General features: G+C 70.9%; 84 protein-coding genes, 2 pseudogenes and 1 riboswitch (1 of these 87 running past the window's edge). Of the genes and pseudogenes, 65 read left to right on the forward strand and 21 right to left on the reverse strand.

Annotation, left to right across the window (positions count from 1 at the left end):
- Positions 1 to 41, forward strand: the 3' portion of a protein-coding gene (locus ACFY1J_RS39550; RefSeq protein ID WP_390711992.1) for an alpha/beta hydrolase. The gene continues 925 nt to the left of window position 1, outside the view; 41 of the gene's 966 nt are visible here — the last part of the coding sequence; its start codon lies off the left edge, out of view; it ends in the stop codon at positions 39 to 41.
- A 30-nt stretch (positions 42 to 71) separates the two neighbouring features.
- Here the strand turns inward: ACFY1J_RS39550 and ACFY1J_RS39555 are convergent, their stop codons facing one another.
- From ACFY1J_RS39555 to gcvT, 4 genes are all read right to left on the reverse strand, one after another.
- Entirely contained in the window at positions 72 to 1439 is a 1368-nt protein-coding gene (locus tag ACFY1J_RS39555) for an L-serine ammonia-lyase (protein ID WP_390711991.1), read from the reverse strand.
- Between the two features lie 99 nt (positions 1440 to 1538).
- The gene (gene glyA, locus ACFY1J_RS39560) at positions 1539 to 2801 is read right to left on the reverse strand and encodes a serine hydroxymethyltransferase (protein WP_390711990.1); all 1263 of its coding nucleotides are present in this window, start codon (positions 2799 to 2801) and stop codon (positions 1539 to 1541) included.
- A 14-nt stretch (positions 2802 to 2815) separates the two neighbouring features.
- Positions 2816 to 3193 (reverse strand): glycine cleavage system protein GcvH, encoded by a 378-nt coding sequence (gene gcvH / locus ACFY1J_RS39565; RefSeq protein WP_390711989.1) that lies wholly within the window; start codon positions 3191 to 3193, stop codon positions 2816 to 2818.
- Between the two features lie 122 nt (positions 3194 to 3315).
- Complete coding sequence (gene gcvT, locus ACFY1J_RS39570) at positions 3316 to 4434, reverse strand: glycine cleavage system aminomethyltransferase GcvT (protein WP_390711988.1); 1119 nt, start codon at positions 4432 to 4434, stop codon at positions 3316 to 3318.
- A 191-nt stretch (positions 4435 to 4625) separates the two neighbouring features.
- Positions 4626 to 4722: riboswitch (glycine riboswitch) on the reverse strand.
- Between the two features lie 176 nt (positions 4723 to 4898).
- On the opposite strand from gcvT, the gene ACFY1J_RS39575 reads away from it, so the two are divergent.
- The 10 genes from ACFY1J_RS39575 to ACFY1J_RS39620 all read left to right on the forward strand — a co-directional run bounded on the left by ACFY1J_RS39575 (position 4899) and on the right by ACFY1J_RS39620 (position 16238).
- On the forward strand, positions 4899 to 5567 hold the full coding sequence (locus tag ACFY1J_RS39575; protein ID WP_390711987.1) for an AAA family ATPase: 669 nt from the start codon (positions 4899 to 4901) through the stop codon (positions 5565 to 5567).
- Between the two features lie 66 nt (positions 5568 to 5633).
- Positions 5634 to 6425 carry an enhanced serine sensitivity protein SseB gene (locus ACFY1J_RS39580; protein WP_390711986.1) on the forward strand — a complete coding sequence of 264 codons (792 nt, stop codon included), beginning with the start codon at positions 5634 to 5636 and terminating at the stop codon, positions 6423 to 6425.
- A 94-nt stretch (positions 6426 to 6519) separates the two neighbouring features.
- The gene (locus ACFY1J_RS39585) at positions 6520 to 7317 is read left to right on the forward strand and encodes an enhanced serine sensitivity protein SseB C-terminal domain-containing protein (protein WP_390711985.1); all 798 of its coding nucleotides are present in this window, start codon (positions 6520 to 6522) and stop codon (positions 7315 to 7317) included.
- A 325-nt stretch (positions 7318 to 7642) separates the two neighbouring features.
- On the forward strand, positions 7643 to 8650 hold the full coding sequence (locus tag ACFY1J_RS39590) for an ABC transporter permease (RefSeq protein ID WP_390711984.1): 1008 nt from the start codon (positions 7643 to 7645) through the stop codon (positions 8648 to 8650).
- A 70-nt stretch (positions 8651 to 8720) separates the two neighbouring features.
- Complete coding sequence (locus ACFY1J_RS39595; protein ID WP_390711983.1) at positions 8721 to 10520, forward strand: ABC transporter substrate-binding protein; 1800 nt, start codon at positions 8721 to 8723, stop codon at positions 10518 to 10520.
- A 110-nt stretch (positions 10521 to 10630) separates the two neighbouring features.
- On the forward strand, positions 10631 to 11629 hold the full coding sequence (locus ACFY1J_RS39600) for an ABC transporter permease (protein WP_390711982.1): 999 nt from the start codon (positions 10631 to 10633) through the stop codon (positions 11627 to 11629).
- Positions 11626 to 12720: an ABC transporter ATP-binding protein gene (locus ACFY1J_RS39605; RefSeq protein ID WP_390711981.1), complete on the forward strand. Its 1095-nt coding sequence runs from the start codon at positions 11626 to 11628 to the stop codon at positions 12718 to 12720. The genes ACFY1J_RS39600 and ACFY1J_RS39605 overlap by 4 nt, the downstream gene beginning before the upstream one ends.
- Positions 12721 to 12734: 14 nt before the next feature.
- On the forward strand, positions 12735 to 14042 hold the full coding sequence (locus ACFY1J_RS39610) for an ABC transporter ATP-binding protein (protein ID WP_390711980.1): 1308 nt from the start codon (positions 12735 to 12737) through the stop codon (positions 14040 to 14042).
- 100 nt (positions 14043 to 14142) lie between these two features.
- A complete protein-coding gene (locus ACFY1J_RS39615) occupies positions 14143 to 15534 on the forward strand; it encodes a M1 family metallopeptidase (RefSeq protein ID WP_390711979.1) in 1392 nt (463 codons plus the stop codon).
- A 47-nt stretch (positions 15535 to 15581) separates the two neighbouring features.
- Positions 15582 to 16238 carry a trimeric intracellular cation channel family protein gene (locus ACFY1J_RS39620; protein ID WP_390711978.1) on the forward strand — a complete coding sequence of 219 codons (657 nt, stop codon included), beginning with the start codon at positions 15582 to 15584 and terminating at the stop codon, positions 16236 to 16238.
- Here ACFY1J_RS39620 and ACFY1J_RS39625 read toward each other — a convergent pair.
- A complete protein-coding gene (locus ACFY1J_RS39625; RefSeq protein WP_390711977.1) occupies positions 16147 to 17376 on the reverse strand; it encodes an alpha/beta hydrolase in 1230 nt (409 codons plus the stop codon). The two genes, ACFY1J_RS39620 and ACFY1J_RS39625, sit on opposite strands and share 92 nt — an antisense overlap.
- 156 nt (positions 17377 to 17532) lie before the next feature.
- Between ACFY1J_RS39625 and ACFY1J_RS39630 the strand changes: the two genes are divergently transcribed.
- The gene (locus ACFY1J_RS39630) at positions 17533 to 18381 is read left to right on the forward strand and encodes a thioesterase family protein (RefSeq protein WP_390732925.1); all 849 of its coding nucleotides are present in this window, start codon (positions 17533 to 17535) and stop codon (positions 18379 to 18381) included.
- Here the strand turns inward: ACFY1J_RS39630 and ACFY1J_RS39635 are convergent.
- Positions 18368 to 18970, reverse strand: coding sequence for a TIGR03086 family metal-binding protein (locus ACFY1J_RS39635; protein WP_390732926.1), 603 nt, complete (start codon positions 18968 to 18970; stop codon positions 18368 to 18370). The two genes, ACFY1J_RS39630 and ACFY1J_RS39635, sit on opposite strands and share 14 nt — an antisense overlap.
- Before the next feature lie 100 nt (positions 18971 to 19070).
- On the opposite strand from ACFY1J_RS39635, the gene ACFY1J_RS39640 reads away from it, so the two are divergent.
- Positions 19071 to 20048 carry a helix-turn-helix transcriptional regulator gene (locus ACFY1J_RS39640; protein ID WP_390711974.1) on the forward strand — a complete coding sequence of 326 codons (978 nt, stop codon included), beginning with the start codon at positions 19071 to 19073 and terminating at the stop codon, positions 20046 to 20048.
- Between the two features lie 140 nt (positions 20049 to 20188).
- Positions 20189 to 20548, forward strand: coding sequence for a hypothetical protein (locus ACFY1J_RS39645; protein ID WP_390711973.1), 360 nt, complete (start codon positions 20189 to 20191; stop codon positions 20546 to 20548).
- Positions 20549 to 20619: 71 nt separating this feature from the next.
- On the opposite strand, the gene ACFY1J_RS39650 is transcribed toward ACFY1J_RS39645, so the two are convergent.
- Complete coding sequence (locus tag ACFY1J_RS39650) at positions 20620 to 21252, reverse strand: TetR family transcriptional regulator (protein WP_390711972.1); 633 nt, start codon at positions 21250 to 21252, stop codon at positions 20620 to 20622.
- A gap of 122 nt (positions 21253 to 21374) precedes the next feature.
- On the opposite strand from ACFY1J_RS39650, the gene ACFY1J_RS39655 reads away from it, so the two are divergent.
- From ACFY1J_RS39655 to ACFY1J_RS39665, 3 genes are all read left to right on the forward strand, one after another.
- Positions 21375 to 21542: a hypothetical protein gene (locus tag ACFY1J_RS39655; protein WP_363301286.1), complete on the forward strand. Its 168-nt coding sequence runs from the start codon at positions 21375 to 21377 to the stop codon at positions 21540 to 21542.
- A 32-nt stretch (positions 21543 to 21574) separates the two neighbouring features.
- The gene (locus ACFY1J_RS39660; RefSeq protein ID WP_363301287.1) at positions 21575 to 21853 is read left to right on the forward strand and encodes a DUF4190 domain-containing protein; all 279 of its coding nucleotides are present in this window, start codon (positions 21575 to 21577) and stop codon (positions 21851 to 21853) included.
- A gap of 119 nt (positions 21854 to 21972) precedes the next feature.
- A complete protein-coding gene (locus ACFY1J_RS39665) occupies positions 21973 to 23136 on the forward strand; it encodes a cysteine desulfurase family protein (RefSeq protein ID WP_390732927.1) in 1164 nt (387 codons plus the stop codon).
- Positions 23137 to 23813: 677 nt separating this feature from the next.
- Here the strand turns inward: ACFY1J_RS39665 and ACFY1J_RS39670 are convergent.
- A complete protein-coding gene (locus ACFY1J_RS39670; RefSeq protein WP_390711970.1) occupies positions 23814 to 24473 on the reverse strand; it encodes an N-acetylmuramoyl-L-alanine amidase in 660 nt (219 codons plus the stop codon).
- A gap of 60 nt (positions 24474 to 24533) precedes the next feature.
- Between ACFY1J_RS39670 and mnmA the strand changes: the two genes are divergently transcribed.
- The 3 genes from mnmA (at position 24534) to ACFY1J_RS39685 (ending at position 27652) form a co-directional block, all read left to right on the forward strand.
- Positions 24534 to 25664: a tRNA 2-thiouridine(34) synthase MnmA gene (mnmA, locus tag ACFY1J_RS39675; protein WP_390711969.1), complete on the forward strand. Its 1131-nt coding sequence runs from the start codon at positions 24534 to 24536 to the stop codon at positions 25662 to 25664.
- A 453-nt stretch (positions 25665 to 26117) separates the two neighbouring features.
- Positions 26118 to 26372, forward strand: a complete 255-nt coding sequence (locus ACFY1J_RS39680; RefSeq protein ID WP_390711968.1) for a hypothetical protein — start codon at positions 26118 to 26120, stop codon at positions 26370 to 26372.
- Positions 26369 to 27652, forward strand: a complete 1284-nt coding sequence (locus ACFY1J_RS39685) for a globin domain-containing protein (protein WP_390732928.1) — start codon at positions 26369 to 26371, stop codon at positions 27650 to 27652. Before ACFY1J_RS39680 ends, ACFY1J_RS39685 begins: the two co-directional genes overlap by 4 nt.
- A gap of 8 nt (positions 27653 to 27660) precedes the next feature.
- On the opposite strand, the gene ACFY1J_RS39690 is transcribed toward ACFY1J_RS39685, so the two are convergent.
- Together ACFY1J_RS39690 and ACFY1J_RS39695 are read right to left on the reverse strand one after the other, a co-directional pair.
- The gene (locus ACFY1J_RS39690) at positions 27661 to 28443 is read right to left on the reverse strand and encodes an alpha/beta fold hydrolase (RefSeq protein ID WP_390732929.1); all 783 of its coding nucleotides are present in this window, start codon (positions 28441 to 28443) and stop codon (positions 27661 to 27663) included.
- 37 nt (positions 28444 to 28480) lie between these two features.
- Positions 28481 to 28828, reverse strand: a complete 348-nt coding sequence (locus ACFY1J_RS39695; RefSeq protein WP_390711965.1) for a DUF427 domain-containing protein — start codon at positions 28826 to 28828, stop codon at positions 28481 to 28483.
- Between the two features lie 50 nt (positions 28829 to 28878).
- Here ACFY1J_RS39695 and ACFY1J_RS39700 point away from each other — a divergent pair, with 50 nt between their 5' ends.
- From ACFY1J_RS39700 to gatB, 11 genes are all read left to right on the forward strand, one after another.
- A complete protein-coding gene (locus tag ACFY1J_RS39700; RefSeq protein ID WP_390711964.1) occupies positions 28879 to 29418 on the forward strand; it encodes a TIGR00730 family Rossman fold protein in 540 nt (179 codons plus the stop codon).
- A gap of 7 nt (positions 29419 to 29425) precedes the next feature.
- Positions 29426 to 30124 carry an SDR family oxidoreductase gene (locus ACFY1J_RS39705; protein WP_363301296.1) on the forward strand — a complete coding sequence of 233 codons (699 nt, stop codon included), beginning with the start codon at positions 29426 to 29428 and terminating at the stop codon, positions 30122 to 30124.
- Positions 30125 to 30157: 33 nt separating this feature from the next.
- Entirely contained in the window at positions 30158 to 30541 is a 384-nt protein-coding gene (locus tag ACFY1J_RS39710; RefSeq protein WP_390732930.1) for a hypothetical protein, read from the forward strand.
- Between the two features lie 156 nt (positions 30542 to 30697).
- A complete protein-coding gene (locus ACFY1J_RS39715) occupies positions 30698 to 31705 on the forward strand; it encodes a methionine synthase (protein ID WP_390711962.1) in 1008 nt (335 codons plus the stop codon).
- Between the two features lie 15 nt (positions 31706 to 31720).
- Positions 31721 to 33916, forward strand: a complete 2196-nt coding sequence (ligA, locus tag ACFY1J_RS39720; protein ID WP_390732931.1) for an NAD-dependent DNA ligase LigA — start codon at positions 31721 to 31723, stop codon at positions 33914 to 33916.
- A 259-nt stretch (positions 33917 to 34175) separates the two neighbouring features.
- A complete protein-coding gene (locus tag ACFY1J_RS39725) occupies positions 34176 to 36452 on the forward strand; it encodes a putative bifunctional diguanylate cyclase/phosphodiesterase (RefSeq protein WP_390711960.1) in 2277 nt (758 codons plus the stop codon).
- Positions 36453 to 36515: 63 nt separating this feature from the next.
- Entirely contained in the window at positions 36516 to 37022 is a 507-nt protein-coding gene (locus ACFY1J_RS39730) for a cupin domain-containing protein (RefSeq protein WP_390711959.1), read from the forward strand.
- 80 nt (positions 37023 to 37102) lie between these two features.
- On the forward strand, positions 37103 to 37399 hold the full coding sequence (gatC, locus tag ACFY1J_RS39735) for an Asp-tRNA(Asn)/Glu-tRNA(Gln) amidotransferase subunit GatC (protein WP_067164579.1): 297 nt from the start codon (positions 37103 to 37105) through the stop codon (positions 37397 to 37399).
- Positions 37400 to 37402: 3 nt separating this feature from the next.
- Positions 37403 to 38905: an Asp-tRNA(Asn)/Glu-tRNA(Gln) amidotransferase subunit GatA gene (gene gatA / locus ACFY1J_RS39740; protein WP_390732932.1), complete on the forward strand. Its 1503-nt coding sequence runs from the start codon at positions 37403 to 37405 to the stop codon at positions 38903 to 38905.
- Positions 38902 to 39144, forward strand: coding sequence for a hypothetical protein (locus ACFY1J_RS39745; protein WP_390711957.1), 243 nt, complete (start codon positions 38902 to 38904; stop codon positions 39142 to 39144). The genes gatA and ACFY1J_RS39745 overlap by 4 nt, the downstream gene beginning before the upstream one ends.
- Before the next feature lie 15 nt (positions 39145 to 39159).
- Positions 39160 to 40674, forward strand: a complete 1515-nt coding sequence (gene gatB / locus ACFY1J_RS39750) for an Asp-tRNA(Asn)/Glu-tRNA(Gln) amidotransferase subunit GatB (protein ID WP_390711956.1) — start codon at positions 39160 to 39162, stop codon at positions 40672 to 40674.
- 49 nt (positions 40675 to 40723) lie between these two features.
- Here gatB and ACFY1J_RS39755 read toward each other — a convergent pair whose 3' ends face one another.
- Positions 40724 to 41536 (reverse strand): SAM-dependent methyltransferase, encoded by an 813-nt coding sequence (locus ACFY1J_RS39755; protein ID WP_390712032.1) that lies wholly within the window; start codon positions 41534 to 41536, stop codon positions 40724 to 40726.
- Positions 41537 to 41740: 204 nt separating this feature from the next.
- On the opposite strand from ACFY1J_RS39755, the gene ACFY1J_RS39760 reads away from it, so the two are divergent.
- The 7 genes from ACFY1J_RS39760 (at position 41741) to ACFY1J_RS39790 (ending at position 49574) form a co-directional block, all read left to right on the forward strand.
- Positions 41741 to 42085 (forward strand): hypothetical protein, encoded by a 345-nt coding sequence (locus ACFY1J_RS39760; RefSeq protein WP_390711955.1) that lies wholly within the window; start codon positions 41741 to 41743, stop codon positions 42083 to 42085.
- A gap of 203 nt (positions 42086 to 42288) precedes the next feature.
- A complete protein-coding gene (locus ACFY1J_RS39765) occupies positions 42289 to 44517 on the forward strand; it encodes an MMPL family transporter (protein ID WP_390732933.1) in 2229 nt (742 codons plus the stop codon).
- Entirely contained in the window at positions 44495 to 45070 is a 576-nt protein-coding gene (locus ACFY1J_RS39770) for a GNAT family N-acetyltransferase (protein ID WP_390732934.1), read from the forward strand. The genes ACFY1J_RS39765 and ACFY1J_RS39770 overlap by 23 nt, the downstream gene beginning before the upstream one ends.
- Before the next feature lie 35 nt (positions 45071 to 45105).
- On the forward strand, positions 45106 to 45711 hold the full coding sequence (locus ACFY1J_RS39775; RefSeq protein WP_390732935.1) for a hypothetical protein: 606 nt from the start codon (positions 45106 to 45108) through the stop codon (positions 45709 to 45711).
- A 195-nt stretch (positions 45712 to 45906) separates the two neighbouring features.
- Positions 45907 to 46095 (forward strand): hypothetical protein, encoded by a 189-nt coding sequence (locus tag ACFY1J_RS39780; RefSeq protein ID WP_363301308.1) that lies wholly within the window; start codon positions 45907 to 45909, stop codon positions 46093 to 46095.
- Positions 46096 to 46256: 161 nt separating this feature from the next.
- The gene (locus tag ACFY1J_RS39785) at positions 46257 to 49352 is read left to right on the forward strand and encodes an AAA family ATPase (RefSeq protein WP_390732943.1); all 3096 of its coding nucleotides are present in this window, start codon (positions 46257 to 46259) and stop codon (positions 49350 to 49352) included.
- A 36-nt stretch (positions 49353 to 49388) separates the two neighbouring features.
- Complete coding sequence (locus ACFY1J_RS39790) at positions 49389 to 49574, forward strand: DUF6191 domain-containing protein (protein WP_390711951.1); 186 nt, start codon at positions 49389 to 49391, stop codon at positions 49572 to 49574.
- An 8-nt stretch (positions 49575 to 49582) separates the two neighbouring features.
- On the opposite strand, the gene ACFY1J_RS39795 is transcribed toward ACFY1J_RS39790, so the two are convergent.
- Together ACFY1J_RS39795 and ACFY1J_RS39800 are read right to left on the reverse strand one after the other, a co-directional pair.
- The gene (locus ACFY1J_RS39795; protein ID WP_390732936.1) at positions 49583 to 50752 is read right to left on the reverse strand and encodes a PQQ-dependent sugar dehydrogenase; all 1170 of its coding nucleotides are present in this window, start codon (positions 50750 to 50752) and stop codon (positions 49583 to 49585) included.
- Between the two features lie 316 nt (positions 50753 to 51068).
- Complete coding sequence (locus tag ACFY1J_RS39800) at positions 51069 to 52067, reverse strand: aldo/keto reductase (RefSeq protein ID WP_390711949.1); 999 nt, start codon at positions 52065 to 52067, stop codon at positions 51069 to 51071.
- Positions 52068 to 52142: 75 nt separating this feature from the next.
- On the opposite strand from ACFY1J_RS39800, the gene ACFY1J_RS39805 reads away from it, so the two are divergent.
- From ACFY1J_RS39805 to serA, 6 genes are all read left to right on the forward strand, one after another.
- Entirely contained in the window at positions 52143 to 53105 is a 963-nt protein-coding gene (locus ACFY1J_RS39805; protein WP_390732937.1) for a 2-hydroxyacid dehydrogenase, read from the forward strand.
- A gap of 402 nt (positions 53106 to 53507) precedes the next feature.
- Positions 53508 to 56600: a putative bifunctional diguanylate cyclase/phosphodiesterase gene (locus ACFY1J_RS39810; protein ID WP_390712030.1), complete on the forward strand. Its 3093-nt coding sequence runs from the start codon at positions 53508 to 53510 to the stop codon at positions 56598 to 56600.
- Between the two features lie 243 nt (positions 56601 to 56843).
- Positions 56844 to 58694: an acetolactate synthase large subunit gene (locus ACFY1J_RS39815; protein WP_390711947.1), complete on the forward strand. Its 1851-nt coding sequence runs from the start codon at positions 56844 to 56846 to the stop codon at positions 58692 to 58694.
- 20 nt (positions 58695 to 58714) lie between these two features.
- The gene (ilvN, locus tag ACFY1J_RS39820) at positions 58715 to 59239 is read left to right on the forward strand and encodes an acetolactate synthase small subunit (RefSeq protein ID WP_263213052.1); all 525 of its coding nucleotides are present in this window, start codon (positions 58715 to 58717) and stop codon (positions 59237 to 59239) included.
- Positions 59240 to 59350: 111 nt separating this feature from the next.
- On the forward strand, positions 59351 to 60349 hold the full coding sequence (gene ilvC, locus ACFY1J_RS39825; RefSeq protein WP_390711945.1) for a ketol-acid reductoisomerase: 999 nt from the start codon (positions 59351 to 59353) through the stop codon (positions 60347 to 60349).
- 230 nt (positions 60350 to 60579) lie between these two features.
- Positions 60580 to 62169 carry a phosphoglycerate dehydrogenase gene (serA, locus tag ACFY1J_RS39830; RefSeq protein WP_390711944.1) on the forward strand — a complete coding sequence of 530 codons (1590 nt, stop codon included), beginning with the start codon at positions 60580 to 60582 and terminating at the stop codon, positions 62167 to 62169.
- A gap of 141 nt (positions 62170 to 62310) precedes the next feature.
- On the opposite strand, the gene ACFY1J_RS39835 is transcribed toward serA, so the two are convergent.
- Positions 62311 to 63837, reverse strand: coding sequence for an MFS transporter (locus ACFY1J_RS39835; protein WP_390711943.1), 1527 nt, complete (start codon positions 63835 to 63837; stop codon positions 62311 to 62313).
- 97 nt (positions 63838 to 63934) lie between these two features.
- On the opposite strand from ACFY1J_RS39835, the gene ACFY1J_RS39840 reads away from it, so the two are divergent.
- The gene (locus ACFY1J_RS39840; RefSeq protein ID WP_390711942.1) at positions 63935 to 64519 is read left to right on the forward strand and encodes a TetR/AcrR family transcriptional regulator; all 585 of its coding nucleotides are present in this window, start codon (positions 63935 to 63937) and stop codon (positions 64517 to 64519) included.
- A 243-nt stretch (positions 64520 to 64762) separates the two neighbouring features.
- Here ACFY1J_RS39840 and ACFY1J_RS39845 read toward each other — a convergent pair whose 3' ends face one another.
- On the reverse strand, positions 64763 to 65971 hold the full coding sequence (locus tag ACFY1J_RS39845; RefSeq protein WP_390711941.1) for a PucR family transcriptional regulator: 1209 nt from the start codon (positions 65969 to 65971) through the stop codon (positions 64763 to 64765).
- Positions 65972 to 66142: 171 nt separating this feature from the next.
- Between ACFY1J_RS39845 and ACFY1J_RS39850 the strand changes: the two genes are divergently transcribed.
- The 4 genes from ACFY1J_RS39850 (at position 66143) to ACFY1J_RS39865 (ending at position 69999) form a co-directional block, all read left to right on the forward strand.
- On the forward strand, positions 66143 to 67069 hold the full coding sequence (locus ACFY1J_RS39850; RefSeq protein WP_390711940.1) for a proline dehydrogenase family protein: 927 nt from the start codon (positions 66143 to 66145) through the stop codon (positions 67067 to 67069).
- Between the two features lie 251 nt (positions 67070 to 67320).
- Positions 67321 to 68952, forward strand: coding sequence for an L-glutamate gamma-semialdehyde dehydrogenase (pruA, locus tag ACFY1J_RS39855; RefSeq protein ID WP_390711939.1), 1632 nt, complete (start codon positions 67321 to 67323; stop codon positions 68950 to 68952).
- Positions 68953 to 69048: 96 nt separating this feature from the next.
- The gene (locus tag ACFY1J_RS39860; RefSeq protein ID WP_390711938.1) at positions 69049 to 69588 is read left to right on the forward strand and encodes a GNAT family N-acetyltransferase; all 540 of its coding nucleotides are present in this window, start codon (positions 69049 to 69051) and stop codon (positions 69586 to 69588) included.
- Positions 69589 to 69867: 279 nt separating this feature from the next.
- Entirely contained in the window at positions 69868 to 69999 is a 132-nt protein-coding gene (locus ACFY1J_RS39865; protein WP_153545374.1) for a hypothetical protein, read from the forward strand.
- 103 nt (positions 70000 to 70102) lie between these two features.
- Here ACFY1J_RS39865 and ACFY1J_RS39870 read toward each other — a convergent pair whose 3' ends face one another.
- Positions 70103 to 71665, reverse strand: a complete 1563-nt coding sequence (locus ACFY1J_RS39870) for a purple acid phosphatase family protein (RefSeq protein WP_390711937.1) — start codon at positions 71663 to 71665, stop codon at positions 70103 to 70105.
- Between the two features lie 144 nt (positions 71666 to 71809).
- Here ACFY1J_RS39870 and ACFY1J_RS39875 point away from each other — a divergent pair, with 144 nt between their 5' ends.
- The 10 genes from ACFY1J_RS39875 (at position 71810) to cimA (ending at position 83363) form a co-directional block, all read left to right on the forward strand.
- Positions 71810 to 72853: a 3-isopropylmalate dehydrogenase gene (locus tag ACFY1J_RS39875; protein WP_390711936.1), complete on the forward strand. Its 1044-nt coding sequence runs from the start codon at positions 71810 to 71812 to the stop codon at positions 72851 to 72853.
- Positions 72854 to 73102: 249 nt separating this feature from the next.
- The gene (locus ACFY1J_RS39880; protein ID WP_390732938.1) at positions 73103 to 74191 is read left to right on the forward strand and encodes a branched-chain amino acid aminotransferase; all 1089 of its coding nucleotides are present in this window, start codon (positions 73103 to 73105) and stop codon (positions 74189 to 74191) included.
- A gap of 79 nt (positions 74192 to 74270) precedes the next feature.
- Positions 74271 to 75341, forward strand: a complete 1071-nt coding sequence (locus ACFY1J_RS39885) for a hypothetical protein (RefSeq protein WP_390711934.1) — start codon at positions 74271 to 74273, stop codon at positions 75339 to 75341.
- 16 nt (positions 75342 to 75357) lie between these two features.
- On the forward strand, positions 75358 to 76680 hold the full coding sequence (locus ACFY1J_RS39890) for a KamA family radical SAM protein (RefSeq protein ID WP_390711933.1): 1323 nt from the start codon (positions 75358 to 75360) through the stop codon (positions 76678 to 76680).
- 135 nt (positions 76681 to 76815) lie between these two features.
- Complete coding sequence (gene ureA / locus ACFY1J_RS39895) at positions 76816 to 77496, forward strand: urease subunit gamma (RefSeq protein ID WP_390711932.1); 681 nt, start codon at positions 76816 to 76818, stop codon at positions 77494 to 77496.
- Entirely contained in the window at positions 77493 to 79193 is a 1701-nt protein-coding gene (locus ACFY1J_RS39900; protein WP_390711931.1) for an urease subunit alpha, read from the forward strand. The genes ureA and ACFY1J_RS39900 overlap by 4 nt, the downstream gene beginning before the upstream one ends.
- Positions 79194 to 79204: 11 nt before the next feature.
- Entirely contained in the window at positions 79205 to 80278 is a 1074-nt protein-coding gene (locus tag ACFY1J_RS39905) for an agmatine/peptidylarginine deiminase (protein WP_390732939.1), read from the forward strand.
- A 26-nt stretch (positions 80279 to 80304) separates the two neighbouring features.
- Positions 80305 to 80799 carry a hypothetical protein gene (locus ACFY1J_RS39910; RefSeq protein ID WP_390711929.1) on the forward strand — a complete coding sequence of 165 codons (495 nt, stop codon included), beginning with the start codon at positions 80305 to 80307 and terminating at the stop codon, positions 80797 to 80799.
- Positions 80796 to 81419, forward strand: a complete 624-nt coding sequence (locus tag ACFY1J_RS39915; RefSeq protein WP_390711928.1) for a TetR/AcrR family transcriptional regulator — start codon at positions 80796 to 80798, stop codon at positions 81417 to 81419. The genes ACFY1J_RS39910 and ACFY1J_RS39915 overlap by 4 nt, the downstream gene beginning before the upstream one ends.
- A gap of 339 nt (positions 81420 to 81758) precedes the next feature.
- A complete protein-coding gene (gene cimA / locus ACFY1J_RS39920) occupies positions 81759 to 83363 on the forward strand; it encodes a citramalate synthase (RefSeq protein WP_390711927.1) in 1605 nt (534 codons plus the stop codon).
- A 7-nt stretch (positions 83364 to 83370) separates the two neighbouring features.
- On the opposite strand, the gene ACFY1J_RS39925 is transcribed toward cimA, so the two are convergent.
- On the reverse strand, positions 83371 to 83859 hold the full coding sequence (locus ACFY1J_RS39925) for a hypothetical protein (RefSeq protein WP_390711926.1): 489 nt from the start codon (positions 83857 to 83859) through the stop codon (positions 83371 to 83373).
- Between the two features lie 36 nt (positions 83860 to 83895).
- Positions 83896 to 85761 carry a lectin gene (locus ACFY1J_RS39930; protein WP_390711925.1) on the reverse strand — a complete coding sequence of 622 codons (1866 nt, stop codon included), beginning with the start codon at positions 85759 to 85761 and terminating at the stop codon, positions 83896 to 83898.
- Positions 85762 to 85919: 158 nt separating this feature from the next.
- On the opposite strand from ACFY1J_RS39930, the gene ACFY1J_RS39935 reads away from it, so the two are divergent.
- Entirely contained in the window at positions 85920 to 88934 is a 3015-nt protein-coding gene (locus tag ACFY1J_RS39935; protein ID WP_390711924.1) for a glycoside hydrolase family 3 N-terminal domain-containing protein, read from the forward strand.
- A gap of 105 nt (positions 88935 to 89039) precedes the next feature.
- Complete coding sequence (locus tag ACFY1J_RS39940) at positions 89040 to 90383, forward strand: hypothetical protein (protein ID WP_390732940.1); 1344 nt, start codon at positions 89040 to 89042, stop codon at positions 90381 to 90383.
- Positions 90384 to 90412: 29 nt separating this feature from the next.
- Here ACFY1J_RS39940 and ACFY1J_RS39945 read toward each other — a convergent pair whose 3' ends face one another.
- The gene (locus tag ACFY1J_RS39945; RefSeq protein WP_390732941.1) at positions 90413 to 90847 is read right to left on the reverse strand and encodes a MarR family winged helix-turn-helix transcriptional regulator; all 435 of its coding nucleotides are present in this window, start codon (positions 90845 to 90847) and stop codon (positions 90413 to 90415) included.
- Between the two features lie 62 nt (positions 90848 to 90909).
- Here ACFY1J_RS39945 and ACFY1J_RS39950 point away from each other — a divergent pair, with 62 nt between their 5' ends.
- Complete coding sequence (locus ACFY1J_RS39950; RefSeq protein ID WP_390732942.1) at positions 90910 to 91977, forward strand: FUSC family protein; 1068 nt, start codon at positions 90910 to 90912, stop codon at positions 91975 to 91977.
- Here the strand turns inward: ACFY1J_RS39950 and ACFY1J_RS39955 are convergent.
- Positions 91934 to 92413 (reverse strand): annotated as a pseudogene (locus tag ACFY1J_RS39955) (LuxR C-terminal-related transcriptional regulator); the annotation flags it as partial. The gene ACFY1J_RS39950 and the pseudogene ACFY1J_RS39955 overlap by 44 nt on opposite strands.
- Positions 92414 to 92450: 37 nt before the next feature.
- Between ACFY1J_RS39955 and ACFY1J_RS39960 the strand changes: the two are divergent.
- Positions 92451 to 93047, forward strand: coding sequence for a YdeI family protein (locus ACFY1J_RS39960; protein WP_390711920.1), 597 nt, complete (start codon positions 92451 to 92453; stop codon positions 93045 to 93047).
- Positions 93048 to 93114: 67 nt separating this feature from the next.
- Here the strand turns inward: ACFY1J_RS39960 and ACFY1J_RS39965 are convergent, their stop codons facing one another.
- Positions 93115 to 93732, reverse strand: coding sequence for a YceI family protein (locus tag ACFY1J_RS39965; protein WP_390711919.1), 618 nt, complete (start codon positions 93730 to 93732; stop codon positions 93115 to 93117).
- Positions 93733 to 93904: 172 nt separating this feature from the next.
- On the opposite strand from ACFY1J_RS39965, the gene ACFY1J_RS39970 reads away from it, so the two are divergent.
- Both ACFY1J_RS39970 and ACFY1J_RS39975 read left to right on the forward strand, forming a co-directional pair.
- Complete coding sequence (locus ACFY1J_RS39970) at positions 93905 to 96220, forward strand: polysaccharide lyase 8 family protein (protein WP_390732944.1); 2316 nt, start codon at positions 93905 to 93907, stop codon at positions 96218 to 96220.
- A gap of 154 nt (positions 96221 to 96374) precedes the next feature.
- Positions 96375 to 96553, forward strand: a pseudogene (locus ACFY1J_RS39975) (methylmalonyl-CoA carboxyltransferase); the annotation flags it as partial.

Raw genomic sequence — 96553 nt, forward strand, 5'->3', positions numbered from 1 at the left:
AGGACACCATCGCCGACTTCGTCACCAAGCACGCCGCCTGACCCGGCACGCCGCCTACCGCGGCACCTGCCCTAGCACTCGATGATGTTCACGGCCAGCCCGCCCCGGGCCGTCTCCTTGTACTTGACGGACATGTCCGCGCCGGTGTCCTTCATGGTCTTGATGACCTTGTCCAGGGACACCTTGTGGGAGCCGTCGCCGCGCATCGCCATACGGGCGGCCGTGACCGCCTTGACCGCGGCCATGCCATTGCGCTCGATGCACGGGATCTGGACCAGGCCGCCGACCGGGTCGCAGGTCAGGCCGAGGTTGTGCTCCATGCCGATCTCGGCCGCGTTCTCGACCTGCTCGGGGCTGCCGCCGAGGACCTCGGCGAGGGCGCCCGCGGCCATCGAGCACGCGGAGCCGACCTCGCCCTGGCAGCCGACCTCGGCGCCGGAGATGGAGGCGTTCTCCTTGAAGAGCATGCCGATGGCACCGGCGGCCAGCAGGAAGCGGACCACACCGTCCTCGTCGGCGCCGGGGATGAAGTTGATGTAGTAGTGCAGCACCGCGGGGATGATGCCCGCCGCGCCGTTCGTGGGGGCGGTCACCACACGGCCGCCGGCCGCGTTCTCCTCGTTCACCGCCATCGCGTAGAGCGTGATCCACTCCATCGCGTGCGCCAGCGGGTCGCCCTCGGCACGCAACTGGCGGGCGGTGACGGCCGCCCGGCGCTTGACCCGCAGCCCGCCCGGCAGGATGCCCTCGCGGGTCATACCGCGGGACACGCACGCCTGCATCACGCGCCAGATCTCCAGCAGGCCTTTGCGGATCTCCTCCTCGGTGCGCCAGGCCCGCTCGTTCTCCAGCATCAGCGCGGAGATCGACAGACCCGTCTCCTTCGTCAGACGCAGCAGCTCGTCGCCCGTGCGGAAGGGGTACTTCAGAACCGTGTCGTCCAGCTTGATCCGGTCGGCGCCGACCGCTTCCTCGTCGACGACGAAGCCGCCGCCCACCGAGTAGTACGTCTTCGAGAGCAACTCCGTCCCCTCGGCGTCGTACGCCCACAGGGTCATGCCGTTCGCGTGGTACGGCAGCGCCTTGCGGCGGTGCAGCTTCAGGTCGTCGTCGAAGGAGAACGCGATCTCGTGCTCGCCGAGGAGACGGATGCGCCCGCCCGATTTGATCTGTGCCACCCGGTCGTCCGCCGTCTCCACGTCCACCGTCCGCGGAGACTCGCCCTCCAGGCCCAGCAGCACCGCCTTGGGCGTGCCGTGGCCGTGGCCCGTGGCGCCGAGGGAGCCGTACAGCTCGGAACGTATGGAGGCGACGGACTCCAGCACGCCCTCATTGCGCAGCCGGCGGGCGAACATGCGTGCCGCGCGCATCGGCCCCACCGTGTGGGAGCTGGACGGGCCGATGCCGATCGAGAACAGGTCGAAGACCGAGATGGCCACGGTGACTCCTCAGTACGGGGGTGGTGCGAAGGGATGGGGCACCGCGCCCACGGAAGAAACGTGCGCTTCCAGTGTGCGCGGTGCCCGCGCCGGGGTGAACTACTTGGAGAGCCCCGGGTACAGCGGGTGCTTGTCGGCCAGGGCCTTGACCCGGGCCTTCAGGGCCTCCGCGTCGTAGGACGGCTTCAGCGCCTCGGCGATCACATCCGCGACCTCGGCGAAGTCCTCGGCCGCGAACCCGCGGGTCGCCAGGGCCGGCGTACCGATCCGCAGACCGGAGGTCACCATGGGCGGACGCGGGTCGTTCGGGACCGCGTTCCGGTTGACCGTGATGCCGACCTCGTGGAGGCGGTCCTCGGCCTGCTGACCGTCCAGCTCGGACTCGCGCAGGTCGACCAGGATCAGATGCACATCGGTGCCGCCGGTCAGGACGTTGACCCCGGCCTCGCGGGCGTCGGCCGCGGTGAGCCGTTCGGCGAGGATCCGCGCGCCCTCGACCGTACGGCGCTGGCGCTCCTTGAAGTCCTCCGAGGCGGCGACCTTGAAGGAGACCGCCTTGGCCGCGATCACGTGCTCCAGGGGACCGCCCTGGAAGCCCGGGAAGACGGAGGAGTTCAACTTCTTCGCGAAGTCCTTCTTGGCGAGGATGATGCCGCCGCGCGGGCCGCCGAGCGTCTTGTGGGTGGTGGAGGTGACGACATCGGCGTACTCGACCGGGTTCGGGTGCAGACCCGCCGCGACCAGACCGGCGAAGTGCGCCATGTCGACCCACAGATACGCCTCGACCTCGTCGGCGATCCGGCGGAACTCGGCGAAGTCCAGCTGCCGCGGGTACGCCGACCAGCCCGCGATGATCACCTTCGGGCGGTGCTCCTTGGCGAGCCGCTCGACCTCGGCCATGTCGACCAGGCCGGTCTCGTCCACGTGGTAGGCGACCACGTCGAACTGCTTGCCGGAGAAGTTCAGCCGCATGCCGTGGGTCAGGTGACCGCCGTGCGCCAGGTCCAGACCGAGGATGGTGTCGCCGGGCTTGGCCAGTGCGAAGAGCGCGGCCTGGTTGGCCGAGGCGCCCGAGTGCGGCTGCACATTGGCGTACTCGGCGCCGAACAGCTCCTTGACCCGGTCGATGGCGATCTGCTCGGCGACGTCGACGTGCTCGCAGCCGCCGTAGTAGCGGCGGCCCGGGTAGCCCTCGGCGTACTTGTTGGTGAGTACCGAGCCCTGGGCCTCCATGACCGCGACCGGAGCGAAGTTCTCCGAGGCGATCATCTCCAGGGTGGACTGCTGGCGCAGCAGCTCGGCGTCGACCGCGGCGGCCACGTCCGGGTCGAGTTCGTGCAGGGGCGTGTTCAGGACGGACATACGTCTACGACTCCTCAGCCGGCGGTGTGGGCCACGTACTCGTCGGCGGAGAGCAGGTCGGCCGGCTCGTCCGTGACGCGTACCTTGAACAGCCAGCCGCCCTCGAAGGGGGCCGAGTTCACCAGGGAGGGGTCGTTGACGACGTCCTCGTTGACCTCCGTGACCTCACCCGTGACCGGCGAGTACAGGTCGGAGACCGACTTCGTGGACTCCAGCTCGCCGCAGGACTCGCCCGCGGTCACCGTGGAGCCGACCTCGGGGAGCTGGGCGTAGACGACATCGCCGAGCGCGTTGGCCGCGAACTCGGTGATACCGACCGTCGAGACGCCGTCCTCGGCGCCCGACAGCCACTCGTGCTCCTTGCTGTAGCGCAGCTGCTGGGGGTTGCTCATGGCCTGAATTCTCCTGTACGCGGGGATGTGCTGATGACTGGGGGAGTACTGAAACCGCAGGTGAGCGGGGTGATGTGCCCGGCATCACAAGCGGGCGGGGCGAGGGCCCCGGTGATCAGTCTCTACTTCTGGCGCTTGTAGAAGGGCAGTGCCACGACCTCGTACGGTTCGTGGCTGCCGCGGATGTCCACGCCGACGCCCGCCGTACCGGGCGCGGAGTGCGCCGCGTCGACGTAGGCGATGGCGACGGGCTTGCCCAGCGTGGGAGAGGGGGCACCCGAGGTGACCTCGCCGATCACCGCGCCGCCGGCGACGACCGCGTACCCCGCGCGGGGGACCCGGCGCCCCTCGGCGACCAGGCCGACCAGGACGCGCGGCGGGTTCTGCTCGGCACGGGCGGCGGCCTCGGTGAGCGCCTCGCGCCCCACGAAGTCGCCCTCCTTCTCGAACTTCACCACCCGGCCGAGTCCGGCGTCGAAGGGTGTGAGGGAGGTCGTCAGCTCGTGCCCGTACAGCGGCATGCCCGCCTCCAGGCGGAGCGTGTCACGGCAGGACAGGCCACAGGGGACCAGACCGACGCCCTCGCCGGCCTTGGTCAGCGCCTGCCACAGCTCGACGGCGTGCTCCGGCTTCACGAACAGCTCGAAGCCGTCCTCGCCGGTGTAGCCGGTACGGGCGATCAGCGCGGGGACACCGGCGACGGTGCCGGGCAGGCCCGCGTAGTACTTCAGGCCGTCCAGGTCGGCATCGGTCAGGGACTTCAGGATGCCGGGGGACTCGGGGCCCTGGACGGCGATCAGGGCGTAGGCGTCGCGGTCGTCGCGGACCTCGGCGTCGAAGCCGGGCGAACGTTCCAGCAGCGCGTCCAGGACCACCTGGGCGTTGGAGGCGTTGGCCACGACCATGTACTCGGTCTCGGCCAGCCGGTAGACGATCAGGTCGTCCAGGATGCCGCCGTCGGCCTGGCAGATCATGGTGTAGCGGGCGCGGCCCACCCCGACGGAGGCGATGTTGCCGACGAGCGCGAAGTTCAGGAACTTCGCCGCCTCCGCACCGGTCACCGTGATCTCGCCCATGTGCGAGAGGTCGAAGAGTCCGGCCTTCGTGCGCACGGCGATGTGCTCGTCGCGCTCGGAGCCGTAACGCAGCGGCATGTCCCAGCCGGCGAAGTCGGTCATGGTCGCACCGAGCGAGCGATGCAGCGCATCGAGCGCGGTATGACGGAGTTCGGTACTGCTCATCGGTCGGTTGTCTCCCAAGGCGATGGGGTCCCCCCGCGCGAGCCGAATTCGAGCGTGGGGGAGGGCGAGGTCGTTCCTCCCCATCTGTCATCGGAACCTGAGAGGTTCGCCATGACCACCCCTGTCCGGGACGACCACGGCTTGCACCTTGGGTGGGGCCACCGTCACGGCGGCCCGCTTTTCAGATGTGCCTCGCCCGCGCGGTAACGGTGCCTGAGAGATTCAAGGGAGGGACTTGCTCCTTCGGCGCCCCGGCAGTGCTGCCGAGGACTCTCCCGCGCGGATTCAAACGGCCGGTATGCAGTTGGCGGCCACATCATTGCACGCCTCGCCCGCGCGCGGCAGGTCGGCTTCTGTAACCGGGCTGTGGCAGTACGCGCACGAAAACGCGAGACACCAGGCATTACCTTCTCTTTACACTCGACGGGCAGGGGAGCTCCGAGCCCAAGGGGAGGACGATCACGGTGAACAGGACCACGGCGTACGCCACGACCACGGGCATGGCACTGCCGAAGCGGGCCGCCGCCCCGGCCCGCGGACGCTGCGACGAGCGCCCGGCACCGGTCGTCCGCGATCTGCGCGACCGCGCCGGCCACAGCCCGCACGGCCTGCTCTTCGGCCCCGGCGACCTGGTCGTGATCACCGGCCTGCCCGGCAGCGGCAAGTCCACCCTGATGAGGCGTGCGGTCCGGGGTGCGCGCATCGACTCCCAGGACACCCGTGACCGCTGGGACGCCCGCATGCCCCGCCTCCTGCCGTACGCGGTCTACCGCCCCCTGGTCCGCCTCGCCCATTACGCCGGGCTGCGCCGCGCCCTGCGCTCGGGCGAGGGGGTCGTCGTGCACGACTGCGGTGCCCAGACCTGGGTGCGCGACTGGCTGGCCCGCGAGGCCCGCCGCCGTGGCGGCACCCTGCACCTGCTGCTGCTCGACGTCACCCCGGACACCGCGCTGGAGGGCCAGCGCGAGCGCGGCCGCGGTGTCTCCCGCTACGCCTTCCTGCGCCACCGTAGGGCCGCCGCCCGCCTCCTGCGCACGGTGGAGCGGGGCGAGCTGCCCCCGGGCTGCGGCTCGGCGGTGCTGCTGGACCGGGCCGCGGCGGACGTCCTGCACCGGATCGGCTTCGCGCGGTGAAGCCGGGTCGCCAGTACCCGCTAGCCTTTCCAGCCATACCAGTGGTTCCCAGCAGGCGGTAGGCAGATGGACTTCCCGGCGGACTTCCCTACGGACTTCCCGGCACAGGCGCACCCCCATCCGCACGGCGGATGGCCCGGCAACGAGCTGGAGGAGGTGCTGTCGGCGTCCCTCGGCGTGCCGTCGGCCGGCGCCCGGATCGTCGAGGTCCTGAGCCGCAGCTTCGTATGGATCCCGCTGCCCAACGGCGGCGGCCCGAACAGCGGTCCCCTGGATCTGCCCACGATGGAGATCGAGGGCCAGGTGTACGTCCCGGTGTTCAGCTCCGAGGAGCAGTTCCGCCAGGTCGCCGGCTCCCACATGTCGTACACCATCGCCCCCGCCGTGGAGTTCGCCCGCGGTCTGCCCCCGCAGGTCGGCCTCGCGATCAACCCGGACGGCGTGGTCGGCGTCCCGCTTCCGCCGGAGGCGGTCGCCGAGCTGTGCCGGGCGGGGCGCACCGAACTCGACGGCCCCTCTACCGGCGGCCGCGTCCGCCTCTTCGAACCCGACTGGCAGGACGACCCGGTCGACTTCCTCGCCGCGGCCTCGGCGGAGTTCGCCGGGACGGGTGTGGTCGCCACGGCCCGCCGCTGCCTGGCCGCGATCGAGACCGCGGACCCGGTGATGTTCGTGGGCGTCGAACTGTCCCAGTGGGAGGGCGACCTGCGCGCGCTCCCCCTGGAAGCCCTGGGCAGGGCCCTGGGGAAGGCCCCGGTGCGGTGGCCGGTCAACCTCGTACTGCTCGACGTGGCGGAGGACCCGGTGGGCCACTGGATGAGGGAGAACGTCAGGCCGTTCTATCAGCACGGCCACTGAAGCGTGCTTCGCCTACGCGCACCGGGTCTCGAGCCATCGGGCGCTTAAGCTGTTTCCATACGCGGGGCAACTTCTCGAAGGGGCGGTAAACCAGGTGAGCGCGAGCGGCAGCGGCACCGCGACCGGGCAGGTCGAGCACATGCTGCGGCAAGTCACGCCCGGGCGCTACGACGCCTACGAGGCACTGCTGCGCGCACTCGCGACCCCGTCCTCCGGCCAGGTCTGGATGCTCCTGTGGCACGGCCAGGGCGGCTCCCCGGACGCCCAGTACGGAAACATGGAGGTCGACGGGTACGGCTACGCCCCCTGCGTCACCTCCGCCCAGGAGCTGTCGGCCAGCGGCTGGAACAGATCGTACGAGGTCGTCGACGGCCTCGACGTGGCCCGCACGCTCTACCCCGACCACTACGGCCTCTGGCTGAACCCGCACGCGCCCGGCGGCGGCGTGGGCATCCCCTGGCTCGACCTGCGCCGCATCGCCACCGGCCTGGACCGCCAGCCGGCGGGCCCGCTGCGGCTGTCCGAACCGGCCATCGAGATCCCCCAGTTCTACGCCCTGCTCGCGCAGAACGCCCACCGCACCCCGGCGGTCCGCTCGCTGCGCCGGGCCTGGGTGCAGCCGGCGCTGGGGGCGCCGTACCTGGCCATCGGCCTGGACGTGTACGACACCTCCCCGCCCGCGGTCGACTCGGTGCGGGCGATGATGCAGCAGTCCGTCGGCGCGGTCCCGGACGGGCTGCCGGTGTCGACGGTGGCGATGACGGACGAGTACGACCCGGTCGTGATGTGGATGCGGGCCGGCGCCCGCCCCTTCTACGACCGCGAGGCGCACGCCGCTCCCGCCGCAGGCGGGGGCTACTGGGCCCAGCTGCCGCAGAGCGGAGCCTACTGAGCCCCGTGGCCAACTTCCGCAGGTATGTCCCTGTTTGTCGCTTTGGAGAGATCTTCGCGCGTAGATTTGGGTGAATTTTCGACTTTTGTTCACTCATGGGCGGTTTGACGGTGTCCGCCCCCAGCAACTGCCCGTCCGCATAACGGGTAACCACAGGCTGCATCACGGTTGCGCATCCATTCACCGCCAAGGCTGGCAACTGATCGCCGAAGCGTTGAAGACTCCCACTTCAAGGGGTTCGCCCCTGTGTACGACGGACTGATTGAGGCCGCTACCAGCGGCAAGTGCGGGCCGGCTACCGCCGGTTGAGAGGGGTCCCTGCCAGATGACGGCACCATTGCACGAGCCGACTGCGGAAGCGGCCCCGAGCGCGGCCGAAGAAGCGGCGGCTGCCGCTGCCGGCGACAAGGCCGTACAGGGACGTTCCCTGGGCCGGATCGCCTGGGAGCGCCTGAAGCGGGACAAACTCGCCCTCACGGGTGGGGTGGTCGTGCTTGCCCTCATCGCGCTCGCCCTGCTCGCGCCCGTGATCACCAACCTGCTCGGGCAGGACCCGGACGCCTACCACGAGAGCCTGATCGACCCGCTGTTCGGCACCCCCAAGGGGTCGCTGGGCGGCATCAGCGGAGACCATCTGCTGGGTGTCGAGCCGGTCAACGGCCGCGACATCTTCGCCCGCATCCTCTACGGTGCTCGGGTCTCGCTCCTGGTCGGCTTCCTGTCCGCCATGGTCGCCGTCGTTCTCGGCACCGTGCTGGGCATCCTGGCCGGCTTCTTCGGCGGCTGGGTGGACTCCCTCATCAGCCGCGTCATGGACGGTCTGCTGGCCTTCCCGCAGCTCCTGTTCACCATCGCCCTGGTCTCCGTCATGCCGAACGACATGCTCGGCCTGACCGGCTCCAGCGTGCGGGTGTTCGTGATGATCCTGGTCATCGGGTTCTTCGGCTGGCCGTACATCGGACGCGTGGTGCGTGGACAGACCCTCTCGCTGCGTGAGCGCGAGTACGTCGAGGCCGCCCGGTCGCTGGGCGCCGGGCGGTTCTACATCCTGTTCAAGGAACTGCTGCCCAACCTCGTCGCGCCCATCGTCGTGTACACGACGATGATGATCCCGACCAACATCCTCACCGAGGCGGCACTCAGCTTCCTTGGCGTAGGCGTCAAGCCGCCTACCGCCTCCTGGGGGCAGATGCTTTCGAGCGCGATCGACTACTACGAGTCGGACCCCATGTACATGGTGGTCCCGGGTGTGGCGATCTTCGTGACCGTTCTTGCCTTCAACCTCTTCGGCGACGGCGTGCGGGACGCGCTGGACCCGAAGGGCTCCCGCTGAACCGCCTTACCCCAAGCGTCCCGTGGCACTGCCACGGGGTCTCTCATCAAAATCCGGAGGATCCGAGATCGTGACTACCCAACGCACCTCAGGGCGGCGCAAGCAGGCGTTGGCCGCTGCTGCCGCGGTCGCCGCGCTGCTGACCACGGCGGCGTGCGGCGGCGGCAACAGCGATGACGGCGACAAGGGCTCGAAGACGGGCGCAGCCGGTTTCGACGCGGCCAACAACAAGGTTGCCCAGGCCGACCTCGCCAAGAAGGGCGGCACGCTGCGGTTCGGTGGAGCCCAGGACGCCGACTCGTGGGACACCACGCGCGGCTACTACGGCTTCATGTGGAACTTCGCGCGCTACTACAGCCGTCAGCTCGTCACGAACAAGACGGAGCCCGGCAAGGACGGCGCCACGCTGACCCCGGACCTCGCCACCGGTCTCGCCAAGGTCTCCGACGGCGGCAAGACCTACACGTACACCCTGCGTGACGGCGTCACCTGGGAAGACGGCAAGCCGATCACGTCCAAGGACATCAAGTACGGCATCGAGCGCGTCTGGGCGCAGGACGTGCTGTCCGGTGGTCCGGTCTATCTGAAGGACGTCCTCGACCCCAAGGGCGAGTACAAGGGCCCGTACAAGGACTCCGCCAAGGACAAGCTGGGTCTGAAGGCGATCGACACGCCGGACGACAAGACCATCGTCTTCCACCTCCCGAAGGCCAACTCGGACTTCGAGGAGATGCTGGCCCTGGTCTCGGCGTCCCCGGTCCGCCAGGACATGGACACCAAGTCCAAGTACGGTCTGCACCCGTTCTCCTCCGGCCCGTACAAGTTCGCTTCGTACAGCCCGGGCAAGGACCTCACCCTGGTCCGCAACGACAAGTGGAGCCAGGCCTCGGACCCGATCCGCAAGGCCTACCCGGACAAGATCACCGTTCAGTTCTTCTCGGACGCCAACCAGCTGGACCAGCGTCTGCTCAACGGTGACCTGGACCTGGACATCAACCAGACCGGCATGTCGCCGCAGGGCCGCACCACCGCCCTGAAGGAGCACAAGGCCAACCTGGACAACCCGGTCTCCGGTTACATCCGCTACGCGGTCTTCCCGCAGAGCGTGAAGCCGTTCGACAACATCGAGTGCCGCAAGGCCGTCATCCTGGGCGCCGACCACGTGTCGCTGCAGACCGCCCGTGGTGGCCCGGTCGCCGGTGGCGACATCGGCACCAACATGCTCCCGCCGTCCGTCGCGGGCGCCGAGGGCCAGAAGTACGACCCGTACAAGCTGGCCGCCGACAACAAGGCCGGCAACGAGGCCGACGCCAAGGCCGCGCTGAAGGCCTGTGGCAAGCCGAACGGCTTCAAGACCACCATCGCCGTCCGCAACAACAAGCCGGTCGAGGTGGCCACCGCCCAGTCCCTGCAGGCGTCGCTGAAGAAGATCGGCATCACCGCCGAGATCGACCAGTACGACGGTTCGCAGACCACCGGCATCATCGGCAGCCCTTCGAACGTGAAGAAGAAGGGCTACGGCATCATCATCATGGGCTGGGGTCCGGACTTCCCGTCCGTCCAGGGCTTCGGTCTGCCGCTGTGGGACAGCAAGTACATCCTGCAGAGCGGTAACTCGAACTACGCGCTGATCAAGGACAAGGCGATCGACGGCCTGTTCGACCAGTACGTCAACACGCTGGACGACGCGGGCAAGACCAAGATCTCCACGGAGATCAACCACAAGGTCATGGAGGGCGCGTACTACCTGCCCTTCGTCTTCGAGAAGTTCATCAACTGGCGCGGAGACAACCTGGCGAACGTGTACACCACCGACGGCTACAGCGGTATGTACGACTTCGTCAACCTCGGCCTGAAGTCAGCGAAGTAAACCCGGCACACCCGCCGAACGGCACGAAAGGCAGGTGAAGGCCGGCGACGCGTGATCGCGGGCCACCGGACGACCTCCGGTGGCCCGCGGTCCGCGGCGGGCCGAGAGCTGTGCTCGCTTACCTCATCAGGCGGCTGTTCGCCGCCGCAGTGATGCTCGTGGTCATCGTCATGGTGGTCTTCGGCATCTTCTTCCTCATCCCCAAGTGGGCAGGGGTGGACATCGCCTCGAGCTTCGTGGGCAAGCAGGCCGACCCGGCCGCCGTCGAAGCCGTGCGCGTGAAGCTGGGACTCGGCGACCCGATCTACACCCAGGTCTGGCACTTCTTCAAGGGCATCTTCGCGGGCCGCACCTACGCGGCCGGCGGTGACGTCACCCACTGTGCCGCGCCGTGCTTCGGGTACTCCTTCCGCAGCGAGCAGGCCGTCTGGCCGGTGCTGACCGACCGCTTCCCGGTGACCCTGGGTCTCGCGCTCGGTGCCGCCGTACTGTGGCTGGTCTTCGGTGTCGCGGCGGGTGTCCTCTCCGCGCTCAAGCGGGGCAGCCTCTGGGACCGTGGCGCGATGCTCGTGGCGCTGTCGGGTGTCTCTCTCCCCATCTACTTCACCGGCATGCTCTCCCTGGCGATCTTCGCCTTCGGTCTGAAGTGGATCGACGCGAAGTACGTGCCCCTCGACCAGAACTTCGGCGGCTGGTTCGGCGGCATGATCCTGCCCTGGATCACCCTCGCCTTCCTCTACGCGGCGATGTACGCCCGGATCACCCGCGCCACCATGATGGAGATCCTCGGCGAGGACTACATCCGCACGGCGCGAGCGAAGGGCCTCAAGGAGCAGGTCGTCATCGGCAAGCACGCCATGCGCTCCACGATGACGCCGATCCTGACGATGCTCGGCATGGACCTCGGCGCCCTCATCGGCGGTGCCATCCTGACGGAGTCGACGTTCAACCTGCCCGGTCTGGGCCAGGCGGTGCTCAACGCCATCAAGAACCAGGACCTGCCCATCATCCTGGGCGTCACCCTGATCACTTCTCTCGCGGTGCTCATCGCCAACCTCCTGGTGGACATCCTGTACGCCGTGATCGACCCCCGCGTGAGGCTGTCATGACCGAACTCAGCAAGACCGGAGCCGCCGTGGGCGAGCCCACCTCCGCGCACACCCCGACCGCCTTCCTCGAAGTGCGCGACCTGAAGGTGCACTTCCCGACCGACGACGGCCTGGTCAAGTCCGTGGACGGGCTCAACTTCACGCTGGAGAAGGGCAAGACCCTCGGCATCGTGGGCGAGTCCGGCTCCGGCAAGTCGGTGACCTCGCTCGGCATCATGGGCCTGCACACCGCCGGCCAGTACGGCAAGCGCAAGGCGCGGATATCCGGCGAGATCTGGCTGGACGGCACCGAGCTGCTGTCCGCGGACCCCGACCATGTGCGCAAGCTGCGCGGCCGCGAGATGGCGATGATCTTCCAGGATCCGCTGTCGGCCCTGCACCCGTACTACACGATCGGCCAGCAGATCGTGGAGGCGTACCGGACCCACCACAAGGTCGACAAGAAGACCGCTCGCAGGCGAGCGATCGAAATGCTCGACCGGGTGGGCATTCCGCAGCCCGACAAGCGCGTCGACAACTACCCGCACGAGTTCTCCGGCGGTATGCGTCAGCGCGCGATGATCGCGATGTCGCTGGTCAACAACCCCGAGCTGCTCATCGCGGACGAGCCGACGACCGCCCTGGACGTGACCGTCCAGGCGCAGATCCTCGACCTGATCCGTGATCTGCAGAAGGAGTTCGGCTCCGCGGTCATCATCATCACCCACGACCTGGGCGTCGTCGCCGAGCTGGCCGACGACATCCTGGTGATGTACGGCGGCCGCTGCGTCGAGCGGGGACCGGCGGAGAAGGTGTTCTACGAGCCCCGGCACCCCTACACCTGGGGCCTGCTCGGCTCGATGCCGCGGCTCGACCGCGAGCAGCAGGACCGCCTGATCCCGGTCAAGGGCTCCCCGCCCTCCCTCATCAACATCCCGTCCGGCTGCGCCTTCAACCCCCGCTGCCCGTACGCGGACATCCCGAAGGACAACGTCACCCGCACGGTCCGCCCCGAGCTGACCGAGGTCGGCAGCAAGCACTGGGCCGCCTGCCACATGAGCAAGGAGCAGCGGGAGCGTATCTGGACCGAAGAGATTGCGCCGAAGCTGTGAGTGACGAGAAAGCAGTGACGATTCCTGCGCAGAGCAAAGGCGCCGACCGCGCCGACCGCGAGGTCCTGCTGAAGGTCACCGGCCTGCAGAAGCACTTCCCGATCAAGAAGGGGCTGCTTCAGCGTCAGGTCGGCGCGGTGCACGCGGTCGACGGCATCGACTTCGAGGTCCGGGCCGGTGAGACCCTGGGCGTGGTGGGCGAGTCGGGCTGCGGCAAGTCCACGATGGGCCGGCTGATCACCCGGCTGCTCGAACCGACCGGCGGCACGGTCGAGTTCGAGGGCAAGGACATCACGCACCTCGGTGTGGGGGGCATGCGCCCGCTGCGCCGCGATGTGCAGATGATCTTCCAGGACCCGTACTCGTCGCTGAACCCGCGCCACACGATCGGCACGATCGTCGGCGCCCCCTTCCGGCTGCAGGGCGTCGAGCCCGAAGGCGGCATCAAGAAGGAGGTCCAGCGGCTGCTGTCGGTGGTCGGTCTCAACCCCGAGCACTACAACCGCTATCCGCACGAGTTCTCCGGCGGCCAGCGCCAGCGCATCGGCATCGCCCGTGCCCTGGCCCTGAAGCCCAAGCTGGTGGTCGCCGACGAGCCGGTCTCCGCCCTGGACGTGTCGATCCAGGCCCAGGTCGTCAACCTGATGGACGACCTCCAGGAGGAGCTCGGCCTGACGTACGTGATCATCGCGCACGACCTCTCGGTCGTCCGGCACGTGTCGGACCGGATCGCGGTGATGTACCTCGGCAAGATCGTCGAGCTGGCGGACCGGGACTCGCTGTACAAGGCGCCGATGCACCCGTACACCAAGGCGCTGATGTCGGCCGTGCCGATCCCGGACCCGAGGCGGAAGTCCGCGAAGAGCGAGCGCATCCTGCTCAAGGGCGATGTGCCGTCCCCCATCGCGCCTCCCTCCGGCTGCCGGTTCCACACCCGCTGCTGGAAGGCGACGGAGATCTGCAGGACGACCGAGCCGCAGCTCATCGAGCTGATTCCCGGCCAGCGGGTCGCCTGCCACCACCCGGAGAACTTCGCCGACCAGGCTCCCCAGGACACGGTCCTCATCTCCGCCGCCAAGGAGGCGTCGGAGCTGGTGCCGGACGCGGTCCTGGAGGACTCGGCGGAGACCTCCGCCGCGGTGGCGGCGGCGGTCGCCGAGGCGGAGGCGGCGGAGCACAAGCCCGCGGTCGAGGCCGAGGCTTCCACGGACGAGGCGTCCGCCGACGAGGCCGAGGCCGCTGCCGAGGCTCCCGCCGAGGACTCCGAGACCGACGCCGAGGCGCCCGCCGCGGCCGACTCCCAGGAGTCAACCGACAAGTAACGCATGACAACTGGGCAAAGTCATGTACATGCCCGAACGGGAGAGCGCAGAGTCGACCGTGTCCGTCCACTGACAGACACACGCTCGAAAGGGACGACTCATGGCACTCTCCCGTTCGGCACGTTTAGGCGCAGTCGCCACCGCGGCCGCCTCCTTCCTGGTCATCGCCGCCTCCTCCGCCCCCACCCCGGGCGCTCCCGGCATCGGTGACCCGTACTTCCCGCAGCTCGGCAACGGGGGCTTCGACGCCCGGCACTACGCCCTCGGCATCGCGTACGACCCGGCCACCGGCCGCCTCGACGGCCGTACGACCCTCACCGCCCGCGCCACCCAGCAGCTCTCCTCCTTCGACCTCGACCTGCAGAAACTGGAGGTCACCAGGGTCGAAGTGAACGGCAGACGGGCCCAGTTCACCCGCGACGGCGACGAACTCGTCGTCACCCCGCGCGACACCCTGCGAAAAGGCCGGGACTTCACCGTCACCGTCACCTACGGCGGCATCCCCCAGCCCCTCAACGGCCCCATCGTCTTCGGTTCCGACTACGGCTGGATGAAGACCGGCGACGGGGTCTTCGTCGCCTGTGAACCCAACGCGGCCTCCACCTGGTTCCCGTCCAGCGACCACCCCGCCGACAAGGCCACCTACGACATCCGGATCAAGGCTCCCGAGGGCCTGACCGCCGTGTCCAACGGCCGGCTCGTCTCGACGTACGACAAGGGCGGCTCGACGTACACCCACTGGCGCGAGAGCAGGCCCATGGCGACCTATCTCGCCACCGCCACCATCGGGAAGTTCGACGTGCGCACGGGACGGACCCCCGGCGGCATCCCGATCTACGTCGCCATCGACCCGACCCTCGCCGGCGGCAACGCCGTCGACGTGTACGCCGTCACCGCGGCCGCCACCGACTACTGGTCCCAGGTCTTCGGGCCGTACCCGTTCGAGGAGACCGGCGCGATCGTCGACGACATGCCCGAGGCGGGCTTCTCGCTGGAGGTGCAGTCCAAGCCCGCCTACTCGGCCGTGCGCAGCGAGACGACGATCGTGCACGAGCTGGCCCACCAGTGGTTCGGCGACTCGGTCAGCGTGGCCCGGTGGCAGGACATCTGGCTCAACGAGGGCTTCGCGACCTACGCCCAGTGGCTGTGGGCGGAACACCAGGGCACCCGCTCGGCGCACGACTCCTTCCTCGCCGCCTACAACGCCCGCCCCGCCGACTCGGGCTTCTGGCAGACCGAGGTCGCCGATCCGCAGCGCGACACCATGTTCGCCTCCGCCGTCTACCAGCGCGGCGCGATGACGCTCCAGATGCTGCGGGAGCGGATCGGTGACGCGGCCTTCTTCCGGCTGCTGCCCGCCTGGACCCGGCTGCACCGCTACGGCAACGCGGACACGGACGACTTCATCCGGCTCGCGGAACGGATCAGTGGGCGGCAGCTGGACGACCTGTTCCAGACGTGGCTGTTCACGACAGGGAAACCTGTCGTTTAATCCTTGCATTGCAAGGTGCACACCGTTCTCTGAGTAAGAATAGAAGGGTGCTCCAGCAACTCTTCAGTCCCTCCGTCCAGCACACGCTCGATCTGGTCGGCATCTTCGTGTTCGCCATCTCCGGCGCGCTGCTGGCCGTCCGCAAGAACTTCGACGTGTTCGGCATCGCCGTCCTCGCCGAGGTCACCGCGCTGGGCGGAGGGATCTTCCGGGACGTGATCATCGGGGCGGTGCCCCCGGCCGCCTTCACGGACCTGGGGTACTTCCTCACTCCGCTGCTCGCCGCGCTGATGGTGTTCTTCCTGCACCCGCACGTGGAGCGGATCCAGTCGGCCGTCCTCGTGTTCGACGCGGCCGGCCTCGGCCTGTTCGCCGTCAGCGGTACGACGAAGGCGTACTCCTACGGCCTCAACCTGACCGCATCCGCGGCCCTGGGCCTGGCCACCGCGGTCGGCGGCGGTGTGCTCAGGGACGTGCTGGCCAACGAGGTGCCCTCGCTGCTGCGCTGGGACCGCGACCTGTACGCGGTCCCGGCGATCGTCGGCGCCACCACGGTGGTGGTGTGCATCCACTACGACGCGCTGACCCCGTTCACCACCGGGCTCGCGGTCGTCACCGCCTTCGTCCTGCGCCTGCTCGCGATGCGGTACCACTGGCGAGCGCCGCGTGCGTGGAATCGACGCTCGACGGTGACCGAGGAGTAGTCCCGGTCCCGACACGGCTCTGGCCCATCTGCAGCGTCAGCCAGCGGAAGACCGTCGTCACCTGCGGCTTCCACAGCGCCATGGTGTGGCCGCCCGCGCTGCGCGGCACGAACACCACGTGCACCGTCGTCGGCGCCTTGGCGACCGATTCGAGGGCCACGCCCGCCTCGTAGCCGTCGTGGGGCTGGCCGGAGATGTAGAGGGAGATCCTGGGCGGCACGGCCGCCTTCTTGAGGATCAGGTAAGGATTGTTCTCGGCGCGCACCCTCGGGTTCTGCGCGGCCAGCGAGTTGCGTTCGCCGATCGGGTCGTTGTAGCCGGACATGCCGACCGCGGCCCGGAAGCGGTCGGGGTGGGCGACCGCCAGCTTGACCGCGCAGTGCGCGCCCGCCGAGTACCCGGCGACGGCCCAGCCGCCCGGGGCGGGGTCGGCGCGGAAGTTGTCCATGACCATCTTCGGCACGTCGATGCTGAGCCAGCTGTCGGCGTTCACCTCGCCGGGGGTGTTCGCGCAACCGGTGTCCACGCCGGCCAGCAGATTGGTGCGGGGCGCCACCATGATGAACGGCGCCACCTGGCCGCTCTTCATCAGCGGCAGCAGCTGCTCGTGCGCCTTCAGTGCCCCGAACCAGGCCTTCGCCGAGCCGGGGTAGCCGGGCAGCACCTCCACCACCGGGAACTTCTTGTGCCGGTAGGCGGGTTCGCCGTACTGCGGCGGCAGCCAGACGTAGACCTCGGCGTTCACGCCGGACACCCGGCCCTTGAGCTGGGTGACGCGCACGCCGCCGGCCTGGCGCATACCCGGTCCGTCCGCCGCTCTGAACGTCTGCTTCACTTTGGGCAGTTTCTTCAGTGCTATCCCGCCGGTGCCGTCCCGGCCGAGGTCCGCGGCCTGCTGGACGTGGTTGCCGGTGCCGAACAGGTCGGCCCAGTTGTCGTACAGGTTGTTCTGGTTGTTGACCAGGACGAAGACCAGGGTGACGGCCGTGCCCTGGGCGAACAGCAGCATCAGGACCCGGGCCGTGGCGCGCAGGACCTTGGGCCCCCGCATCCTCGACCACAGGACGAGCGGCAGTATGAGGGCGACGACGGACAACACGACGGTCGTGTAGAGGAACGGAGTCCCGGTGAGGCTCATGTCCTCATAGAGGGGATCGTGCGGCTCCGGGTTGTGGACGTGTCCTGACACTTACCGAGAAATTGCCGGAACCTCACCCGGCAGGACGATCATCGGGTGATCTGCGCACCCCATCCAAAGCTACCGCTTAGTAATTTCCTGTTGTACCGTTCAGGCATGCCAGAAGCAGCTACCGCACCCGTGATCGGCGACAGCGAGTTCGACCGCGACACCGCGGTCGCCCGGCGCGAGCCCGGCGTCTACGACATCGACCTCTCGGCCGGCTGGACGATCATCAACGCCGTCAACGGCGGCTATCTGCTGGCCGTCCTGGGCCGGGCCCTCGCGGACGCCCTTCCGCACCCGGACCCCTTCACCATCTCCGCCCACTACCTGACGGCGTCCCAGCCGGGCCCGGCGGTCGTCCGCACCGAGACCGTGCGCGCCGGCCGCGGCCTCTCCACCGGCCAGGCTTCCCTCTTCCAGTGCGACGAGCAGGGCAACGAGGTCGAGCGCATCCGCGTCCTCGCCTCCTACGGCGACCTCGACGCCCTCCCCGACGACGTCCGTACGACGGCGAAGCCGCCCGTTATCCCGCCCATGGACCAGTGCTTCGGCCCCGAGGACGGTCCGGCCCCGGTCGACGGCAGCTCCGCCATCGCCGACCGTCTGATGCTCAAGCTCGACCCCTCCACCCTGGGCTGGGCCCTCGGCGCGCCCTCCGGCAAGGGGGAGATGCGCGCCTGGTTCGGCCTCGCGGACGGCCGCGATGCCGACCCCTTCTCGCTCCTCCTCGCGGTGGACGCCCTGCCGCCCACCGCGTTCGAGATCGGCCTCAAGGGCTGGGTCCCCACGGTCGAACTCACCGTCCATGTGCGCCACCGCCCGGCCCCGGGCCCCCTGCGGGTCTCGATCACCACCCGCAATCTGGCGGGCGGCTTCCTGGAGGAGGACGCCGAGGTCTGGGACAGCCAGGACCGGCTGGTCGCCCAGTCCCGCCAGCTGGCCCGCGTCAGGCTGCCCTGATCGGCTCGCGCCCGAGCCAGGCCGCCAACTGCCCGTAGGAGTCCGCCCCCTCGGGGGCCGGGCGGGCCGAGGCGAAGGGGGTCTTCGAGTCACGCTCGGGGTCGGGCAGGACACGCCGGGCCGTGGCGAGCGCGGCCTCGGCGAGCTCCGGGTCGAGTGCGTGCGGGTGACCGAGGGACTCGGAGAGGTCCCAGGTGTGGGTCACCAGTTCCATCAGGTATCCGGACAGGGCCGCGTGGCCGGGTGCCTCGCCCCAGGGCACGCGGACCGTCGACGTCATGCGTTCGTCGGAGGACCAGGCCTTCAGCACGCGGTCCCGGACCTCGTCGTACGCGGCGGCCCAGGCGTCGTCCTCGACTCCGTCCGCGAACGGGTGCACGGCCATGCCGTCACCGCCCTCGCCGACCACCGCGATCCGCCGGGAGCCGCCGACCATGTGGCTCAGCAGGGTGCGGACGTCGAACTCGGTACAGGGAGTCGGTCCGGACAGTTGCTCCGGCCGTACGGTCTTGATGAGGGCGGCGGCCTGTTCGGTGGCGCGGGCGTAGAGCGGACGGGGGTCCGTGGGCAGGGCGTTCGTGGCGTTCATACGAGCCTCTCCTTGGGTCGGTGAGCCGAGGATCGCCGGATAACCTGACAGTTTCCGTCAACATTTGCGTCCGGGCGCCGAGCGGCGCGATCGTGGCCGGGTGAAGTCCGACCGCCTGCTGTCCATCCTGCTGCTCCTGCAGACCCGGGGCCGCGTCCCGGCGCACGAACTCGCCGACCGCCTGGAGGTGTCGGTGCGCACCATCTACCGCGACATCGAGGCCCTGTCGGCCTCCGGCGTCCCCGTGTACGCGGAGCGCGGCCGGCACGGCGGCATCGAACTGCTCGCCGGGTTCCGCACGGACGTCACCGGTCTGACCGCCGACGAGTCCCGGGCCCTGTTCGTCCTGGCCGCCCAGGGCGCGCACGCCGCGCTCGGTCTGGACGCGGCGCTCGGCTCGGCGCTGCGCAAGGTGATGGCGGCCCTGCCGGCGCCGTACCGCCCGGCGGCCGAGGTCGCCTCGCGGCGCATCCTGGTCGACGCCACACGCTGGAAGGGCGGCCCGCAGAAGGCCGTCGACCTGGCGGTACTGCAGGACGCGGTGTTCGCCGACCGGAGGCTGAGGCTGCGGTACCGGCACAGCGGGGAGCGCGAGGTGCGGACGTACACCGTCGACCCGTACGGCCTCGTCGCCAAGGCGGGCGTCTGGTACCTGGTCGCGGACCGGCGGACGAAGCCGCGGCTGTTCCGGGCCGACCGGGTGCGCTCCGCGCGTCTGCTGGACGACCCGGTACGGCGCCGGAGCGGTGTCGAACTCGCTGACGTCTGGGAGGTGTTGCGGCGCCAGGTCGAGGAGCGGCCGGCCGGGATCGACGTCACGGTGCGGGTCCGCAGGGACCGGCTCGACATGTTCCAGCGCATGACGGCCTCCTCGCTCACCGAACTCCCCGACGGCGAGGGCGACGAGGAGTGGGTGACCGCCCGGCTGGCGTATCCGTTCGTCCCCGCGGCCCGCCAACTCCTCGCGTTCTCGGACTCGGTGGAGGTGCTCTCCCCGCCCGAGGTGCGCGCGGAGCTGGCGGCCGCGGCCCGTTCTGTCACGGAGCTGTACCAGGCGGCGGCCGGGGAGAACGACTGAAAGACCAGGCCGGCGCGGTTCCTTGAGGTGCGCTTTACCCGATTGACAGGCGGGTGACAGGGCGGGCCCAAGAACGGCCTAAGCGCAGTTGATTGAGTGCCCGCCTCAGGACTCCCTCAGCATCCGTGGAGCTGTCTCTCATGAAGCGTGCACGCCTCGTCCCCGCCGTCGCCCTGCTGGCGCTGTCCCCGCTGCTGCTGACCGCGTGCGGTTCGGGCGACTCGTCGTCCTCGAACGGCACCTCCGGGCAGCAGGCTTGCGGGACGCCGTCCGGCATGCCCTTTGGCGGTGCGTCGGGCCGCCCGAGCGGCGCCCCGTCCGGCGCGCCCTCGGGCAGGCCGACCGGCACTCCCACCGGCACCCCGACCGGCGTCCCCTCGGGTATGCCGAGCGGTGGCCCGGGTGCCGGTCAGGGCGGACCGGGTGGCGGCCAGGGCGGCGGCTGCGGCGGTCCGGGCGGCGGGCAGCCCGGCCAGGGGCAGCAGGCCCAGCAGGGCTGAGCCGGGATCGCGCACGACAGGGGCGGCGCGCCCGGTGAACGGGCGCGCCGCCCCTGTGTGCCGTGCCGGGGTCAGTCCAGCCAGTGCCGCCGGCCGAGGCTGACCAGCCGCAGCTGACGGGCCGCGACCTGGGCGACGCGCTCCCGCTCCTCCTCCGAGGCCGAGGTCTCCAGGGCCTCCAGGAACAGGGAGGCCGTGATGAGCATCTGGTCGACGTAGAGGTGCGCGAGCATCAGCAGGTCGTCCTCGTTCCAGCCGACCGCCTCCGGGTCCTTGGCCAGCTCGGTCCGCACCTCCTCGGCGAACCTGGTCAGCTGGGCCCGGATGGCCTCCCGCACCGGCTGGACGCCGCCGTGCCGCTCGCGGGCGATGAAGCGGACGTGGGCGGGGTGCGTCTCCACATGGCGGGCGATCAGACGGATGGCCCGGGTGATGCGCTCGTCGCTGTCGCCGGCCGTGGACACCGTGGTCCGCACCATCGGGTGCAGGCTGCCCAGCGCCTCGTCGACGAGGGCCACGCCGAGGTCCGCGGTGGAGCGGAAGTGCCGGTAGAAGGCGGTCGGGGCGACGCCGACGGCCCGGGTGACCTCGCGCAGGCCCAGGCTGCTCAGGCTCTGTTCCTCCAGCAGGCCCAACGCGGCGTCCAGGAGCGCCTGCCGGGTCTTCTGTTTCTGGGCCTGCCGGATGCCGAGGGTGTGACTCATGTCATCCAGTTAACAACTGTTCTCCGGAATTGAAAAGCCGTAGGACGCGCTAGACTCAAAGTCAGTGAACAAGTGTTACTACAACCGTTCACCGAAACTTCATGGAGGGGGGATCGAATCCCATGCTGTTCCTTGTCGCCGCGCTCATGCTGCTCGGTGTCGTGCTGGGCACCGTGGCCCACGCGCCGCTGACCGTCAGCCTCGCCGTGGCCGCCGGTATCGCCGTCTGGCTCGGCATCTTCGCGCTTCGCGAGCGCCACGGCCGCCGTCGTCACTCATCGGCCAACTGACCGTCCGCACCGACCCAAAGGAGCTGAGCATCATGCAACTCACCGCACCGGCCACGCCTCGCACCGACACCCGTTCGGGCACGCGCGACGCCGACGGCATGGCCGTGGCGTCCTTCATCCTGGGCCTCCTCGGCCTTCTCGTCCTCAACGTCTTCCTCGGCCCGATCGCCCTCGTGCTGGCGGGCGTCGCCCTGTGGCGCGGCACGGCCCGTCGCGGCCGCGCGTATCTCGGCCTCGCGCTGGGCGTTGCCGACCTGGCGGTCCTGGTGTTCGCCATGGAGGTGTCCAACACGGTTTCCTGGAGCCTGTGAGCCCGGAGAACGCGCCTTGACCAACGGCTGACGCCCCGAGGACGACGGGGCACGGTCGCTGTCAATGCCCGGCCTGGCCGCCGGGCCGCCCCCAAGGGGCCCGTAGAATCGGGCTCACCATGGCTTACCTCGACCACGCCGCGACGACACCGATGCTCCCGGAGGCGGCAGAGGCACTGACCGCCGCGCTGAGCGTCACCGGCAACGCCTCCTCCCTCCACGCGTCCGGCCGCAAGGCCCGCCGTGCGGTCGAGGAGTCCCGCGAGACGCTCGCCGAAGCGCTCGGCGCCCGCCCCAGCGAGGTCGTCTTCACCTCCGGCGGCACCGAGGCCGACAACCTCGCGGTCAAGGGCCTGTACTGGTCCCGCCGTGACGCCGACCCCGCCAGAACCCGTGTCCTCGCCAGCCCCGTCGAACACCACGCGGTCCTCGACGCCGTCCACTGGCTCGGTGAACACGAGGGCGCCACCGTCGAGTACCTCCCCGTCGACACCTACGGCCGGGTGCACCCTCAGGCCCTGCGCGAGGCGATCGCCCGCAACCCCGACGACGTCGCCCTGGCCACGGTGATGTGGGCCAACAACGAGATCGGCACGGTCATGCCGGTCCGTGAACTCGCCGACGTCACCACCGAGTTCGGCATCCCGCTGCACGCGGACGCGGTCCAGGCCGTCGGCCAGGTCCCCGTCGACTTCGCCGCCTCCGGCCTCGCCGCGATGACGGTCTCCGGCCACAAGATCGGCGGCCCGTACGGCATCGGGGCGCTCCTCCTGGGCCGTGAGTACACCCCCGTCCCCGTCCTGCACGGCGGCGGCCAGGAGCGCCACGTCCGCTCCGGCACCCTCGACGTCCCGGCTATCGTCGCATTCGCGGTCGCGGCCCGGCTCGCCGCCGAGCAGCGCGAGTGGTTCGCCCGGGAGATCGGCGCCCTGCGGGACGACCTGATCGAGGCCGTCCGTACGGCGGTTCCGGACGCGATCCTCGGCGGCGACCCGGTGGACCGCCTCCCGGCCAACGCCCACTTCAGCTTCCCGGGCTGCGAGGGCGACTCCCTGCTCCTGCTGCTGGACGCCCAGGGCATCGAGTGCTCCACCGGCTCCGCCTGCACCGCCGGCGTCGCCCAGCCCAGCCACGTCCTCCTCGCCACCGGCACCACCCCGGACCTGGCCCGCGGCACCCTCCGCTTCTCCCTCGGCCACACGTCCACGGAGGCGGACGTGGAGGCGGTGGCGAAGGCGATCGGCCCGGCGGTGGAACGGGCGCGGGCGGCCGGCCTGACCTAGGGCCCAGGGGCGCTCACCGTTTCGGTGCGCGCCCTTGCCGGGCTGCGGTCGCGTGCGGTCACTGCGGACGGCACGCTGATCGTCGACACCGGGGCTTTCCCGGCCGCCTCGGTGATCGTCTTCGCCTGCTCCTTCCCGCGCCTGTGGCGCGATGCCTTCGGCAAGGGCTGCCGCCCAGCGATCGCCCTGCCCGCGGCACCTTCCGCTTTCCTCTCGGCCACACCTCGACGGAGGCGGAAGCGGACGCCGCGGACGCCTTGTCGCCGCCGTTGCCCAGCAGGCCGAACGTCGTGCCGGCCGCCCCGACCGCGGCCAGGCCCAGCCCGACCGTGCCGCCGAGGAACCTGCGCCGGTGCAGGCCCCTGCCGCGCCGGGGCCTGCTCTCCTTGGAGTGCTTGCGCTTGCCGCTGCTGTCCGTGCCCGTGCCGGTGCCGGGCTCTGTGGTGTCGGTCATGGCCGGGAATGCTCGACCCCGGCGCTGTGTGAAATCTGGGCCGAACTTAGGGGAGAGCCGGGCGGGCTGTGGAACCGCCGTGAGCGGTGATCTTGCTCAACTTCCTTGAAAGGAAGCCGAGTTTGCGTGCCGCAGGTTGCGGCCGGGGTGGGGGACGCAACGGACACACGATGCGCGGAGCCCGCTCACAACAACGACGCCATGTGACGTGCGCCACACAGGCTCAGGCCCGCCGTACCAGCCCCAGATACCGGTCCCAGTCCCAGTGCCGCCCCGGATCCGTGTGGTCCGTCCCCGGGACCTCCACATGCCCGATGATGTGCTCCCGGTCCACGGGTATGTCGTACCGACGGCATATCGCGGCCGTCAGCCGCGCCGAGGACGCGTACATCGCGTCCGTGAAGGACGAGGCGCGCTCCACGAACCCCTCGTGCTCGATGCCGACGCTCCGCTCGTTGTACTCCCGGTTCCCCGCGTGGAACGCCACGTCCAGCTCGCGGATCAGCTGGGTGACCCGCCCGTCCCCCCGCACGATGTAGTGCGCCGCCGCCTTGTGCGCCGGGTCCTGGAAGACCTGCACCGCGGTCTTGTAGTCGCCCTGCGTGACATGGATGACCACCCGGTCGATCGGATAGTCGTCCGGCCGGTCCGCCCGCCGGTAGTTCGCCGGGGACGCGGCCACCCACCGCGCACCCCGGAAGTCCACCGCTCCCTCGACCCGCGACTTCTCCACCCCCGGCAGCCGCCACCACAGATGGGCGAGCTCGTCCCGGGCCAGCGCGGCGGTCCCCACAGCCGCCGCGACACCCCCGACGAGCAGGGCCCGCCGCCCCAGCCGCCGATCCGAGTCGCCGCTCGCCGTGTCCGCCCGTGTCTCCCCCATGTGATCGTCAACGGATACTCGCGGGCTCCGGTTCCCGCGCCCCCGTACTCTGGAAGGGCTATGACTGAAACCCCGCAGCGCACCCGTCCCCTCCGCGTCCTCGCCGCCATGTCGGGCGGCGTCGACTCCGCCGTCGCCGCCGCCCGCGCGGCCGAGGCGGGCCACGACGTGACCGGCGTCCACCTCGCGCTCTCCGCGAACCCGCAGTCGTTCCGCACCGGAGCGCGGGGCTGCTGCACCATCGAGGACTCGCGCGACGCCCGCCGCGCCGCCGACGTCATCGGCATCCCGTTCTACGTCTGGGACCTCGCCGACCGCTTCCGCGAGGACGTCGTCGAGGACTTCATCGCCGAGTACGAGGCCGGCCGCACGCCGAACCCGTGCCTGCGCTGCAACGAGAAGATCAAGTTCGCCGCGCTCCTGGACAAGGCCCTGGCCCTCGGCTTCGACGCCGTCTGCACCGGCCACTACGCCAAGGTGCTCGTGAACGAGGACGGCAGCCGCGAGCTGCACCGCGCCTCCGACATGGCCAAGGACCAGTCGTACGTGCTCGGCGTCCTGGACGAGCAGCAGCTCGCGCACGCGCTGTTCCCGCTGGGCGACACGGTGACGACCAAGGACGAGATCCGCGCCGAGGCCGAGCGCCGCGGCCTCGCGGTCGCCAAGAAGCCCGACTCGCACGACATCTGCTTCATCGCCGACGGCGACACCCAGGGCTTCCTCGCCTCCCGCCTCGGCAAGGCCGAGGGCGACATCGTCGACGAGTCCGGCGCCAAGGTGGGCACGCACGAGGGCGCGTTCGGCTTCACCATCGGCCAGCGCAAGGGCCTGCGGATCGGCACCCCGGCCGCCGACGGCAAGCCCCGCTACGTCCTCGACATCTCCCCGGTGAACAACACGGTGACCGTCGGCCCGGCCGCCGCGCTGGACGTCACCGCCCTGACCGCGATCAAGCCCCGCTGGTGCGGCCGGGCCCCGGCCGGTCCCGGCACCTACACCGCCCAGCTCCGGGCGCACGGCGGCGAGACCGAGGTGACGGCGCAGCCGGTCGACGGCGAGCTGCGGGTCACCTTCACCGAGCCGGTCCGCGGCGTCGCCCCCGGCCAGGCGATCGTGCTGTACGACGGCACGCGCGTGGTGGGCTCGGCGACGATCGCGTCGACGGTGCGACAGGTGGCCGCGCGCGCCTGACGAGATCCGTACTCCCGGTGAGGACGTGGAGGAGCGAACCCACTGGACCAGGGACCTGGTCCCTCGGACGGACTCCGGTCCGAGGGACCGCTTCGTCACCTGGTTGCGCGCGGCCGACCTCGGTATCTCGGACCTCACCGTCGACTCCGAGACCGGCGATCCCGTCTTTCTGCACCAAGCCGCCGGGGCCAGGGCATTCCCCTCGAGCCTTGTCTCGATTCGGTGGTGCCGCTCGGGGTGGCTGTCCTGCACTACAACACGTGCGCCCCGGGACCGCGGCCGCGGTCGCGCACTGGGCCGAACGGCCCCTGTCGAAAGGGCCGTTCGGCTGCATGCGGCGGGAAGCTCGGCGGCGTTCCGGCCGGGCCCCGGGTGATGTGATGCGGAGGCGTTCCGTCCGTACTTCGGGCGGTTGCCGTATCTTGCCCCCAAAGACGACAGGAAGCCGACGCGATGCCCCGCCCAGCCGTTCCCCTTCCAGCAGCCCGCGCCCTGACCGTCTGTGTTCCGGCCGTCAGCGTTCTGGCCGTGATCGCCGCCGTGGTGTCCTTCACACGGGGTACCTGGGCCGTGGGCGTCGTCTGGTTCCTGCTCGCCGGACTCACGTCCAACATGGCCTGGTACCACGCCCGCAGGGGGCGAGCGGTCACGGCGGTCTGTGCGAGCGGCGGCGCGTGCGGCACCTGCGTCGTGAAGGTGTGCCGGTGAACGACGACTACCACGCCCTGCTGGCCCGCAGAGAGGCGATGCGCCTGCGCGACCGGCTTCTCGCGCCCGCCCCGCGCGCGGGACGCCCGCAGAACGTCACCGGAGCCGGCGCACGCTGCACGACCCGCCCCTACGACGGCGCCGTGGACCAGCAGCTGATCACCCACAACCTGGCGCAGGTCACCCCGTTCGACGAGTTGATCAAGCATCTCTACGACGCGATGTTCGAACGGCATCCGTACCTGCGGCAGTTGTTCCCCGAGTCGATGGACTTCCAGCGGGCCCATCTGGAGCGGGCGTTCTGGTTCCTGATCGAGCACCTCGACCACCCCGACGAACTGGCCGCGTTCTGCGCCCGGTTGGGCCGCGACCACCGCAAACTCGGTGTACTGCCGGTGCACTACGAGGTGTTCGCCGAGGCCCTGTCCGACGCGCTGGGGCGCTGCGCGCGCGGCCGGCTGAGCCCGGACGCGGAGGCGGCCTGGCTGCGCATGGTGCGGCGCGCCGCCGAGGCCATGGTGGAGGGCGCGAACGAGGCGCTGGCCGAACCGGCGTACTGGAGCGCCACGGTGACCGACCACCAGCGGCGCCGCCAGGACGTGGCGGTGCTGCGCGTGCGCCCCTCCGAGCCGTACCCCTGCCGGCCCGGCCAGTACGCGACCCTCCAGTCCCCGCTGCTGCCGCACACCTGGCGCCCGTACTCGGCGATCAACGCCGACGGCGAACTGGAGTTCCACGTACGGCGCACCGGCCCCGACGGCGTGAGCGACGCACTGGTGACGCGCACTGCGGTCGGCGACACCCTGCGTCTGGGGCCCGCGCAGGGCACCACGACCCTGGACGACCCGGTTTCGCGCGACGTGCTGATCGTGGCGGGTGGCACCGGCTGGGCGACCGCACGGACGCTCCTGGAGGACCTGGCGGCACGCCGGTCACCGGGGCGCAGCGCCCATCTGTTCCTCGGCGCTCGCAGCGCCGAGGACCTCTACGACGCGGCCGTCCTGACCCGGCTGGAGAATCGTTGCTCCTGGCTACGGATCGTCCCGGTGATCGACGACGGACCGGGGGCGTCCGGGCACGCCTCGGTTGTGGAGGCGGTGACCCGGCACGGCGGCTGGGGCGGCCACGACGCCTACGTCAGCGGCCCGCCCGCCATGGTCGCCGCCGCCGTACGACGGCTGACCGCCCTCGGCATGCCGCCGGAGCGCGTCCACCACGACCCGGTCACGGGGACCGGTCCCGTCGTCCTCCCGCCCTGGCAGGCCGGCGCCTCGGCGTAGCGGACGGGTCACTTCTGGTGGAAGAACTCCGCGAGCACGGGTGCGAGGACGTCCGGATCCACTCTGTGGGTCTGCCCTTCCAGGGTGCGATACGTCCCTTGGGGCGCCGCGTCGGCGACGGCCCGGGTCGCTTCCCGCACCCAGGCCGGGCCGGCGCCTCCTGCGACGGCGAGCACGGGGACCGTGAGCGCGGCCAGCCGTTCCCGGGGCACGGCACCGTCGCCCATCACCGCGTCGTCGTACGCCAGCGTCGGGGCGATCGCCTCCATGTCGGCCCACATGGGGGACTGGCGGGCGCCCCGGATCATCTCCTCGGCCAGGCCCGTCAGCCGCAGGAAGTGCTCCACCGCGTCCCCCCTGTGGCCCCGCGCGAGCGCCTCGGTCAGGTTCCGGGTGTACGCCGCCCGCTCCTCGGCGCCGCCCTCGTAGACGGCGAACGGCGGCTCGTACACGGCCACCTGACGGACCGGCAGCCCGCTCGCCGCCGCCTCCAGCGCCAGCGCGCCGCCCGACGACATGCCGTAGAGCGCCGCGTCCCCGCCCACGGCCTCGATCAGCGCCGCCAGGTCCTCCACCTCGCGGGCGACGGCGTACGGCGCCGTGTCCCCGCTTCCGCCGCGCCCCCGCCGGTCGTACGGGACGACCGTGAAGCGCCCGGCGAGCCGTGCGGCCAGCGGGGCCATCGTGGCGCCCGTGGACATCGTGCCGCTCACAAGGACGACCGCCGGACCCCGCCCGCTGCGCGCGTACGCGATCCGGGTGCCGTCGCGCGAAATGATCTGCTTGTCCATGCCTGAGGAGACTGCCACCGGGCACGCGACTAATCGGTCACGACACCGCCGCGCGTGTCTCCTCCTGGACCTCCACGTCGTAGAAGCACAGGTGGTCCTTGATCTGCGCGACCCCGTCCTTGGGCTCCAGATAGGACCATACGAGGTCGGGGGCGTCCGGCAGCGACCAGTAGGACGCCGTCCCCTTGAAGGGGCAGTGGGTGTGGGTTTCGGAGGGGGTGAGGAGGTCGAGGCGCACGTCCTCGGCCGGGATGTAGTAGCGCACGGGACAGCCGGTCTCGCGCAGCACCAGGGGGCGGCGGGTCTCCGCCAGCACCAGGTCCCCGCGTACCACGCGTACGTGCCGGTCGCCCTGCTCGATCGTGATCGTGTGTCCATCGGCCATACCGGAATAGCGCTCGCGGGCCCCCGGTTCTTCCCGCCTAGGCTGACCTCATGCGCATCTGTGTCTTCCTCTCCGCCGCCGACCTCGACGACCGCTACACGCGCCCCGCGCGCGAGTTCGCGAAACTGATCGGCAAGGGGGGCCACACGCTCGTGTGGGGCGGCTCCGACGTCGGCCTGATGAAGGTCGTCGCCGACGGCGTCCAGGAGGCGGGAGGCCTGCTGCTGGGCGTCTCCGTCGAGTTCCTCGCGGCCAAGGTCCGGCCCGGCGCCCACGAGATGGTGATCGCCAAGGACCTCGCCGAGCGCAAGCGGCTGCTGCTGGAGCAGGCCGACGCGGTCGTGGTCATGGTGGGCGGCACCGGGACGCTCGACGAGGCCACCGAGATCCTGGAGTTGAAGAAGCACGGGCACACGGACAAGCCCGTCGTCCTGCTCAACACCGAGGGCTTCTACGACGGCCTGAAGGAGCAGTTCCGCAGGATGGAGGCCGAGGGCTTCCTGCCCCGCCCGCTCACCGACCTGGTGTTCTTCGCGGACGAGCCCGTGAGCGTGCTGGCGTACCTGGAGGAGAGCCTGGGCGTGCGGTGATGCGAGCATGGCGGACATGGCTACTCATGTGATCACCGGCGCGGGCTCCGGCATCGGCGCGGCCGTGGCCCGCCGTCTGCACGCGCGCGGGGACGAACTCGTGCTGCACGCGCGCGACGCGGGCCGGGCGAAGGAACTGGCCGCCGAGTACCCGGGGGCGCGCACCCTGGTCGGCGATCTCTCCGACCCCGACAAGCTCTCCTGGGCCTTCTCCCACCAGACGCTCCCCGACCGCGTGGACTCACTGCTGCACATCGCCGGGGTCGTCGACCTGGGCGACGTCGGGGACCTCACCCCCAAGTCCTGGCGCCACCAGCTCAACGTCAACCTGGTCGCCCCCGCCGAGCTGACCCGCCACTTCCTGCCCCAGCTGCGCGCCGCCCGCGGTCACGTGGTCTTCGTGAACTCCGGCGCGGGCCTGAACGCCCACGCCGGCTGGTCCGCGTACGCCGCCTCCAAGCACGGCCTCAAGGCCCTGGCCGACTCCCTGCGTCACGAGGAGCACGGCAACGGCGTCCGCGTCACCTCCGTCTACCCCGGCCGCACCGCCAGCCCCATGCAGGCCAAGGTCCACCAGCAGGAGGGCAAGGACTACGACGCCTCCCGCTGGATCGACCCCGAGTCGGTGGCGACGACGATCCTGCTGGCCATTGACCTCCCCAGAGACGCGGAGATCAACGACCTGACGGTCCGACCGGGCCAGTGACCTGGTGACCCCGTGACCTTCGAAGGAGACGGCATGAGCGACGGTGGCGAGATCCGCGCCTGGCTGGAGAACGTCTGGGACCGTGCCGAGGCCGCGGTGGTCCTGCGCGGCGGGGACGACGCCGGGCCGCTCGCCCGGCGCACCGTCCTGGCCGAGATCTACGACGACGACACGCTCGCCGAGCTGCGCGCCCTGACCACGACCGGCGACTTCACGGGCGACATCTGCCGCTGCCACGGCAGCCTGACGGTCGCCCTGCTGGACGCCCACGGCGAGTTCATCGGCAGCGGCAGTCACCACGGTCGGACGGACATCGCCTGGGAGCGCGGCCGCTTCCGCAACAACCTCGCGGTCGCCGACCCGGACCGGTTGCTCGCCTTCCTGGAACGGCACGGGCGTACGAGCATCGGCCGGTGATGTCCAGCCCGTCCGGCGATCGAGGACGAGGCCGTTCAGGCCGAAGCGGGGGTCCGGGGGCGGCAGCCCCCGGCAGAGGCCCGCGCGGGCGCCGGGTGCGAGGCAGCGCACGGCGCCCCGAAATCGGCTGAACCGCCGGAGGCATAGGCTGCCCGGGTGAGCGATGACAGCCAGTTCAGGTTCGGTGCGGCCACCGGGGTCGGGTCCATGCCCGGTGACGACGCGCGGGAGGCCGCCAAGACCGTCACCGGGTCCTTCGAGGACTTCCCGTTCCTGCCCGAGCTGCCGGCCCGCGGCCCCGGCGCGGACATGATCGGCCGTACCGCCGGAATGCTCGTCGAGCTGTACGCGCGCGTGGAGCCCAGCGGCTGGCGGATCGGCGACCGGCCCGGCCGGGACACCAAGCGGGCCCGCTCCTGGCTGGGCGAGGACCTCGACGCGCTGGAGGAGTTCACCCAGGGGTACGAGGGCCCGTTGAAGGTGCAGGCCGTCGGGCCGTGGACGCTGGCCACCGCCGTCGAGCTGAAGAACGGCGAGGCCGCCCTCTCCGACCCCGGCGCCTGCCGCGACCTCGCCGCCTCCCTCGCCGAGGGCCTGCGCCTGCACCTCGCCGAGATGCAGCGCCGCGTCCCCGGCGCACAGCTCGTCCTGCAGCTGGACGAGCCCTCCCTAACCGCCGTACTGCGCGGCCAGGTCAAGTCCGCCAGCGGCTACCGGACCCACCGGGCCGTGGACCGGCAGATCGTCGAGGCCACCCTCCGCGACCTCGTCGCGGTGCACCGCACCGGCCCGGTCGTCGTCCACTCCTGCGCCCCGGACGTGCCCGTCGCCCTGCTGCGCCGCACGGGCGCCGCCGCGGTCTCCCTCGACTTCTCGCTCCTCACCGAGCGTGACGACGAGGTCATCGGCGAAGCCGTGGAAGGCGGTACGCGACTGTTCGCCGGTGTCGTGCCCGGCACGGACGGTCCGTTGTCAGACCCTGCCGGTAGCGTCATGGGTGTCAGGACGCTGTGGCGCAGGCTGGGGCTGCATCCGGGGCTTCTCGCGGAGGCGGTCACCATCACCCCCTCGTGCGGCCTCGCGGGCGCTTCCCCCGCGTACGCACGCAAGGCTCTCGCCCATTGCGTCCGGGCGGCGAGATCCCTCGCGGACAACCCAGAGTAACGGGAGGACAACACGGTGGCCGGCGACAAGCAGCAAGCGGAGACGGCAGTGCCCGCCGAGGCACGGGAGCGGCACGCGCAGCTCGCCGAGCAGATCGAGGAGCACCGCTTCCGGTACTACGTGAAGGACGCTCCCGTCGTCAGCGACGCGGAGTTCGACCGACTCCTGCGCACCCTGGAGGCGTTGGAGGCGGAGTACCCGGAGCTGCGCACGCCCGACTCGCCGACCCAGAAGGTCGCGGGAGCGTACGAGACGGAGTTCACCTCCGTCGAGCACCGCGAGCGCATGCTCTCCCTCGACAACGCCTTCAACGACGAGGAACTGGCCGCCTGGGCCGAGCGCGTCGCCAAGGACGTCGGCACCTCCGACTACCACTTCCTGTGCGAGCTCAAGGTCGACGGCCTCGCCGTCAACCTCACCTACGAGCACGGCCGCCTCACGCGCGCGGCGACCCGCGGCGACGGCCGCTCCGGCGAGGACATCACGCCCAACGTCCGTACGATCGCGGAGATCCCGGACCGGCTGACGGGTGACCGCGTCCCCGAGCTCGTGGAGATCCGCGGCGAGGTCTACTTCCCGATGGAGGAGTTCCTCGAACTCAACGAGCGCCTGGTCGCGGCCGGTGACAAGCCCTTCGCCAACCCACGCAACGCGGCGGCCGGTTCACTGCGCCAGAAGGACCCGCGGGTCACCGCCACCCGCCCGCTGCACATGGTCGTCCACGGCATCGGCGCGCTGGCGGGTTACGAGGGCCTCACCCGCCTCTCACAGGCCTACGACCTCCTCAAGACCTGGGGCCTGCCCACCTCCGCGCACAACAAGGTGGTCGACGACCTCGACGGCGTACGGGAGTTCATCGCGTACTACGGCGAGAACCGTCACTCCGTGGAGCACGAGATCGACGGAGTGGTCGTCAAGCTCGACGAGATCCGCCTCCAGGGCCGTCTCGGCTCGACCGCCCGCGCGCCGCGCTGGGCGATCGCGTACAAGTACGCGCCGGAGGAGGTCAACACCAAGCTGATCGACATCAAGGTCGGCGTCGGCCGCACCGGCCGCGTCACGCCGTACGCCCAGGTCGAGCCGGTCACGGTCGCGGGCTCCGAGGTCGAGTTCGCCACCCTGCACAACCAGGAGGTGGTCAAGGCCAAGGGCGTGCTCATCGGCGACACCGTCGTGATCCGCAAGGCCGGTGACGTGATCCCGGAGATCCTCGGCCCGGTCGTCGACCTGCGCGACGGCAGCGAGCGCGAGTTCGTGATGCCCGCCGAGTGCCCCGAGTGCGGTACGGCCCTGCGGCCCATGAAGGAGGGCGACATCGACCTCCGCTGCCCCAACGCCCGCACCTGCCCGGCCCAGTTGCGGGAGCGCGTCTCCTACCTCGCGGGCCGCGAGTGCCTGGACATCGAGCACTTCGGCGAGGTGGCGGCGGCCGCGCTCACCCGGCCGCTGGAGCCGGCCGACCCGCCGCTGGCCGACGAGGGCGACCTGTTCGACCTCACGGTGGACAAGCTGCTGCCCATCAAGGCGTACGTCCTCGACCCGGACAGCGGACTGCCCAAGCGGGACCCCAAGACGGGCGAGGAGAAGGTCGTCACGGTCTTCGCCAACCAGAAGGGCGAGCCGAAGAAGAACACCCTCGCGCTGCTGGCCAACATCGAGGCCGCCAAGGAGCGGCCGCTCGCCCGGTTCCTGAACGGGCTGTCGATCCGGCACGTCGGTCCGGTCGCGGCGCAGGCCCTCGCGCGCGAGTTCCGCTCCATCGACCGCATCGAACAGGCAAGCGAGGAGGAGCTGGCGCGCATCGAGGGCGTCGGCTCGACCATCGCCGCGGCCCTCAGGGAGTGGTTCGCCGAGGACTGGCACCGCGAGATCGTCCGCAAGTGGAAGGCCGCTGGAGTCCCGCTGGAGGACGAGACGTCCGGCGAGGAGGAGGGCCCGCGTCCGCTGGAAGGGCTTACCGTCGTCGTCACCGGCACCCTGGAGAACCACACGCGCGACGGCGCCAAGGAAGCGCTGCAGAGCCGCGGAGCAAAGGTGACCGGTTCGGTGTCGAAGAAGACGTCTTTCGTCGTCGTGGGGGAGAACCCGGGATCGAAGTACGACAAGGCCATGCAGCTCAAGGTGCCGGTGCTCGACGAGGACGGCTTCGGCGTCCTGTTGGAGCAGGGGCCGCAGGCCGCGGCCGAAGTCGCCCTTCCGACCGGGGAGTAGCGGTTGAAGGCCACCCGATCGGTGCATATCAGATGCATACGGGTGGCCGGGGCGCATTCGGGCAACCGTAGACGACCGCTGCCCGTGGAAGCCTTCTGCGGCCTACTGTTGAGATGTGCGCCTGCCGTGCCCAGCTGCGGTCGGGGCATCCCCGTGCTCCTGATGAGTACGGGGAAGGGTTTTCCAACGCGGAGCCGTTGATGGTCGTCGGGCAGCGGACCGCGTGGCGTGGGCACCGCCGGCTGTGAGAGGGACGGGAATGAAACCGACCGAGAGCGCCGCCCCTGACTCACGGCTGCGCCTGCGCCTGAAGATGGGCGCATGGCGCGGGAGCCGGTGGACGGGACGGGCCGCGGAGCGGGCGGGCGCGGCGGTCCGCGCCGCAGGACCGCATGTCGCGACGGAACCGCGCAGCCCCGCCCCTTTGGCCGCCCCCCTGGCCATCGAGGCCGCCCCGGCCCTGCCGGGCGCGGACCACGAGCGCCGGCCGTCCTGGCCCGCGCTGCCCGCGGCCGTCGTCGCGGCCGCCGGGTTCGCGCTGGGCGCCGGCTTCCTGCAGGCGTTCACGGGCAGCCACGCCCTCTTCCCGTCCGGCACGGTCGGCTGGTCGCTGGCCGTGCTGACCGGCATCATCGTCGGCCACCTGGTCATGCTCGGCCGCTCCCGCTGGTGGGGCGGCACCGGCTCCGGCGCCGCCCTCACCCTCGCCGTACTGCTGCTCTACGGCTGGGTGCCCGCCGGCATGGTCAGCCTCACCGTCGTCGTCCTGGTCGGCATAGCCCGCCGCAACCGCTGGCGACAGGGCGTGCTGCAGGGCGCGGTGGACATCCTCGGCATCGGCGCCGGTGCCCTGGTGCTGGGCGCCTTCGGCCGCGTACCGACCGTCGAGTCGCCCTGGAACCCCGGCAGCTGGACCGTCACCACCGCCCCCGAGGTCGTCCTCGTCGCGGCCGCCTATCTCGCCGTCACCCGCGGTCTGCTGTGGTACCTGCACGCCCCGCGCGGCGGCGGACTGCCCACCGTCGCCCGGACGGCCCTGGTCAGACAGGGCCTGGTCGCGGTCGCGCTGCTCGGCATCGCCCCCCTGGTCTGTGTGGTCGCCGACGCCCAGCCGGTCCTGCTCCCGCTGTTCTCCATCCCCCTCGTCGCCCTCGACTCCACCCTGTGGATAGCCCGGGCCCGGGCGGAGGAGCAGTTGCGCGACCCGCTGACCGGCCTGCCCAACCGGCAGTGGCTCCTGGAGCGGATCTGGACGGCCCTCGACGACGCCGAACGCATAGGTGCCCGGGCCGCCCTGATGCTCATCGACCTCGACCGCTTCCGCTCGGTCAACGACACCCTCGGTCATCTCGCCGGCGACCGGCTGTTGCTGCAGATCGCCGACCGGCTGCGGCTGGCGCTGCCCCGCGGCGCGGAGGCCGCCCGGCTCGGCGGTGACGAGTTCGCCGTGTTACTGCCCGTCGCCGACTCCACGACGTCGGCGACCCGGGTCGCCCGCGGCCTGGTGGCCGCCCTCAGCTCCCCGCTCGACCTCGACGGACTCACCCTCGTCCTGGAGGCCAGCGCGGGTGTCGCCGTCTTCCCCGACCACGCCCTGGACGCCGAGGGACTGCTGCGCCGGGCGGACGTGGCGATGTACCAGGCGAAGCGGGACCGCACGGGTGTCGAGGTGTACGAGTCCAAGCGGGACTCCAACACCCCGGACCGGCTCGGCCTGCTCGGCGATCTGCGCCGGGCCCTGGACGCGCACGAGGTCCAGCTGCACTACCAGCCCAAGGTCCGCTTCGACGGCCAGGTCGCCGGGCTGGAGGCGCTGGTCCGCTGGGTGCACCCCGAGCGCGGCAAGGTGCCGCCGGACGAGTTCATAGCGATCGCCGAGTCCTCGGGGCTGATGCCCCATCTGACGGAGTACGTGCTGGAGACGGCGCTCGGACAGGTCGCCCGGTGGCGCGCGCAGGGCCTGCGGGTGCCGGTCGCGGTCAACGTCTCCCCGCGTGACGTCCACACGCCCGGCTTCGCCGGCTCGGTGGCCGCGCGCCTTGCCCGGCACGGCGTTCCGGCGGGAGCGCTCCAACTGGAGATAACGGAGCACGTGCTGCTGGAGGACCCGCAACGGGCCGCCGACACCCTCGCCGGGCTGACCGGGCACGGCGTGAAGATGTCCCTGGACGACTTCGGCACCGGCTACTCCTCGCTGGTGCATCTGCGCCGGCTGCCGGTCAGCGAACTGAAGATCGACCGGTCGTTCGTCGCCCGGCTGGCCGTGGACACCGAGGACGCGGAGATCGTGCGGTGCACGGTCGACCTGGCGCACTCCCTCGGGCTGCTGGTCGTCGCCGAGGGCGTCGAGGACGACGAGACCTGGGAGCGGCTGCGCGACCTGGGGTGTGACGCCGTACAGGGCTGGCTGGTCGCCGCGGCGATGCCGCCGGAGGAGACCACGGCGTGGCTGCGTGCCCGTGGCTCCCGGGGCTGGCAGCGTCCGAGGGCAGCCCTCCCGGCGGCCGCCGCGGACGACCCGGGGCGCATCGGCTAGCCCGGCACGGGACCGGTACGGAAACCGGCACGGGGCCCGTACAGAAAGACGATGCCACCAGCCATGTCCCTGATCGTTCCGACATTCGACGAGACCGTGGTCGTCCGGGAGGCGGAGGCCGAGGTCATCGGCCGCGCGCCCACCACCGTCCGGCTGCTGGCCGACAGCGGCAGCACGGGTGGAGCCCTGTCCACCCAGCGCGTCACTCTCACCCAAGGCGCCGACGGCGCCTCACCGCACCGCCACGACGGCTCGGCCGAGATGTTCTTCGTCCTCGACGGCGCCGCCGAACTGCTCTGCGCCGAGCAGGTCGTCACCGCAGGGCCCGGGGACCTGGTCGTCGTCCCGCCCGGCAGGCCGCACGCCTTCGCCGCCGTCCCCGGCTGCGACGCCGACCTGCTCATCGTCATCACGCCGGGCGTCGAGCGCTTCGAGTACTTCCGCCACCTGCGGCGCGTCGCCCTCGGCGAGGACACCCCGGAGAGCCTTGTGGGGGTGCAGGACCTGTACGACAACCACTTCCTGCACAGCCCGGCCTGGGACGCCCACCGCCGAGGGCCGGAGCGCTGAGCAAACCGTTTAACGGTCTTCGCACCCCGCCCCATAGGATTGGGCCCAAACCACAAACTCTCACCCCAGAGGATCGCTGCATGCCTGGCATCACGCGCGAGGAGGTCGCCCACCTCGCCCGGCTGGCGCGTCTGGAGCTGAAGCCCGAAGAACTCGAACACTTCGCAGGCCAGCTGGACGACATCATCGGCGCGGTCGCACGCGTCAGCGAGGTCGCCGACCAAGACGTACCGCCGACCTCTCACCCGCTCCCGCTGACGAACGTCATGCGCGCGGACGAGGTCCGTCCCTCGCTCACCCCCGCCCAGGCGCTCTCCGGCGCCCCGGCCCAGGAGCAGCAGCGTTTCAAGGTGCCGCAGATCCTGGGGGAGGACTGATCCATGACGGACATCATCAAGCTCACGGCCGCCGAGACCGCCGAGAGGATCGCCTCCGGCGAGCTCACGGCCGTCCAGGTCACCGAGGCCCACCTCGCCCGGATCGAGGCCGTCGACGAGAAGGTGCACGCCTTCCTCCACGTCGACCGCGAGGGCGCCCTGGCGCAGGCCCGTGCCGTAGACGAGAAGCGGGCGAAGGGGGAGAAGCTCGGGCCGCTGGCCGGCGTTCCCCTCGCGCTCAAGGACATCTTCACCACCGAGGGCGTTCCCACGACCGTCGGTTCGAAGATCCTCGAAGGCTGGATCCCGCCGTACGACGCGACGCTCACCAAGCGGCTGAAGGCCGCCGACGTGGTCATCCTCGGCAAGACCAACATGGACGAGTTCGCCATGGGGTCCAGCACCGAGAACAGCGCGTTCGGGCCGACCGGCAACCCCTGGGACCTCACCAAGATCCCCGGCGGCTCCGGCGGCGGCTCCAGCGCCGCCCTCGCCTCCTTCCAGGCCCCCCTCGCCATCGGCACCGACACCGGCGGCTCCATCCGCCAGCCGGCCGCCGTCACCGGCACGGTCGGCGTGAAGCCGACCTACGGCGCGGTCTCCCGGTTCGGCATGGTCGCCTTCTCGTCCTCCCTCGACCAGGGCGGGCCCTGCGCCCGTACGGTTCTGGACGCGGCGCTCCTGCACGAGGTGATCGCCGGACACGACCCGCTCGACTCCACCTCCATCGACGCCCCGGTGCCGCCGGTGGTCGAGGCCGCCCGCAACGGCAGCGTCCAGGGCATGCGGATCGGTGTGGTCAAGCAGTTCCGCGGCGAGGGCTACCAGGCCGGCGTCATCCAGCGCTTCGACGAGTCCGTCGAACTGCTGAAGGAACTGGGCGCCGAGATCGTCGAACTGGACTGCCCGTCCTTCGACCTCGCCCTGTCGGCGTACTACCTGATCGCCCCGTCCGAGTGCTCGTCCAACCTCGCCCGCTTCGACGGCCTGCGCTACGGCCTGCGGACCGGCGACGACGGCAGCCACTCGGCCGAGGAGGTCACCTCCCTCACCCGTGAGGAGGGCTTCGGCCCCGAGGTCAAGCGCCGCATCATGCTGGGCACGTACGCGCTGAGCTCCGGCTACTACGACGCGTACTACGGCTCCGCCCAGAAGGTCCGCACGCTGATCACGCGCGACTTCGAGAAGGCCTTCGAGCAGGGCAGTGGTGTCGATGTGATCGTCTCCCCGACGACGCCGACCACCGCCTTCGCGATCGGCGAGCGCGCCGACGACCCGATGGCGATGTACCTCGCCGACCTGTGCACCATCCCCACCAACCTGGCGGGCAACGCGGCCATGTCGCTGCCCTGCGGCCTGGCCCCGGAGGACAACCTCCCGGTCGGTCTGCAGATCATCGCCCCGGCGCTGAAGGACGACCGTCTTTACAAGGTCGGCGCCGCTGTCGAGGCCGCGTTCGTGGAAAAGTGGGGTCACCCGCTGCTCGAGGAGGCTCCGTCGCTGTGAGCAATGCACTGTCGAAGGCCAAGGGCTTCAAGAAGTCCAAGTCCGGTACGTACCTGTCGATGGCAACGACCGCGTTCGGCGCGATCGGTGTCACCAAGCAGATCAAGAAGGCTCGCGCCGAGCACGACACGCTGCGGCTCGTCGACGCCACCGTCTCCGCGGTCGCGATCGTCACCGGCCTCGCCATCCTGTACCGCGAGCTGAAGCGGCTGGGCGACGACGACGTCCTGCTGGGCTGAGAGGGAAGTTTCACCGTGACCACCACGACCGACCTGGTGTCGTACGAGGACGCGCTGGCGTCGTACGACCCCGTCATGGGCCTTGAGGTCCATGTCGAACTCGGCACCAAGACCAAGATGTTCTGCGGGTGTTCGACCGAGCTGGGCGCCGAGCCCAACTCGCAGACCTGCCCGACCTGCCTCGGCCTGCCCGGCTCGCTCCCGGTCGTCAACGCGACCGGCGTCGAGTCCGCGATCAAGATCGGTCTCGCGCTGCACTGCGAGATCGCCGAGTGGTGCCGCTTCGCCCGGAAGAACTACTTCTATCCGGACATGCCGAAGAACTTCCAGACCTCCCAGTACGACGAGCCGATCGCCTACAACGGCTACCTCGACGTACAGCTGGAGGACGGCGAGACCTTCCGCGTGGAGATCGAGCGCGCCCACATGGAGGAGGACACCGGCAAGTCGACGCACGTCGGCGGCGCCACCGGCCGCATCCACGGCGCGCAGCACTCGCTGCTGGACTACAACCGCGCCGGCATCCCGCTCATCGAGATCGTCACCAAGCCGATCGTCGGTGCCGGGGAGCGCGCTCCCGAGGTCGCAAGGGCGTACGTCCGTGAGCTGCGCGAGCTCATCAAGGCGCTCGGCGTGTCCGAGGCCCGTATGGAGATGGGCCAGATGCGCTGTGACGTGAACCTGTCGCTGATGCCCAAGGGCGGCGACAAGTTCGGCACGCGCTCCGAGACGAAGAACGTCAACTCGCTGCGTTCCGTGGAGCGTGCGGCCCGCTTCGAGATCATGCGGCACGCCGCCGTGCTCAGCGGCGGCGGCACGATCGTCCAGGAGACCCGCCACTTCCACGAGGACACCGGGTCGACGACCTCGGGCCGCGTGAAGGAGGAGGCCGAGGACTACCGGTACTTCCCGGAGCCCGACCTCGTCCCGGTGGCCCCCTCCCGCGAGTGGGTCGAGGAGATCCGCGCCGCGCTGCCGGAGATGCCGCTGGCCCGCCGCACCCGTCTGCTGGCGGAGTGGGGCATCTCGGCCACCGACATGCAGGCGATCCTCAACGCCGGCGCGCTGGACCCGATCGTCGCCACGATCGACGCCGGTGCCGACGCGGCCTCCGCCCGCAAGTGGTGGATGGGCGAACTGGCGCGCAGCGCCAACGAGTCGGGCAAGTCGCTCGACGAGCTGGCCATCACGCCCGAGCAGGTCGCCCGGATCGCCCGGCTGGTCTCCTCCGGTGACCTGAACGACAAGCTGGCCCGTCAGGTCATCGAGGGTGTCCTCGCGGGCGAGGGCACCCCGGACGAGGTTGTCGAGAAGCGCGGTCTGAAGGTCGTCTCCGACGAGGGCGCGCTGACGGCCGCCGTCGAGGAGGCCATCGCCGGCAACCCGGGTATCGCCGACAAGATCCGCGGCGGCAAGGTGGCCGCGGTGGGCGCCCTGGTCGGCGCGGTCATGAAGGCCACCCGCGGCCAGGCCGACGCGGCCCGCGTCAAGGAGCTGATCCTGGAGAAGCTGGGCGTCAGCGAGGGCTGAGTCCCGTGTGCGGTACGGCCCCGGAGGCGTCGCCTCCGGGGCCGTACGGCTACTTGCGGCGTCCCACGACCCGTACGAAGCCCAGTGCGCGGCCCTCGTCCGCGCGGAGCATCTGCGCGCACCGGCCCGCCATCCGGACGTGGAACTCGTCCGTGCTCTCCTCGGCGACCACCTCGCACCACAGCAGCCAGTCGCGCCAGCCGTCCGGCTGCCAGTCGGCCGCCTCGACCTCGACGGCCCCGCCGCGCGTCCAGTGGCGCCGCCACCACTCGGGGGAGTGGAAGCACCAGAAGTCCGGCTCCCACCACGGCGCGAGTTGCGCCGGCGGCTCCGCGCCCTCCGGCTCCTCGCGAAGTGCCGGTACGACGACCCCGATCCGCCCGCCGGGCTTCAGCAGCCGGGTCAGCGTGGGCAGATACAGGTCGTTCGTGCCGAAGTACTGGTACGCGTCGACGGAGACGATCGCGTCGAACGTCCCCTCGCCGAAGGGCAGAGCGTGCGCCTCGGCGTGCACGGGCAGCACCCGGTCGGCGACGCCGGCCTCGGCGATCCGTGCGGCGTTGTCGTCGGGCTTCACCCACAGGTCGGCGGCGACGACCTGGACGTCGTACTCCCGGGCGAGGAAGACGGAGGTCATGGCGCGGCCGCAGCCCAGGTCGAGGACGCGCGCCCCGGGGCGCAGGTCCGCCAGGCCGAGCGCGGGGGCCAGCCACTCCAGCAGCCACAGGGCGTGCGGGCCCATCTGGTTCTCGATGGTCCAGCGGACGTCGTAGCGGTCGCTGCGCGGGTGGCGGGGGTCGGTCAGGCGGTCGGTCAGAGGGTTGTCAGGGTTGTCGGAGGTCTTGGATGTGGCGTCGGACATGCTGTCGGACATCGGTGAACGGGCTCCTTGAGTCCTTCGTACGGGAAAGGTATGCGTAGGAGCTCGGTCGGACCGTCAAACAACGCACCTGCTTCGGTCGGCGGCGAGGTGCCGGCTTTTGGGACTGCGGACGCCGGGACGCTAACAGCGCTTCCCGCTCCCCGCACCCGGATTGTTCAGGCACACGTACTACGCTCGCCCGCCATGAGTGGACGCACGGATTCCGATACCCGAACCGAGACGGCCGAGGTGGACGGCGCAGCCGACATGGACGACGTGGACGACGACGAAGAGGACCCCGCTGTGGAGGCGCGCCGGGCCCGCTGGACGGCGACCGGCACCGGAGCCCTGCTGTCCCTCGCGGGCCTGGCCGCGGCCCTGTTGCGGCTGAGCGGTGCCGCGCCGGTGCTCGTCCCGGCCGCCTACGCCTTCGGGGCCGCCGTGTGCGCGTTCGCCGCGGTGCTCGGCTCCCGGGGCCGTACCCGCCGGGCACTGTGGCTGCTGATCGTGGGGACGATGATCATGGCGCTCGGGGACCAGTTCGACTGAAGTACCCGGCGCGACGACAGAGTTCACGGAACTGTCCTGTGACTTGTCTCCCACTCCGGCGGATAACCCCCGGAACGCGGTAAACGATCACATTCGCCTGCAAGAGTGTCCTGCGATTGCTCATGCGTTCTTTGCGGGCTGTTCAGTTCATGGACGATCCTTCCCGGTCAAAGATCCTCAAATCGTCAACTGGGAGCACGTCCGTGGCAGCCCTTGCACGTTGGTGTGTCCGGCACCGCCTGGTCGCCGTTCTGCTCTGGCTCCTCGCGTTCGGCGGGGCCACCGCGGCCGCCGCCGTCACCGGCCCCGCGTACTCCAACGACTACGAGGTGCCCGGAACCGAGTCGGGCCGCGCCGCCCAGCTGCTGCGGGACGGCTTCCCGGGCCTCGGCGGCGACACCGACACCGTCGTCTGGCACACCACCTCGGGCACCGTCCGCGCCGCCGACGTCGAGCAGACGATGACCCGCACCCTCGACGAGATCGCCGGCCTGCCCGGAGTGTCGTCCGTGACCAGCCCCTACGAGGGCCGGGGCACCGGTCGCGTCAGCCACGACCGACACACCGCGTACGCCACCGTCACCTTCGCCGCCCCCGCCGAGGACATCGACAGGTCCGAGGCCCTGGCCGTCGTCCGCGCCGCCAAGTCCGCCGAGGCCGACGGGCTCCGGGTCGAGCTCGGCGGCAGCGCCATCGGGCTCACCGAGTCGTCGAGCGGGCATGTCGCCGAGGCGGTCGGCGTGGTCGTCGCCGCCGTCGTGCTGTTCCTCGCCTTCGGCTCGCTCGCCGCCTCGCTGCTGCCCATCGCCACCGCGCTGGTGGGCGTCGGCACCGCGTACGCCGCGATCGTGCTGCTCGGGCACGCCATGACCGTCGCCGACTTCGCGCCCATGCTCGGCATGCTCATCGGGCTGGGCGTCGGCATCGACTACGCGCTCTTCATCGTGACGAGACACCGGCGCGGGCTGAAGCGCGGCCTCACCGTCACCGAGGCCGCCACCGACGCCGTCGCCACCACGGGCCGCGCGGTCGTGTTCGCGGGCGCCACCGTTTGCATCGCCCTGCTGGGCATGCTGATCCTGCGGCTGAGCTTCCTCAACGGCGTCGCCGTCGCCGCCTCGCTGACGGTCGTGCTGACCGTCGCGGCCTCCGTCACCCTGCTGCCCGCCCTGCTGTCCTGGATCGGACCCCGCGCCCTGAGCCGCCGGGAGCGGCGCAGGCTGGCCGAGCACGGGCCGCAGCCGGAGCTGCCGACCGGACTCGCCGCCCGCTGGTCCGCCTTCGTCGAACGCCACCCCAAGCTGCTCGGCACCGTCGCCGTGGCCGTCGTCGCGGCCCTCGCGCTGCCCACGCTCTCCCTCCGCCTCGGCACGTCCGACCAGGGCAACGACCCCAAGGCGTCGACCACCCGACAGGCGTACGACCTCCTCGCCGAGGGCTTCGGACCCGGCGTCAACGGCCCGCTGACGCTGGTCACCCGGGTCGACGGCGCCGCGGACCGGCTCGCGCTCGACAACCTCGACACCACCCTGCGCGAGACCGCGGGCGTCGCCTCGGCGACACCGGCCCGGTTCGACACCGGCGGCGACACCGCCTACCTCACCGTCGTCCCCGACTCCGCGCCCCAGTCGCAGCACACCAGTGACCTGGTCGACCGGCTGCGCACCGAGGTCCTCCCGCACGCGGAGACCGGCACCGCGCTCGATCTGCAGGTCGGCGGAGTGACAGCCGGCTACGACGACTTCGCCGCGGTGATCGTCGGCAAGCTGCCGCTCTTCGTCGGCGTCGTCATCGGACTCGGCTGCGTGCTGCTCCTGCTCGCCTTCCGCTCGCTCGGCATCCCGCTGAAGGCCGCCGCCATGAACATCGCCGCCGTCGCCGCCGCCTTCGGCATCGTCGTCGCGGTCTTCCAGTGGGGCTGGGGCAGCGAACCGCTCGGCCTCGGCCGGGCCGGCCCCATCGAGCCCTTCCTCCCCGTGATCATGGTGTCGGTCCTCTTCGGACTCTCCATGGACTACCAGGTCTTCCTGGTCAGCCGGATGTACGAGGAGTGGCTGGAGACCGGCGACAACCGGCGGGCCGTCCGCGTCGGACTGGCCGAGACCAGCCGGGTGATCAACTCCGCCGCGGTCATCATGATCTCGGTCTTCCTCGCCTTCGTGCTCAGCGGCGACCGCGTGATCGCCATGTTCGGCATCGCGCTGGCCTCCGCGGTCGCCCTGGACGCCTTCGTCCTGCGCACCCTCCTCGTGCCCGCCCTGATGCATCTGCTCGGCGGCGCCAACTGGTGGCTCCCGCGCTGGCTGGACCGCCGTATGCCGCGGATCAGCATCGAACCGCCCGAGTGCCGGGCCGCCCATGAGAGGCTCACCGAGGCCGTGGAGGAACTGACGAAGGAGCGGCGGCAGGATGTACGCGATTTCCCTGGGTGACGACGGCGCTGAGCTGCGCCCCCTGGAGCCCTGGCACGCCGGGGAGTTCCTCGCGCACCTCGACCGGGGGCGGGAGTTCATCGGCCAGTACATCGGCTTCGGGGCGCGGGAGACGGACGTGGACTCCGCGCGGGCCCTGCTCACCTCCTACGCCGAGAAGCGCGCCGCGGACAGCGGCAGCCTGCACGGGATCTGGCTGGACGGGAAGCTGGTCGGCGGGGTGCTGTTCCGGACCTTCGACGCCGCACAGGGCAACTGCGAGGTCGGCTGCTGGCTGGAGCCCGCCGCGGCCGGACGGGGGCTCGTCACCCGCGCGATCACGGTCCTCGTCGACTGGGCGGTCGACGCGCGCGGAATGCACCGCGTGGAGTGGTACGCGGCCTCCGCCAACCGGCCGAGCATCAATGTCGCCCGGCGGCTGGGGATGACCCGGGACGCGGTGCTCCGCGAGAGCCGCCTGCACCGGGGCGTCCGGCACGACATCGAGGTGTGGTCGGTGCTCGCCCCCGAGTGGCGTGCGGCACGCGCGCGTGCGTCCCGCGGCGATCATTAAGAGACCTCTCAGACAGCCTCCGTACGGTGCGGGGCATGGCAACGAAGACAGTCGACGGTGCCGGGGACGGCACCGAGGTGAAGAACGACGCGAAGAACGACGACGCGAAGAACGACGACCTGAAGAGCGACGAGATGGCGGTGGACGTCACCGAGGCCGAGGACCGGGCCGATGACGTGACCGAGACCGAGACCGAGACCGAGGCCGAGACGGCCGAGGAGCCGGCCGGCGCGGAGGCCGAGGGCCCCTCCGGCGTCGGCCAGGGCGCCGCAGCCGTCGTCTCCGCCGTCCTGGGCCTCGTCTCGCTCACGGGCGGCTGGATCGGCACCGTGGCCGCCGCCCGCGAGACCCTCATCGGCCAGCTCCGGACCGCGTCGAACGCGGCCGTCGCCAAGCAGATCAAGGAGGTGTACGGCGACGCCTGGCACACCACCGCACTGTGGGCCGGCCTGTTCGCCCTCACCGCGCTGATCACCGGCGTCGCCGTCCTGGCCCGGCCCGCGTTCGGCGCACCCGGCAGGCCGCAGGCCCCCTGGATCAAGTCGGTCGCCTGGGCGGGCGTCTCGCTCGGCGTCATCGGCCTGCTCCTGGCCGTCCTCAAGTACTCCGACGCGCTCCTCGCACTGCCGACCACGAGCTGAATCACCCCAGTTCGCAAGGGGTCTTAGGGCATCCGTAGGCACCTTACGGAGCTTCTAAGGCCCCTTACGCGCGTCTCAGGCCCGGCGCCCGCCCCAAGATGCGGAACTCTCCCGATGTGGCACACCCCCCTGGGAGACGAAGGTGGAGGCATCGCAGAAAGCGAAGCCCGAAACCGAACTCACAGGGGACACACCGTGATCGAGTACGAACTCCAGCGACTCCGTTCCGCCGAGCTGCTTCGCCGGGCCGAGGACGAACGCCTGGCCCGCGTGGCCGTACGCGGCCGCCGCGCCGCCCGCCGAGAGGAGGAGGCCCGCCGGGCCGCCACGACCGAGGCCCATACCGACCGCCCGCGCCGGCACCGACTTCCTCGTGCCGCGTGACCGCCCGGACGGGGGAGGACGGCCGTACGGGGGTCGGCCGCCTCCTCCCGTACGGCGGTGGGGAACGGTCCCCGGTCCGTCGTACCACCCAGGCCGCGACCGGTACGACCAATCCCCCCGCCCTGTGGAAAACGGATGCCGTGGCGTCCGACCCCCGTGCGATGCTCGGACCCGTGCAGACCAGGTCCGTCAGTCCCGTCTTCGTCGGCCGTACCGATGAGTTGGAGATGCTGAACGAAGCGCTCGCCCGTGCCGACGCGGGCGAGCCGCAGGCATGGGTGGTCGGCGGCGAGGCGGGCGTCGGCAAGACCCGCCTCGTCGAGGAGTTCACCACCGCCGCCTGCCGCCGGGGCGCCGTCGTGGCGCTCGGCGGCTGTGTCGAGATCGGCGCCGACGGACTGCCGTTCGCGCCCTTCTCCACCGCGCTGCGCGCCCTGCGCCGCGCCCTGCCCGGCGAACTCGCGGCCGCGGCAGCCGGACAGGAGGAGGAACTGGCCCGGCTCCTGCCCGAGCTGGACGAGGCCGCACCGACCCGGGCCGCGGGCCGGCACGACGAGGAGGGCATGGCCCGCCTCTTCGAACTCACCGCCCGACTGCTGGAACGCGTCGCCGCCGACCGCACGGTCGTCGTCGCCCTGGAGGACCTCCACTGGGCCGACGCCTCCACCCGGCACCTCCTGTCCTACCTCCTGCGCACCCTGCGCACCGGCCGCCTCTTCGTCCTCGCCACCTACCGCGCCGACGACATCCACCGCCGCCACCCCCTGCGCCCGCTGCTCGCCGAACTCGACCGGCTGCGCACCGTCCGCCGCCTCGAACTCGCCCGCTTCAACCGCGCCGAGGTCGGCCGCCAGATCGCCGGCATCCTGGCCGCCGAACCGGACCCCGCCCAGGTCCAGGAGATCTTCCGGCGCTCCGACGGCAACGCGTTCTTCGTCGAGGAACTCGCCGTCGCCGCCCACGAGGGCTGCTGCACCGGACTCACCGACTCCCTGCGCGACCTGCTCCTCGTGCGCGTCGAGACGCTGCCGGAGTCCGCCCAGCGGGTCGCCCGGATCGTCGCCGAGGGCGGCTCCACCGTCGAGTACCGGCTGCTGGCCGCCGTCGCCCGGCTAGCCGAGGACGACCTCATCGAGGCGCTGCGGGCCGCCGTGAACGCCAACATCCTCAGCGCCGCACCCGGCGGCGACGGCTACCGCTTCCGCCATTCCCTGGTCCGCGAGGCCGTCGCCGACGACCTGCTGCCCGGCGAACGCTCCCGTCTCAACCGCCGCTACGCCGAGGCCCTGGAGGCCGACCCCACGCTCGTCCCCGCCGACGAGCGCGACATGCGCCTGGCCAGCTACTGGTACCAGGCCCACGACCCCGCCAAGGCCCTGCCCGCCGTCCTGGACGCCTCCGTCGTCGCCCGCCGCCGGCACGCCTACAGCGAGCAACTACGGCTGCTGGAGAGGGCGATGGAGCTGTGGGACACCGCCCCCGAGGACGTACGGACCGCCCTGCGCCCCGTCGACTACACCGACGTCTATCCTCCTTGCGCCTGCGACCCCGCCACCTCACCCCTGCGCTTTCTCGATCTGATGGCGGAGGCCGCTGTCGCCGGGCGGCTGTGCGGGGAGCGCGAGCGTGCCCTGAAGATCACCAAGCGGGCGCTGCGCCTGCTGGAGGACGAGGACGACCTTCCCCCGGGCTCGCAACCGTGTTCGGGCAGCGGAGTCCCCCTCCGTGCCGCCTGGTTCTGGAACCAGCGCTCCAGCCTGGTCCAGGCGCAGGGGCGCGGCGACGGCCGGCACGAACTGGCCATGGCCCAGGGCCTGGTGCGCGGTCTGCCGCCCTCGGAGGTGCACGCCGAGGTGCTGAGCAGCGTCGCCAACTGGTCGATGCTGCACGAGCCGGGCCCCGAGGCCCTCGCCGCCGCCGAACGGGCCGTGGAGTACGCGCGCATGGTCGACGCCCGCGAGACGGAGCTGAACGCACGCGTCACGCTCGGCGGCCTCATGGTCGACTCGGGCGCGGTCGAGGCGGGCCTCGCCGAGATGTTCCGGGTCAAGGAGCAGGCACTGAGGGAGGGCTTCCCCTACGTCGCCGGCCGTGCCTATGTGAACCTCCCCTCCGAGCTCGAAGCGGTCGGCCGCTCCCGGGAGGCCACCCCCATCCTGGAGGAAGGCACCCGCTTCACCCGGAAGTTCGGTCTGCTGGGCTCCGAGGCCTGGGTGTGGGCCAATCTCTCCCAGTCGCTGTACTCCCTCGGCCGCTGGGAAGAGGCCGCACGGGCCGCGGCCGACGCGGCCCGCCGGGGACCGAGCGCCAAACCGCTCGGCACGGCCGCCATGTGCCTGGCCCATCTCGCCCTGGGCCGCGGCGACCTCGCCGAGGCGGCGCGCCAACTCGCCGCGGCCCGCGAGCACTTCGGCACCCACGACCCCATGCCCCAGCAGTGGCTGCCCCTCGCCCGCACCGCCGTCGGCGTGGCCGCCGCGGAAGGCCGGCTGCTGGACGCCCGTGCCGAGCTGGAGCGGGCCCTGGACGCCGGCCTCCCGCCCGGCACGAACCGCTACGCCTGGCCCCTGCTCCTGGCCGCCGCCACCGCCGAGGCCGACGCCCGCACCCTGCCCGCCGCGGAGCCCGGCCGCGCCGAGATCCTCGACCGGGTGCGCGACACCGCCGGGAAACTCACCACCGGCGCACCCGTCTGGCTCGCCCACGAGGGATGGGTCCGCGCCGAACTCCACCGTGCCAAGGGCACGGACACCCCGGAGATCTGGTCGGAGGTGGTCACCTCCTTCGAGTCGCTGGAGCGCCCCTACGACCTCGCGCGCGTCCGCCGGCGCCTTGCCCGGGCCCTGCTCGCCGACGGCGGCGACGACGAGCGCGACCGGGCCACGGAACTGCTGCGCCTCGCCCGGGCCGTCGCCGACCACCTCGGAGCCCGCCCGCTGGCCGACTCCGTGGCACTCCTCGCCCAGCGCGCCCGCCTCGGCCCGACCCGCGCCCCGCGGCAGGCGCCCGGCCCCGCCGACCCCGTCGAGGCGCTCGGCCTCACCAGCAGGGAACGCGATGTGCTCCGCCTGGTCTCGGCCGGCCGCACCAACCGGCAGATCGCCGAGGAACTCTTCATCTCCCCGAAGACCGCGAGCGTCCACGTGTCGAACATCCTGGGCAAGCTCGGCGTCTCAGGAAGGGGCGAGGCGGCGGCGGTGGCCCACCGGCTGGGGCTGTTTCCGTCCGGCCCGCACCGCGCCAGGACGGCGGGGTGAGTCCGCCACCGCGAGGACCGGCATGGGGGAGGCGCCGTGTTCAACATCTTCGAGGAACTGTTCGCACCGGGCCGTAAGCACACCCGCGACGAGCGGAACAGGCTGGAGCTGACCCGGGAGGACGTCGGGGACAACGATCCCGGGCGCGGGCCGATAGACCTCGAATCCGGGAAGGTCGTCGTGCGCCGGCCCAAGCCCTCGGACGAGTCCGTGGAGGAGTAGGCGGACCGTCAGCGCACCTCCAGTTCCAGGATCCGGTCGTCGCCCTTCTTCGGCGTGCCCCGGCCGTCGGTGTTGCTGGTGACCAGCCACACCTTGTGGCCGCCCGCCGCGACCACCGTGCGCAGACGGCCGTACTCGTCGGTGAGGAAGGCCTGCGGGGCCGCCGAGGTCTGCGTGCCCTTCAGGGGGATGCGCCACAGCCGCTGTCCCTTCAGGGCCGCCATCCAGATGACCCCGTCGACCTGGGCGATGCCGCTGGGGGAGGCCTCGTCGGTGTGCCACTGGGCGATCGGGTTGTGGTAGGCGGGGTCGGACGACCTGCCCTCCGCCTCCGGCCAGCCGTAGTTGTCGCCGGGCTTGATCGCGTTCAGCTCGTCCCAGGTGTCCTGGCCGAACTCCGAGGCGAACAGGCGCTGTTTGTCGTCCCAGGCGAGGCCCTGCACATTGCGGTGGCCATAGGTGTACACGGGGGAGTCGGGGAACGGGTTGCCCGGGGCCGGCTCGCCCTCCGGGGTCATGCGCAGGATCTTGCCGCCCAGCGACTTCTTGTCCTGGGCGAGGCCCCGCTGCCCGCTCTCGCCGGTGCCCGCGTAGAGCATGTTGTCCGGGCCGAACGCGATCCGGCCGCCGTTGTGGATATAGCCCTTGGGAATGCCCTTGAAGATCGTGTCCGGGGCGCCCAGCTGATCACCGGGGGGCCTGTGCTCGTCGTAGATCATGCGGACGATGCGATTGTCCGAGGCCGAGGTGAAGTACGCGTAGATCATGTGGTCCGAGGCGTAGTCGGGGGAGAGGGCGATGCCCAGGAGGCCTCCCTCGCCGGCCGCGGACACCCCGGAGACCGTGCCCAGCTCCGTCTTCCTGCCCGTCTTCTCGTCGACCCGGGTGATCGTCCCGTCGTCGCGCGAGGACACGAGCAGCCCGCCGTCCGGCAGGGGAGCCAGGCCCCACGGGGTCTTCAGGTCCTCGGTCACGGTGCGCAGCACCTTCACCGAGCCCTTCGCGGGCGGGGTCGGCTCGGTCGCCCGCCCGGACGGGGAGCCGCCGGACGCCGTCCCCTTCGGCGTCGTACTCAGCCCCCCGAACGGGGCTCCCCCTCCCCCGGAGGAACAGCCGGCCGTCAGCAGGAGCGCGGCCGTGGCCAGTACGGCCGACACAGCTCGACGTTGCACGATCATCGTCCCTTCGACGCGGCGCCCCGGCGGCGGGCCCTACTTCTCATACACCCGCTCGCACCGTCCGGGTTCCCGATCCCCCGGAATCGGAGCCCTGCCGGACGTCTCAGTCCCACGATTCCTGTGCGGGTGGCAGTTGGGCCAGTGCGGGCAGGTCTTGTGGGGTCGGTCGTACGTCGATCGCGTCGGCGTTCTTCGTTGCCCGTCGGTAGTGGCTGGTGCGGGCGGGGCACGCGGTGCGGGTGCGGCGGCAGGTGCCCTCGGCTGGTCGTACTGTCCGGGTTCCCGATCGTCCGGATTCGGGGGCCGGTCGGACGTCTCAGTCCCACGATTCCTGTGCGGGTGGCAGCTGGGACAGTGCGGTCAGGTCTTGCGGGGTGAGCCGTACGTCGACGGCGTCGGCGTTCTCCGTCGCCCATCGGCAGTGCTTGGTGCCGGGGACCGGGACCACGTGCCGGCCCTGGGACAGCACCCAGGCCAGCGCCACCTGTGCGGGGGTGACCTCTTCCCCGTGCCGGCGGGCCACCCGGCGCAGGCCCGCGACGATCGGCTGGTTGGCGGCCATCATCTCGGCCGTGAAGCGGGGGTGGCGGGCCCGCAGGTCGTCGGGTTCGAACCCCTCGCCCGGAGTGAGCGTGCCGGTCAGGAACCCATTGCCCAGCGGCATCGCCGCCAGGAAGCCGATGTCCCGCGCCTCGCACCACGGCAGCAGCGCGTCCAGGGCCTCCGGCGACCACACCGACAGCTCGGCCTGCACCGCGCTCACCGGGAAGACCTGCTGCACCCGCTTCAGCTGCCGGAGCGTCGCGTCGTGCAGCCGCGCCCCGGACCGGCGTCCGCCCCGCGCGCCCACCGCGCACAGCCCCAGCGCCCGTACCTTCCCGGCCCGCACCAGCTCCGCCATGGCGCCCCAGGTCTCCTCGACGGGGACCTCCGGGTCGGCGCGGTGCAGTTGATAGAGGTCGATCACATCCGTCTGCAGCCTGCGCAGCGAGGCGTCGCAGGCCCGCTTCACATATCCGGGCCGCCCGTTGGCCACGATGTGCTGATCGCCCACCAGCAGGCCCACCTTCGTCGACACGAAGGCGTCGTCGCGCCGCTGCTTCAGTACCCGGCCCAGCAGCAGCTCGTTGGTGAACGGGCCGTACATGTCGGCCGTGTCCAGCAGCGTCGAGCCCAGGTCCAGCGCCCGGTGCACCGCCCTGAGCGACTCGTCCCCCCGCTGCCGCGAGCCGCTGTACGCCCAGCTCATCGGCATGCATCCAAGTCCGACGGCCCCCACCGCGAGCGCCCCCGCGCCGATCGTCCTGCGCTCCACCTGCTCGTGAACCTCCCTCTACCGGCCCCCAACCTAACCTCTGCCTGCCCGGGTGCCTGACATAGCCTCCTGACCATGACTTCAGACGTATGGCTTCCCATTGCGCCGCAGGACATCGAGGGGCTTCCCGACGGGCTGAACTACCTGTTCTGGGACGGGGGCAAGGACGGGAATCAGGCGTTTCCCGGCGATCCCGCGGATTGTGTGGTGTACGTGGTGCCGTACATGAAGCGCCAGTCCGTCAAGGTGCGCCCCCTGGAGCCGATGCGGAACCTCCAGGTCGTCCAGACCCTCACGGCCGGCGTCGACGACGTCACCGCGCGGCTGTCGTCCATCGTGCCCGGCGTCCGGCTCTGCAATGCGCGCGGTGTGCACGAGGCGAGCACCGCCGAGCTCGCGCTCACCCTCACCCTCGCCGCCCTGCGCGGCATCCCGAAGTTCGTCCTGGCGCAGCAACAGGGGCAGTGGCAGAGCGAGTTCCACCCCGCCCTGGCCGACAAGTCCGTTCTGATCGTCGGCTACGGCTCCATCGGCTCCGCCATCGAGGACCGGCTCGTGCCCTTCGAGGTCGCGCGGGTGGCGCGCGTCGCGCGCTCCGAGCGCACCACGGCGCGCGGTCCGGTGCACCCGCTCACCGAACTGCCCGCTCTGCTTCCGGAAGCGGACGTCGTCATCCTGTCCACGCCCCTGACGGAGTCCACGAAGGGCCTGGTCGACTCCGAGTTCCTGGCCCGGATGAAGGACGGGGCGCTGCTCGTGAACGTCGCCCGCGGACCGGTCGTCGACACGAAGGCCCTGCTCACGGAGCTGGAGACCGGGCGGCTCAGCGCGGCCCTCGATGTCACCGACCCGGAGCCGCTGCCCCCGGGGCATCCCCTGTGGCAGGCGCCCGGCGTGCTCATCAGCCCGCACGTCGGCGGGCCCACCTCGGCCTTCCTGCCGCGCGCCAAGCGGCTGCTGGTGGACCAGTTGCACCGGTTCGTGAACCGGGAGCCCCTGCGCAACGTGATCCTTACGACGGGCTCCACCGGCGCATGACGACGGGCGCAACAGGCGTGTAATCCGCTTCGGGTACCCTCCGCAATCTTCCGGACGCGGTGCGTGCGCTCATTGCCGCTGATCGTCACGGAGCGTAGAGAAGCTATGTCCCTGAGTGACGAGACTGGTGTATCGTCCCGACAGGGGCTGCGCCGCGCACCGTTCGGCGCCGGGGATGGACATTTCAGATATGTGAGGGGGGCGACGGGCGATGCACGGCCTATGGACGAACGATCCGACGCGGCGGAGCCGTCGGCGGCGACCCTGGCGCACGACCGCGCGCAGACGCGGCCACCACAGCAGCCATCACCACCACCGCAGGCCCAGCGGACGCAGGAGGCATGCGCACCCAACGCCCCGATACCCGAGGGACCCGGGAGCGACGCGGACCGGGAGCACCCGGTGAGCCCGCCGCCCGCTGTGCCGACCGCCCTCAACGGGACGCTGCGGGCGCAGCCTCCGTCGAGGACGCCACTGCCCCGGCCGCCGGCTCTCGGCGGCGGGTCCGGCCTGGTCCACCAACTCGGCCTGGCCCTGGTGAGCGCGGGATACGCCGTCGGTTCCGCGCTCGGCTGGGGTTCGAACGAAGTCGCGCTGATCATGGGTGACTTCGGACTGACCGCCGCGGCGGGCACCGCCGCCGTCTCGTGCTTCCTCTACGCGCGCACGCCCCGGGTCCGCTTTCGACCCGCCTGGCTGCTGTTCGCCCTCTCCTCGGCGATGGCGGCCCTGGGCAACGCGGTCTGGGGGTGGTACGAGGTCGTCCTGGACCAGCCCGTGCCCAGCCCCAGCTACGCCGATCTGTTCTTCCTGTGCTTCGCGCCGCCCGCCATCGTGGGGCTGCTGGTGCTGGCCAAGCGGCCGGTGACGAAGGCGGGATGGATCTGCCTGGCGCTCGACGCCTGGCTGATCGGCGGTTCGCTGCTCACCCTCTCCTGGAGCCTGGCGCTCGCCCAGGCGGCCAGGTTCGACGGGCCGAGCGTGGCGCACACCGCGCTGTCGCTGGCGTATCCCCTGCTCGACATCGCCCTGGTCAGCATGGTGCTCGCGCTGCACTTCCGGCGCTCGCCGGGCAACCGCACGGCGGTCAACACCGCCATCGGCGCGCTCGCCCTGACCGTGATGTGCGACGCCCTGTTCACCTCGCCGCTGCTGCACAGCAGCTACCACTCCGGCCAGCTGCTCGACGCGGGCTGGTTCGCCGGTTCGCTGCTCCTCGCCTACGCGCCCTGGGCCGCACCCCGGCGCCACGGCCGGCCGGAGCCCGAGCGGCACGGCGGCGACGGGCACACGCGCGTAGTCCACGAGCACGTGCCCGGCCAGCGTGCGGCCGGCCACCCGCAGGCCGAGCACCGGCAGGCCGACCGCCCGCAGGCCAATCAACCTCAGGCCAATCACCCGCAGGCCGACCACCCGCAGGTGCCCGCGCCCGCCCAGGGGAGTGATCACAGCCGGTATCCGGCCGGCCGGCCCCTCACCGGCTCGCTGGCCGCGCTCACCCCGTACCTCGCCGCGGCCGTGTGCACGCTGGGCATCCTGTACAACGTCCTCAACGGCCGCAGTCCCGACCACGTAGTGCTCATCACCGCCGGTGCCGTCGTGCTCGCGCTCGTCGTGCGCCAGGGCATCATGCTGCTCGACAACATCACGCTCACCCAGGAACTGGCCCAGAAGGAGAACCACTTCCGCTCCCTGGTCCAGGGCTCCAGCGACGTCATCATGATCGCCGCGCCCAACGGCATCCTCCGCTACGTCTCCCCAGCCGCCGCCGGGGTCTACGGCCGGTCCGCGGAGGACCTGGTGGGCACCGAACTGGCCAATCTCATCCACCCGGAGGACCTGGGCTGCGTGGTGCACGAGGTGCGCCGGTTCCTCGCCGCCAGCCCCCTGGAGGAAGCCACCACCCGCATCGAGTGCCGGTTCCGGTCCGGCGACGGCGGCTGGCTCAACGTCGAGTCCACGGTCAACCGCCACCACGGCGGCCTCATCTTCAACAGCCGGGACGTGACCGAGAGGGTGCGGCTGCAGGCGCAGCTCCAGCACAACGCCGAGCACGACCCGCTCACGGACCTGCCCAACCGCGCGCTGTTCACCCAGCGTGTGCAGCAGGCCGTGTCCGGCCGCCGCGCCTCCGACCGCGGCGCCCATCTGCGCGGCACCGCCGTCCTCTTCATCGACCTGGACGGATTCAAGGCCGTCAACGACACGATCGGGCACCAGGCCGGGGACGCGCTGCTCGTCCAGGCCGCCCGCAGACTCCACGACGCGGTGCGGCACGGGGACACCGCCTCCCGGCTGGGCGGCGACGAGTTCGCGGCCCTGATCGTCGGGGACGGCACCCGTGACCGCAGTGCCCGGGAGCGGCACATCCTGGAGCTCGCCGACCGCCTCAGGCTGACCCTCTCCCAGCCGTATCTGATTGACGGCAACGATGTCCGTGTCAACGCCTCCATCGGTGTCGCCTTCGCCGAGCCGGGCCTGGGCGCGGGCGAATTGCTGCGCAACGCCGACCTCGCCATGTACCGCGCCAAGTCGGCCGGAAAGGGCCGGGTAGAGCTGTACAAGCCGCAGATGCAGCAGGACGTCGTACGGAAGGCGGAGCTGGCCACGCGCCTGCGAGCCGCGCTGCACGACGGCGAGTTCGCCCTGCTGCACCAGCCGGTGGTGTGCCTGGCCAACGGCCGGATCACAGCGGTCTCCGCGCAGGCACGCTGGCGCTCCTCCCAGGGGGTGCTGTTCACCCCGGCCGAGTTCCTGCGGGTCGCCGAGGACAGCGACAAGACCTCCGAACTGGACCGCTGGATCCTGGAGGAGGCCGTGGAGCAGGCTGCCGAGCGCGCCGCGACGGGGCTCGCCGTGCCCGTGGGCGTGCGCATGTCCGCCCGGCGGCTGCTCGACCGGTCGATGCCGCTCGGCTCGGTGGAGGCCCTGCTCACCCGGCACGGGCTGCCCTCCGGCTCGCTGGTGATCGAGCTGTCCGACACCGACCCCCGGGTCTCCCTGGACGAGCTGGAGCGGCGTCTGGGCGCCCTCAAGCGGCTGGGGGTCCGGATCGCGCTGGACGGCTTCGGCAGCGGCTACGCGGCGATCACCGCCCTGCGGCGGCTCCCCGTCGACGTGTTGAAACTCGACCGCAGTCTGGTCGAGGGCGTCGTCGAGTCCGCGCGGCTGCACAAGATCACCAATGGGCTGCTGCGCATCGCCGCCGACCTGGGCATGCAGTCCGTGGCCGAGGGTGTGGACCTGCCGGAGCAGGTGGTCGCGCTGCGCTCGATGGGCTGCACACACGGGCAGGGCATGGCGTTCGCCGGGCCGCTCGACGAGTACCGGCTGCGCCGGGCGCTCGGATCCGGCCAATATCCGGTTCCGCTCGGACCGGCCGAGCCGGCGTTCGCGGGCGGCGGCGCGGGGGTGTACACAAGTGGTGTGCCCGCTGTCTTCGGAGGCGGAAGTGCCCTTCGTTCACATAATGAGACTCCCGTCCCACCCACTTGACACGTGGTGCGCGTCGGGGGGAGGGTCAGTGCCATGCGCACCCGAATTCTCGTACTTGGACAGCGCGTCGGCTGAGCTGGGACCCGCCGGAGGACGATCCGGAATCCCCAGCGACCACACCGGCGCGCTCCCCTCGCTTGCCTTTTGGCACGAGGGGTTTTTTGTTGCACCAGCACCATCCGTACGGACGTAAAAATCCGTACGAACCTCGCGAAAACCCTCAGCATCGAGAAGAGAATGCCGATGACCGAGCAGGCCCCCGGGGCCCACCATCCGCAGCCGCGGCCCCGTTCCGGAGGACAGCAGTCCGCGACCGTCGAGCACGTCACGGGTGCGCAGTCCCTCATCCGTTCGCTTGAGGAGGTCGGCGCTGACACGGTATTCGGCATTCCCGGTGGCGCGATCCTGCCGGCGTACGACCCGCTGATGGACTCCACCAGGGTCCGTCACGTCCTCGTCCGCCACGAGCAGGGCGCCGGCCACGCGGCCACGGGCTATGCGCAGGCCACCGGCAAGGTCGGCGTCTGCATGGCGACCTCGGGTCCGGGTGCGACGAACCTGGTCACGCCGATCGCCGACGCGCACATGGACTCGGTGCCGCTCGTGGCGATCACCGGCCAGGTCGCGTCCAAGGCGATCGGCACGGACGCCTTCCAGGAGGCGGACATCGTCGGCATCACGATGCCCGTCACCAAGCACAACTTCCTCGTCACCAAGGCCGAGGACATCCCGCGGGTGATCGCGCAGGCGTTCCACATCGCCTCCACCGGACGCCCCGGCCCGGTCCTGGTCGACATCGCCAAGGACGCCCTCCAGGCGAAGACCGTCTTCTCCTGGCCGCCCGTCATGGACCTGCCCGGCTACCGGCCCGTCACCAAGCCGCACGCCAAGCAGATCCGCGAGGCCGCCAAGCTGATCACCTCCGCCAAGCGGCCCGTCCTCTACGTCGGCGGCGGTGTCCTCAAGGCACACGCCACCGCGGAGCTCAAGGTTCTCGCCGAGCTCACCGGAGCGCCCGTCACCACCACCCTGATGGCGCTCGGCGCGTTCCCCGACAGCCACCCGCTGCACGTGGGAATGCCGGGCATGCACGGTTCGGTCACCGCCGTCACCGCGCTGCAGAAGGCCGACCTGATCGTCGCCCTCGGAGCCCGTTTCGACGACCGCGTCACCGGCAAGCTGGACAGCTTCGCCCCGTACGCCAAGATCGTCCACGCCGATATCGACCCCGCCGAGATCGGCAAGAACCGCGCCGCCGACGTGCCGATCGTCGGTGACGCCCGCGAGGTCCTGGCCGATCTGATCCAGGCCGTCCAGAAGGAGTACAGCGAGGGCCACAAGGGCGACTACACCGCCTGGTGGAAGGACCTCAGCCGCTGGCGCGACACCTACCCGCTCGGCTACGACCAGCCCGAGGACGGCTCGCTGTCCCCGCAGCAGGTCATCGAGCGGATCGGCCGGCTCGCCCCGGAGGGCACGATCTTCGCGGCGGGCGTCGGCCAGCACCAGATGTGGGCCGCGCACTTCATCCAGTACGAGAAGCCCGCCACCTGGCTGAACTCCGGCGGTGCCGGGACGATGGGCTACGCGGTCCCGGCCGCGATGGGCGCCAAGGCCGGCGTGCCGGACCGTGCGGTCTGGGCGATCGACGGCGACGGCTGCTTCCAGATGACCAATCAGGAACTCACCACCTGCGCCCTGAACAACATCCCGATCAAGGTCGCCATCATCAACAACGGCGCCCTCGGGATGGTCCGCCAGTGGCAGACCCTGTTCTACAACCAGCGTTACTCCAACACCGTTCTGCACAGCGGCCCGAGCGACGTCAACCCGGACGCCCGGGGCACCCGCGTCCCCGACTTCGTGAAGCTGTCGGAGGCCATGGGCTGCTACGCGATCCGCTGTGAGAACCCGGAGGACCTGGACAAGGTCATCGAAGAGGCGAACTCCATCAACGACCGCCCGGTCGTCGTGGACTTCATCGTCCACGAGGACGCGATGGTGTGGCCGATGGTCGCCGCCGGCACCTCCAACGACGAGATCATGGCCGCCCGGGACGTCCGCCCCGACTTCGGCGACAACGAAGACGACTGAGCGAGGAAGACCACAGAGAAATGTCCAAGCACACGCTCTCCGTCCTGGTGGAGAACACGCCGGGCATCCTGGCCCGGATCGCCGCCCTCTTCTCGCGCCGTGGCTTCAACATCGACTCGCTCGCGGTCGGTGTCACCGAACACCCCGACATCTCCCGCATCACCATCGTGGTGAACGTCGAGGACCTGCCGCTGGAGCAGGTCACCAAGCAGCTCAACAAGCTCGTCAACGTGCTGAAGATCGTCGAGCTGGAGCCGGCGCAGGCCGTCCAGCGCGAACTCGTTCTGGTGAAGGTGCGTGCCGACAACGAGACGCGCTCCCAGATCGTCGAGATCGTCCAGCTGTTCCGCGCCAAGACGGTCGACGTCTCCCCGGAGGCCGTGACCGTCGAGGCCACCGGAAGCAGCGACAAGCTGACCGCCATGCTCAAGATGCTGGAGCCGTACGGCATCAAGGAGCTGGTCCAGTCCGGCACGATCGCGATCGGCCGCGGCGCCCGCTCGATCACGGACCGCTCGCTGCGCGCTCTGGACCGATCCGCGTAAGGCTGAGTACGGGCGGTTTCGCGCCGCCCGTATGCCGAGACCCCGAAACTTCACTTCCGCCCGCCGTCATACGGTGGGAGCAACATCTGCACACCAAGGAGAGAACCCAAAGTGGCCGAGCTGTTCTACGACGCTGACGCCGACCTGTCCATCATCCAGGGCCGCAAGGTCGCGGTCATCGGCTACGGCAGCCAGGGCCACGCGCACGCCCTGTCGCTGCGCGACTCCGGTGTCGACGTCCGTGTCGGTCTGCACGAGGGCTCCAAGTCCAAGGCCAAGGCCGAGGAGCAGGGTCTGCGCGTGGTGAGCCCGGCCGAGGCCGCCGCCGAGGCCGACGTCATCATGATCCTCATCCCGGACCCGATCCAGGCCCAGGTCTACGAGGAGTCCATCGCCCCGAACCTGAAGGACGGCGACGCGCTGTTCTTCGCCCACGGCTTCAACATCCGCTTCGGCTTCATCAAGCCCCCGGCCGGCGTGGACGTCGCCCTGGTCGCCCCGAAGGGCCCGGGCCACCTGGTCCGCCGCCAGTACGAGGAGGGCCGCGGCGTTCCGGCGATCGCCGCCGTCGAGCAGGACGCCACGGGAGGCGCCTTCGACCTGGCGCTGTCGTACGCCAAGGCGATCGGCGGCACCCGCGCCGGCGTCATCAAGACGACCTTCACCGAGGAGACCGAGACCGACCTGTTCGGTGAGCAGGCCGTGCTGTGCGGTGGCACCTCCGCCCTGGTCAAGGCTGGCTTCGAGACCCTCGTCGAGGCGGGCTACCAGCCGGAGATCGCCTACTTCGAGTGCCTGCACGAGCTGAAGCTGATCGTCGACCTCATGTACGAGGGCGGCCTGGAGAAGATGCGCTGGTCCGTCTCCGAGACCGCCGAGTGGGGCGACTACGTCACCGGCCCGCGCATCATCACGGACGCCACCAAGGCCGAGATGAAGCAGGTCCTCGCCGAGATCCAGGACGGCACCTTCGCCCAGAACTGGATGGACGAGTACCACGGCGGTCTGAAGAAGTACAACGAGTACAAGACCCAGGACGCCGAGCACCTGCTGGAGACCACCGGCAAGCAGCTGCGCAAGCTGATGAGCTGGGTGAACGAGGAGGCGTAGGCCTCAGGGCCGGGGCCGGGGCGAAAAGCTCCGGCCCCGTTGTCCATCCCGTCCACCACGGACGGGTGATCCTTCCGCAGAGGCGCAAGATGACCTCCGCCGCGCAACTACACTGCTGCTCAACAAACGCGTCAGGCCCACAGCGTCGTGCGTCTTCCGCGGCTAGCCCCTCCTCCGCCTGCGGCCGTCGGGACGGCCGTCCGCATGCTTTGGACTTGTGAGGACCTCACGTGAGCTCGAAACCTGTCGTACTCATCGCTGAAGAGCTGTCGCCCGCGACTGTGGACGCACTCGGCCCCGACTTCGAGATCCGGCACTGCAACGGCGCGGACCGCGCCGAGCTGCTCCCGGCCATCGCCGAGGTGGACGCGATCCTGATCCGTTCCGCCACCAAGGTCGACGCCGAGGCGATCGCCGCCGCCAAGAAGCTGAAGGTCGTCGCGCGTGCCGGCGTCGGCCTGGACAACGTCGACGTCTCGTCCGCCACCAAGGCCGGCGTGATGGTCGTCAACGCCCCCACCTCCAACATCGTGACCGCCGCCGAGCTGGCCTGCGGTCTGATCGTCGCCACCGCCCGCAACATCCCGCAGGCCAACGCCGCGCTGAAGAACGGCGAGTGGAAGCGCAGCAAGTACACCGGCGTGGAGCTGGCCGAGAAGACGCTGGGTGTCGTGGGCCTGGGCCGCATCGGTGCCCTCGTCGCACAGCGCATGTCCGCGTTCGGCATGAAGGTCGTCGCGTACGACCCCTACGTCCAGCCCGCGCGCGCGGCGCAGATGGGCGTGAAGGTCCTCTCGCTGGACGAGCTCCTCGAAGTCGCCGACTTCATCACGGTGCACCTGCCGAAGACCCCCGAGACCCTCGGGCTCATCGGTGAGGACGCGCTGCGCAAGGTCAAGCCGAGCGTGCGCATCGTCAACGCTGCGCGCGGCGGGATCGTCGACGAGGAGGCGCTGTACTCGGCGCTCAAGGAGGGCCGCGTCGCGGGCGCCGGACTGGACGTCTACGCGAAGGAGCCGTGCACCGACTCCCCGCTGTTCCAGTTCGACCAGGTCGTCTGCACCCCGCACCTCGGCGCCTCCACCGACGAGGCCCAGGAGAAGGCGGGCATCGCCGTCGCCAAGTCCGTCCGTCTCGCCCTCGCGGGTGAGCTGGTGCCGGACGCGGTGAACGTGCAGGGCGGTGTCATCGCCGAGGACGTCAAGCCGGGTCTGCCGCTCGCCGAGCGTCTCGGCCGCATCTTCACCGCGCTCGCGGGCGAGGTCGCGGTCCGCCTCGACGTCGAGGTGTACGGCGAGATCACCCAGCACGACGTGAAGGTGCTGGAGCTGTCCGCGCTCAAGGGCGTCTTCGAGGACGTCGTCGACGAGACCGTGTCGTACGTCAACGCGCCGCTGTTCGCCCAGGAGCGCGGTGTCGAGGTCCGGCTGACCACCAGCTCCGAGGCGACGGACCACCGCAACGTGGTGACCGTGCGCGGCACGCTCGGCAACGGCGAGGAGGTGTCGGTCTCCGGCACCCTGGCCGGCCCCAAGCACCTCCAGAAGATCGTCGCGGTCGGCGACTACGACGTGGACCTCGCGCTCGCCGAGCACATGGTCGTCCTGCGCTACGAGGACCGTCCGGGTGTCGTCGGCACCGTCGGCCGCATCCTCGGCGAGGCGGGCATCAACATCGCCGGCATGCAGGTCGCCCGCGCGGTGGCCGGCGGCGAGGCGCTGGCGGTGCTGACGGTCGACGACACGGTTGCCTCCGGCGTGCTGACCGAGGTTGCCGAGGAGATCGGGGCGACGTTCGCTCGTTCCGTGAACCTGGTCTGAGCTGACCGTCCCTGGGGGCTGCCGCCCCCAGACCCCCGCTTCGGCCTGAACGGCCGCGTGCACAAACGCCGGGCGGGCTGAGAGATTTCCTCTCAGCCCGCCCGGCGTCCCGTGTTTCAGGCGTTCTGTTCGTTGCCTGCTTCAGACGTTCTGCTTCTCGCCGCTGCCGATCTTCCGCAGCGTCGCCGCCGAGGCGATCGCCGCTCCCGCCAGCACCACCGTCCCGGCGATCGCCGCCGCGTGCATCCCGCTGGTGAACGCCTCGCGTGCCGCCGTGGCCAGGGCCCTGCCCGCGTCGCCGGGGAGCTGACCGGCCGTCGCCAGGGCACCGCCCAGGGTCTCCCTGGCCTCGGCGGGGGCCGACGCCGGGATGTCGTGGCGGTAGACGGCCGTACCGATGGAGCCGAGGACCGCCATGCCGAGGGCGCCGCCGAACTCCGCGCCGGTCTCCAGAAGGGAGGACGCGGCGCCCGCCCGCTCGACCGGGGCGGCCCCCATGGCCAGGTCGGTCATCTGGGACATCACCATGACGATGCCGGAGGCGAGCACGCCGGCCGCGGCCAGGGACAGCCACAGGGAGTTTGTGCCGGTGAGGGCCAGCATCGCGTACCCGGCCGCCGAGGTCGCGAAGCCCGCCGCGACGACGTAGCCGCGGTTGACGCCCTTCTGCACCAGTGAGGTCGCGAGCGGGGCCGCCATGCCGATCGGCACCGAGGGGAGCAGCGCCCACAGGGCCGCCTCCATCGCGCTCTTGCCGAGCACCGACTGCAGGTACTGCGTGGTGAAGAACGCCGAGCCCATCATGCCGAAGGAGGAGACGAGGTTGAGGACGACGGCCGGGGCGAAGCCGCGGCCGCGGAACAGGGCCGGGGAGATCATCGGGGAGTCGGCGGTGCGCTGGCGGCGGACGAAGAGGGCCGCGAACAGCAGGCCGACCGTGATCGAGACGACGTACTGCGGGTGCCAGCCCTGCGAGGGGATCTCCTTCAGGCCGTAGATCACGGGGAGCACGGCGGCCATCGACAGGGGGACGCTCAGCCAGTCGAAGCGGCCGGGCTCGGGGTTCCTGGACTCGGGGAGCAGGACCGGGCCGAGGACCAGGAGCAGTGCCATCGCGGGCAGGTTGACCAGGAAGACCGAGCCCCACCAGAAGTACTGGACCAGGACACCGCTCATGACCGAGCCGAGTGCCACGCCCGCGGTCATCACACCGGACCAGATGCCGATCGCCTTCGCGCGCTGGCCGGGGTCGGTGAACATCGTGCGCAGCAGCGCCATGGTGGACGGCATCAGGGTCGCGCCGCCGATGCCGAGGACCGCGCGGGCGGCGATCAGGGTCTCCGCGCTGTTCGCGTACGCCGCCACCAGTGAGGCGGTACCGAAGGCGGCGGCGCCCAGCAGGAGCAGTTTGCGGCGGCCGATGCGGTCGCCCAGCGAGCCCATCGTCATCAGCAGGCCGGCCAGTACGAATGCGTAGATGTCGAAGATCCACAGCTGCTGTGTGCCGCTCGGCTCCAGGTCGGCGCTGATCGCGGGGATCGCGAAGTAGAGGACCGAGACGTCCATCGAGACCAGCAGCAGCGGAAGCATCAGCACACCGAGCGCCGTCCATTCGCGGCGGCCGGCACGGCCTGTCGGGGTCGTGGTGGTGCTCGTCGTGTTCGTCATGACAGCGAATGTACAAGCGTCTTAAACGCTTGTCTAGAACGCTTGTATAAGTCATGCGTCTAGGACGGTTGTATGGATCGGCGCTAGGCTGGTCCGCATGGGACACCGTGAGGATCTGCTCGAAGGCGCCAAGCGCTGCCTGCTGGAGAAGGGGTTCGCGCGCACCACGGCGCGCGACATCGTCAAGGAGTCGGGGACGAACCTCGCCTCGATCGGCTATCACTACGGCTCGAAGGACGCGTTGCTGGCGCAGGCCTATGTCGCACTGGTGGAGGGCATGTCCGGCGCCTTCGACGGAGGAGGTGCCGTGGAGCCGGAGGGCGCGCCCGGGTCTCTGGAACGCTTCCGGTGGGTGTGGTCGAACATCACCGGCACCATGCGTGAGCCCGGTTCGATGTGGCGCCTCAGCATGGAGATCGTGGTCATGGGCGACCAACTGCCCGAGGTCCGCGACCATCTGGCGATCGCCCAGCGGGAGGCCGGCCGAGGTCTCATCCCGCTGCTCATGGGCGGTCGCGAAGAGGACGTCCCGGACGAGGTCGCGGACACCCTCGGCAAGTTCTACCTGACCCTGATGACGGGCCTCATCGCGCAATGGACCTTCGACCCGAAGACCGCCCCCGACGGGGACGCCCTGGCGGAGGGTCTGCGTCAGATCATCGAAGCCGCCACCAGAACCTGACGCGTCCGTCTTTCCGGCGTCGTACGCGAGGTTCCGCAGGGCGGTCACCGTGCTGCCGTACGACGGGCGGGCGGCCCGGGTGTACATCAGGGCCGGCGTGGGGCTTCCCTGCCCTGGACCGGTCGGCGCCCTCGCCCGGTCGATCGAGTCCGGCCGCAGGCTTCCACGCCGTGACCCGTCTGCCCGACGGGACCGACGACCAGGAGGGATCGCCGCCGCGGGGGACCTGCCGGCCGCGCCCGGCTAGAGCCGGGCCCCCTTCAACGCCATGTGCAGCAGCAGGCGGTCCTCGCCGTCGTCCAGGTCCAGGCCCGTCAGCTGTTCCACCCGGGACAGGCGGTAGTACAGGGTCTGGCGGTGGATGCCCAGTTCGGCGGCGGTGCGGCCGGCCTGGCCCGCGCGGTCGAGGTACACCTCGGCGGTGCGGGCCAGCTCCTGGTGGGCGGGGGTGAGCAGCGGGGCCACCGCCCGGTCGCGGGTCGCCTCGGCGGGCAGTGAGGTCAGCAGCCGGTAAGGCCCGATCCGCGCCCACTCGGCCACCGGCCCGAACTGTGGCTCCGCCAGCGCCGCCCGGGCCGCCCCGACCGCCTCCTGCCAGGCGGTCCCCAGCTCGGCGAGCCCGAGGCGCGGGGCGGCGATCCCGGCGGCCGCCGCGGAGCCGCTGCTCCCGGCCGCGTTCGAGGCCCGCTCCAGCAGCCGTCCCGCGGCCGAGACCGCCGGGGTCACCGTGTCCGTCGAGCGCAGTCGCACGAGCAGGGCCAGTGACTGGGCGGACGGACCCCAGGGCACGGTGCACAGGGCCGTGGCGCCCGGCAGGGTGCGTACCGACGGCGCGTCCTCGGGGTCGGCCGAGGGCCAGGGGGCCACGCACACCACCGTGTGCGGGCCGTCCGCGCGGTTGCCGAGGGCCGTGCGCAGCTCGGCCACCGCCATGTCCCGCTGCCAGCCGGGCTCGGCCGTCAGCACCGCCCGAAGCTCCCGGGTGAGGTCGGCCCCGGCCTGCGCCTCGTCCGCGAGCAGCGCGCCGATACGGGCCGTGACCGCCATCGCCGCCGTCAGCTGCTGCTCGCTCGGGCCCGGATCGTCGTCCAGGAGCCAGACGTAACCGAGGACGACACCCCGATGGCGTACCGGAAGGCAGATTCGTCCCCGGTACACCCCCGCCTCCGGGGTGGGCGGGATGCGGACGGGGCCCGTCGCCCGGGTGATGCCGAAGCCCTCGAACCACGTCCGGACCGCCGCCGTGGAGCGCCGGGTCAGGATCGAGCGGGTGCGGACCGGGTCCAGGGCCGAGGGGTCGAGCTCCCCCTCGCTGTCGTAGGCACCGAAGGCGATCAGCTCGAAGTCGCGGTTCTCCAGCGTCGCGGGCGCGTCCAGGAGTTCCGAGATCTCGTCGACCAGCTCCTGGTAGTCACCCTTGTAATCGGCCGTCACGCGGGTATTCTCCCGCATTTCCGTACCGCCTTCATACAACTGTCTGAGATCCGGGGAACGGATGCGTGACAGCTGTCGATGGCAGACGATCGGAGAGATCCTTAGGTTTCACGGTGGTTCTCCGTGCCGTACCCAAAAAATCATCTGCTTCGGGTCGGCATTCCGTAGGTCTTGTTGTGGAGGTGCCCCGTGCTGGGTCCCGTGATTCTCGCCGCGTCGCGCAGCGACCGGATGCGTCGCCTGATCTCGGCGGCCCCGGTGACCAAGCAGGTCGTCGACCGCTTCATCCCCGGCGAGACCGTCGACGAGATCGTCCCGATCATCCAGGACCTCACCACCAAGGGCCTGGAACTGACCATGGACGTCGTCGGCGAGGACATCACCACCCCCGGGCAGGCCACCGCCGCCCGGGACGCGTACCTGCAGCTCATCGAGCGCCTCAAGGACCTTCAGCTCGGCCCGAAGGTCGAGATGTCGGTCAAGCTCTCGATGTTCGGCCAAGCGCTGGAGGGCGGCCACGAGCTCGCCCTGGAGAACGTCCGCCCGGTCGTCGAGGCCGCCGCCGCGATCGGCACCACGGTCACCCTCGACGCCGAGGACCACACGACCCTCGACTCGATGTTCGCCATCCATGAGGAGCTGCGCAACGACCACCCGCAGACCGGCTGCGTCATCCAGGCCTACCTCTTCCGCACCGAGGCCGACGCCCGCCGCCTCGCCGCGGCGGGCAGCCGGGTACGGCTCGTGAAGGGCGCGTACAAGGAGCCCGCCGAGGTCGCGTACCAGCAGAAGCACGAGATCGACAAGGCGTACGTCCGCATCCTGAGGACTCTGATGGAGGGCGAGGGGTACCCGATGATCGGCTCCCACGACCCCCGGCTGATCTCCATCGCGCAGGAGCTCGCCCACCAGGCCGGGCGCAAGATGGACGAGTACGAGTTCCAGATGCTCTACGGCATCCGCAGCGACGAGCACCTGCGCCTGGCCGCCGAGGGCCACCGCATGCGCGTCTACACCGCCTACGGCACCGACTGGTACGGCTACTTCATGCGGAGGCTCGCTGAGAAGCCGGCCAACCTGCGCTTCTTCGTCCGCTCGATGATCAGCAAGGGGTGATGCGCTGGATGAGCCGCGACTGTCGGTCCCCGAGGAGCTTCGGAGACCAACAGCCGCCGCCCTGCGGCCGGCTGAGCCGGACCCAGATCCGTGGAAGGAGTTACGGATCTCGTGACTCCGCCCCCGAGGGGGCTTCTCACGAGCTCGCCGCAGCGAGTCCGTGACGGTCAAGCCCTGACCGCTGCTCACCATACGCAACCGCTTCGGCCCGCCCGTGCCGAAGCCCGAGAAACACTCGGAAGAGGTAACCGATGGACGCTGTGACCCAGGTCCCCACCCCCGTCAACGAGCCGGTGCACGGCTACGCCCCCGGCTCGCCCGAGCGTGCCCGGCTGGAGGCCAAGCTCAAGGAGCTGGCCGAGAACCCGATCGAGCTGCCGATGACCATCGGCGGGGAGAAGCGGATGGGCGGCGGCGAGGCCTTCCAGGTCGTCCAGCCGCACAACCACAAGGCCGTCATCGGCACGCTCCGCAACGCCACCCAGCAGGACGCGCAGGACGCCATCGACGCCGCCCTCGCGGCCGCGCCGGCCTGGCGCGCGATGTCCTTCGACGACCGCGCGGCGATCATCCTGCGCGCCGCCGAGCTGCTGGCCGGCCCCTGGCGCGAGACCATCGCCGCCTCCACCATGCTCGGCCAGTCCAAGACCGCCCAGCAGGCCGAGATCGACAGCCCCTGTGAGCTGGTCGACTTCTGGCGCTTCAACGTCCACTACGCGCGCCAGATCCTGGCCGAGCAGCCCCCGGCCAACTCCCCGGGCGTCTGGAACCGTCTGGACCACCGTCCGCTGGAGGGCTTCGTCTACGCGATCACGCCGTTCAACTTCAGCGCGATCGCGGCCAACCTGCCCACCGCGCCCGCGCTGATGGGCAACGTGGTGGTCTGGAAGCCGTCCCCGACGCAGACCCACGCCGCCGTGCTGTTGATGCAGCTCCTGGAGGAGGCCGGTCTGCCCAAGGGCGTCATCAACCTCGTCACCGGTGACGGCATCGAGGTCTCCAAGGTCGCCCTGGTCCACCGTGATCTCGCGGGCATCCACTTCACGGGCTCGACCAGGACCTTCCAGTACCTGTGGAAGACGGTCGGCAACAACATCGAGAAGTACCGCTCCTACCCGCGTCTGGTCGGTGAGACCGGCGGCAAGGACTTCCTGGTCGCCCACCCGAGCGCCGACCGCGCCGTCCTGAAGACGGCCCTGACCCGCGGTGCCTTCGAGTACCAGGGCCAGAAGTGCTCGGCCACCTCCCGCGCCTACATCCCGGCCTCCATCTGGAACTCGGGCTTCAAGGAGGAGTTCGCGGCCGAGGTCGACTACCTGACCATGGGTGACGTCACCGACCTGTCGAACTTCATCGGTGCCGTGATCGACGACCGTGCCTTCGCCAAGAACAAGGCCGCGATCGACCGTGCCAAGGAGGACCCGACCTGCACGATCGTCGCGGGCGGCTCCTACGACGACTCGGTCGGCTACTTCGTCCGCCCGACCGTCGTCGAGTGCACCGACCCGGCCAACGAGGTGTTCCGCACCGAGTACTTCGGCCCGTTCCTCGGCGTCTACGTCTACGAGGACGACCAGTACGACGAGATGCTGACCCAGATGGAGTCGGTGTCCGACTACGCCTTGACCGGCTCGGTCATCTCCAACGACCGTGCGGCGGCGGCGTACACGATGGAGAAGCTCCGCTACGCGGCGGGCAACTTCTACATCAACGACAAGTCGACCGGCGCCGTCGTCGGCCAGCAGCCCTTCGGCGGCGGCCGTTCCTCCGGCACCAACGACAAGGCCGGCGCCCCGCAGAACCTGCTGCGCTGGACCCTGACCCGCGCCATCAAGGAGACGCTGGTCGCGCCGACCGACTACTCCTACCCGCACATGGGCTGACCAGCCCTCCCGAACACGGGCCGGGAAGCCTGACCCCCGAGCAGGCTTCCCGGCCCGTCTCCAACTCCCGGCACGTACGACGGGGATACTCGATCCATGACCCCCCGTCTCCGCACCGTCCACACCGCCGAGCTCACCCCCGCCGAACTCCGTGCCGTTCGTGCCCTCCTCGACGGCGCGTTCGGCGGTGAGTTCGGGGACGAGGACTTCGAGCACGGGCTCGGTGGCGTGCACGCCTTGGTGCACGACGGCTCCGGGCTCGCCGCCCACGGTTCGGTCGTGATGCGTCGTGCCCGGCATCGCGGGTGCTGGCTGCGGGTCGGGTATGTCGAGGCCGTCGGTGTGCGGCCCGATGTGCGCCGTACCGGGCTGGGCGGGCGGGTGATGGAGGCGCTGGAGCGGTTCGTCGGCCGGGCCTACGACCTCGGCGCGCTGTCCGCGAGCGACGACGGCGCCCGGCTCTACGCGGCCCGCGGCTGGCGGCCCTGGGCCGGCCGTGTCTGCGCGCTCTCCCCGGACGGCATCGTCCATCTGCCGGAGGAGGAGGGGAGCGTCCATGTGCTCCCCGCGCTCGCCGGTCCGCTCGACCCCGGCCAGGAGCTGGTCTTCGACTGGCGTGACGGGGATGTGCTCTGACGGGAGCATGGGGTTCTGCCTTCCACGCGGGGTGAAAGCCCAGCTCACAGCGGTGTGACGCAATCCGCCGTCTCAGATAGTAGGAAGTCCGAGTAATTGTGGAGACAGAAGCGCGTCCCTCGCTTAGTTTTGTAGAAGCCGAACGTCTCGCTCGATCAAGCGAATGGCGGTCGTGAGCCGGGCCCCGTGCAGGCAACCCCTGCGGCACCGCTCCCCGCCCCTTCCGGCGTCTCGTATCCCCCTGCCGAACTCCACGTTCGTCGAAGGAGTCGATTTCCCATGGCCGAGACGACCGTCCGCCGCCGAGTCCGCCACGTGACCCGCACGAGCGAGTCCGACCGCAAGAACGCCGCCGCCGCGCTCCAGCGCGCCCTCGACCGCCGTGACAACGGCGGCGAGACCGGCCACTGAGCCGCACACCTCACGTGTTACACGTGCCACTCGCCCGCTCGCGTGGCTCGTGCGACACCCCACAGCCGGGAGCCGCACCCGATCGGGGTGCGGCGTGGTGGTCTCATCCGCCGCGCCGCACCTCGAAGTGGTCGATCCGCTTCCCGCTCTGCGCCAGCGCCGACACCTTCAGCCTCGGGGTCGTACCCGCCTCCGCCTCCACCGAGAGGAAGGAGAAGCCGGTGTACCGCACCCTCGACCACTCCACCGACTCCGCGCTGGGGCCGTGGGACTTGGTCCAGTGGAAGGTCTTCACCGCGTCGTGCCGGGTGACGTGCCCCTCGTAGCTGTCCTTGACCCCCGAGGGGAACGAGTAGAGGTTCCGCCCGCCGCCGCCCGCCGTCACGTACACGATCCCGTCGCGCGTGGGATCCGTCGACGCGCCGATCGGCACGGTCCTGCCGACCTCGCCCTTCCTGATCGCGTCCGTCCGCTCGTACACATGGTTGTGCCCGTTGATCACCAGGTCCACCTGGTGCTTGGCGAACAGCGGCAGCCACTCCTTGCGGACGCCGCCGTCGGAGGCGTGCTGGGAGGTCGAGTACGCGCAGTGGTGGAAGAAGACGACCACGAAGTCGACCCCCTTCGCCGCCCGCAGCTCACCGAGCTTCCGGTCCAGCCACCGCGTCTGCCGGCCCTGGGTGAACCCGAGGTTGGCGGGGATCTCGTACGACACGTCGTTGGCGTCCAGCGCCACGAAGCCGACGTTGCCGTAGGTGAACGCGTACACGCCCGGCGCGTGGTGCGGGTCGAAGCCGCTGTCCGGCAGGGTGAAGCGGGCCAGCTGGCCGCCGTAGCCCTCCGGTGAGTACCAGGCCTCCATGTCGTGGTTGCCGGTGGTCACCATCCACGGCACGGACCTCGCCACCGACTCGGTCTGCTTCAGGAACAGGTCCCAGAACCGCGGGTCGTACCCGTCCGACTTCTTGCCCGCGCCGTTGACGTCCGCGTAGCAGATGTCACCCGCGTGCAGATGGAAGGCCGGCTTCTGGCGCAGCAGCAGATCGTCGTTGGCCCTCGCGCTCGTGCCCACGCCCTGGTCGCCGAAGGCGGTGAAGACGAACCGCTCCGGGGTCGCGGGGGCCGTGCGGAAGGAGGTGATCGTCGAGCGGTGGACGGGGGAGACCGGGTCCCAGCCGTCGTGGCCGACGCCGTAGTAGTACGTGGTGCCGGGCTTCAGACCGTCCAGGGCCGCGTGCACGTAGTACTGCTCGACCGCCGAGCGCACCCCCTGCACGCCCGGCGTGTGCAGGGCGCGTACCTCGGCCTCGATGCGGCGGCCCAGGTCGTCGGGGCGGGGCCCGACCCGTACGAACGGCTTCGTGACCGCGAACGGCACCTGCCAGGAGATCCGCATCCGGGTCTGCGGGTCCGAACCGAAGGCGAGATGGCGGCCGAAGGGACGGATCGCGGAGCCGCGGACCCGGGAGGTCGCCGTGGCCGGCGCCGCGCTCGCCCTCGCGCTGCCGGACGCCGTCGAGCAGCCGGCCAGCAGCCCGCCCGCCACCGCGCCCGCCGTCACCAGCGTGCGGCGCCGGGTGAGCCGGGTGTGCAGGTACTCGTACTGCTCGGCCATGCTCATCCGGCGGGCCAGCTGCGGCGGAATGCCGACGTCGGGGGTCTCCATGCAGGTGAACTTCCCAGCGAACGCCAACGCCCGCTACACGTACGGGTGAACGCCAGCCAACGGGATGACGCCGTCCCTCTTTCGGCTTGTCCGGATGGCGGACAGCCCATGTCATCCCATGGGACGAGGAGTAGGGTGCCGGGCATGTCTCGCAGCATCAATCTCGCAGTGATCCCCGGTGACGGCATCGGCCAGGAAGTCGTGGCCGAAGGCCTCAAGGTCCTCTCCGCCGTCCTTCCGCAGGATGTGAAGCTGGAGACCAAGGAGTACGACTTCGGCGCCAAGCGCTACCACGCCACCGGTGAGACCCTCACCGACGCCGACCTCGACGCGCTGAAGCAGCACGACGCCATCCTGCTCGGCGCCATCGGCGACCCGTCGGTCCCGTCCGGCGTGCTGGAGCGCGGCTTCCTGCTCAAGCTCCGCTTCGCCTTCGACCACCACGTCAACCTGCGGCCGTCGAAGCTCCTCCCCGGCGTCGCCACCCCGCTGGCCGGCCAGCCGGAGATCGACTTCGTCGTCGTCCGCGAGGGCACCGAGGGCCCCTACACGGGCAACGGCGGCACCATCCGCAAGGGCACGCCGCACGAGGTCGCCACCGAGGTCTCCGTGAACACGGCCTTCGGTGTCGAGCGCGTGGTCCGCGACGCCTTCGCCCGCGCCCAGGCCCGCCCGCGCAAGAAGCTCACGCTGGTCCACAAGAACAACGTGCTGACCTTCGCCGGGCACCTGTGGACGAACATCTTCAACGCGGTGGCCGCGGAGTACCCCGAGGTCACCACCGAGTACATCCACGTCGACGCGGCGACGATCTATCTCGTCACCCAGCCCGAGCGGTTCGACGTCATCGTCACCGACAACCTCTTCGGCGACATCATCACCGACCTCGCCGCGGCCGTCTCCGGCGGCATCGGCGTCGCCGCCTCCGGCAACATCAACCCGGGCGGCGAGTTCCCGTCCATGTTCGAGCCGGTGCACGGCTCGGCCCCGGACATCGCCGGCCAGGGCAAGGCCGACCCCTCCGCCACGGTCCTGTCCGTCGCCCTCCTGCTGCGCCACCTCGGCTACGAGACGGAGGCCGCCCGCATCGAGGACGCCGTCTCCGCCGACCTCGCGGAGCGCGGCCGGCTGCCCGCCCGCAGCACGTCCGAGATCGGCGACGCCCTGTCCGTACGAGTAGCCGGCTGACCCGCGCCACTCGAAGCCATTCGAAGCCGCCGGGTCACTCCAGCCCCCGGCGGCTTCCCCATGTCCCCGCCGGGTGCCACCATCGACCCCTGGGCCGCATTCACCCCGATTCCTTCCGCCGTCGCCCCCGGGCGATAATCGAACACGGAGCCGCGGTATGAGGGAATGCTCGGACGTCCTAACACTGGCCACCGGCCGTGCGGGCGTGAGCGCGGCCCGTCACTACAACCGGTGAAGGACAAAGCACCCATGACGACGCCCACGATCGAGCTCAAGCCCTCCGCCCACCCGCTGCCCGCCGCCGAGCGGGAGGCGATCCTGGCCAGTCCCGGCTTCGGCCGCCACTTCACCGACCACATGGTGACCATCAGGTGGACCGAGGGCCGGGGCTGGCACGACGGCCAGCTCGTTCCGTACGCGCCGATCCCCCTCGACCCGGCGACCAATGTCCTGCACTACGCCCAGGAGATCTTCGAGGGCCTGAAGGCCTACCGGCGCCCCGACGGCTCGGTCGCCACCTTCCGCCCGGACCAGAACGCCAAGCGTTTCCAGCGCTCCGCCAAGCGCCTGGCCATGCCCGAGCTGCCGGTCGAGACGTTCATCGAGGCCTGCGACGCCCTGGTCCAGCAGGACAAGGGCTGGGTGCCCGCGCACGGCGGCGAGGAGTCCCTCTATCTGCGCCCGTTCATGATCGCTACCGAGGTCGGCCTGGGTGTGAAGCCCGCCAACGAGTACCTCTTCATCGTCATCGCCTCCCCGGCCGGCGCCTACTTCCCGGGCGGGGTGAAGCCGGTCTCCATCTGGGCGTCCGAGGACCGCGTCCGCGCCGTCCCCGGCGGCATGGGCGACGCCAAGACGGGCGGCAACTACGCGGCCTCCCTGCTCGCCCAGGCGGAGGCCGCCGCCCAGGGCTGCGACCAGGTCTGCTACCTCGACGCGGTCGAGCACAAGTGGGTCGAGGAACTCGGCGGCATGAACCTGTACTTCGTGTACGGCGACCGGATCGTCACCCCCACCCTCACCGGCTCCATCCTGGAGGGCGTCACCCGTGACTCCCTGCTGACCGTCGCCCGCGACCTCGGCTACGCCTCCGAAGAGGCCCGCGTCTCCATCGACCAGTGGCAGACGGACTCCGAGAACGGCACCCTGACCGAGGTCTTCGCCTGCGGCACCGCCGCCGTCATCACCCCGGTCGGCACGGTCAAGCGGGCCGGCGCCGAGTGGAAGCAGTCCGACGGCGAGCCCGGCGAGGTCACCCTCAGGCTCCGCCAGGCCCTCCTCGACATCCAGCGCGGCATCGCCGAGGACAAGCACGGCTGGATGCACCCGCTGGGCTGAGCGAACTCCAGCCGCTTGTTCGACGCGTATCGCCTCCCCCGTGCGGGTATTTCCTGAGTCCACGGGGGAGGGAGCACGCGTGAGCGGACGGTCGCCGATGCCACGACTGCGGTGGCTGATGCGGACGTTACAGACCCCGCGCCGGCCGCAGAGCCTCACCGTGCTGGCGCTGCTGACCGCCGTCGCGGGCCTGCTGCTGTGGCGGGCCTCGACGATGGACAACTACGGGCAGAACCTCGCCCTCAACCTCGGCACCGACATCGTCGGCGTGGTCGTCACGGTGTTCGTCATCGGCCCGCTGATATCCCGGGCCCAGGAGGGGCGCGTCCGCGAGCACACCCGACTGGACTACGAGTGGTTCGCCGCACAGGTGTACCGGTCGACCTCGAACGTGAAGGTGCTGGACACCTTCTCCAACCTGTTCGGCCCGCAGTTCTCCGAGCGCCTCTTCAGAGGAGTCAGGTCCGCCACCGCGAGCGGCGCCCGCGTCCAGATCCTGCTGCTCGACCCGGACTCCCTCGCCGTCATCCTGCGCGGCCGGGAACTCGGCGAACAGAGCGCCGACATCCGCCGCGACATCATGCGCAACCTGCGTACCCTGGACGAGTTCGCGCGCCGGCTGGAGGACAGCTCCCGGCAACTGCTGGAGGTACGGCTGTGCTCGACGTCCCCCGGCGTCACGCTCTACCGCTGGGACGAGCGCTGTCTGGTCTCCTTCCTCACCGTCGGCCGGCTCTCCGGGGAGGGCGTCCAGCTGGAGGTCGCGGTCCGCTCGCCGCTCGGCACCTTCGTGGAGCAGCGCTTCGAGGAACTGTGGCAACAGGGCCAGCCGATGGAGCGGTTCACCCACCTTCCCGTCACGGTCGTCGACGCCACCGACGGGCGCCGGGAGTTCACCTGCCGCTTCGTGTTCCTCGACGACAGCCTGTACGTCGCCGCCCCCGACCTCGTCACCTATCTCGCCCGGCGCCGGCTCGACCAACTCACCGCGTACAGCCAGGCGCTGAGCAGGGCGGAAGGCCATGAGGTGATCGTCGTCGACGACGAGAGCGAGCTGCACGGACGGCTCATCCAGCACTTCGCGGAGAAGTACGATGCGTCGGCGGCCGCCTTCGTCGAGTTGCGGCCCCCGGTCCTGGTCACGGAATAGAGGGCCCCGGCAAAAGATGAGTTCAGCGCACCACCCCGCACCGCGCACGAGCCCCCGCTTCCGCGCCTTCACCCCCCGTGACCTGGACGCACTGCTCCAGCAGCGGGTGTCCCTGCTGCCCGCCGACCGGCTCGCCCTGCGCGCGGTGGCGGCGGTCCTGCCGTTCCGTACGAACAGCTATGTCGTCGACGAACTGATCGACTGGTCGGCCGTGCCCGACGACCCGATCTTCCGGCTGACCTTCCCGCAGTCCGGGATGCTGCCCGCGCCCGACGTCCGCACGATGGCCGACCTGCTTGCCCGTCAGGCGCCCACGGGCGAGGTGCAGCGCGCGGCCCACGAGATCCGGATGCGGCTCAACCCGCACCCCTCCGGGCAGCTGGACGCCAACGTCCCCGTGCACGAGGGCCGCCGCCTCACGGGCCTTCAGCACAAGTACCCGGAGACGGTTCTGGTCTTCCCGCGCCAGGGCCAGACCTGCCACGCCTACTGCACCTACTGCTTCCGCTGGCCGCAGTTCGTCGGCGAGGCCGAGCTGCGCATCGCCACCGACGACATCGCCGCCACGAGCGCCTATCTGCGCGCCCACCCCGAGGTCGCCAGCGCGCTGATCACCGGCGGTGACCCGCTGGTGATGAGCACGGAGGTGCTGCGCCGCTACGTCGAGCCGCTGCTGGAGATCGACACGGTCCGCTCGGTGCGGATCGGCACCAAGTCGCTCGCCTTCTGGCCGTACCGCTTCACGACCGACCGGGACGCCGACGATCTGCTGCGGCTGTTCGAGAAGGTGGTGGCGAGCGGCCGGACCCTCGCGCTCATGGCCCACTTCACGCACCCGCAGGAGCTCCGCCCGCCCGTCGTGCGGGAGGCGATGCGCCGGGTGCGGGACACGGGCGCGGTGATCCGCTGCCAGGGGCCGCTGGTGGCCGGGATCAACGACAGCGCGGACGCCTGGGCCGAGCTGTGGGAGGAGACGACCTCGCTGGGCGCGGTGCCGTACTACCAGTTCGTGGAGCGGGACACGGGCCCGCAGGGCTGGTTCGGGGTGCCGCTGGCGCGCGGATACGCCGTCTTCCGCGACGCCTACGCCCGCGTCTCGGGCCTCGCCCGCACCGTCCGCGGTCCGGTCATGTCGGCGATGCCCGGCAAGGTCTGCGTGGACGGCATCGCCGAGGTGGCGGGCGAGAAGGTCTTCGTCCTGCACCTGATCCAGGCCCGCGACCCGGAACTGGTCGACCGCCCGTTCTTCGCGGCCTACGACGAGGGTGCGACCTGGTTCACGGACCTGAAGCCCGCGTTCGGCGCCGACCGCTTCCTGCCGGGACTGGAGGCGGGCTGACGGCAGTCCGCTCCTCGTCCGGTTTGAGCGGCGTTCAATGTGGTGTGCTCGACCTCATGCTCCAGTGCTTCTGATTGCGGAAGCCTCGGTTTAGAGTGATGCTCTAATCTGCTGGAAGCAAGGAGGTGCCGCGTCATGAGACTGACCCCGACGGAACGTGACCGGCTGCTGCTCTTCGGAGCCGCCGAGCTGGCCCGCGCCCGCCGCGCCCGCGGACTGCGGCTGAACGTGCCGGAGGCCACCGCGCTCATCGCGGACACCGTCTGCGAGGCCGCCCGGGACGGCGCCAGGCTCGCCGAGGCCGTCGAGCGCGCCCGTGCGGTCCTCGGCCCGGCCGACGTCCTGCCGGGCGTCGCCGACGTCGTCACTGAGGTCCACGTGGAAGCCGTCTTCGACGACGGCTCGCGGCTCGCGGTCGTCTCCGACCCGATCGGGGGCGGGCTGGGCGAGGACGGCCCGGGCGCGCTGCTGCCGGGGCCCGAGCACACCGAGCCCGAGCCGGCGGTACGGCTGACGGTCACCAACACCGCGACCGTGCCCGTCTCCGTCACCTCCCACTTCCACTTCTTCGAGGCCAACCCGCGACTCGGCTTCGCCCGCGCCGCCGCCTACGGGATGCGGCTCGCCGTACCCGCCGGGTCGTCGGTGCGGTTCGGGCCGGGGGAGAGCGTCGAGGTCGGCCTGGTGCCGATCGGGGGCGAGCGGATCGCGATCGGCTTCGCCGGGCTCGTCGACGGGCCGCTGGACGCGCCGGGGGCCCGGGAAGAGGCCCTGCGCAGGGCCGCCGCCTGCGGATATCTGGGAGCGGAACGGTGAATCCGTACGAGTACGCCGCCACCCACGGCCCCCGGGCCGGCGACCGGGTCCGCCTCGGCGACTCCGGCCTCACCGTCCGGGTGGAGTCCGACGCCCAGCAGTACGGCGACGAGTTCCTGGCCGGCTTCGGCAAGACCGCCCGGGACGGGCTGCACCTCAAGGCCGCCGCCGTCCGTGACACCTGTGACGTCGTGATCAGCAACGTCGTCGTGATCGACGCGGCGCAGGGCATCCGGAAGGTCTCCATCGGCATCCGCGAGGGGCGCATCTGCGCGATCGGGCGAGCGGGGAACCCCGACACCCTCGACGGGGTCGACGTCGTCGTCGGCACGGGTACGTCCATCGTGTCCGGCGAGGGGCTGATCGCCACCGCCGGTGCCGTCGACACGCATGTCCATCTGCTGTCCCCGCGCGTCATGGAGGCCTCGCTGGCCTCCGGCGTGACCACGATCATCGGGCAGGAGTTCGGGCCGGTGTGGGGAGTCGGGGTCAACTCGCCGTGGGCGCTGCGGCACGCGTTCAATGCCTTCGACGCCTGGCCGGTCAACATCGGGTTCCTGGGTCGCGGGTCGTCGTCCCGCTCCGCGCCCCTCGTCGAGGCCCTCGCCGAGGGCGGTGCGTCCGGCTTCAAGGTGCACGAGGACATGGGCGCCCACACCCGCGCCCTGGACACGGCGCTGAGGGTCGCCGAGGAGCACGACGTCCAGGTCGCCCTGCACAGCGACGGACTGAACGAGTGCCTGTCCGTCGAGGACACCCTGCGCGTCCTGGAGGGCCGTACGATCCACGCCTTCCACATCGAGGGCTGCGGCGGCGGACATGTGCCGAACGTGCTGAAGATGGCGGGCGTGCCGAACGTCATCGGCTCCTCCACCAACCCGACCCTGCCCTTCGGCCGGGACGCGGTCGCCGAGCACTACGGCATGATCGTCTCCGTCCACGACCTGAAGACCGACCTGCCCGGCGACGCCGCCATGGCCCGGGACCGCATCCGCGCCGGGACCATGGGCGCCGAGGACGTGCTGCACGACCTGGGCGCGATCGGGATCACCTCGTCGGACGCGCAGGGCATGGGCCGGGCGGGGGAGACGGTGCGCCGTACCTTCGCGATGGCCGGGAAGATGAAGGCCGAGCTGGGGCCCCTGCTTCCCCATGACGGGGAGGGCGGCGACAGCGAGGGCGACGACAACGCCCGCGTGCTGCGCTACATCGCCAAGCTGACCATCAACCCCGCTCTCGCGCACGGCCTCGCGCACGAGGTCGGCTCGATCGAGGCCGGCAAGCTCGCCGACATCGTCCTGTGGCGCCCGGAGTTCTTCGGTGCCAAGCCGCAGCTCGTCCTCAAGTCCGGGTTCCCGGCGTACGGCGTGACCGGCGACCCCAACGCGGCCACCGACACCTGCGAACCGCTGGTGCTGGGCCCGCAGTTCGGGGCGCACGGCGCCACGCCCGCCGACCTCTCCGTCGCCTTCGTCGCCCGGGCCGCCGCCGACCAGGGCAACGACTCGATGCCGACGCGCAGAAGGAGGGTCGCCGTCCGCGGCACCCGGGGCATCGGCCCCGCCGACCTGCGCCTCAACTCCCGTACCGGAACCGTCGACGTGGACGGGCGCACCGGCCTGGTCACCCTCGACGGAGATCCGCTCCGCTCGGAACCCGCCGACTCGGTCTCCCTCAACCGCCTCTACTTCCTCTAAGGACCCGCGCCATGACCACCCCCGCAGCCGACGGCTTCCGCATGCCCGCCGAGTGGACCCCGCACGAGCGCACCTGGATGGCGTGGCCGGGCCCCAACCCCACCTTCGACGACCCGGACGACCTCGCCGCCGCCCGCGCCGCCTGGGCGTCGGTCGCCCGCACCGTCCGCCGCTTCGAACCGGTGACGGTCGTGTGCGGCCCCGGACAGTCCGCCGAGGCCCGCACCCTGCTCGGCCCGGACGTCGACACCGTGGAGCGCGACCTCGACGACGCCTGGATGCGCGACATCGGACCCACCTTCCTGACCAACGCCAGCGGTGGACTCGCCGCCGTGGACTGGACGTTCAACGGCTGGGGCGCCCAGAGCTGGGCCCGCTGGGAGCACGACGCGAAGATCGCCTCGTTCGTCTCCGACCTCGCGGGGGCGCGGACGTACGCCTCGCGGCTGGTCAACGAGGGCGGCGCGATCCATGTCGACGGCGAGGGGACGGTGCTGCTGACGGAGACGGTCCAGCTCGGCCCCGAGCGCAACCCGGGCCGGTCGCGCGAGGAGGTCGAGGCCGAGATCCACGCCCACCTGGGCACCCGCAAGGCGATCTGGCTGCCCCGCGGTCTCACCGGCGACTATCCTCCCCCACTGCCTGAACGGCGTGGGGGGACGCCCAGCGGCTTCGGCACCCTCGGCCATGTCGACATCGTCGCCGCGTTCGCCGGCCCGGGCGTCGTGGTCGCCCACCACCAGCCGGACCCGGCGCACCCCGACCACGAGGTGACCGAGGAGGCCATCGGCATCCTGCGCGCCCAGACGGACGCGCGCGGCCGCCGGCTGGAGGTCGTCGAGGTGGCCGCCCCGACCGTCCTGGAGGCCGACGGCCACTGGGCCGACTACTCCTACATCAACCACTACCTCTGCAACGGCGGCGTCGTGCTCTGCGCCTTCGACGACCCACGCGACGAGCAGGCCGCCGGCATCTTCCGCCGTCTCTTCCCGGAGCGGACGGTGACACTCGTGGACGCCCGGACGATCTTCGCCGGTGGCGGTGGCATCCACTGCATCACGCAACAGCAGCCGAAGACCCGGTGACGGCTGTCGTCGGGTAGAACATACGGGTGAACGTCCTGGTCTGCGCGGCCTGCGGCCGCCGTCTCAGCGAGCCGCTGCGCCTGCTGTCCGAGCTGCCCGAACGCCCGGAGTACAGCGGGCTGAAGAACCCCGACGGCTCGCGGCATGCGCCGTCCACCGTGCCGCGGGGCACGTACGCGGTGGACCCCGAGCCGTCCGGGGCGCCCCTCGTGCCGCATCCGGACCCGGAGTGGGTCGGAGCCGCCGTGCCCGGCGTGTGCGTCGGTGACCCCGACGGGCAGGGGTTCCTGATGTCGGCCGGGCCGCGTGACACGTGGGTGGTCCACCCCGAGGACACCCGCGGCTTCCTGGCGTCCAACGACGCCTGCCCGGAGTTCGGGTGCTGCGGCCCCATGGGGCGGCAGGGGCCGAACTTCGTGTGCCCGGGGTGCGGGGCGGAGGTGGCGACCCTGTTCGCCGACTGCTCCGGACCGTACGAGACCCACTTCCTGCCCGACGCCGTCCGGGTGGTGCCCTCATGAGCACCGCCCCGCCGCCCCGTCGCCGTACCCCCGCGCCGCCGCGCGAGGAGGTCCTTGCCGCCGCCATGGACATGATCGCCGAGCGCGGTCTGGAGAAGCTCACCATGGCGGCGCTGGGGCGTGCGGTCGGCATGAGCAGCGGCCATCTGCTGTACTACTTCCGCTCCAAGGACGAACTCCTGCTCCAGACCCTGGAGTGGAGCGAGGGCAGACTGGGCGCCGAGCGCGGCCGGCTGCTCATGCGCGGGGCCCCGGCCCGCGAGCGCCTGGACGCCTATGTGGACCTGTACGTCCCCGACGGCCACCGCGACCCGCACTGGACCCTGTGGCTGGAGGTCTGGAACCGCTCGCAGAGCGCTGCCGCCGACGCTGCCGCCCGCGACCGGCAGGCCGCCATCGAGGGCGCCTGGCACCGCGACCTGGTCGCCCTGATCGCGGAGGGCATCTCGCGCGGCGAGTTCCGCCCCGTCGACGCCGACCGCTTCGCCGCCCGGCTGCGCGCCCTGCTCGACGGCTTCTCCATCCATGTCGCGGTCGGGCTGCGCGGCACGGACCGGGAGCAGGTCATGACCCATGTGCGCGAGTTCATCGCGGATGCCCTGCTCACCCCCGGTGCCTGACGCCCGAACGGGACATGAGAGACGAGCGGGACGCTTCGTACGTACCGCATCCTGAGACAACCCGTGAGCCGGGGGCGGGGCTGTGCCAGACTGCCCCCGTGCTCACGTTCGCCGTGATTATTGGCAGCAGGCGCGCCGGTCCGCAGTGACCACCACGTACGACCAGGTACGGGTGGCCACCGTCGTCCTAGACCCGCGCGCAGACCTCTCGCACCCGCGAGGGGTTTTTTCGTTTTCCTGGCCCACCTTCAGCCGGGAGCGGAGCGCGAGGGAGTATGGAGGGACGGTGGAGCCGGTCATTCCGGTAAGACCGAGATTCAACACAGGAGCCTTGAGACCATGACCGCAACCAGCGAGCTCGACGATTCGTTCCACGTCTTCGACACCACGCTGCGCGACGGCGCGCAGCGCGAGGGCATCAACCTCACCGTCGCGGACAAGCTCGCCATCGCACGGCACCTGGACGACTTCGGCGTGGGCTTCATCGAGGGCGGCTGGCCCGGGGCCAACCCGCGGGACACCGAGTTCTTCGCCCGCGCCCAACAGGAGATCGACTTCAAGAACGCCCAGCTGGTCGCCTTCGGCGCCACCCGCCGGGCGGGCGCGAAGGCTGCGGACGACCCGCAGGTCAAGGCGCTGCTGGAGTCCGGCGCCCCGGTGATCACCCTGGTCGCCAAGTCGCACGACCGGCATGTGGAGCTGGCGCTGCGCACCACGCTCGACGAGAACCTGGAGATGGTCCGGGACACCGTGTCCCACCTGCGCGCGCAGGGCCGCCGTGTCTTCGTCGACTGCGAACACTTCTTCGACGGCTACCGGGCGAACCCGGAGTACGCGAAGGCGGTCGTCCGGGCGGCCTCGGAGGCCGGCGCGGACGTGGTCATCCTCTGCGACACCAACGGCGGCATGCTGCCGGCCCAGGTCCAGGCCGTGGTCTCGACGGTCCTCGCGGACACCGGCGCCCGGCTCGGCATCCACGCCCAGGACGACACCGGCTGCGCGGTGGCCAACACCCTCGCGGCGGTGGACGCGGGCGCGACCCATGTGCAGTGCACGGCGAACGGCTACGGCGAGCGCGTCGGCAACGCCAACCTCTTCCCGGTCGTGGCGGCGCTGGAGCTGAAGTACGGCAAGAAGGTCCTGCCGGAGGGCCGGCTCCGTGAGATGACGCGTATCTCGCACGCCATCGCCGAGGTCGTCAACCTCACTCCCTCCACCCATCAGCCGTACGTGGGTGTCTCCGCCTTCGCCCACAAGGCGGGCCTGCACGCCTCCGCGATCAAGGTCGACCCGGACCTGTATCAGCACATCGACCCCGAACAGGTCGGCAACACCATGCGGATGCTGGTCTCCGACATGGCGGGCCGCGCCTCGGTCGAGCTCAAGGGCAAGGAACTGGGCGTCGACCTGGGCGGCGACCGCGAACTGGTCGGCCGGGTGGTCGAGCGCGTGAAGGAGCGCGAGCTCCAGGGCTACACGTACGAGGCGGCGGACGCGAGCTTCGAGCTGTTGCTGCGCGAGGAGGTCGAGGGCAAGCCCTTCAAGTACTTCGAGGTCGAGTCCTGGCGCGCCATCGTCGAGGACCGCCCCGACGGCACCCACGCCAACGAGGCCACGGTCAAGCTCTGGGCCAAGAGCGAGCGCATCGTCGCCACCGCGGAGGGCAACGGCCCGGTCAACGCCCTGGACCGGGCCCTGCGCGTCGCCCTGGAGAAGATCTACCCCCAGCTGGCCAAGCTCGACCTCGTCGACTACAAGGTCCGCATCCTGGAGGGCGTGCACGGCACCCAGTCCACCACCCGGGTGCTGATCTCCACCTCCGACGGCACGGGCGAGTGGTCCACGGTGGGCGTCGCGGAGAACGTCATCGCCGCCTCCTGGCAGGCCCTGGAGGACGCCTACACCTACGGCCTGCTGCGGGCCGGTGTGGAGCCCGCCCAGTAACCGGCGCTCAGCAGGAGTCCTCGGCGAGCTTCTCGAACTCGCCGGGGCTCATCGCCCGGCCGTCGGCCCAGACCTGGCCGGGCTTCAGCCGGGCGATCTGGGCGGTGGTGAACTCGACGACCCCGTTGTAGGAGTCGCCGGTGACGTAGTGGCCGAAGGCCAGCGAGTACCGGTGCTCCGGCAGCAGCCGCTGCGGCCCCCGGTGCCGGGCCCGCCAGGCGTGCGGCGGCGAGAACAACGGGAACCGGGCGTTGCCGCTCAGCTTCTCCTTGCGCACGTCCCACCCGGTGGTGGCGGGCCCGTCCTCGGCCCCCTTCGCCCACCCGTCGAGCGACGGCGTCCGGTAGCTGTCGCTCCCGCAGGGCCGGATCAGTGCGTACGGCACCCCGTCCGCCCCCATCCGAACCCCGGCGAGCGGCAGATCGACGGCGGCACACCCGCTGAGCAGCAGCGCCCCGGCGACGATGCCCACCGCTGCCGCACCGGCACGTCTCATGTCCCGTCCCCCCTCACGGACGGGACACGGCCCGTCCTACTGCAACCGCCACTTCTGGTTGGCGGCGCCGGTGCACGACCAGATCTGTGCCCGCGACCCGTTCGCCGACGAGTTGTCCGTCACGTCGAGGCACTTGTTCGCCGCCGTATTCACGACATCACCGGTGGAGGAGTTGTACGACCACCGTTGTGCACCGGTCCCGTTGCAGTCGTACAACTGCACCTTCGCCCCGTCGGCGGTCGAACCCGACGTCACGTCGAGGCACTTGCCGAGTGCCCTGACCGTACCGTCGGCCGCCACGGTCCACTGCTGTGCCGCGGTGCCGTTGCAGTCGTAGAGCTGCACCGCCGTACCGTTGGCGCTCGACGCGCCCGCCACGTCCAGGCACTTGCCGGCGAGCCCGACGAACGCTCCCGACCGGTCGCCCCCGCCCGACTGCGTGCCCGACCAGGTGAAGGTGGCCGACGTCTTGCCGGGCAGCGAGTAAGTCGCGTGCTGCGAACCCCAGTTGATCGTGACCGTCTTCGTGGCGGACGCGTCGTTGTAGGCGATCAGCGCCTTCGAGCCGTCCGGGTTGCGCCAGGCCACGTTCGGCACGGACGACGAGGCCGTGGACGCGATCCGCTGGGCGCCCGGCCGTACGAACTTGGTCAGGTGGCCCATCGTGTAGTACTCGACCGTGTAGTCGACCGTCCCGCTCTGCCCGTCCCCGTTGTGCACGGTGATCAGTCCGGTGCAGGTGCCGCAACCCCCGTTGTGCGGGCCCTTGTTCTGGTCCACGGCCAGCGACCACTTCGTCACCGACTTCGCCCAGTTCCGGGTGTAGTCCACGATGTTGAGCATGTCCTCGCGCTGCTGGTTGGCGATCCAGGTGCCGCCCGAGTGCTCGGTGCCGAAGGCGTCCAGCGAGGGGTACTGGTTGTGGACGGACGTCTGCTTGCCGACGTCACCGCCGTAGCCGTGCCAGGCGATCCCGCCGAAGTTCGGGTGGTTGCGGATCGCCGGGTCGTCGACCGACTGGGCGGCGTAGGAGTCGTAGACGTCCCAGTTCCAGTCGTGCGCCAGCACCTTCGTCTTCAGCCCCGCCGACTGGAGCTTCGGCAGCAGCTCGCTCTTCATGAAGTACGCCAGGCCGCTCGCGTTCCAGCTCATCGACGGGTAGCCGGAACAGCAGGTCGGCTCGTTCTGCGGGGTCACGTACGAGACGTCGACGCCCTGGTCCCGGTACGCCTGGAGGTACTTGACGAAGTACGCGGCGTACGCCCCGTAGTCCTCCGCCTTCAGCCAGCCCCCGTTGAGCGAGCCGCTGTCCTTCATCCAGGCCGGTGCCGTCCAGGGTGAGGCCATCACCGTCAGGGACGGGTTCAGCTGGAGCGCCTGCTTCGTCAGCGGGACGACGTCCGCGAGGTCGTGCGCGATCGAGAACTTCGCCAGGGAGGGGTCGCTCTGCCCGGCCGGCACGTCGTCGTACGTGTACCCGTACCGCGCCAGGTCCGAGGCGCCCATCGGATTGCGCAGGAACGACAGCCCGATCCCGTCCGTCGGCGAGAACAGCTTCCGCATGGTCGCGTCCCGGGTCGACTGCGACAGCGCCCCGCTGCCGTTCATCAGCCAGGCCGCGGTGTCCGTGAAGGACGCGCCGCCCCCGGTGAAGGTCTGGTAGCGGGTGTTCTCGTCGACGGTGATGTTCTCGCCGCCGCCTCCGGCACCGGACTGGAAGGCGAACGGCGTCTGCGCCTGGAGCCCGCGGACCACATGGCGTCCGGCGTCGTCGTCGGTGGTGGTCAGCCAGGCGGTGACCTGCTCGCCGGCCGCGTGCGCGGGGGGTACGGCCGCGGTGAAGCCCGCCGCGGTGAGCAGTCCGGCCAGGAGCAGCCGGACCGCGGATGGGGTTCCTCTCATGCTGCGCAGCCCTTCTCGTGGGGGACAACAAGCCTGTTGCAGAGGGGATTTGAACCCGAATCCGTGCTGACGTGACGTCTTGACGGGTTTCCGGGGCGCTAGTTAACTCATGACGTGAGCTAAGTCATGAGTGAACCACGAGAGCCGAGGGAAGGTCCATGCGAAGAACCGCCCTGCTCGCCTCAGCCGGTCTGCTGACCGCGCTCCTGCCGCTCGCGTCGGCCCACGCGGCCGACGATCCCCCGCCCGTCCCCGTCGACCGCTTCGAGGGCGAGGTCCCCTTCGCCTCCCAGCCCGCCGAGGGCATCTTCACCTGGGGCGGCGACAGCGACGACCCGCCCGCACTCACCCTCGCCGACCGCACCGACGCCCCCGAGGGCGCCAAGGTCCTCTCCGGTACGTACGACATCAGCGGCTACGGCGGCTTCACCCACGACTTCGCCGCGAACCAGCCGGCCCACGACTGGTCCGCCCACAAGGGCATCCGCTTCTGGTGGGACGGCCAGGACAACGGGAAGAAGATCGCCTTCGAGATCAAGGACGGCGGCGCGGGCGGCGAGGCCTCCGAACTCTGGACCACCTCCTTCACCGACGACTTCAGCGGCTGGAAACAGATCGAGATCCCCTTCACCGACTTCGTCTACCGCACGGACTACCAGCCCGTCGGCGGCATCGACCACATCCTCGGACTGACGCAGATGTGGGGGTACGCCGTCACACTGCCCGTCGGCGTGCACGGGCAATTCGCCATGGACGACGTCGAGTTGTACGGCAAGGCCGACCAGTCCCTGCGCGCCTCCGTCACCACCGACTCCGCCGTCTACCCGGTCCGCGAGGGCGACACGGCCACCGTCAGGGTCACCGTCGCCACCACCGGCTCCGCCCCGCTCGACGAGCCCGTGACCGTCGCGTACGAGACGGCTGCCACCGGGAGCGCCGACCCCGGCAAGGACTACACCCCGGTCTCCGGCACGCTCACCTTCGCGGCGGGCACGGCCTCCGGCTCCGCGCAGACCATCCGGGTCCCCACCCTCAAGGACAAGGCGGCCGAGTCCGCCGAGGCGATCCCCCTCAAGCTCACGGTGACCGGCGCCAAACCCCCGGCCGAGACACCGCAGATCGTCGTCGACGCGCACGGACTGCCGTATCTGAACGCCAAGTTGCCGGTGAAGAAGCGCGTCGCCGATCTTCTCTCCCGCATGTCACTGGCGGAGAAGGCCGGCCAGATGACCCAGGCCGAGCGCGGTGCCGTGGCGAACGGCGGCGACATCGCCACGTACGAACTCGGCTCCCTGCTCTCCGGCGGCGGCTCCACCCCCACGCCCAACACCCCCGAGGCCTGGGCGAAGATGATCGACGCCTTCCAGCTGAGGACACAGGCGACCCGCTTCCAGATTCCGCTGATCTACGGCGTCGACGCGGTTCACGGCCACAACAACCTGGCCGGCGCCACGATCATGCCGCACAACATCGGCATCGGCGCGACGCGGGATCCCCGACTCGCCCAGCAGGCGGGCTCGGTGACGGCGGCCGAGGTGCGCGCCACCGGCATCCCCTGGGACTTCGCGCCCTGCCTCTGCGTCACCCGTGACGAACGCTGGGGCCGCTCGTACGAGTCCTTCGGCGAGGACCCGGCGCTCGTCGAGTCCATGGAGACGATCATCCAGGGTCTCCAAGGGCGCGCGAACGGCAAGGATCTGAGCCGCAACGACAAGGTTCTCGCCACCGCCAAGCACTTCGCCGGCGACGGCGGCACCGAGTTCGGCTCGTCGACCACGGGGTCGTACACGATCGACCAGGGCGTCACCAAGGTCACCCGGCAGCAGCTGGAGGCCGTCCACCTGGCGCCCTACGAGACCGCCGTCGACCGGGGCGTCGGCACGGTCATGCCCTCGTACTCCTCGCTCGACATCCTCGGCGACGGGCAGGGACCGGTGAAGATGCACGCCCGCGCCGACATGATCAACGGTGTGCTCAAGGGCCGGATGGGCTTCGACGGCTTCGTCATCAGCGACTGGAACGCCATCGACCAGCTCCCCGGCGACTACGGGTCGCACGTCCGCACGGCCGTGAACGCGGGCGTCGACATGATGATGGTGCCGTACTCCTACAAGGAGTTCAGCGCGAAGCTCATGGATGAGGTGCAAGCCGGCCGGATCAGCGAGAAGCGCATGGACGACGCTGTCTCCCGCATCCTCACCCAGAAGTTCCGTCTCGGCCTCTTCGAGCACCCGTACGCCGACACCAGCGGCGCCGCGCGGATCGGCTCGCCGGAGCACCGGGCGGTCGCGCGTCAGGCAGCCGCCGAGTCCCAGGTGCTGCTGAAGAACGACGGCGGCGTACTGCCCCTGAAGAAGTCGCAGAAGGTCTATGTCGCCGGGTCCAACGCCGACGACATCGGCAACCAGACCGGCGGCTGGACGCTCACCTGGCAGGGCTCCTCCGGGAACATCACCAAGGGCACGACCGTCCTGCAAGGCCTGCGCAACGCCGGCGGGTCCGTCACCTACTCCAAGGACGCCTCGGCGCCCACCTCCGGCCATGACGTCGGCGTGGTCGTCGTCGGCGAGACCCCGTACGCCGAGGGCGTCGGAGACGTCGGCAACGGACACGACCTGCAGCTGTCCGCCGCCGACAAGGCCGCCGTGGACAAGGTGTGCGCGGCCATGAAGTGCGCCGTGCTGATCGTCTCCGGGCGGCCGCAGCTGATCGGCGACCGGCTCGGCGAGATCGACGCGCTGGTCGCCTCCTGGCTGCCGGGCACGGAGGGTGACGGCGTGGCCGACGTGCTGTACGGCAGGCGGCCCTTCACCGGGCAGCTCCCGGTGACCTGGCCCAGGACCGAGGCCCAGCTGCCGATCAACGTCGGCGACTCGTCGTACGACCCGCAGTTCCCCTACGGCTGGGGGCTCACGACCCTGACCGAGGTTCCGCGGGGCGGCGCGAAGGCGCTGCGGGCGCTCGGGGCCGCGGCCACGATGGCCGAGAAGAAGGGCGCGGACGGCACAGGGCGCGCGCTGGTCGCCAAGGCGCGGCTGATCGTGCAGAACAAGATCGGGCAGCGGATCACCGCGGCGGTGGCGAAGCCCTTCGCCGACGCGGACCATCTGCTGCTGACCGGACGCTACGGAGAGGCGGTGCGGGCGCTGACGGCGGCCTATCGGGCGGCCTGAGCCGCAGCTGGGAGGCGCCATTCGACGGTGGGCGCCTCCCAGCTGCATATATGACCATTCCCGGGATATCTGACCAATTTCTGTTGGTTCGGGTAGCTTCGAGACATGAAGGCCGTCGTACGGACCCGAGGCCCGGCCGGGCTGCTGCTGGCCCTGGCGCTTGCCCTTCTCACCGTGCTCGCGCCGGGTGCCTCGGCGGCCACCAATGTCTCGACGATCGCCGAGGCCCTGCGCAAGAACCCCGTGTACATCGACCCGGCCGCCTCCGGACAGCTGTCGCCCGTGGACGTGCGAGCACTCGACAAGCAGATCAGGGACGCCGACAAGCCGCTCTTCATCGCGGTCCTGCCGGCCGGCTACCCCACCCGGAACCTCTTCACCGACCTGCGCACCGCCACCGGCATCACCGGCCTGTACGCCGTCCGCCTCGGCAACGGCTTCGACGCCCGCGCCGACTCCGCGGTCCTGCCGCGAACGGCCGTGCGGAACCTGGTCACCAGCGTCCAGGGCGAGCCCGCCAGGACCCAGCTGACCGACTTCACGAACCGGGCCCTGGCCAACATGGGCGGCAGGGCCCCCGCATCCTGGGGCTCCTCCAGAAGCGGCCAGGGCGTCTCCGGCACGGCGCTGATCACGGTCGGCGCCGTGGTGGTGGTGGCCGGCGCGGGCGCGTACGCGCTGGTCCGGCGCGGCCGCCGGCGCCATGACGAGGAACAGCGGGCCGCTCTGGAGCGGCTGCGGGTGGTGGTCGACGAGGACATCACCGCCTTCGGCGAGGAGCTGGACCGGCTGGACTTCCACCCGGCGGAGGTGGGCGCCGACGACGCGATGCGCGCGGACTACGAGCGCGCGCTGGACGCCTACGAACAGGCGAAGCAGTCCATGGCGGAGGCCCGCAGACCGGAGGACGTCCGGGCCGTCACCCAGGCCCTGGAGGACGGCCGGTTCTCCCTCGCCCAGCTGGCCGCCCGCCGCGAGGGCCGCCCGCTGCCCGAGCGCCGCCCGCCCTGCTTCTTCGACCCGCGCCACGGCCCCTCGGTCGCCGACGCGATCTGGACACCTCCCGGAGGCTCGTTCCGCGAGGTGCCGGTCTGCGCGGCGGATCGGACGCGGCTGGCCGACGGCCGCGACCCGGTCGTCCGCGAGGTCGACACCGACTACGGCCGCCGCCCCTACTGGGACGCGGGCCCGGCCTACGGCCCCTGGGCGGGCGGCTACTTCGGCGGCGGCATCCTGCCGGGACTGCTCGTCGGCACCCTGCTCGGCAGCGCGATGGCCACCCCGTCCTACGCGGCCGACTACGGCACCGGCTACGGCGACTTCGGCGGCGGCTACGAGGGCGGCGACGTCTCCGGCGCGGACTTCGACCCCGGTGACTTCGGGGGCGGGTTCGGGGACGGCGGGGGCGGGGACTTCGGCGGGGGTGGCGGGGACTTCGGCGGGGGTTAGAGAGCCGATGCGCTCACCGGTCCGGCCCCTCAGGCCTCCGGTCCGGGCAGGTCGGCCAGCCGCTCCAGTAGTGCGCCCGCCAGGGCCAGCACGCCCCGCTCGGTCTCGCCGAGGGACCCGAGCGCGGTGGCCAGCCAGGCGTCGCGGTCGGCCATGTCCCGCTCCAGCGCCCGCCGCCCCTGAGCCGTGAGCGTCAGCACCGACCGGCGCCGGTCCTCCGTGCCCGGCTCCCGTGCGATCAGCCCCTCCGTCTCCAGTTCCGCGAAGACCCGGGTGAGCGACTGGGGCCGCTGCCGCTCGGCCGCCGCGATCTCTCCGGGGGTCGCCGAGCCGTGCCGGTGCAGATGCCCGAGGACGGCGAGCTGATTGGGGCTGAGGCTCCCGTCCCCGCGCTCCTGACGCAGCCGACGGTTCAGCCGTACGACACCGCGTCGGATGCGGGCGGCTTCGGAGAGGTCGTCCATGACCGGAATCATAAGCCAACCCTTACTACTTGTGCGGCGGACTTCCTCGTACCATCGAGTGAGTGACCGCCAAACTAATACGCAACGCGTACGAAGCGGCGCTGACGATGACGGCCGTGCTGCTCTGCTGGGCCGCCGCCCTCCGCCTGGAGGGCGCCGCCGGACTGCACACGGACTCCGTCGTCCTCGCGGTCGCCCTGACCCTCACCCTCGCCAGAAGCGGGCGGACGGCCGACACCCGCGAACGGCTCACCGCCCTCGTCCTGCTCCCCGCCGTCGCCGCGGTCTGCGCGCTGGTCGGCCATCTGATCGCCGCGCACTACGCGGTGGGCGCCGCCGTCTTCACCGCCGGGATCTCGCTGCCCATCTGGATCCGCCGCCACGGCCCCGTCGCCACCAGGGCGGGCACGCTGATGACCCTGCCGTTCGTCGCTCTCCTCGTCGTCCCCGGCCCGGCACTGCCGTCCGAGGCGCAGGGCGCGCTGGTGAGCTGGGCCTGGTCGGCGCTGATCGGGGTGCTGGCCTGCGGCTGCGTCTGGCTGGTGCAGGCACTCGCCGACCGGTACGGCCCCTGGCCCGCCGAACCCGCAACCGCTCCCGCCCCACGGCGCCCGTCCCGGCTCCGCCCCCGCCCCAGCACCCGGATGGCCGTGCAGATGGCGGTGGCCGTCGCGGCCGCCTTCGCCCTCGGCCGGCTCCTCTTCGACCACCACTGGCCGTGGGCGGTGCTCACCGCGTTCGTCGTCGGGAGCGGCAACCGCGGCCGAACCGACGTACTGCGCAAGGGAGTCGAGCGCTTCGCCGGAGCCTGCGCGGGCACGCTGCTGGCCACCGGCGTGGCGGCGCTGGGAATCACCGGGCACACCGCGGTGGCCGTCATGTTCGCGGTCCTGGCCGTGGCCCTGTGGCTGCGGCCCCTCAACTACGCCTACTGGGCCGCCGGCATGACCACCGCCCTGTCCCTCCTGCTCGGCTACTTCGGCCAGGACGCGAGCAGCCTGCTGCCCAACCGCCTGGCCGCGATCGCCGTCGGCGCCGCCCTGTCCGTCGCCGTGGCCTGGTGGCTGCTGCCGGTCCCGAAGCGCCTTACGACGATCGCGGCACGACCAGTCCCGACTCGTACGCCATGACCACCGCCTGCGTGCGGTCCCGCAGCCCCAGCTTGGACAGGACCCGGCTGACATGCGTCTTCACCGTCTCCTCCCCGACGCGCAGCCGCTGAGCCACCTCCGGGTTGGACAGCCCCTCCGCGAGCAGCCGCAGTACCTCCGTCTCGCGCCGGGTGAGCAGGGAGAGGGCCGCGTCCGGTGCGGGTGCCCTCGGGCGCAGCCGGGCGAACTCGGCGATCAGCCGCCGTGTGATCGCGGGCGCGAGCAGCGCCTCCCCGGCGGCCACGACCCGCACCGCGTCGAACAGCCGCTCCGCCGTCACGTCCTTCAGCAGGAACCCGCCGGCCCCCGCCGCGAGCGCGTCGTACACGTGCTCGTCGAGGTCGAAGGTGGTCAGGATCAGCACCCGCGGCGCGTCCGGGCCGGACAGCGCGGCGGTCGCCCGGATACCCACTAGGACAGTTTTTGTCCTAGTGCCTGCCTACGCTGGCCTCATGACCCCTGCTCCCAGCGCCTCTCACCCCTTCGCCTTCGAGACCGCGGTCGACCTGGACGCCTGGCTGGAGGTTCACCCCGCTCCCCATCCCGGCCTGTGGATCAAGGTCGGCAAGAAGGGCTCCGGCCTCGCCTCCGTCACCGCCGCCGAGGTCAACGACGTCGCCCTCTGCCACGGGTGGATCACGGGGCAGCGCAAGGGGCTCGACGCCTCGTGCTACCTGCAGAAGATCACTCCGCGTCGGTCGGGCAGCCTCTGGTCGATGGTGAACGTACGGCGGGTGGAGGAACTGACTGAGGAGGGGCGGATGCGGCCGAGCGGCATCGCCGAGGTCGAAGCCGCCAAGGCGGACGGGCGGTGGGGCGCGGCGTACGAGTCGCAGAAGGGAGCCGCCGTACCCGAGGAACTTGTTGCCGCGCTTCAGGACGACCACCGCGCGCGGGCTGCGTTCGAAGCGCTCGGCAGGACCGATCGGTACCTCACCATGCTCGGCGTGCTGCGCGCCCGGACCCCGGAGAGCCAGGCCGTCCAGGTGGCGGCCGCTGTCGTGAAGTTGCGGGTGCGCGAGCGCCCGCCCTTCGACACGGGGGAGTGAAGGGCGGGCGCGCTCACGGGCGTGAGTGGTCGGGGGCCGCCGTTTCAGGCCGCCCGGTGCCGGAGGCTCACGCGTTCTTGATCGCCGAGATGTCGAAGTTCAGCTTGATCTTGTCGGAGACGAGGACGCCACCGGTCTCCAGCGCGGCGTTCCAGGTGAGGCCCCACTCCGAGCGCAGGATCTCCGTCTTGCCCTCGAAGCCGACGCGCTCGTTGCCGAAGGGGTCCTTCGCGGAGCCGTTGAACTCCAGGTCGATGGAGAGCGGCTTGGTGACACCGAGGATCGAGAGGTCGCCGGTGACGCGGTAGTCGTCGCCGCCCAGGGCCTCCGCCTTGGTGGAGCGGAAGGTCATCGTCGGGAACTCGTCCGTCTTGAAGAAGTCCGACGACTTCAGGTGGCCGTCCCGGTCGGCGTTGCCCGTGTCGATGCTGTCCATCTTGACGTCGAGGGACGCGGTGGACTTCGCCGGGTCGGAACCGTCCAGGTGCAGCGAGCCCGAGAAATCGAGGAAGCCGCCCTTGACGTTGGTGACCATGGCGTGGCGGGCCACGAAGCCGATCGTGGTGTGGGCCGGGTCGATCGTGTACTCGCCGGTGAGCGCGGCCAGGTCCGGGTTCACGGCGGCCGGCGCGGCGGCGGGGGCGGCGGCGGACTCGGAGGTGTTCTTGCGGCCGAAGATGCCCATGACGTTGCTCCTTTGGGGACGGAGGTCTTGATGTTGAATGTTCAATGAGGTCAACACGGACGACCGTAGACCTATTCCGTTCAATGTTCAACATAGTCCAACGGCGTGTTTCCGCCAATACGGTGCGTCACGTGGTGACCGGGTGAAGGGTGTGGTGGTAGACGCCAAGGGCATGACCTCCACGCGCCGCGCCTTCCTCACCGCCGCCCTGCTCGCGAGTGCCCTGGCCCCGGGCACTCCGACCGCCCGCGCCACCGGCGCCGACCCCTACGCGGTCCTCCGCCACCGCTGGCTCGACATCGCCCTCGGTGCCGGCTACGACCCCGCCGCGGAGCCCTACGCCTCCCGTCTGGCCCAGACCGGCGAACTGGCCCGTGCCTTACGCGCCACCATGACCCCGACGGCCACCTCCCTGTGGCCGGGACACCCCTTCGACCCGCCCGCCGGCATCACCCGGAGCTACAGCCGCCTGTGGACGATGACCCAGGCCTACGCCCAGGCCGGCACCGGCTCGACGGACGACGAGGGCCTCCTCACGGACGTCCTGCGCGGCCTCGACCACCTCTCCGCCACGGTCTACAACCCCGCCACCACCCGCTACGGCAACTGGTGGGAATGGCAGATCGGCAGCCCCCGCCTGCTCATGGACATCACGGCCGCCCTGTACGACCACCTCGGCGACGCCCGCACCACCGCGGCCTGCGCGGCCGTCGACCACTTCATCCCGGACAGCGCGCTCACGGACTACTCCGGCACCTCCACCGGCGCCAACCGCGTCGACCTGTGCCGCTCCGTCGCCCTGCGCGGCGTCCTCGGCCGGGCCGGCGACCGCATCGCGCTCGCCCGGGACGCCCTGTCGCCCGTCTTCCCGTACGTGACCAAGGGGGACGGGCTGTACGCCGACGGCTCGTTCGTCCAGCACACCTGGGTCGCCTACTCCGGAACCTACGGACAGGTCATGCTCGACGGGCTCGGCCGGCTCTTCGCGCTTCTGGCCGGCTCCGCTTGGGAGGTCACCGACCCCGGCCGACGGAACGTCCTGGACAGCGTCGAGCGGGCCTACGCGCCGCTCATCCACGACGGGTTGGTGATGGACGGCGTCAACGGCCGGGCCATCAGCCGCGGTTACCTGGCCGACGACGATCTGCACGTCATGCGCAGCGACCACTACCACGGGCAGGCGCTCGTCGCGGCCGTCACGCTGCTCGCGGGCGGCGTCGACGAGGAGGAGCGGGAGCGCTGGTACGGCCGGATCAAGGGATGGATCCAACGGGACGACGTCACACCCATCCTGACCGGTCGTCAGTTCGCTGTCGCCGACCTCGCCCGGCTGCACGCCGTCGCCGACTCACCCGTACCGGCCGCCCCCGAGCCCGTCGGCCATCACCTCTTCGCCGCCATGGACCGCGCCGTGCACCGCCGCCCCGGATTCGTCGCCGCCCTCTCCATGAGCAGCGACCGGATCGCCCACTACGAGTGCGGCAACGGCGAGAACCCGCGCGGCTGGCACACCGGCGCCGGAATGCTCCAGTGGTGGGCCGAGGGCCCGAGCGATCAGTACACCGACTGGTTCTGGCCCACGGTGGACTGGTACCGGCTGCCGGGCACCACCGTCTCCACCCGACGCCTCGCCGACCGGGCCGGCGGCGAGTGGGGCGCGCCCAAGCCGGACGTGCGGTGGGTCGGCGGCACCACGGACGGGGAGTACGCGGCGGTCGGGCAGCATCTGAAGGGCCTCGGCTCCACGCTGGAGGCCCGCAAGTCGTGGTTCTGCCTCGCGGACGCCGTGATCTGCCTCGGCGCCGGGATCACCTGTGCCGACGGGGTGGCCGTCGAGACGGTCGTGGACAACCGCAACCTGGGGGAGGGCGGCACCCAGGCCTTCGTACGCGGCCGGTGCTGGGCCCACCTGGAGGGGCACGGTGGCTGGGTCCTGCCGTACGGCGGTGACCTGCGGGCCCTGCGCGAGGACCGCACCGGTGCCTGGTCGGACATCAACACCACGAGCACGGCGGAGCGGCGCACCCGGCTCTGGCAGACGCTGTGGCTCGACCACGGAACCGACCCCACCGACGCCGGCTACGCCTACGTCCTCCTCCCCGGCGCCTCCCGCCACGCCGTCGCCGCCCGCGCGGCCGACCGCCACTGGCTGTCCGTCCTCGCCAACGACGCCCGGGCGCAGGCGGTCGCGGTCCCGTCCCTCGGCCTGACTGCGGCCAACTTCTGGCAGGCCGGTACGGCAGGGCCCCTGGGGGCATCCGGGGGAGCGAGCGTGCTGGTCCGGCGGCACGGCCGTACGGCTACCCTCTGCGTCAGCGAGCCGCCGCGCACGGGCGCGCCGCTGGAGATCGTCTGGGACCGTCCCGTGCGCTCGGTGGTCCGGGCGGACGACACGGTCGAGGTACTGTCGGCAGGCGGCCGTTTGAGGCTCCGCGTCACTCCGGGGATGGCATGTGCCACACAAGAATGTGAGGTGGCTCTCCGGTGACGGCTTTGTGGCACCTCCACAACGCCGACGCCCTCTGAGCAGTCGGAAGGCCTGCATGTCGTCGAGGTTCTGTTCAGGGGTACCAGGAAAACGGGCCGGAGACTGTACGGAGTCGACGGCTCGCTTTCCTTGCTGTACTTCGTAAGGTCGCTACATGACCGTTGTGGAAGAGAAGACGGGCGAGCCGACCGGCGAGCCGACGGACGCGCGCGGGCGGGTCGCCGAGCTGCACGAGATTCGTGCGCAGGCGCTGGCGGGCCCCAGCGAGAAGGCGACCGAGGCGCAGCACGCCAAGGGCAAGCTGACGGCGCGGGAGCGGATCGAGCTGCTCCT

The sequence above is a fragment of the Streptomyces sp. NPDC001406 genome (genome assembly GCF_042895285.1).
Taxonomy (GTDB): Bacteria; Actinomycetota; Actinomycetes; order Streptomycetales; family Streptomycetaceae; genus Streptomyces.

What these genes read in the sequence shown, in the direction of transcription:
- glyA (WP_390711990.1), bottom strand. Translation starts at nt 2,801, where the DNA reads ATGTCCGTCCTGAACACGCCCCTGCACGAACTCGACCCGGACGTGGCC.
- gcvH (WP_390711989.1), bottom strand. Translation starts at nt 3,193, where the DNA reads ATGAGCAACCCCCAGCAGCTGCGCTACAGCAAGGAGCACGAGTGGCTG.
- gcvT (WP_390711988.1), bottom strand. Translation starts at nt 4,434, where the DNA reads ATGAGCAGTACCGAACTCCGTCATACCGCGCTCGATGCGCTGCATCGC.
- ACFY1J_RS39580 (WP_390711986.1), top strand. Translation starts at nt 5,634, where the DNA reads ATGGACTTCCCGGCGGACTTCCCTACGGACTTCCCGGCACAGGCGCAC.
- ACFY1J_RS39590 (WP_390711984.1), top strand. Translation starts at nt 7,643, where the DNA reads ATGACGGCACCATTGCACGAGCCGACTGCGGAAGCGGCCCCGAGCGCG.
- ACFY1J_RS39605 (WP_390711981.1), top strand. Translation starts at nt 11,626, where the DNA reads ATGACCGAACTCAGCAAGACCGGAGCCGCCGTGGGCGAGCCCACCTCC.
- ACFY1J_RS39615 (WP_390711979.1), top strand. Translation starts at nt 14,143, where the DNA reads ATGGCACTCTCCCGTTCGGCACGTTTAGGCGCAGTCGCCACCGCGGCC.
- ACFY1J_RS39625 (WP_390711977.1), bottom strand. Translation starts at nt 17,376, where the DNA reads ATGAGCCTCACCGGGACTCCGTTCCTCTACACGACCGTCGTGTTGTCC.
- ACFY1J_RS39630 (WP_390732925.1), top strand. Translation starts at nt 17,533, where the DNA reads ATGCCAGAAGCAGCTACCGCACCCGTGATCGGCGACAGCGAGTTCGAC.
- ACFY1J_RS39635 (WP_390732926.1), bottom strand. Translation starts at nt 18,970, where the DNA reads ATGAACGCCACGAACGCCCTGCCCACGGACCCCCGTCCGCTCTACGCC.
- ACFY1J_RS39645 (WP_390711973.1), top strand. Translation starts at nt 20,189, where the DNA reads ATGAAGCGTGCACGCCTCGTCCCCGCCGTCGCCCTGCTGGCGCTGTCC.
- ACFY1J_RS39650 (WP_390711972.1), bottom strand. Translation starts at nt 21,252, where the DNA reads ATGAGTCACACCCTCGGCATCCGGCAGGCCCAGAAACAGAAGACCCGG.
- ACFY1J_RS39655 (WP_363301286.1), top strand. Translation starts at nt 21,375, where the DNA reads ATGCTGTTCCTTGTCGCCGCGCTCATGCTGCTCGGTGTCGTGCTGGGC.
- ACFY1J_RS39660 (WP_363301287.1), top strand. Translation starts at nt 21,575, where the DNA reads ATGCAACTCACCGCACCGGCCACGCCTCGCACCGACACCCGTTCGGGC.
- ACFY1J_RS39665 (WP_390732927.1), top strand. Translation starts at nt 21,973, where the DNA reads ATGGCTTACCTCGACCACGCCGCGACGACACCGATGCTCCCGGAGGCG.
- ACFY1J_RS39670 (WP_390711970.1), bottom strand. Translation starts at nt 24,473, where the DNA reads ATGGGGGAGACACGGGCGGACACGGCGAGCGGCGACTCGGATCGGCGG.
- mnmA (WP_390711969.1), top strand. Translation starts at nt 24,534, where the DNA reads ATGACTGAAACCCCGCAGCGCACCCGTCCCCTCCGCGTCCTCGCCGCC.
- ACFY1J_RS39680 (WP_390711968.1), top strand. Translation starts at nt 26,118, where the DNA reads ATGCCCCGCCCAGCCGTTCCCCTTCCAGCAGCCCGCGCCCTGACCGTC.
- ACFY1J_RS39690 (WP_390732929.1), bottom strand. Translation starts at nt 28,443, where the DNA reads ATGGACAAGCAGATCATTTCGCGCGACGGCACCCGGATCGCGTACGCG.
- ACFY1J_RS39695 (WP_390711965.1), bottom strand. Translation starts at nt 28,828, where the DNA reads ATGGCCGATGGACACACGATCACGATCGAGCAGGGCGACCGGCACGTA.
- ACFY1J_RS39700 (WP_390711964.1), top strand. Translation starts at nt 28,879, where the DNA reads ATGCGCATCTGTGTCTTCCTCTCCGCCGCCGACCTCGACGACCGCTAC.
- ACFY1J_RS39705 (WP_363301296.1), top strand. Translation starts at nt 29,426, where the DNA reads ATGGCGGACATGGCTACTCATGTGATCACCGGCGCGGGCTCCGGCATC.
- ACFY1J_RS39710 (WP_390732930.1), top strand. Translation starts at nt 30,158, where the DNA reads ATGAGCGACGGTGGCGAGATCCGCGCCTGGCTGGAGAACGTCTGGGAC.
- ACFY1J_RS39725 (WP_390711960.1), top strand. Translation starts at nt 34,176, where the DNA reads ATGAAACCGACCGAGAGCGCCGCCCCTGACTCACGGCTGCGCCTGCGC.
- ACFY1J_RS39730 (WP_390711959.1), top strand. Translation starts at nt 36,516, where the DNA reads ATGTCCCTGATCGTTCCGACATTCGACGAGACCGTGGTCGTCCGGGAG.
- gatC (WP_067164579.1), top strand. Translation starts at nt 37,103, where the DNA reads ATGCCTGGCATCACGCGCGAGGAGGTCGCCCACCTCGCCCGGCTGGCG.
- gatA (WP_390732932.1), top strand. Translation starts at nt 37,403, where the DNA reads ATGACGGACATCATCAAGCTCACGGCCGCCGAGACCGCCGAGAGGATC.
- ACFY1J_RS39755 (WP_390712032.1), bottom strand. Translation starts at nt 41,536, where the DNA reads ATGTCCGACGCCACATCCAAGACCTCCGACAACCCTGACAACCCTCTG.
- ACFY1J_RS39760 (WP_390711955.1), top strand. Translation starts at nt 41,741, where the DNA reads ATGAGTGGACGCACGGATTCCGATACCCGAACCGAGACGGCCGAGGTG.
- ACFY1J_RS39770 (WP_390732934.1), top strand. Translation starts at nt 44,495, where the DNA reads ATGTACGCGATTTCCCTGGGTGACGACGGCGCTGAGCTGCGCCCCCTG.
- ACFY1J_RS39775 (WP_390732935.1), top strand. Translation starts at nt 45,106, where the DNA reads ATGGCAACGAAGACAGTCGACGGTGCCGGGGACGGCACCGAGGTGAAG.
- ACFY1J_RS39785 (WP_390732943.1), top strand. Translation starts at nt 46,257, where the DNA reads ATGCTCGGACCCGTGCAGACCAGGTCCGTCAGTCCCGTCTTCGTCGGC.
- ACFY1J_RS39795 (WP_390732936.1), bottom strand. Translation starts at nt 50,752, where the DNA reads ATGATCGTGCAACGTCGAGCTGTGTCGGCCGTACTGGCCACGGCCGCG.
- ACFY1J_RS39805 (WP_390732937.1), top strand. Translation starts at nt 52,143, where the DNA reads ATGACTTCAGACGTATGGCTTCCCATTGCGCCGCAGGACATCGAGGGG.
- ACFY1J_RS39815 (WP_390711947.1), top strand. Translation starts at nt 56,844, where the DNA reads ATGACCGAGCAGGCCCCCGGGGCCCACCATCCGCAGCCGCGGCCCCGT.
- ilvN (WP_263213052.1), top strand. Translation starts at nt 58,715, where the DNA reads ATGTCCAAGCACACGCTCTCCGTCCTGGTGGAGAACACGCCGGGCATC.
- ACFY1J_RS39835 (WP_390711943.1), bottom strand. Translation starts at nt 63,837, where the DNA reads ATGACGAACACGACGAGCACCACCACGACCCCGACAGGCCGTGCCGGC.
- ACFY1J_RS39840 (WP_390711942.1), top strand. Translation starts at nt 63,935, where the DNA reads ATGGGACACCGTGAGGATCTGCTCGAAGGCGCCAAGCGCTGCCTGCTG.
- ACFY1J_RS39845 (WP_390711941.1), bottom strand. Translation starts at nt 65,971, where the DNA reads ATGCGGGAGAATACCCGCGTGACGGCCGATTACAAGGGTGACTACCAG.
- pruA (WP_390711939.1), top strand. Translation starts at nt 67,321, where the DNA reads ATGGACGCTGTGACCCAGGTCCCCACCCCCGTCAACGAGCCGGTGCAC.
- ACFY1J_RS39860 (WP_390711938.1), top strand. Translation starts at nt 69,049, where the DNA reads ATGACCCCCCGTCTCCGCACCGTCCACACCGCCGAGCTCACCCCCGCC.
- ACFY1J_RS39865 (WP_153545374.1), top strand. Translation starts at nt 69,868, where the DNA reads ATGGCCGAGACGACCGTCCGCCGCCGAGTCCGCCACGTGACCCGCACG.
- ACFY1J_RS39870 (WP_390711937.1), bottom strand. Translation starts at nt 71,665, where the DNA reads ATGGAGACCCCCGACGTCGGCATTCCGCCGCAGCTGGCCCGCCGGATG.
- ACFY1J_RS39875 (WP_390711936.1), top strand. Translation starts at nt 71,810, where the DNA reads ATGTCTCGCAGCATCAATCTCGCAGTGATCCCCGGTGACGGCATCGGC.
- ACFY1J_RS39880 (WP_390732938.1), top strand. Translation starts at nt 73,103, where the DNA reads ATGACGACGCCCACGATCGAGCTCAAGCCCTCCGCCCACCCGCTGCCC.
- ACFY1J_RS39890 (WP_390711933.1), top strand. Translation starts at nt 75,358, where the DNA reads ATGAGTTCAGCGCACCACCCCGCACCGCGCACGAGCCCCCGCTTCCGC.
- ureA (WP_390711932.1), top strand. Translation starts at nt 76,816, where the DNA reads ATGAGACTGACCCCGACGGAACGTGACCGGCTGCTGCTCTTCGGAGCC.
- ACFY1J_RS39905 (WP_390732939.1), top strand. Translation starts at nt 79,205, where the DNA reads ATGACCACCCCCGCAGCCGACGGCTTCCGCATGCCCGCCGAGTGGACC.
- ACFY1J_RS39915 (WP_390711928.1), top strand. Translation starts at nt 80,796, where the DNA reads ATGAGCACCGCCCCGCCGCCCCGTCGCCGTACCCCCGCGCCGCCGCGC.
- cimA (WP_390711927.1), top strand. Translation starts at nt 81,759, where the DNA reads ATGACCGCAACCAGCGAGCTCGACGATTCGTTCCACGTCTTCGACACC.
- ACFY1J_RS39925 (WP_390711926.1), bottom strand. Translation starts at nt 83,859, where the DNA reads ATGAGACGTGCCGGTGCGGCAGCGGTGGGCATCGTCGCCGGGGCGCTG.
- ACFY1J_RS39930 (WP_390711925.1), bottom strand. Translation starts at nt 85,761, where the DNA reads ATGAGAGGAACCCCATCCGCGGTCCGGCTGCTCCTGGCCGGACTGCTC.
- ACFY1J_RS39935 (WP_390711924.1), top strand. Translation starts at nt 85,920, where the DNA reads ATGCGAAGAACCGCCCTGCTCGCCTCAGCCGGTCTGCTGACCGCGCTC.
- ACFY1J_RS39940 (WP_390732940.1), top strand. Translation starts at nt 89,040, where the DNA reads ATGAAGGCCGTCGTACGGACCCGAGGCCCGGCCGGGCTGCTGCTGGCC.
- ACFY1J_RS39945 (WP_390732941.1), bottom strand. Translation starts at nt 90,847, where the DNA reads ATGGACGACCTCTCCGAAGCCGCCCGCATCCGACGCGGTGTCGTACGG.
- ACFY1J_RS39960 (WP_390711920.1), top strand. Translation starts at nt 92,451, where the DNA reads ATGACCCCTGCTCCCAGCGCCTCTCACCCCTTCGCCTTCGAGACCGCG.
- ACFY1J_RS39965 (WP_390711919.1), bottom strand. Translation starts at nt 93,732, where the DNA reads ATGGGCATCTTCGGCCGCAAGAACACCTCCGAGTCCGCCGCCGCCCCC.
- ACFY1J_RS39970 (WP_390732944.1), top strand. Translation starts at nt 93,905, where the DNA reads ATGACCTCCACGCGCCGCGCCTTCCTCACCGCCGCCCTGCTCGCGAGT.